Here is a 100,224-nt window from a genome sequence, read left to right on the forward strand (position 1 = left end):
CCAGCTCATCGCGACTTCCCTGCCCCCCGCCGCCGGACGATGACTTCGGCAAGTGCCTGCAGGTTGAACGGCTTGGCCAGGCAGGCATCGCAGCCTGCCTCCCGCGCCAGGGGTTCTTCCTGCGGCACGGGTCGGCCGGTGACCGCAACCATCGGAATGTCAGCACAACGGGGGAGCCGTCGCAATTGCCTGACAAGCGAATAGCCGTCCATGTCGGGCAGATCCACGTCCGTGACCACCAGATCGAAAACCGATTCGTTCGCGATTTTCTCCGCCTGGGTGGCGTTGGGCACACCCGTGACGCGCGCTTCGTACAGCGCAAACAGGTCCGACATCGCCTGCAACGAGTCCTCGTGATCCTCCACCAGCAAGACACGCAGGTTGGCGAACAGGGAAAGGTCGGCCGGCCTGTCGCCTGCCTGGCGATGCGCAAAGGACGCGTCCGTAGGCAGCCATACCGCGAAGCGCGTCCCCTGCCCTCTGCCATCCGAGAATACCTCGGCGCGTCCGCCATGCAGTTCCGCAAGCTGACGTACCAGCGACAGGCCAATGCCGAGACCATGGGTCCGCGCACGTGAGGTCACGTCGCGCGCCTGCTGGAACATGTCGAAGACGGTGCCGAGCGATTCACTGGCGATACCCACGCCGGTATCGATAACCTCCAGGCTGATCGCCACGGCCGTACGCTGCAGCCGGATGACCACCTTGCCGCCAGCCGGCGTGAACTTCAACGCATTGGTGACCAGGTTCCACGTGATCTGTTCGAGCCGGACGCGGTCGCCGTGGATGATGAATGGCTCGGGTGGTGCATCGACTTCCAGTACGATGCCCGCCCGGGTGAAATCCACCTGCACGGCTTCCACGATGGCCTGCACGACGCCTCGCATATCGATGGGTGCAAAGCGCAGCGTGAGCTTGCCGGTCTGGATGCGCGAGAAATCCAGCAGGTCGTCGATGATCTGCGCCTGGGTCAGCACGGATTTCTGGATCGAGTCCGACACCTCCTGCACACGCCGGATATGCTGCGCCTCCGGAATGCGGGCCAGCATTTCCGCCTTCATATGAATCAGGTTCAGCGGGTTCTTGAGTTCGTGCGACAGGATCGCGATGAACTCGTCCTTCAGGCGACTGAGCTTGCGAACTTCGGAGTGGTCGGCGCGCTCCTGCGCCAGCACCATGTCCTTCTGCCCTTCCATCAGCTTGCGCCGGGTGGCGTCGTGGACGATCTTCGTGAAACCGGAGAAGCCCGGTACGTCGATGCGGCTTAGGAAGCCGCTGCAGAACACCGGCTCGCCACTCTTGGTGGCGTGCCAGCGTTCGTCTTCGGCGCGCCCGTTGGTCCGCGCCTTGTTCCGTTCGTGCAACGGCATGTCCGCCGCGACATCCTCGGCCGTGAAGATGGCATCGAGCGGCTTGCCCAGCATCTCTTCGGAGCGGAACCCGAAGATGCGCGTGGCACCCACGTTCCAGCTCACGATCATGCCCTGATCGTCCAGCAGGATGATGGCGAAGTCGTGCGTCTCCTGCGCGGCCAGCTTCAATTTTTCCTCACTGACGCGCGCGGCATTCTGCGCGGCCTTCTGCTCGGAAATGTCGATCAGCGCCAGCACCGCGCCGTCGATGCGGTCGTCATCGGTGCGGTACGGAATGACGCGGGCGAGGAAGGTCCGGCCATCCTTGCTGCGCACTTCCTTCTCGGCTTTCTTGAGGGATTCGAACGCGGCCCGCAGGTCCTCGACCATGTCGGGGTAATCGAGCCGGTGCGTCAGATGCTGCAGCGGCCGGCCACGGTCTCCGGGCAGGATGTTGAACAGCGTCTCCGCCGGCGACGTATAGCGCTTGATGTTGAGCGTACGGTCGACGAACACCGTTGCCACGCCCACTAGTGCAATCAGGTTCTGCAAGTCGTCGCTGACGCGGGCGGCTTCCTGCACCTTGGCGAGCAACTCGGAGTTGACGGTCACAAGCTCCTCGTTGAGCGATTGCAGTTCCTCGCGGCTCGCTTCCAGTTCCTCGGTGGCGGAGCGCAACTCCTCGTTCATCGCCTGCAGCTCTTCGTTCGACGCGCGGAGCTCTTCCGTGGAGTTCTGCACATCCTCCAGCGACGTGCGCAGGCGAGCCTCGCTGCCATCGAGTGCCTGCCGCAGGGTATCCATGGTCTCCTCGCCTGCTGGGTCCTCGGCCGCCGATTCGCCCTCGGGCAGCGGCGTCAGGATGTCGCAGGTAATCGAGATCAGGTCTTCGTCCCGCGCCCGATCGCGGTAGACGCGGAATGACAGGTCGACCATCGCCTCGCCGGACGCCGTGGCCATGGGCACAGCGCTCTCGTCGCGCCGCCCCCGCACGCCGGTGCAATGCCGGATGGCCGCGCGGATTCGGGCGTGCGCATCTTCCCGGATGATGTCGAAGAGGTTAACCGCCCGCGCATGCTGCGGATCGGCCGTCAGCCGGATGGCATTGGCCGACCGGTGAACGATGGTGCCGTCCGTGTGGATCACGATGATGGGTGGCCCGAACAGTTCCAGCGATCGCGCCTGGCCCGGCGGCGTGGCAGCCATCTGTTTCACATCGATTGGCATGGAGAAATACGTTTGGCCGCCCCCGGAATAGGTATGCGCCTGCAGGCTGGCATACGTGGCCAGCCCCGAGCTCACCGCGCCGGGTTGCGCCCGATAGATGCGCTTGTGCTTGAGCACTGGGGTGAAAAGCTCCTGGGCGAAATCCGCGGATTCCGCCGTGCCGAGGAACAGCAGGCCGTTGGGCCGCAGCGAAAAATGAAACGCCTCCAGGACCTGGGTCTGCGCGCGGCGGTCCAGGTAGATCAGCAGATTGCGGCACGACACGAGATCGACGCGCGAGAAAGGGGGATCGTGCAGCAGGTTGTGCGCCGCGAAAATCACCGTGTCGCGCAGCGACTTCACCAGGCGATAGCGGTCGCCTTCCTTGTTGAAATACTGTGCCAGCCGCGCCTCCGGAATGTCGTTGGCAATCGCGGCCGGATAGCTGGCGGCGCGTGCGATGGCGATGGCATGCTCGTCCACATCGCTGGCATAGACCGTGATGCGCGGCCGATGGGGCAGGCGTCGTGCGAATTCGTCCAGGATGATGGCGACGGAGAAGGCCTCCTCCCCGGTGGCGCAGGCGGGCACCCAGGCGCGTATCTCTTCCCGGTCGTGGAGCCTGCGCAGCAGCTCCTTGCGCAGGGTGTCCTCCAGCGCGTCGAAGGCTTCCGCATCTCGGAAGAAGTTCGTCACCCCAATCAGCAAGTCGGCCAGCAGCTTCGAGGTTTCCTCGGGCATCGCGACGAGGTACTGCCGATACTCCTGCACCGTCTGCTGCCCGTTGACCTGCATGCGGCGCTCAATCCGCCGCAGGATCGTCCCGCGCTTGTAGTTCGAGAAATCGTGACGGGTGCGCGACCGCAGCGTATCGAGGATGTCGTCCACCGCCTTGTCCGACGAGGGCGACAACTGGGACTCTTCGGTGTCGTCGTCCGCAGCGTCGGACGGCGAAGGCAAATCGATGGCGGCGGCATTTCTCGCCAGTTCCAGCAGGCGCGGCACGATCTCCATGACCGGCAACACCAGATCCACATCCCCCGTGGCGATGGCATTGCGCGGCATTTCAGCGTACTCGGCTTCGGCGGGGTCCTGGGCGATGGTGATGCCGCCCCGCTCGCGCACCCGCGCGATGCCAACGGACCCATCGGCGCCGGAGCCGGACAGCAGGACGGCTACCGCTCGGTCCCCATGGGCATCGGCCAGGCTCCGAAAGAACACGTCGATGCTGGTGGGCGGCAGACGTGGCGGTTCGGGATCGGTCAGGCGCAGATACCCGTCCACCATCGAGAGCAGCTTGCCAGGGGGAATGACGTAGACGTTTTCCTTTTCCAGCGGCACCGAATGGGCCACCTGACGCACGCGCAGATTGGTGACGTTCTGGATGACGTCGTGCGCGTGGCTCGTGTGATCCGGCGACAGATGCAACACCACCACGAACGCCGCGCCCGTGGACGAGGGCGTGGACTCGAACAGTTGCAGAAGCGCCGGCACGCCCCCAGCGGAGGCGCCAATCCCGACCACCGGAAAGTCAGGGCCGGAATGTTTGCGACCGATTGCGCTGCTGCTGGCTATTGCCATGATGTCTCCGAGCCCTCTGCGGCGCAGTACGGCGCCGCGCGATACGTTCTGCTGCCTGATTGGCGATGACGAGAGACATTCCCTCCGGAAGCACGGAGCGCCACCACGCCAAACGCCAGGATGCGCGGCGGATTCTAGCCTATTCCAGATCACATGCGGGCGTGGGTATGCCGCGAACCGGACGGGCAGCACCCGTCCGCCATGCCCTCATGCTCCGCCTTTTTCGCGCCATTGGCAAAGGTATGGAATTTGCGTCGCTCGCATGCCTTCGATCCCCATCCCATGGCGGACACGGCAAGCAGCGTACTTGATGCAAATTCCCCACGGAGAACCGACATGGACAAGTCAAAAGTACCAGTCGAACAACGCCAGGCCATCGGCCTGCTGATGGACGACCATCGCGCCGTCAAGAAACTGTTCAAGCAGTTCGAAGCGGCATCCGGCCTGGCCGAGAAGCGATCCATCGCCCAGGAAACCTGCCAGCAACTGACAGTCCACGCGCAGATCGAGGAGGAGATTTTCTATCCCGCCCTGCGCGGCGCCTCAGACAAGCTCGACGACATGCTCGATGAAGCCAAGGTCGAACATGGCGTTGCCAAGGACCTGATCGCCGCCATCGAGCAGGATGACGCGGAGATGCTGGAGGCCAACTACAAGGTGTTGACGGAATACGTGGGACACCATGTGGAAGAAGAGGAAGGCGAACTCTTTCCTGCGGTGATCAAGGCAAAGATCGACTTGCGCGACGTTGCCACGCAGCTTGAATCCCGCAAGATGGAGTTGCTTGGGCAGCCGGCCTGATGGTTGGTGTGTGCGGTGGCCCTGGGAGTCTGATTTCAACTCCCAGGGCCGGCCCCAAGACGCCCCACCGTCTACACCCTTGCCATTCCGTCTTTCCGGAATCGATAGTGCATCCTTGAAAGGGCCTCTCAAAGAACTTCCCTACCATCGCTCTCGACCGTGATGACCCTGTCATGGCAATCACACACCAATCTGGAGCGATCATGAAACTGTCCACCCTTTCCGTAGCGCTGGCATTCCTCGCCGTACCCCTGATCTCCTCCGCAGCCACTAGCGATGCAAAGACCGACGCAAAAACCGTGAAGCCGTTCAAGATGTCCTGCGAGGACTTCCTGTCGGTGAGCGAAGCCTACAAGCCGGCAGTTGTCTACTGGGTAGCCAGTGTCGACAAGCACGGCGTTCGCGAGAACGACGAGATCGTGGTGGATGAACCGCAGATCGTGGACAAGCTCGTAGACGAGTGCAAGAAGACGCCGAAGCAGAACTTCGCCAGCAAGGTGAAGTCGTGGGTCAAGCAACGCGTCCTGTGGGTCGAGAGCAAGGTCTGACAGGCACCGGGGGCGATGTCCGCCGCCCCCGATCGTGGCAGCCGCGCGCTTCTGTGCTTAAATGCCGGCTGTTAGCGCCCGACTGCCACGCCCCTGTTTCTCCCAGCGTCGGGCCTCGATATCATCATGGCCGACACCGACACCACCTGGCAATACTCCGAGCACATGCACGCCGACGTCACGCAGACGATCGTCAGCCGTGCCCTGCCGTACTCGCCAGTCGGTATCACCCGCGTCAACACCAACCGGCGCCACTCCGGCTTGACGGACCCGTACGAACGGGAATCCGCTTACCTCGTCATTCTTCAACTGCAGCCGTTCGGAGAGCAGGAACTGTGGCTCGCGGGCAAACCCGCGCCGCACGTACCTTATGGCGCGGGCTGGCTGGCCATCTACGACCTTGAGCGCAACTGGTCGGCCAACCTGATCGGCGAGTATGACTGCATGCAGTTCTATATCCCACAGGCCGCACTGACCGAAACCGCCAAGGATCTGGGTATCCGCGCCGTGCAACACCTGCATTGCCCGCCGCATCTTGCCGTGGCCGACCCCGTGGTCCACCACCTGAGCCTGGCGCTGCTTCCCGCGCTGGCGCATCCCGAACACGCCTCGGCGTTGTTCGTCGACCACATGGCGCTGGCGCTGCGCGCTCATCTTGTGCAGCACTACAGCGGCGTGCAGGTGCCATCGCGCCGCGTGCAGGCCGGGCTGGCCCCGTGGCAGGAGGAACGCGCCAAGGCACTGATCATGGCGCACCTCGACGGTGAAGTCCTGCTGGAAACCCTGGCGGAAGCCTGCGGCGTCTCGCGTGCGCACTTCGCCAAAGCCTTTCGTACGAGCGTGGGCATGCCCCCGCATCGCTGGATGGTGTTGCAGCGGATCGAACGCGCGCAGCACTACCTGCACCACACCCAATTGCCGCTTGGCGAAATCGCCCAACTGTGCGGCTTTGCCGATCAGAGCCATTTCACACGGACCTTCGGCCGGGTGGTCGGTGCCAATCCGCGCGAATGGCGCCGACAGAAGCGACATTGACGCGAGATTGACCCGTCAATGGCACCTCGCGTGCGGCACATTGCGGGGACCAAGCACACGTTTGTACAAAAGCGGCACAGCGGTTCTATCCACTGGCGGCATCCGCTCGTAAAGTCCAGCATGCCACTGGATTCAAAGGACTTGCCGCATGATCGCCGCCGAACACTCTTACCCCGCCGCGCGCCGTGATGCCCCTTCGCCCACCTCGGAGGCGGTTCAACTGGTGCGCGACATGGCGCAGGCATTCGAGCAGCGCATCCTGGCGGCCGAAGCCGCATCCTGTGGCAATGCTGACGCCCTGCATACCATGCGGCATTGGGAATCCCACCTCGTCCACCTGTCGCGCGTGTCCACGCTCGGCACGCTGGCCGCATCCATCGCCCATGAAATCCGCCAGCCGCTGACCACGATCCAGGTGGAAACGTATGCGATCCAGCGCTGGATGCACCGCGAGATCCCGAATCTGGCGGAGATCGACGAAGGGGTGCGCCGTATCCAGGGAGAGTCCGAACGCGCCGAACGCGTGATCCGCAGCCTGCGCGCACTGATGCGTTGCGAACCCGCTTCCAGCCAGCCGTTTGCCATCGGCTCGGCCATTGCCGATGTCCTGCCCCTGATCGAAGCCGCGCTCCAGGAAGCCAATATCGCCGCCGAGATCGACATCGAGGCCGGCTTGCCCCTGATCCAGGGAGATCGTGTCCAGATCCAGCAAGTCGTGCTGAACCTGCTGCTCAATGCCATGGATGCCGTGCGCCATTGCCCGCAAGGCACGGCCGCACTGCGGCTGTCGGCGCGGCGGCATGGCGTCTGCCAGGTGGTCATCGCGATCACCGACAACGGCAAAGGCATCGTGCCGGCGGATCTGGAACGCGTCTTCACGCCCTTCTTCAGTACGCGGGCGGACGGCATGGGAGTGGGACTGGCCATCTGCCGGCTGATCGCGGAGGCCCACGGCGGCAACATCCATGCAACGAGCCAGCCCGGCCACACCACGATCACGATGCATCTGCCTGCCATCCGCGAAGCGGCAAATAGCTGACAGATGCTTCTCTTTGCCTATCGCAGCAACCGCTTCATCGCGTTCAGCAGCGATGCGGTGTCCGGTTCCCCGTCATATCGTGTGCCATTCAGGAACAGCGTAGGGGTGCCATTGACGCCGCTGTGCATGCCGCCACGGAAATCGGCTTCCACCTTGCTCTCGAAGTCGCCGGCGAATGCCCGCTGCGTCAGGGCGTCGGGCACGCCCAGGTCGCGCGCATAGCGCAGCAGATCCTCGTCTTCCAGTGCGGACTGGTTCTCGTAGAGCCGGTCGTGCATCGCCCAGAACTTGCCAGCCTGCCCCGCCGCCTCGCTCACCAGCGCCGCGGCACCGGCATGCGGATGCATGTCCACAAGCGGAAAATGCCGGAAGACTACCGCCAGGCGGGGCCCTAGCGCCTGCTGCAGATTCTTGATGACGAGATACATGCGCCCGCAGTACGGGCATTCGAAATCGCCATACTCGACCATGACGATGGGCGCATCCGCTGCACCCTGGATGTGGTCGGCGGGACCGACGGGAACCGTGAGGCGGGTCATGACAACTCCTTGTCCAGTGTCTGCGTATCCGATTGCAATTGACCGAGGGCGGCGAGCACCCCATCGACGCCGGGATTGATTGCCAGCGGCGACACATAGCTCCAGCGAATTGCACCGTCGCCATCGATCACGAACAGCGCGCGCTCCGATGTGCCATCCGCTTCGCGATAGACGCCATATGCACGCGCCACGCCGCCTTTCGGCTCGAAGTCGGCCAGCAGCGGGAAGTGCAGTTTCTTCTGGTCGGCAAAAGCGACGTGACTCCATACGCTGTCTACCGAGATACCGAGCAGCACGGCGCCATGGGACGCGATCTCGTGGCGAGCCGCATTGAAGAGGCTCATTTCATCGCCACAGACCGGACTCCAGTCCGCCGGATAGAAAGCGATCACGACGGGGCGGCCCCGCAGCTCATGCAGCGACACCGTCTGGTCGGGCGTGGCATGCAGGCGGAAATCGGGCGCCTGCTCCCCTTGCTTGAGACATGCGGCTGGTAGCGCCATGGGAAGCTCCTTCATGAGGCGGTGCGAGTGGAATGACGACGCGTGGCGTGTGTCGCGCAATGCCGCGTCCGTCGCCTCATTGTTATCGACCCGCCGAAGCCGGGTTGGCTCGTCCGCCCGACGGTTTTCGTATGCGAACGACTTCGCGCCGTGTGTGGCAGCGTGCCACTACGACAAAGGTCGTAGTCCCATAGGCCCAAGCTCGCAGGTATAGTTGCGGGTCCCGTTGTCGTTCCCTCGTGTAGCCCCCGTCGTGTAGTCCCCTTACACCCTGTCAGCCCGAAGATGGAAAATCTGGATCTGGAGGCGACCATCGCCTGGACCCATGCAATTGGGTCCAACCTGAACGTGGAAGGGGTCGTGCGATCCTTTCTGCTGGCCGCCATGCAACGGTTTCGGGCACGGCAAGTGGGCATGTTCTTCTGCGACCCCGTTGGCGGACATTTCCTGCCGGAAGCCCGCATCTTGTCGGCAAACGGACAGGAGCGGCTCCCCATTGGGGCCGACCGCCTCCCGCTGGCCTTGGCAAGCGACGTCCTCCAGACCACGCAAGGCTCGTCGCAGGTGGCTGTTCCCACCGATCCCTCGCTGGTTTGCCTGCCTGCCGAAACCGCCGGCAATGTCGTGGCGGTTGTGTTTGTCGATCGACCCAACGCACTGACACCGGCGGAGCAAGCCGAATTCCGTTTCCTCGCCTCGCTCGCTGCCACGTCGCTGCACAATGCCCGGGTCCACGAGGCGGCAGCGCGGCAATCGCATGTCCGCGAGGTGCTCAACACCAACATTCTCGGCATCGTCGTCTGGGAGCGCGGCGGCAGGATTCTGGAAGCCAACGAAGCCTTCATGAAGATCGTCGGCTATGCCGGCCATGAGAGTTCGTTGCCGGCTTCGCTGGATGCCTTGACGCCCGACGAATGGAAGCCGGTCATTCGCAATCGGGAAGCGCAGTTCAGCGGTGGTGGCGTGCTTCCCCCCCTGGAACGCGAGTTCTTCCGCCGCGATGGCAGCCGCGCGCCGGTGCTGGTGACCGCCACGCGTCTCGATGAGGAATCGCTGCAACGCGTGACCTTCGTGCTGGACCTTTCGGAAAGAAGGCGAGCGGAAGAGGATCTTGAAAACGCCCGGGCCGAACTTGCCCACGTCTCCAAGGTCACCGCACTGACCGCGCTCGCAGGGTCGATCGCGCACGAGATCAACCAGCCGCTCATGGCCATCGTGGCGTATGGCAGCGCGGCCATCCGCTGGCTGAACAAGGAAACGCCCAATGTCGATGAAGCGCGCGACTCCATCGAGCGCCTGGTGCTGGAAGGCCACCGCGCCGGCGCCATCATCCTGGGCATCCTCTCCCTCTTGAAGAAGCACGCGGAGAGAACGGAGCCGCTGGACCTGAATGCCCTCGTGAAAACCACGGTCCAGATCTTCCAGCCCGATGCCGTGCGGTCGAAAGTCCGCATCCAGCTCGACCTCGCCGCACAGCTTCCGCAGATCGTCGGCGACAAGCTGCAGCTCCAGCAGTTGATCGGCAACCTGGTGGTGAATGGGCTGGAGGCCATGGCGGGCCTGACGCCCGACGCAAGGTTGCTTTCCATTTGCTCCGCGCAGCGGGGAGACTGGGTGGAGGTTTCCGTTCGCGATTCCGGCAAGGGGCTGGGCGCGGAAGCCACGGAGCGCATCTTCGAGCCGCTCTTCACCACCAAGGAGGAAGGACTCGGCATGGGGCTGAGCGTCTGCAAGCTGATTGTCGAGGCGCACGCCGGGCGACTGTGGGTCAGTCGCGACGAAGCCGGCCACACTGCTTTCCGGTTTGCCTTGCCGGTCATGTCGCCGCTGCATTTGCCCCCGATGACCGATACGGCATCGACGAAATAAGCGGGCATTCCCAAAGCCGCACCTGGCGTCATCGGCTCACGATGGATGCGATTCGAAACGAAACAGCAAGCCCCCGCCGTTCGATCGATCCCCTTCATCGATACAGGAGCCGCATCATGGCCAATAACGCCAGCAACGCCGATAACGCCAATAACGCCAGTAACGCCGAATACGCAGGTAACACCGACAACGCGATCGTCCAGCCCGTCCGGGGCACCCGAGGCGCCACCGATCCCGGCCCGCGCAATGTCGCACTGGATCTGCAGAACCCCGACATCCTCATGCCGCCGGACACCGACAACGGGTCCATCCCCAACCTGAAGTTCCCGTTTGCGATGGCCCACAACCGCCTGGAAGATGGCGGATGGGCGCGCGAAGTTACCGTGCGCGAACTGCCCATCGCCAAGTCGATGGCGGGCGTGAACATGCGCCTCGATGCCGGCGTGGTGCGCGAACTGCATTGGCACAAGGAAGCCGAGTGGGCCTACATCCTGCAAGGCAACGTGCGGCTCACCGTGGTGGACTCGGACTACAGCGTGGTGGTTGACGATCTGAAACCGGGCGACGTATGGCTCATTCCCACCGGCATCCCGCACTCGATCCAGGGACTGGAAGGCGGTTGCGAATTCCTGCTGGTGTTCGACGACGGCAACTTCTCGGAAAACGAGACGCTGCTGATCACCGAGTTCATGGCGCACACGCCGCCGAGCGTGCTGGCGAAGAACTTCGGCATCGATGCCGAGCACTTTGCCAACATTCCCAAATCCGAGAAGTACATCTTCCGCCAGCCAGTACCCGAGCCGCTCGACGTGGTGCTGCAGCAACTGCCCGACCGTCCGCCCGCGCTGGCCTACACGTGGCATGCATCGGAGCATGCCCCGGCGCACTACGAGGGCGGCTCCGTCAAGACCATCGATTCGCGCGATTTCCCCGCCACCACGCTGTCGGCGCTCATCATCGAACTGGAGCCGGGCGGCCTGCGAGAACTGCACTGGCACCCCGATGCCGACGAGTGGCAGTACTACCTCGAAGGCGAGGCCCGCATGACGGTGTTCGACGCCACGTCGAAAGCACGCACGTTCAACTTCCAGGCCGGCGATGTGGGCTTCGTGCCACGCACGATGGGGCACTACATCGAGAACATCGGCACCACGACGATGCGGGTGATCAACGTGTTCAACAGCAAGCATTGCACCGACATCTCGCTGAACCAGTGGATGGCGTTGACACCGCCTGCGCTGGTGCAGGGTCACCTTGACCTGGATGACGTGGCGATGGCCTCACTGCGACGCGATCGCCGGCCCGTGGTGCCGGGCACGCCGCCAGACAAGGACTGATCGCACCTCCACATCGCGTATCGAGCATGACCTGTCGATGAAACGTCCGCCCTGGTGGCGGACGTTTTGCTTCTGGAGCGTGCGCAACGAAAACCCGTTCCCGATGCCGGAAGCACGCCACCGATGGAATCCGTATTCTGGGGTCTATCACCACCGCACCACCACACCACCACACCACCATCACACAAGGACACATCATGAGCTACATCACCACGCAGGATGGCACCCGTCTCTTCTACAAGGACTGGGGCACTGGCCGCCCGGTTGTCTTCTCCCACGGCTGGCCGCTCGACGCCGACGCCTGGGACGCCCAGATGCTGTTCCTGGTGCAGAAGGGCTTCCGCGTCATCGCCCACGACCGTCGCGGCCACGGCCGTTCGGACCAGCCTGCGCAAGGCAACGACATGGATACCTACGCCGATGACCTGGCTGCCGTGTTGAATGCGCTCGACATCAAGGAGGCCACGCTGGTGGGCCACTCCACCGGCGGCGGCGAAGTGGCGCATTACATCGGTCGCCACGGCACCGCACGCGTGGCCAAGGCAGTGCTGATCGGCGCGGTGCCGCCGATCATGATCAAGACGGAAAAGAACCCGGGCGGCCTGCCGCTGGAAGTGTTCGATGGTATCCGCGCGGGCGTGGCCGGCAACCGTTCGCAGTTCTACAAGGAACTGGCGCTGCCGTTCTTCGGCTTCAACCGTCCGGGCGCAAAGGTCAGCCAGGGTACGATCGATACGTTCTGGGCACAGGGCATGCTGGGCGGCGTTCTGGCTCACTACCTGTGCGTGAAGGAATTCTCGGAAGTGGACTACACCGAGGACCTGAAGAAAATGACCATCCCCACGCTGATCCTGCATGGCGACGATGACCAGATCGTGCCGATCGACGATGCGGGCCGACTGTCGGTCAAGATCGCGCCCAATGCGACGCTAAAGGTCATTCCCGGTGCGCCGCATGGCATGTGCTTCACGCGTGCCGATGAAATCAATGCGGAGCTGCTGGCGTTCCTGAACGCTTGAGTATCGCCACGGCGGGAGATGCGGGCATCGTTGAAATGCCCGCATCTCCCGCGCTTGCGTTCTTACTGTTTGGCGCGTTACTTCGGTTCCACCGCGCACAGTCCAAGCTGCTGCGCCTGGAGCACGAGTTCCGCAAAATTCCTGGCGTTCATCTTCCTCATCACGTTGCCGCGATGAATCTTCACGGTGACTTCGCTGATGCCCAGTTCAGCGGCAATCTGCTTGTTGAGCAGACCGGTTGCCGCATAACCCAGCACCTGGCTCTCGCGCGCAGTCAGCGTCTTGTAGCATGCCGCGATCTGCAACTGCTTTTCCCGTCCGGCGCGGATCGTGCGATGCTTGTCCAGCGAGCCATTGATCGCATCCAGCAAGTCCTGGTCGCGAATCGGTTTCGGCAGGAAATCGTGCGCCCCCGCCTTCATCGCCGTAACGCTCATGGCGATGTCGCCAAAGCCGGTCATGAAGACGATCGGCGCATCGACATCGAGCGCCGCCAGCTTGGATTGCAGGTCCAGTCCGCTCTGCCCGCGCAACCGCACATCGAGCAGGATGCACGTGGGTACGTCCGGAAAGCGGAACGACAGCAACTCGGTTGCCGACTCGAACAGCGCCACTTCGAAGCCCACCGACCTGAGCAGGTTGTCCAGGCTCTTGCGAAGCGGCTCATCATCATCCACGACCAGTATCAGACCTGGACCCTGTTCCACTTCATCAAGTTTCATGTCACCCACCGTTGGCTCCGATTGGCTGGAGCATTGTTTAACTGCCGTTACCGCGCCGTGCCGCAAGGCCAAGTTCCCGGCCCATGATCACCAGATCGGCAAACGTCTGCGCCTGCATCTTCCGCATCGCCTCCCGGCGATGGATCTTCACGGTGGCGTCGCTGATGTTGAGCTGGTCCGCGATCTGCTTGTTGAGAAGCCCCCCAACGGCCAGTTGCATGACTTCTTTCTGCCTCTCGCTCATCGCTTCGAAGCGATCCTTCAGGGAGTGGCTGAGCGATTGCCCCAGCCGCCGTGAGCCGTCCACTTCCAGCGCGGCATTGACCGCATCGAGCAACTGCTGGTCCCGGAATGGCTTGGTGATGAAATCGACGGCGCCCGCCTTCATGGCCGCCACGGTCATCGGGACATCACCAAATCCAGTGATGAAGATGATGCCCGCGCTCTTGCCCTGGGCCTTCAGTTGCGTCTGCAAATCCAGGCCGCTGGTGCCCTTCAGACGGACGTCCAGGATGATGCAGGTCGGCACATCGGGCAGAGGAAATGCCAGCAACTGATCCGCCGACATGAATGTTCGGACATTCATATCCACCGAACGAAACAGGCTTGTCAGCGAGTCCCTCACGACCTCGTCATCGTCCACGACGACGACGAGCGCCTGCGCCCTGGTGTCGCGCGTGTCTGCGGCATTGTCCATCGCACTTCCCCCTGTCATGCCCATCATTGCCATCAGGCAGCGGCATGCACCGGACGGGACGACGACAATGCCCCATTCAGATGCCTGCCACTGCGGCGGGCCTTGCCGCCGTAGCTTTGCAACAGACTCCCGGTCTGTCTGGCGGCGAGACTACAGCACTTCCGGGCGGGCCGAAAGTTAGCTAAAAGTGGTATTGCTCCGGCGCGTTCCCGGCGGATGCCGCCGGGAGACAGACGAAGAAAACGCAACCTGTGCGGTCTCCCGCGTGTTGTTCCAGCCAGATCCGGCCACCATGCGCGTCGACAATCGAGCGGCATATCGACAACCCCATGCCCAGGCCCTCCGCGCGCGTGGTGAAGAACGCATCGAAGAGCCGATCGACCGCACTGTCCGGGATGCCGGGACCGCTGTCCTCGATGCGAATCAGCACGTCATTCTCCCCGGACCGGCTGGTTGCCAGCCGCAGGTTCCTGGAGCGCGTATGCGGCAGCGTGGCCATGGCCTGGATGGCATTGACCGCGAGGTTGATGATGACCTGCTGGAGCTGGATACGGTCGCCACGCACGGGCGGCACCGCATCCTCGCCGTGCACGGATATGTCCACGTGCTGGGCGTTGGCCTGAAACTGCACGAGCGTCACGGACTCCCGCACCAGTGCGTTCACGTCAAGCTCCGTGAACCGGCCCGTATCCTTCGTGGCCAGGTCGCGGACGCGCTGGATGATTTCCCCCGCCCGGACCCCCTCGTTGATGATCTTCCGGATGTTGGCGGTGACTTCCTCGACATTGGGCGGCTGGCGATCCAGCCACCTCAGCGACGCATCACCGTATGTCAGGATGCCCGCCAGCGGCTGCCCTACTTCATGCGCGATGGAAGCCGCCATCTCGCCCAGACTGGTCACCCGCGATACGTGTGCGAGTTCCACCTGCATTTTCTGCCGGTCTGCATTCTCTGCCAGCAGCCGGCTATAGAGCCTTCCGTTCTCGATCGCCATCGCGGCCTGCGCGGCCAGCATGGTCAGCAAGGCCGAGCGGCCCGGTGTGAACGCACCGGAGATCTGGTTGTTCTCCAGATAGAGCAGGCCAATCGGATTCGACTGTTTCTGAAGCAGGAGGCACGCGACGGACCGCACATTGCGGCGACGAATGTCATCGTCGTAGGAGAACACGGGATGATGGCGCGCATCATTGATGAAGAGATCGCTTCCATCGGCCAATGCGTACGCCAGTATCGCCCTGTTGTACGCCACGTCGTCGCTGGCCCGGGAGACAACGATCTCCTGCTCCCTGAGCCGCGCGGCGCCCACAGCCACAGTACGGCCGTCTTCCTGCAGCAGCAACACACCGCTCTCTGCGGCACCATGGCGCAACGTGTTCGTCAGCAACTGAGCGAACAGCCTTTCGAGATCGACCTCCCCGACCAGCGCCTGGCTGGCGTGGATGACCGCCTCGATATCCAGCATGGCCAGCGTTCCGTGAAGGTGCGTGCCTGTCGTCACGGCTTCCGGCCGCTGGCGCATCGCGCCCTGGCCCGCCCCCTCCTTCAGCCATGACTTGCGAAGGTAACGCACGACACCATCGGCACCCCACGTGCGATACACCTCGCACGCCTTCTCGACATACATGCCACCCACGCTGTCGAGACCACTATCGAAGCAGCATCTGGCGGCCAGGTTGTAGGCCAGGGCCTCGTCCTGCAGATGACCATCCAGCGCCGAGACACTTGCCGCCGCTTCATACAGCCGCAGCGCCCCCATTTGGCGACCCTGCCTGCGTTCGTGTTCCGCTTCGATCAGTCGCTGCTTGCCGCCGAAATTCCTCGGGGCGTGGGCGGCGTACTCGTCTACACGCGCACGATGCGCGTCGAATGCCGCGCATGCCAGCGTGCGCAACGACGCCTTGCCCGCCGCGCCGACGGAATCGGCGAGCGCTCCGGCGACGAGCGCGCCATAGACATGGAAGTCCACCACCTCGGGAAAATATGCGGCGGTCCATTCCAGCGGCGCCGCATGATTCCTGGCCTCCCAGGCGGCGTCGTAGTCGCCGGCCAGAAACTTGGCCTGGAGCTTTCTGACCCAGTAGCAGAACGCTGCCACGGACAGCGAGCGATCACCGGCGATGCGCTGCTCGAACTCGCGCCGGCGGGACTCGATCGGGATAATCTCTCCGAAATCCCGTCCGCGCCCGTTGAGCGTGTCGATGAAACCGCTTTGCGTCAGCAGGATGTCGACCACCCGACGCAGCCCGATCTCCCGCGCGAACGTAAGGCCCAAGTCGATCTCGCGGCGAATCTCGTGCAGCGGCACGCTGCTCGCCAGCATGTTCGACACGATCTGGTTGCGACTATAGGCCGCGAAGTTGACATCTCCCTCCCGCCTGCCTTCCTCATAGGCCGTGCTGACGTATTCCAGTCCCTCCGCGTAAGGACGCGTCCACGGCAACAGCAAGGCACCGAAGCACATGTTCACCTTGGGCCTGAACGGGCTGGACAACTCTCCGCGCGAGAGTTCCACTCCCGCCAGGCCAAGCTGGTAACCGGTCTCATACCGTCCCGTGCGCGGCCCCATGACCATGCCGAGGTGCACATAGGCGATGCACGACGATGGCGCGTTGCCACGCTCGATGCTGAGCATCGTCATCCAGGCGGGCACAAGATCGCGCAGATGCCGGCTCATGAAGGATGCTGGCGACATCAGTTCGGCCAGCACGCTCATGGCCGCACGGCAACCCTCGTCCTGCATCGCCGGCAAGGCCAGCAGCTTTCGTGTGCCATCGTGATCGAATCCCGAGATCAGCCGCGCGTAGAGGCTGTCGATCTGCGCGTCGATATCCGCGTCTGGCACCAGACCGAAGCGGGCAAGATAGGCCAGTCCAAGCGCAACCGCTTCGTTCGAGGCATCCAGCGCCGTATGCACCGCGATCTGCAACCGGACCACCTCGGCCAGGCGCACCAGATCGCTGCAGTGCGCGGCGAGGTCCTGGAGCCGTTGCCGCGCCGTATCGGCCTCACCCGTCCTGAAATCGCACTCCGCCAACCCCAGGTGAATCGCGAAGGCGGTCTCCGGGTCGCTGCTCAGGGAGAGCCCTGCGGAGAAGACGGTGCGCGCGGCCGAGTAAGCCGAGCGGTGCAGTGCATTCCGACCCAGCGCCAGGCAATCCTTTGCAGTCTGCGGACCGGTCTCGACCGCACGGGATGCGTGCAGGCGTTTGCTGGAGATACGTGCATGCGTGATCCATTCATCCAGGCAGCACTGGAGTTCGTCATGCAACGTCCGGGCATCCTGAAAGCGGTCGTCCGGTGTCTTGTTGAGCAGTTTCAACACGATGCCGGAGAGCCTTGGCGGGATTTCGGTGACATACCCCGCCGGATCTGGCGGACGCATCGCCAGATGCGCATGCAACCATTCGGCCGGCGTCGAGGCGTCGAACGGCAGCACGCCGGTGAGCAACTGGAAGAAGATGACACCCAGCGAATACAGATCCGCGCGCCCATCCACTTCGTGCGTGGTGCGCCCGGTCTGCTCCGGCGCCAGATAGGCCAGAGTGCCAACCATGTGCGCCATCTCGGTTGCGCTGTAGGGCTCGGACATGCGCTGCGCAATGCCGAAGCCGGTGATGTACGCCTGCCCGCCCTGCCTTACCAGCAGGTGGGAGGGCGTGATGTCCCGATGCAGGATGCCGGCGGCGTGCATCCGGTGAATGGCGGACGACAGCGATACCGCCAGGGGCAGGAACTCTTCGAGCGAAAGCTTCTGGCCCAGCTTCCGTTTCAGCGGATAGCCGCCGGGATCGCGCAGCAGCAATGCTGGCTGACCCGAGAAGCGGGTCAACGCGACGGGCACTGCCGCCCAGTCAGGCGACAGTTGGGAACGGAGCTGCAGTTCGCGTGCGAGCCGCCTCTCCTGTGCAAGCACAGGAAGCGCGGGATTCGCCACGGCGATCAGCAGCGCTTCGGCATCGTTGCCAAAGCCTCGCAACAACCAGCTCTCACCTTCGAGCAGATAACTGATCGTGTTGTCGTCCAGCGGGGTCATGAAATTGGCTTGGAAATCCGGACCTCATGGAGATTCGCAGGGTTGGCCAGGCGCCGGTTCGGCGCCGCAGTCCGTCGGGCGAGGTCAGGTCGGGGAACACCGGGTACCACGGATACATACCGCAGTATTATGGTCAGCGCTCCGCGGCTCGCCTACTATCTCATCGTGTTAGATCGCCCCGGAAACCATCCGTGAACCCCCGACCCGTGATTGCTGTGGTGGAAGACGACGATGCCGTACGGGACTCCCTCGCCAGCCTGATTCGCTCGCTGGACATGACACCTCGATCCTATGCGTCGGCACGAGACTTCCTGAATGAAGAAGGATGGGGTGGCACGGACTGCCTGCTGGCGGACATCAGGATGCCGGTGATGGACGGAATTGCCATGTACCAGGCGTTGCTGGCACGCGGCATCCGCCTGCCGGTCATTTTCATGTCGGCCTCGGCAAGCGAACGCACCCTTGCCGATGTCTTGGATCTTGGCGCGAGCGGTTTCATCAAGAAGTCGCGGCTCGGCGCCAGCTTGCTCCCGTGTGTCCGCAAGGCGCTTGGCCTCGGCACGTAACTGCCCTCCGCATTCCTTGCCACATTGTTGATCCCCATGCCTCCTCAGATTCGCGAGCGACTGGCGCTGTGTGCATGCGGCTTCTTCTCGGCTGCATCGGTGCGCGCCACCGACACCCTCATCCCCGTCTTCGCCCGGGAATTCGCCGTCAGCATCGGCACCGCCAGCACCCTGCTGACCGGATTCCTCCTGGCATATGGACTGATGCAATGGGTATTTGGCCCGCTCGCGCAGCACCACGGCACCGTTCGCGTCATGCTCTACGCGCTGGCGGGCAGCACCCTCATGAACCTCGGTGTCGCGCTGGCGGATTCCTACCACACCCTCCTCGTCTTCCGCACCCTGGCCGGGGCCAGTGCCGCCGGGATCGTACCACTGTGCCTGGCCCGCATTGCGGAAACCGTGCCGCTGGTGAACCGGCAAAGTGCCATCGCCCGCTTTTCGCTGGCAACCATTACCGGCTTGATGGCGGGCCAATGGATGGCGGGCCGCATGGCAGACACCGTCGGCTGGCGCGTCACGTTCGTCATCCTCTCCTGCGGCTTTCTGATTTCGCTGCTTGCCCTGCGCCGCCATTCGCCCACGCCACCGGCGATGCCGAAACAGCCGGGGACGATTACGCTGCGGTACGTGGTGACGGCCCTGCAGTCGCCCGGTGCGCTCTCCACGCTCGGTCTCACCACATTGCTGGCTTCGTTCGGATCGGGTGTGCTCTCGTTCGTCGTCGCAAGCTTGCGCCACACCACGCAAATGACGCTGTCCGATGCAGGACTGCTCACGGTGTGCATTGGCGCAGGCGGATTGCTGTACGCCGCATTCGCGCCGAAGATCCTCGAACGTACGCCATTGCCCAGGCTGGCGCTCTGCGCAGGCGTCCTGCTCTGCATGGCACTGACGTCGCTGGCGGTGGTGCGTGAGCCGTGGCAGGTTGCACTCGCCTGCCTGGCCGCAGGCCCGGGCTACTACGCCGCCCTGAACATCATGCAGACCGCAGCTACCGAGTTTGCGCCAGACTTGAAGCCCACCGCCGTGACGCTTTTTGCATCCTGCCTGTTCTGCACCCAGGCGCTGGCTGTCCTGGTGTGGGGACAGGTCGTCGACCGCCTTGGCTTTCCGGTGCTGTTCGTGATTGGCGGATGCGGCGCACTGCTGTTCGGCCTGCTCCTGCGAGGCTTTCTCACGACGGGATCGCCCTTGTCCGCCCGCGTTGCCCCGCGCTGAACTACCACTTTGGTCGTAGTGGACCCCGCCAATCTGGTGAGCCCACTACACCGCGATGCGAAAAGCCGTTCGAGAGAGTCCTCCAGGAGGCAATAGCTCAACTCACGCCATTTCCGACACAATATCGGGATCCATCCGAGTCTGTGCCAAGGCATGAGCGACAAGCACTACACATCCGCCAGCAACATTTCCCTCAGTGACTACTGTCTTGTGCCCATCCACCAGGATGGCATCATGGCGCTCTCGCGCGGCGTGCCGCCCGGAAGCGAGGAAACCGTTCTTCTTGCCCATGCTGCATCGGACCAATCGGAGGCCGTGGCCGCCCGGCTGCTGGAGAACGAGTACGCGTTGCGCTCGTTGCTGCGGACCAGTTGGGCCATCGTCCCCAGGACATTGTCCCGGGCGCACAGCGGCGTGTTCGCGGTCTACGACGATGACGCCGGCCACCCTCTCGGTGCGCTCGACGACGCGCAGCATTCCGTGGAACGCGTGCTGTCGATTGCCGTCAAGGCCAGCGTCGCACTGAAAGCGGCGCACGAAAGCGGATTGATCCACCGGTCCATCACGCCGTTCACGCTGTTCGTGGACGACGAGGACACCTGCCGCATCTCGAACTTCGGCTTCGCCCAACGCCAGACCGAAGGCGACAAGCAGGCGCCGCAGCAGATCGTCCTGCGTTCGGACGTACTGCCCTATATTTCGCCGGAGCACACCGGACGCACGCGGCATCCCATCGACACGCGCAGCGATCTCTACTCGCTCGGCGTGGTGATCTACCAGCTTCTGACGGGGCAGTTGCCGTTCAAGACCGGCCACGCCGCAGAGCCGTCGGAATGGCTGCACAGCCACGTTGCACGCACGCCCACCTCGCCCAATACGCTGGACGCCAACATCCCCGAGGCGCTCTCGGCCATCGTGCTCAAGCTGCTCGACAAAAGTCCCGCGCTGCGATACCAGTCCGCTGCGGGACTGGAGGCCGACCTGAAACGATGCGAGGCGGAATGGACAGGCAAGGGATTGATCGGCTTCTTCCAATTGGGCGATGCCGATCATCCTGCGGAACTGGTGCTGGCCACAGGGCTGTTTGGCCGCGACACCGAGATGGAGGCACTGTCTTCCGCACTGGACGATGCGCGCAGGTTGCAACGCCCCGTGGTGGTTACCCTCATCGGCCAGTCGGGCGTGGGCAAATCCACGCTGCTGCATGCCTTTCTGGCCCACGCGCAGGAGTCAGGCGCGCCCGTTGCCCTGGGCAAGGCCGATCAGGTCCGCTCGGACATTCCCTACGCGCCCATCGCGGAAGCCGTCCGCGCGCATGTGCATCACATCCTCGGACTGGACGAGGCACAACTGGCGTCCTGGCGCGCGCGCGTCAAGCTCGCATTGGGCACCTACGGCAAGGCAGCTTCCCGCATCGCCCCGTCGATCAGCCTGCTGGTCGACGAGTTTCCCGCGCCCGCCAGCGACGTAGCGGACGATGCGCACGTGGAAACAGCCATGCTTCGGATGATCGGCGTGTTCAGCCAGCCGGGGCAACCCTTCGTGCTGGTGATCGACGATTACCAATGGATCGACGAGGCATCGCATCGACTGCTCGCCGGACTGCTCGATGATCGCGACAACCTTCCCCTCCTGCTCGTCTGCACCGCCCGCGAAGAAGTCCTGAGCGGCGTCGTTGGCCATCAACTCGCGACACTGCGCCACGCGGCGAGTGCTTCCGCGAATCTTCACCTCGTACCGCTCGACCTCACGGTGCTGACGCGCGTGCTAGCCGAAACACTGCGCGACACCCCGCAGGAAGTGCAACCGCTCGCCCAGGTCATCCAGATGAAGACGGCGGGGAACCCGTTCTTCGTCAGCCAGTTCCTGCGCATGCTGGCGGACTGCCGTCTCATGCAAATCAGCGAAGACGGCAAGTGGAAGTACGATCTGGAGGCAATCGATGCCCATGAGATCACGGAGAACGTTGCGGAACTGGTCTTGCAGCGGCTGGAGCGCCTGCCCGACAGCACCTCCGAGATTCTGGCGAACATGGCGTGTCTGGGTCGAAGTACCGAGTTGTGGCTGCTCGGCGAACTCTTCCATCTTAGCGAGCGTGCCCTGCACGCGGCACTGTCTCCCGCGCGCAGCCTGGGGATCGTGAGCCTTTCCGACCAGAGCTACAGCTTTACCCATGACCGCGTGCAGGAAGCGGCAAGCCGGCTCATCGACCCTGCGCTTCGCGCAAAGACCTGCCTGCGGGCAGGCAAGCTGATGGCCGACTCGATGCTCGCCGACCAAGGCGCCCAAGCGGACGATCTGCTGTTTCGTACCGCAGGATGGATGGCACAGGGCATCGACAGCGTGACCGCGCCCATCGACATGATGGAGGTGTCCCGCATCTTCCTGTCGGCATCGCGCCGCGCGCGCAGCAGCGCCGCACTGGCCAGCGCGCATGCCTATGTGGAACATGGCCTGGCCTTGCTGGACCGTCTTCCCGTTTCGCATGCTGGTCGCGCAGATCTGCTCTATGCACTGCGGCAGGAATATGCGGCCACCCTCCTACTGCAAGGTCAGCTCGATTCGGCACTCGCCATTGTCAATGCGCTGATCGAGCTTCCCGTCCCGGCCCTTCAGGTGGCCAACGCCTACCTGCTCAAGATCGAGATCCATTCCCGGCGCTCCGAAAACAGCCTGGCATTGAAGACCGCGATTGACGGGCTGAAGCGGTTGGGCATCCAGTTGCCCAGCCATCCGACCGCACGCCAATGCGATCAGCAATACGCGCAGATCCTCCCCCACCTCTGCGCCTCGCAACTGGAAGCACTGCACGCGCTGCATGAAGTCACCGATGCGGAAGCCGCCGCTGCCATGGACCTGCTCACGGCGGCGTTCGTACCGGCCAGCTTCACCAACGCGGACGTGGCATTCCTGAGCCTGTGCGAGATGGTCAGGCTGACCGTAGCGCATGGCATGAGCGCTGCCTCGGCGGCGGCGCTTGCCTGGCTCGGCGTCCTGGTGTGTCATCGCTATGGGGCGAACCATGACGGATTCCGATATGGCGAGACAGCACGCCATATCGTTGCCCGCCGTGGCTACGTGGCATGGGAAGCCCGCGTACTGCTGCCGCTCGATCAACTCAGCGTCTGGACCCAGCCCCTGTCCTATGCGGTGGAATGCGCCCGGGCCGCGTTCGGCGCGGGTGTGGCGCATGGCGATATCACCATGGCGTGCTACGCGGCCTGCCATATCACCGCGAACCTGCTGGTCCGGGGAGACAACCTCGCGGAGGTCCGTCGCGAAGCCGGGCGGGGGCTCGATTTCGTGAGAAAGGCCGGCTACCGCGACGTCGAGGCCATCCTGGAACTGCAGCGCGCATTCATCGACGACCTGATGGCTCCCGATGGCGTCGTCCGAGGGCTGCTGGAAGCGGAGTACCGCGCGCCCGACGGCGAGCAACTTGCCACCTACGAGTATTGGCAATGGATCTACCGCGCGACGGTCCATTTCCATTCCGGACGAATCGGTGATGCAGCCCTGTGCCTGGACCAGGCCACTGCATTCGCATGGTCGGCGCCCGCGCACATCCATACGTTCGACTTCCATTTCCTGCGCGCACTGGTGATCGCCAGCCAGTACGCCTCGGCCAACGTCATCGCGATGTCCACGCTGCGCGAGGATGCGGCCAGGATTCGCGCGTGGGCCGATGACAACATGGAGACGTTTGCCGACAAAGCCGCACTGATCGACGCCGAGATCGCGCGCCTGGGCGGTGAGACCACGCAGGCGATGTCCCTGTACGAGGAAGCCGCCACACTCGCACGCGAACGCGGCTTCTGGCACGTGGCGGCAATCGCCCATGAGCGTGCGTCCACCCACTGCGATTCATTGAACCTGGGCCTGGCCGCCACCGCGCATCGGCAGTTTGCGCTGGAAGCGTACCGGACCTGGGGCGCGACCGCCAAGGTCCGGCAGCTCGAAGCGCTTCATCCCGGCCTGTCCACCAAGGCGAGCGGGACGTGGCAGATTTCCCCCGGCGTCCACTCCTTCGACAACGAAAGCGTCATCCGCGCCTACCACGCACTGACGCAGGAAGTCCGTCTCGATCAGGTCATCCGCAAACTGATGACCATCGTCCTGGAGTATGCCGGCGCAGAGCACGGGCATCTGGTCAGGACCACGCCCGAGGGCCTGGTCATCGAAGCCAGCGCGCACACGGTGGATTGCGGCATTGCTGTCGATCTGGTGCATATCGCCGCCGATGCCACCCACCTGCCCCTTTCCCTGCTGAACACGGCAGTGCGCACCCAGCAAGCCATCCGCGTCAGCGAGCCGTTTGGCGCCAACCCGTTCGTCTCCGACCCCTACTTCGCGGACCGCCCGGATGGCTCCGCCATGTGCCTGCCGCTCGTTCGTCAGAACGAAGTGGTAGGCGCCCTGTATCTGGAGAATCGCCTGGTTCGCGACGGATTCACACAGACCCATACCAGGCTGCTGGAACTCATCGCCGTGCAGGCCGCCATCTCGCTCCACACCGCACGGCTCTACGATGACCTGCACACGGAGAACGAACGCCGCCGCCGCGTGGAACTCGAATTGAGAACCAGCGAAGCGACCCTTGCCATGGGCGAGATGGTGAGCCTGACCGGAAGCTGGCGGTGGGACCTGCGGCGCGACGAGTTCATCTGTTCGAGCGAACTCCTGCGGCTGTTCGAACTGGAGGATGCACCGGCGCCCATTCGCTTCGACCGCTTCCTGGAGCGGATGCATCCCGAGGACAGGGACGATGTGAACCTGAAAGTCGAAACCGCCATCCAGGACATGGCACCCATCCAGGTAGAACACCGGCTCGTCCGCAAGGATGGCTCGGTCCGCTACGTCGTTGCTGTCGGCAAACCGCTTCAGGTGGATGGCGAGAACTTCGACTACGTGGGAACCGTGTCCGACGTGACGGAGCGGCGCAAGGCGGAAGATTCCGTGCAAAGCGCGCAATCGGAACTCGCCCGCGTCACGCGCGCCACCACGGTAGGCCAGCTCACCGCATCGATTGCGCACGAGATCAACCAGCCCCTGATGTCCATCGTGTCGAATGCCGGCGCCAGCCTGCGCTGGCTCGCAAAGAATCCGCCGAACCTGGAAAACGCCAGGGAAGGCATCGAGGAAATCGCCACCGCCGGACAGCGCGCCGGCGCCATGATCAGGAGTCTTCAGGATCTGACGCGCAAGAACAAACCCGTGCTGGCCCCCGTGGACCTGAACCGTACCATCAGCCAGATCCTTGCCATCGCACGCATGGAGATTGACCGCCGCAATGTGTCGCTCCGGCTCCATACCGCGGCCAACCTGCCTCCGACCTTCGGCGATGCCATCCAGTTGCAGCAGGTCATCCTGAATCTTGTTCTCAACGCGGTGGAAGCCATGGGGGATATGACGGATCGCCCACGCATCCTGGAGATATCCACCGAAACCAGCGGAGACGACATGATCGAGCTGGCCGTCTCGGACAACGGTGCCGGCATCAGTGCCGTCATGGAGGATGAGGTGTTCGAGCCGTTCTATACCACCAAGGAAAGCGGCATGGGCATGGGGCTATCCATTTCACGCTCCATCATCGAGGCGCATGGCGGCAAGCTGCGCGCGCGCCGGAGAACCCCGCACGGCAGCGTTTTCTCGTTCACGATCCCGCTTCGCAGAGAATCGGGGGAATCTTGATCAGCCCGGGCGTCCCGTCGTCATCGATGACAGGACGCCGTCGCGCCGGATCAACCCGTGGAATAGTGCGGCCGCAATATGCAGCACGACGACGGCGAAGAACAGGAAGGCCCCTACGGTGTGCGCCTCGCGCAGCCATGCGAACAGATAGGGGTCATGCGGAAGAATCGGGGGCAGTTGCAGGCTTCCGAACAGCACAATCGGATATCCCGCCGCGGACAACATCCCCCACCCGATCAACGGCATGGCGAACATCAACCCATACAGCAGCCACTGTGAAGCCATGGCAGCAAGACGTTGCGCCGGCGGCACCGACGCGGGTAACGCTGGCGCCGGATTCAGGAAGCGATTCCACAATCGAATGACGGCCAGCACCAGAATCGCAATGCCAATGGGACGATGCCACGACACGAGCGTCAGGTAACGCGACGATACGGTAGCGACCATGCCGATGCCGATCGCCAGCATGGCCAGAATCAGCACCGCCATGAGCCAGTGAAGCAGTCGGGAAGGCAAGGAAAATCCTTGCGATGGCGTCTTCATGATTTCCCCCCAGCCAGCACGTCAGTTTCCGTCACAGCGCTTGGCGGCTTGGCCGCCCGCTCCTTCTCCCGCAGCATGAACGATCGCGAGTAGGCTGCCGACCGCGCGCTGGGAATCGCATCTGCAGATGTGGAAATACCCGCTGGCAATACGGTCGGGTCGAAGTTGATATCGGTGCATGGACCGACATCTTCCGAGGTCAGCTTGTCCAGCGTCACCGTTCCAAGGTCGATGTGCTGGCGGTCCTCCGGCCACGGCAAGTCAGGACTCACCGGATCGCCGGGTTGACCGATGGTCGCAACCATCTTCCACGTCAAAGGGTGATGTGCCGCGTCCGCGATCAGCGCATCGAAGAGATAGTTGGGGTCCTGCTTGTCTTGCGGTGCGGCCGGGGAGAATGGCTGCGCGGGAACGGCAGACCATCGTACGGGAACGCTTCGCCCGTCCTTGTCCACGAATTCAAAAGTATCGAGGGCGTTGTACGTGTCATTCGAAAACCCCGAGGAAACCGCGCGCTTCCCTATCACAGCCATGGCGGCCACCGTTTCCGGGTGTGCTGCCTTGAAGGCCTGCATCTTTTCAGGATCGGGCTTTCCCGTGTTGCGGTCGGGAATCGACGCGATCATCTGCGCATAGAACGCCTGCACGTTCGCGACCGGAAACAGCGGCAGGTCAATCATGGCAGTCCGCCACTCCTGGCCATGGGGCGGCTTGAACTGTAGCGCGAGGCTACGCACCAAACCTGGTGAATCGGGAATGAAGGGCATGCCACCGGCAAACGCAAAGCGCCCGATCACCGGGACACGTCCAGAGGCCAGGACGTCGGCCTTGCTGAATGTGGCGCCCTCTCCGGTGCTATCGAACCAGCCTGCGGCACACAAGCCCTTGGCGTGATTCCTGCGGAACCCGATGTGCGTGCCGTTCTGCGCTTCGAAGCCGTCGATGACGGTTGTCTGGGTCAGACGGCCCGGGGTTAGCCACCCGCCGGCATAGGCAAATCCAGCCGTGACGCCAAGCACGACGGCCCCAATGGCCCCCAACCGGACTACCCTGGCGCCACCACTCAGCTTGGCCGATTCATCTTCCATCGCGATTCCCCCCGCACAGTTTGCAAGCGCTGTATGCGGCAACGGAAAACAATGCCTTGTGCCGCTGACTGCAAGTTATGCGAAGTCGGTAGGCCGCACCAGCCTACGATAGATTCCCCTATCCTATGTTTTGGCGTGCCCGGGCTATACCATCGCATAGGAAGGGAATAACGTCCCCCGGCTCATCGAGTCACACTGATCCGGCCACTGCTGCACCGAAGGAAGCTCGAGGCGCCAAGAGGTTCCGCATGCTCTCGTGGATACTGATTTCCTGCGCTTCGGGGAACAACGCAGCAACCGTATGCCGATCAGGCATGCAACGGGTTCGGCTTCTCCGGATCGATGCCGTACTTGCGAATGGCTTCCGATACGCGTTCGACAGGGAGGGTTCCCTCATCCGCAAGCGCCTTCAATGCGGCAACTGCGATCCACTGACGATCTACTTCGAAGAAATGCCGCAATGCCGCGCGTGTATCGGAGCGCCCAAAACCGTCGGTGCCCAGCACGATGAATTTCTGCGGCACATAGGCGCGGATCTGATCGGCCAGTGCACGGATATAGTCGGTCGCCACAACGACCGGTCCGCGCGCATCGTGGAGCAGTTGCGTCACGTGCGGCACGCGGGGCGGCGCCTCGGGATGCAGCAGGTTGTGTCGTTCTGCCGCGCGGCCGTCGCGCGCAAGCTCCGTGAGTCCTGGCACCCCCCACACGTCCGCAGCCACGCCCCAGTCCTGCTGGAGCAATGCGGCTGCCGCGATCACCTCATTGAAGATCGTGCCAGCACCCATCAACTGCACGCGCGGTACGGATGGCGCGGCCTGCGACTTGCTGAACGCATACATGCCCTTGACGATATGCTGCGCCACGTCCGGTCCCTCCGGCATGACCGGCTGCGCATAGGATTCGTTCATGACGGTGATGTAGTAGTAGACGTCTTCCTGCTCCTGCACCATCCGGCGCAAACCATCCTGCACGATCACGGCCAGTTCGTATGCGAACGACGGGTCGTAGCTGATGCAGTTCGGCACTGAGGACGCCCACAGCAACGAATGTCCATCCTCGTGCTGCAGGCCTTCGCCATTGATGGTGGTCCGTCCCGATATGCCTCCGAGCAGGAACCCTCGCGCGCGCATGTCGGCTGCTGCCCAGGCGAGATCGCCCACGCGCTGAAAGCCGAACATCGAATAGAAGATGTAGAACGGCACCATGGGTTCGCCATGCGTGGAATAGGACGTTGCCGCCGCGATCCAGTCCGCCATGCCGCCTGCCTCGTTGATGCCTTCCTGGAGGAACTGGCCAGTGGCCGACTCCCTGTAGGACGTCAGCGCGTCGGCATCCTGCGGGGTATAGCGCTGGCCGTCCTGATTCCAGATGCCGATCTGCCGGAAGAGCCCTTCCATGCCAAAGGTGCGCGACTCGTCCGGCACGATGGGCACGATGCGTTTGCCCAGTGCCTTGTCGCGCAGGAGCGTGCCAAGGATGCGTACGAAAGCCATGGTGGTCGACATGCCCCGCCCTTCGGGGGTGGCCTTGAGCAGCGCGTCGAAGGCCGACAGGTCGGGCACCGGCAACGATGCGGCTTTCTGCCGACGCGCAGGCAGGTAACCACCCAGCGACTGGCGACGTTCGCGCATGTACGTGAGCGCCTTCGATCCTTCAGGCAAGCTGACATACGGCACGTCCTCGATATCGGCATCGGCAACGGGCAGCGCGTATTTGTCGCGCAAGGCCAGCAGGGCCTCACGCTGCACCTTCTTCTGCTGATGATTGACGTTCGAGGCCTGCCCCTGGTCTCCCATGCCGTAGCCCTTGATCGTCTTGGCGAGAATCACGGTCGGCACGTCGCGGCTGCGCGCCGCCTCCGCGAATGCCGCGAACACCTTCTCGGGATCGTGGCCCCCGCGGTCCAGGCTCCACAGATCGTCGTCGGTGTAGTCGGCCACCAGCGCCTTCAGCGCCGGTGTATTGAAGAAATGCTCGCGCAGGTAGGCGCCGGACTTCGAACGGTAAGTCTGATATTCGCCATCGACCACTTCCATCATCCGTTGTGCCAGCGCCCCACTTGTGTCGCGTGCAAACAAGTCGTCCCAGCGACTGCCCCACAGCACCTTGATCACCCGCCATCCGGCCCCCAGGAAGATGCGTTCGAGCTCCTGCACGATCTTGCCGTTGCCACGCACGGGCCCGTCCAGGCGCTGAAGATTCGCATTGACCACGAACACGAGATTGCCCAGGCGTTCGCGGGCCGCCATGCCAATCGCGCCGAGAGATTCGGGCTCGTCCATTTCGCCGTCACCGAGGAAGACCCACACCTTCCTGTCGTCGGTCTTCGCAATGCCACGCGCCTGCAGGTACTTCATGAAGCGGGTCTGATAGATGGCCATCAACGGACCCAGTCCCATCGATACCGTGGGGAACTGCCAGAAGTCCGGCATCAGCCACGGGTGAGGATAGGAAGACAGCCCTTGCCCGCCCACCTCGCGCCGGTAGTTGTCGAGCTGCGCCACATCGAGCCGGCCCAGCAGGAACGCCCGCGCGTAGATGCCCGGCGACACATGGCCCTGTACGAAGATCAGATCGCCGCCGTGCTCCGGCGTGGGAGCGCGCCAGAAGTGATTGAAGCCCACGTCATAGAGCGTGGCTGCCGAAGCGAACGAAGCGATATGCCCGCCAACATTGGAAGTCTTCCCGGCGCGCACCACCATCGCCATGGCATTCCACCGGGTATAGGCGCGAATGTGGCGCTCGAGCTCGCGGTCGCCCGGCATGCGGGGCTGCTGGTCGACGGGAATGGTGTTGACGTACGGCGTGCCGGCGGAATGCGGCTGCATCTGGCCGCGCAGGCGTGCATGCGCCATCTGCCGCTCAATCAGGTAGTGCGCACGGACGGGACCGACATTGCCAAGAACGCCGTCGAGCGCCTCCAGCCATTCCGCTGTTTCCTGCGGGTCGTCATCCCGAGGATCATTGGTGGTTGCGATGTGAACAAGTTGCGCGGCAGTCATGGCAGGTCTCCTTCGGTGCAATCCGATGAGAACAGTGTAGGCCATAACTACGACTTGTACAGTCGGCGTTATTAGACGAATGCTTCGGGTGATCCGGGCATGGCTCATGAGAAGGGCCAGGCAAGGACCTTACGTCCGCGATGTCGCCTGCTGCGCTCAGGCGCGTGGGCAGAGCATGCCGAATGCATCCATCGGGCAATTTGCGCATGCGTCCTGATTGCACAGGCGGCATACGCTCATCGCCGACGTGGCATCGCTCGGCATGCTGACAAGCATCGTCTCCACCAGCCGCTCCAGCACCGCACGATCCGTGGACGACACGTGGCCCAGTACCGACTCGATCGCGGCGCGGCGCCCTTCCAGGATGGTGGCCCGCTCCGTCTCGCCCGCCGCCGTCAGGTGCAGGGCGATGGCCCTGCGATCGCTTGCGGCGGGTGTGCGTTGAGCAAAGCCGGCTGCGACGAGCCTGTCCACCATACGCACCGCGCCAGGATGGCTCAACCCGGACACCTTGCCCAACTGATCGATGGACAATCCCGGCGCGTGGCCGATCACGATCAATGCGGCCGCCGCCTCGCCGCGCAACGATGTGCGGTGATCAACTTCTGCGTGAATCCGATCGGAAAGCCCTGTCGCCAGGGCACCGAGCATGTTTGCGAGTCGCAAAGGGTCCTTCTTCATTTGTCCTTGCTCCGAGTAAAAGCGTATCCTATTATATGCATGACTCATGCATATATGTAAGAGTTTTTGTGATGAAGGTGCAACACCTTCGAAGTTGGTTGCTGGACAGCCTAGGCACTCAGCGATTGACGTACATCCCTAATCTGTTCAGGAGCAACACCATGCACTCGATGTCTTCCTTTGCCGCGACGCATCCCCAGGCAGCCGTTCACGACCGTACGGTCTTCCTGTTGCGCTGGTCTCTCGTGGTTGTCTTTCTCTGGTTCGGTGGAATGAAGTTCACCCTTTACGAAGCGCAAGGCATCGCGCCATTCATCGAGCACAGCCCGTTCATGAGCTGGTTGCACACTGCCTTTGGAATACGCGGTGCCAGCGCCGTCATCGGCACGCTGGAACTCGCAACAGCCGCCGCGCTGGCCGTTGGCGCCTTCCACCGGGGCGTTTCCGTATTGGGTGCCGCGATGTCCTGCGCCACCTACGCGATTACGTTGACGTTCTTTTTCACGACGCCTGGTGTCGCCGAGCCCACTGCCGGCGGATTCCCCGCCATTTCGGCGCCGATCGGTCAGTTCCTGTTGAAGGACCTCGTGCTGCTGGCTGCGTCTGTCGTGCTGCTGCAATCCTCCCTCGCGCACTGGAAAGCCCGCGCGTAACGCCCGCACTTTCTCGATGACGATGGCGCCTCACGGCGCCATTTTTGTTTGGCAATCTGCGTGAAATATTTCCCATATCAGCATGGGCGTGGAGTGTGCTCTGCACTGTCTGCTCTTCGCCGCGCGTACCGTGGAGGCGCTGCCCGCCGCGTATGGCTGCCCTGGTGGTGCAGGGGTTGGTTGAGCAATCGCGCGGCAGACCGGCGCAGTATCCGATGACGAAGCAGATAAAGAAGCAGATAAAGAAGCGGATGAAGGAGCGGATGAAGGAGCGGATGAAGGAGCCAAACAAGAAGGGCGATCCCGGAGGATCGCCCTTCTTCTCTTCTTGCAGCCGATCAGGCCACGACGATGCGCCGTGGGTCGGCCGAGGCCAGGGCCTCGGCGCGGTTCGCGCTAGGCGGGTAGATCCATTCCGTGTTGATCTTCGTTTTCAGCGCCTTGGCTTCGGCACCGGACAGCTTCACCTGACGGTCCCAACCTTCGGTGTACACCGCGCCCCATGGGCCCAGGTCGAGGCACGTCACGTACTTCGGCTGGCTGTACGGGATCGGCGAGTGGCCCAGCAGGTCGGCTGCCACGTTGTGTCCCGCCGAGCGACCGAGGTTCATGGCGTGCTGGCAGGACATCATGGTCACGTTGCCTTCGTCGTCCGTGGCAGCACGGGCTACGTCCCCTGTCGCGTAGACGTGCTCCACGCCATCCACCTTCAGATTGCGGTCAACATGAAGGCGGCCGAAATTGTCGCGCTGCGCGGGAATCTGGTCTGTCAGCGCACTGGCACGTGCACCGGCAGTCCAGATCACGGTGTTGGCATCGATGCGTTCCCCGCTCTCCAGCGTGACGCCGTTCGCGTCAACCGATGACACACCGGAACCCAGCTTCCACGTCACGCCCAGTTCGGTCAGGGCCTCGGTAATCACCGGGCGCGGGCCTTGTCCCAGATCCGGGCCGATCTCGCCATTGCGCTCCACCAGAATGACACGCACTGTGGTGTCGGCACCCAGCACTTCACGCAACCGCGCCGGCATCTCGGCCGCCGTCTCGATACCGGTGAAACCAGCGCCGGCAATGACCACGGTATTACGCGCGATGCTGTCGGGGCGGTCTGCCAGAGCGTGCAGATGCGCTTCCAGCCGCGAAGCATCTGCCACCTGATCGACATTGAAAGCATGCGCATCCAGGCCGTCGATGGCCGGGCGGAACAGCCGGCTGCCCGCGGCCAGCACGAGCCGGTCATAGTCCAGGGTCTGGTGCGACGTATCGGCGCCTACACCCTTCACTTCCACCTTGCGCGCTGCCACGTCGATGCGCTCGACAATGCCCTGCACGAAACGCACGCCAGTGGCGGCAAAGATCTCGAGCAGCGGCGCCTTCATCTTCAGCGGGTTCTGTTCATAGAGCCGAGGACGCACATGGAGCGCGGGTTCCGGCGCAACCAGCACGATTTCCACATCGGTGCGCGCGGCCTCGTCGAGCAGACGGGCCGAAGCAAGGGCGCTCCACATGCCGGCAAAGCCGGCGCCAATAACAAGAATGCGTTGGGACATCTCTACTGCTCCTGATTGGATCTTTACTGCACTGACCAGCGGCGGCGCCGCCTGCGTCTCCGGGTCGCGTCATTCGCCGCGCCTTAACTACGATTGTATGAGTCGTAGTTAAGATGAGCAAGAAATTTTTGGAACGGGTTTAGCGACGCCATCCTCTACTTGCAGCATTCCGGCGGATCGACTATCTTTATCTCCGACTACATTAGTCGTAGTAAAGAACTGGAGTTGATCATGAGACGGTTTGGTTGGGTAGGCGTGCTGGGCACGTTGGCTGTACTGGCTACCGGCATCGCCACATGGGCGGCAGCCGACGGTGCGCTTGCGCCGCAGGGCGCGCATGGGGTGCTTCTGGGTGCGCAACATGCCGATGGCACGAATGCCGCCAGCCAGGCATCCGGGCCTCCCTATCCGGTGACCTGACCGCCTCTGACAACCCGAACATGGAGATCGAGATGAAAATTGTTTCCTCACGCATGCTGGCGCCGTTATTCATGGCGGCCGGCCTCATGCTTGCCGGCGGTGCGATGGCACATGGCACCGGCGAGACCGTCACACCAAATTTCTCACGCGCCATTCCCAATATCCCGGGCAAAACGCTGATCGCGGTAGAGGTGAACTATGCGCCGGGTGGCGCATCACACCCGCACCGGCACGCCGGGTCTGCATTCATCTATGCCTACGTCGTTTCGGGCAGCATCGTCAGCAAGGTCAACGATGGCCCCGAACGCGTGTACAAGGCGGGTGAGAGTTTCCACGAAGACCCGGGCTCGACCCATCCGGTCAGCCGGAATGCCAGCAAGACCCAACCCGCGAAGCTGCTGGCCGTTTTCGTGGCCGATACCACGGACACCGAACTCACCACCAACCTTGGCACCAAGAACTGATCATGCGTATCGACTACACCCAAACCTCTCCAGCCGGCGTCAAGGCGCTCGGCACGGTCTACGGCTACATCACCCAGTCCGGGCTCGACGCCGTGCTGGTGGAACTGACCTACCTGCGCATCAGCCAGATCAACGGTTGCGCGTACTGCCTGGACATGCACACGCGCGAACTCACACGCAAGGGTGTTGACGTGCAGAAGCTCGCACTGGTGCAGGTCTGGCATGAAGCCGGGAATCTGTTCACCGAGCGCGAGAAGGCCGCGCTGGCCTGGGCGGAAACCGTGACACGCGTCGCCGATACCCACGTGCCCGACGAAGCGTTTGCAGCGGCCGCCGCGATCTTCGAAGAGAAGGAACTGGCAGACCTGACCATCGCGATCGGCCTGATGAACGCGTTCAATCGTCTCGCCATCAGCTTCCGGCGTGCGCCAGCGCAAGCCGTGTAACGACGAAATGCCGACGCCCGCCGCATTGCGACGGGCGTCGGGGCAAAGCGCGAAGCCTTACTTTGACGGCGTTGCCAGCGGCGCGCCCTTCTTCACGATGTACGTCGCCAGCTCCGACGATTTGCCGCTCCCCACGTTGCGGGCGGAATGTGCCATGCCCGCGGGAATGAACAGCGCCTGACCGGCCTTGAGCGTCACGGGCGGACTATCACCAAGCTGGTACTCCAGCGTGCCCTCCAGCACGTAAGCGATTTCCTCGCCCGGATGGGCGTGTTTGGGTGCAAACGCGCCAGGTTCAAAGTCCACGCGGACCTGCACCCCTTCGAGATGCGGCGTGCTCAAATCGTGCTTGACCAGATCCGTGCGATGGATGCCAGGCGCCTGCGCCTGGGCGGTCGAGAACGCCATCGCGCCAGTGACCGCAAGCGCTGCAAGTGAGAGAGTCTTGTTCATGATGGTCTCCAATGGATGGGATATGCGATGCGGTGCCACAGGTCAGACGACCTGTATTTCCACGTCGATGTTGCCGCGCAAGGCTTTCGAGTACGGGCAGATCTGATGCGCGCGCGCCGCCAGGGAACGCGCAAGGTCGGTATCGATACCCGGCAGGGACACATTGAGGCGAGCCGCAAGCAGGAAAGCGTCGCCAGCGCGGCACAAATCGATTTCCGCTTCGACCGCCGCATCCGCAGGCAGGGTGATATCGGCAGCCTGCGCCGCCTTGCCGATCGCGCCGAGGAAACAGGCAGACCAGCCGGCACCCAGCAGTTGCTCTGGATTTGTGCCGGGACCGTTGCTGCCCGGTCCGGAAAGCTCGACCGCGAGACGGTCATCGGAACTGCGGGAATGGCCGTTCCGACCTCCCGTCGTGCGGGTCTTGCCGGTGTAGATCACGGTATCGATAGCTTGCGTCATGAATTTCAGGGATGTCAGGAGTGTTCGCCACTTGTGGAATGCGACGGACCATGGTGGCGACACGGACCGCGCGAAGCGCTCAAGGACGGAAGGCGTCGCGGACTTCGTCGATGGTGTCGCCTGGACGCTGGAGGTGCGGGTAGTGGCCCGTGGCAGGCAACAACCGCAATGGCGCAGCGGTCCTGCGCGAGAACTCGACACCCATCTCCTTGTTGATATAGATGTCCTGTTCACCCCAGACAACACGCACCGGCGTTTTCAGCTTCGGCAGTTGCGCTTCCAGTACATGCTGGTCTCGCGTGAAGTGCGCGTAGTAGTGTGCAAACGCATCGGCGGACGAAAGGTGTCCGTTCTGCCAGCCGCGTGCCATGTCAGCCTGATACTCGGCATCGAGCGCATAGCGTTGCGCTTCTGGCAATCCGCGCGTGAATGCGTTCTTCAGAATCTCGTCGCGCGAGGCATTGAAGGCCCTTCGCACGGCTTCGGCAGACGCTGGCTCCTTCAGCGCCTGCAGGCGCTCCTGCATATACTGCGGCCGGTCGAACGGTGCAAAATCCCCGACAACGATCATGCGGGCGATATCCGGCCGATCGACGGCAGCAAGCAGCGCTGGCAAGGCGCCGATATCGGTCGCGTAGATCACCAGGCGGCTACCGCCGATGCCTGTCGTGTCGATGTAGCGCGTGAGGACCGTGGCGTAGTCGCGAGGCGCGTAGGCGAAACGCTCCACAGGCGGACGCGAAGATTCGCCGAATCCGGGCCAGTCGAAAGCATGAACTTCGAAATCCCGGCCGAGCGTCCTGGCAATCGCTTTCCAGGCAAACATGGTCTCGGGAAAGCCGTGCAGGAAAAGCACGGTGCCCTTGGGCGCTGACGGCCGGACCACCATGTGTCGCAAACGCAGATCGGCACCCACGTCCACATTGCCGACTTCGAATGCGACTTCGGCAACGTCATGTGACGCAGCGATGGCGGTGGAGGCGCTGCTCATCAGCGCTGCCGACACAGCGGCAACAGTTGCCACCATGCTGGCTGACCGACGCATTGCTGATCTCTTACCCATCTCCACTCCTCTTGGCACCAGGGAAGGTGCACGATATGTTGCATATGCAGCATTAGAGCCAGCCGATGTATCTCTCCTGTAAGGGTGAGCCGGTCAAAACGTATCGTTATGTGTGCAGGAGTCAGACGGATACATGCCTGTACAAAAAGCCAGCGCGTCTACTATGGCTTCAAGGCATCATCGGCGCCCGTTGGAGTTGTTGTCCGTTTTCAGGAGTCAGACATGAGATCCCTCGCCCCCCTATTTGCTGTCGTTGTTCTCGCGGCCGTGCCGATCCATACCATCGCGCAGACTGCTGCCGACGCGATTCGTCCGCCGGCTGTCTTGCCACTGGATGCCGAGCCAGCGCCACGGATCGTGGCGTACTCAGCGTTGCCGGAACCACTCGCAAGAGGTGTCGTGATCGTGCAGTTCCGGACCGAGAATTTTCGTGTGATCCCGGTGTTCGGCAAGGGGGCTACGCAGGTCTCGCCGCGCGTCGGCCATCTGCATGTGACCGTTGACGATGGTCCGGCCACATGGGCACACACCAGCGAGGACCCCATCATCGTGGTGGGATTGCCGCCGGGACCGCATCGGGTGCGCCTGGAACTGGCCGACCCGACACACAAGATTCTGGCCACGGAAACAGTTGCCGTGACCGTGCCCGATACACGGTCGCCGAACACTCACGCGGCACCGCCAGCACATCGGCACTGAGTACGGTACGCTGGCGGTACATCCCTGCGTCACACATGACATGACTTCCGGAAAACGTTCCCCGTCTGGCACCACAGGCGCCGATATCTTTCAGCACTGCGTGATGACGCGCGCCCGGCAAATCTCGCGCGTGCTGACCGCCACCTACGATCAGGCGTTGCGCCCATTCGGCATCAACGCCACGCAGTTCACGCTGCTGGTGCTTGTTCATGAACTGGGGCCCATCAGCCGCGCTGATCTTGGACGACGGAATCATCACGATCGATCCACACTGACACGCAACCTGCAGCCCCTGCTGACGGAAGGATGGATTGCCGAGGACGTGGCAGAGGCCGCCGATGGCCGGTCGCGTCCGCTCTCAGTGACCCGCGCCGGAAAACTGGTGCTGAAGGACGCTGGGCCGGCGTGGGCAGAAGCACAGGCGATAGCTACAACGCTGATCGGAGCGGACGGCGTCAGGGCCATCATGGGGATTGCGGGAAAACTCCCGAGGCGACATGGATAACCCAATGCAGGATTGAAGCGCGTGCTGACGGCTCGCCCGCACCTTCGCGTCGTCAGCCGTCAAGCATTGTTCGCTGCGTGGATCGGCTCGGCTGGCCGGGCGAGCGTCGTAGAGAGAAACCCGGTTAGCACGACGCAGCCCGCCAGCGTTCCCATCAATACGAAGGCCCACCGAACCCCCAGATACTCCGCCAGCGGTCCCGCAATCAGAAGTCCCACAGGTGCAGCCATTCCCATCACCATGTTGAGCAGGGACAGCACCCGGCCTTGAAGAGCATTTGGCACTCTGGTCTGCAGGAGCACGACAAAAGGACCATCGCCCGCCGCGAACGCCAGTCCGCTCACTGTCCACCAGAATACAGCCGGCCAGAACAACGTAGCGGGGGTAAGGGCCGTCAGCGCCAGCGTGAAACACGACACGGCAAACCCGAGGATTACCCATCGCACAGGATTGCGGGGAGCCAGCGCGGCAACGGCGATGCCTCCCAGCACCATGCCAGCGCCGGTCATTCCTTCCATGATGGCCACTTCGGCAATGCCGCCTGCAAAGTGCTCCTTCACGAGAAGCGGCACCATCGTGTAAGTCGGCATGACGATGAGCGTGACGCCCGCCAGCAGGAAGTACAACCATCGAAGGGTGGCATCGCGCCATACGATACGGACGCCACCCAGAAAGTCGGCAAACAACGTGGCCCGTTGAGGCGCTCTCCCCTGCGGTATCTTGAACACGAGCAGAGGCAGCACACCGAGCACCGCTGTCACGGCATCAATGGCGAGCGCCCACCCGAAAGGCATGATGCTCATCGCCAAAGCGCCTAACGGGGCGGCCGCCACAAGGATCACGCCTTGCAGTGCCTGATTGAACCCTGCGGCGCGCGGCAAGAAGCTGGCTGGCACCAGGAGCGGCGTGCTTGCAGCAAGCGCGGGCGACTGGAACGCCTGCATCGCGCTGCGAATCGCCATCATCGTGTACACGTGCCACAACTGTTCGTCGCCACTCAGGAACAGGGCGATCAGCACGAGCATGCAGGCCGCGCTGATGAGGTCGGATGCGACCATGAGCGCGCGCCGGCTGAAGCGGTCTGCAAGAATGCCACCCACTGGAGAGAGCAGCGCCTGGGGAAGCAAAGCCGCCAGGCCCGCAGTGGACAGTGCCGCCGCACTGCCCGTCGTATCGGCAATCCACCAGAGCAGGACAAACTGGCTAAGCGCAGACCCGATCAGAGAGAACGCCTGACCGGCGAAGACACTCCAGTAACGCAGCTTCCACGCTGCCTGCCCATGCGTTTGTGTAGTTGACAAGGCCAATACGTCCAATGCTTGCTTGAACGCGAGATTCTCTCTGATGGCCTTCCGGCTTCAGTGGAGACGGGATGGAGATTTCGTGGAGGCGCAAAGCGCCCCAAGGCACACGGCAACGCCACGTCATGCGCGGGACGGCAACGCTTGTGGCCAGCGCATTTCAAAAGCGCAGCCTCCGCCTGCGGGCAATTCGCAGATAACGGTTCCTGAATGCGCATGGGCGATAGCCGCCACCACCGCCAGGCCGAGGCCACTGCCGCTGCGGTGCGCTGTGCGCGCCACCCCGGCACGGCGGAAGGCAGAGAAAACATGTGCCGCCTGCTCCTGTGGAATACCTGGACCATGATCGCGAACACGAAGATGGCAAGTGCCATCCTGAACAAACGCCTCAATCTGCACGATACCCGGGCCGGCATACCGGCGCGCGTTATCCAGCAATGCCAGGAGTGCCTGACGAATCCGAAGGGGATCGCCAAGAACGGACGGCGCCGTCACTTTCACCACGGGCACCTGATCCGCAGATGCCAACTCGTTGCCGAAGAACTCCAGGACCTCGCCAATCTCCGCCTGCAAGTCCATATCCTGCACATGAAGATCGAGATGGCCACTCTCCGCCAGGCTGATCACACACAGATCCTCGATCATGCGCGAGAGTCCCTCCACATGCGTGAGCAGACCACGGAACAAGGCTTCAGTCGGTGGGAACACACCCTCGGCAAGTCCTTGCAGTCGGCCCCGCAGAACGGTGACCGGTGTCCGAAGCTCATGCGCCATTGCGGCGCTCCAGAATGTCTGCTCTTCGGTAACCCGCTGCAGCCTGGCCGCCAACGCATTGAAATCGTCGGCCAGCGAAGCCGCCTCTCCGAGAGACCGATCACCCGCAACGGCTCTCGCGGCAAGATCGCCACGGGAGACCCTTCGCATGCTGTCGGCCACGGAGTTCAATGGGACCAGGATCTTGCGCGCCAGCTTCCTTGCCACCGCCATGGCAACCACCGCGCCGAACAGGAACGTTGCACCCAGCCAGACCCATTCCGGACCACTGGGCAGGACAGCCGTCTCATCCACCCGCTCGGGCCAATACGTCATCATGACGTAGTAGAAGATGTAAGACGTGGACACGACGACGAATGTCATCCCCAGCGAGACCGCTGTCATCCACAGAGATATCTTCCGACCCAATCCGACGAGCTTCACTCAGAGCTCCAGCAACCGGTAACCGACGCCGCGCACGCCCGTGGGAACGCCACTCACGCCACACTCTTCCAATTTTTTCCGCAGCTTGCTGACATGGCTGTCAACCGTTCGCTCCAGCGCATCGCCTTCGGGCAAGCATGTGGAAAGCAGTTCTGCCCGACTGAACACCCGTTTCGGATACCTGGCAAGCTGCGCAAGGATCCTGTACTCGGTGAGCGTGAGACTCAGTACATGCCGCGCGTTGCCCGATTGGACAACGGCTTCATGCTGATCGAGATCGATCTCGAACGGCGGAACGCGCAGCACCCGGCTCGTCTCCGTCTCGGACGCCGTCCTGGCTCGACGCAACACAGCCTGCACCCGGGCGACCACCTCGGCCGGATTGAATGGCTTGACCACGTAGTCATCCGCACCGATGCGCAGACCCATGAGCTTGTCGATATCCTGGTCGAGCGCAGTGAGCATGATCACCGGCGTACTGCCCCGATGGCGTAGCTCGGAGAGGACCTGCCATCCGTCTGCCAACGGCATCTGTACATCGAGGAGCACCAGATCCGGCTTCAGGGACAGGTGGAGATCCAGTGCGCGTCGGCCGTGGAAGAATTCAGTCTCTAAGCAAAGTTGCTTGACTGTCCATCCAGTCAAGCCGGGGTGGATGAAACAGGTCGTACTCCAGCGTATCCTCCAACACTTCCGCGCGATGCGGAACATCAGGGGGAATAATGATGATCTCGCCTGCGGCCACGCGCGTGCCGGCAATATCGCCCTCTCCACACCAGAAGTGCATGGCACCCGCAACGACAAACGTAAACTGCTCGTTTGGGTGGGAATGCATGGGAACGAGGTCCCCTTTTCTCAAACGAACCTGCCCGACCATCATGGTCTCGGATGCAATGTATCGGCGCTCTATCCCGCCTAGAATGATTTCGGCAGGTCGGTCGCTCCAGCGGTAATGCTTCGCAGTCTGGGTCAAAAGTCGACTCCCTGTATCGGTAACTTGATGGTCTGCCGGCAGCGGATCTCACCGCCTAGTGTAGATGACCACTCGCGGTGACGATCGAGGCCTGAGAGGAACACTATATGTGGACGACATGCATCGACGGATAAGCCAATCCTTCCTGCCGCCGTCGCAGCCGGCCGCTGGGGACTGCCGCCAGGCTGCGCGCCGCATCGATTGTCACGCCGAATCGATCATAGAAGACCGCTTCCACGTCACTCGCAGGGGGCCAGCCCACGCGGCGCAGCAGCTTCCATAGTGGTTCGCCTCCTTGAAGGAGGCCGAACAGCAGGCACATTAATCGTTGATTGCGACAGATTTCCGTGAGGGCGGCCCCTTCGGAGAACAGTGTTCTCCGAATCCTCAACTCTGGAAGGCCAGTCAACGCCGAGAAAGTCGCCGCCGACCAGGTCTTCGCCGGTTCAAAGAACACATGGCGGGCGAGCCGCTCTCCAAGTGGTCCGCGCTCAACGAGGTGAACAGGCGTTGACATGTCGAGCGTACTTTGGGCCGCGCGACACGCCCTGCCCTCCAGATGGAGATCGACCGACTGGAATGCCGGCACGATGAACCCCGCGCCCGCGTGCAGGCGGCGTTCGAAGCCGCGGTATGTCACCAGAAGCCCGCCCTCCAAGCAAGTGATTGCCATGGGGGCAACCGGAAGCAGCCGCCGCAGCACCATGTGAGATTGAGCACTCAGATGAATCAGCATGACTGACCTCTCCCTCCCCGGGCAACACAAGCCAAACTGACCCGGAACTAGTTGTTCTGCGCGTCGCGGACCATGTTCCTTGCGATGATGACCTGTTGAATTTGCGTCGTCCCTTCATAGAGGCGAAAGAGTCTGACGTCACGATAGAAGCGCTCGATGCCAAACTCCGTCATGTATCCCGAGCCCCCAAGGATCTGAACCGCGCGATCGGTCACACGGCCTACCATTTCGGTTGCGAACATCTTGCAGCAGGATGCCTCGGTGGATACGTTCAGCCCGTCATCGCGCCGGCGAGCCGCATCCAGAACCATGCATTCGGCCGCATAGAGTTCCGCCTGACTGTCCGCGAGCATGGCCTGAATCAACTGAAACTCGCAGATGGCTTGGCCAAACTGCTTGCGTTCCATGGCGTACTGCAGTGCATCGCGCAGGACACGTTTTGCGACCCCAACGCTCACTGCGGCGATATGCAAGCGCCCCTTGTCCAGGACCTTCATCGCCGTCTTGAATCCCTGCCCCTCTTTCAGCCCAATCAGGTTGCCCACCGGCACGCGGACGTTCTCGAAGATGACATCGCAGGTGTGAGCCCCTTTCTGGCCCATCTTCACATCGCGCTTACCGAAACTGATGCCTGGACTCTTGGCGTCGACAATAAACGCCGAAACGCCGGCCGACCCCTTGATAGAAGTGTCGGTGCGTGCCATCAAGGTGAACATGCCTGCCTGCGGAGCGTTTGTGATAAACCGCTTGGTGCCGTTGACCACATACTCGTCGCCATCCCGGAGGGCGGTTGTTCGTAACGACCCGGCATCGGAGCCGGCCTCAGGCTCAGTGAGCGCGAAGGATGCCAGGATCTCTCCCGTGGCCAGACGCGGCAGCCATGCCGCCTGCTGCTCGGGCGTCCCGTCCATGAGAATGCCCTGAGAACCGATTCCGACCGTCGTGCCAAGTAGCGACCGAAAAGCGGGTGACGTTTGACAGAGTTCCATTACCACGCGGACTTCCTCCTCCATCGTCAGTTCCAATCCTCCGAATCGCTGCGGAATCGTCATGCCGAAGAGACCCATGTCACGCATGTCTTGCGCGATGTCCGGAGGAATTTCGTCGGTCTCGGCCACAACCGCTTCGGCCGGCACCAACCGGTCCCTGACAAACCGCCGTACGCTATCGAGGAATGCCTCAAGAATTTCGTTATCGCGAATCATTTTTCTGTCCTGAATTCGAATTGCCTAGCTGTCGATTGCCTATGCGCGCTCGAAGACGGCAGCAAGTCCTTGCCCACCGCCGATGCACATGGTTTCGAGTCCGAACCGTCCTTTGCGGCGGGAGAGCTCGTGCAGCATGGTGGCGAGCATCCGCACACCGGTGGCGCCGATGGGATGTCCTAACGAGATCCCAGAACCATTGACATTGAGCTTCTGCTCGATGGCATCGCTATCCGACCACTCCCACCCCTTCAGAACGGCAAGCACCTGGCAGGCGAAGGCCTCGTTCAACTCAACCAGATCCATATCGTCCAACGTGAGCCCAAGCCGCGACAGAAGCTTCTTCACCGCGGGAACCGGCCCAATACCCATATGGGAGGGCTCGCATCCTGCCGCTGCCCATCCGACCAAGGTTCCCATGGGCGTCAATCCAAGCTCCGCCAGTTTGTCCTCGGCAACCACCAGGCATGCGGCCGACGCGTCGTTCTGCTGGCTGGCATTGCCAGCGGTCACAGTGCCATTCGGCAGTAGTGTCCGCAGCCTTCCCAGACTTTCGACGGTCGCGTCGTTCCGGATACCTTCGTCTCGCGCAAAGAGCACCGGGTCACTCTTGCGCTGTGCGATCGCGACGGGAATCACTTCGTCGGCGAATCTACCTGCTTCCCAGGCCGCGGCGGCTTTCTGATGGCTGCGCGCCGCAAACGCGTCCGCCTGCTCGCGCGTGACGCCAAAATCTCGCGCCAGATTCTCCGCCGTTTCGATCATCCCCGAGATCCTGCCAAAGCGCGCTTCGGGCTGCGAGCGCTCACGCCCACGGTCAAGTCGATCGTGCAAGCGTACGCTGCCCGAGCGCGCGCCCCAACGCATGTCGGTCGAGTAGTACTCAATGTTGCTCATACTCTCAACGCCACCCGCGAGTACAACGTCGGCCGCACCGCTCTGTACCATCATCGCGGCCGTCACGACGGCCTGCAGACCGCCACCACAGCGTCGGTCGAGCTGCATACCGGGGATCTCCACCGGGAGGCCAGCCTGTAGTGCCGCCCAGCGACCCACACAAGGGACCTCGCTATTTGCATAGGATTGCGCAAAGACGACGTCGTCGATGCGCATGGGATCTACCCCGCTGCGCTCAATCACAGCCTTAACGGTCGTTGCCGCCAAGTCTTCAACCGCTACAGATCGCAGCGTTCCACCAAAGGTCCCAACCGGCGTCCTCACCGGAGAAACTATCGCAGCTCGTCGCATGGTGCCTCCTTACTCTTTTGATGTAATCTGAGATTCACTGTGGGTGGCGCGCGTGGATGGCGCGACGAACACGGCGCCGCCTTGGCGCAGTACCGCATGGGCTTCACGTTCAAGGGCGTCGCGGTGCTCGGGCGCGGCGATATCGATCATGCGCGAGACGCGCCGCGAAAGAGGCTGTCCACGCAGGTCCGCCACACCAAACTCCGTCACCACCAATCCCGCATCGGCACGTGAAGTGCTGACCGGACCTGACAGGTTGGCCACAATGCGACTCTCCGTCTTCGCTCGCGCAGGCAACGCGATGATCGGTACGCCCCCCTGGCTGCGCGCCGCCCCGCGCAGGAAATCGGCAGCGCCGCCGACGGCTCCTACGTATAGCCCTCCAGCTACCTCGGCATTGATCTGCCCTGTGAGGTCCACTTCAATGGCGGAGTTGATGGCAGTGAATCTTCGGAGGCAACTCAGAACTTCCGGGTGGTGGGTATAGTCGGTCTCGCGCAACTGCAACGCAGGATTTCGGTGGGCCCACCGCCGCAGGCGCTCGCTGCCCATCAAGATGCCGCCGATGCCAATGCCTTCGTCCATGCCCTTACGCGCATTGGTCAGTATCCCTGCCTCGGCCAGTGTCACCACGCCGTCGACCACCGCTCCACTGTGCAGTCCAAGATCGCGATGTTCCGTCAAGGCGGCGAGCACCGCATCAGGCAAATTGCCGATGCCTACCTGGAGCGTCGCGCCATCTTCAACGCGTGCCGCAATCAAGCGTGCAATCGTGCGCTCAATCTCGCCTGGTGCACCTTTTCCGACGTCTGGTATGCCATTCTCTGCTTCCACCAGAAGATCGATCTGATGCGCCTCGAGATACGGGCCGCCATAGGTCCACGGCACGTCGGCGTTCACTTCGGCAACAATTACGCGGGCGCGCTCCAAGACTGCCGGCATGTACTCGCGCACTTGGCCCAGGCTGTAGCGGCCGGCGTTGTCGGGAAACGAGACTTGAATCAGTGCGACGTCGGCCGCGAGCGTGCCGGTCCGGATGAGATCCGGAAGATGGGAATAGTGGCACGGCAAGATGTCCAGCACACCGGCTTCGGCCAGCGCCCGGTGCGACCCGCTGGCGGCGTAGCCAAAGAAATCGAATACGTCAGCCATCTGAGGCTGCAAGGTGGGGGCATTCCCAATGCCAACGAACACGCGCAAACGTCCGTCCCTGGCAAGTAAGTGACGATGTTGCGCAAATGTGCGAGTAAGCGTCAGGGGCTCCGCTGTCGCTTGACCCCACCACACTGCATCGCCAGGGCGGATCAAAGCCTCCAGCCGGTCTACCAACGTAATGGCTTCCATAGCGACTCAGACGAGCTCCGCCCAGCCATGGCTCAGCACTATCTTGTCCCGCTCCAGCACGCGCGCGCGCAGGCGGAACTCGAGTGGCTCGCTTTCATCCTTCCAGATTTCGGTAACCAGCGTCTCGCCGGGAAACACGGGCGCTGCGAACCGAACGTCCAGTCCCCGCAAGCGAGATCCGTCGAAATCAGCGCAATGGCGCAGCAGCGCGGCGGCGACCATCCCGTAAGTCGCTAGTCCATGAAGGATCGGACGTCCGAACCCCGCGGCGGTGGCGACCACCGGGTCCGCATGCAACGGATTGGGATCGCCCATGAGACGGTAGAGCAGCGCCGCTTCTGGCCGAATGGCCTGGACGTCGACGATGTCCGGCTCCCTGTCCTCCGGAACGGAAGAAAGCGCTGGCAGTGGCGGGTCACTCGGCTGACCCGCGCCAACCGTGCTAAATCCGCCGTCGCCCCGCAGGAACGAAACCTGCTGCAATGTCGCCAGCAGTTCGCCATCGATCGACTCCAACCGGCGCTCGGTGACCATAATCGCGCCCTTTCCTTCTCCCTTGTCCGTCAAATGCGTGACGCGGTTGTGCCCCACCACAGTGGCCTCCGACGGCAGCGGTCGGTGCACGCGCATGCGCTGCTCGCCATGCACCAGACGCAGCCAGTCGATGCCAACATCCGGATCTCGCGCCCAAAATCCCGGATAGCCGAGTACCACCGCCTGCGTCGGGAGGGTGCAAAGACCACGTGAAGTCCCTTCAAAAACGTAGGGCAGGAGCGATACATCCAGCGGATCGTTGCCCAGACCAAGACTCAGCGCGTACAACATGGTGTCGCGACCGGTGTAATACGAGCGGATGGTCTGCAACTGCCGCTCTTTGATTTTGGAATAGCTAATGGTCATATGCGTCTCCGGACAGCCTTAAACGGGGTCCCAGCTAAACACATCGGCAGAGCGATCCAGCGGGACGAAGGACGCTTTCAACGCCGGCATTCCATGCTCAATGATGTCCTCCACAGTCCAACCTTCACCGCGATGAACGGAGCGGAGTGGACGCGGCTGACTCATCAAGAAAAGTTCGTTGTTGCGTACCGTAAAGACCTGCCCGTTCACGTCGCGGGCGGCATCGGAAAGCAAATACACCGCCAAGGGCGCGATCTTGTTGGGGGTCATTTTCTGGATCTTGGCGACGCGAGCCTGCTGCTCCGCCGTGTCGGTCGGGATCGAGCCGACCATGCGACTCCAGGCGAACGGCGCGAGACAGTTGGAACGCACATTGAACTTCAGCATATCCAGAGCGATGCTCTTGGACAACGCAACCAATGCCATCTTCGATGCGCTGTAGTTGGCCTGCCCCAGATTGCCGACGAGTCCGGAGGTCGATGTCATATGCACGATTGCGCCGCGCTCCTGCTCTTTGAAATGAGTCGCGGCAGCGCGGCTCACGAAATAGCTTCCATACAAGTGTACCTTGATCACGGCGTCCCACTCGTCCACGCTCATCTTGTGGAAGAAGCGATCTCGCAAAATCCCGGCGTTGTTGACGACGCCATCAATCTGCCCATAAGTGTCCATGGCACGTTCGACAATCCGCCCGGCGCTGGCGGCGTCCGAAACGCTATCGGTGCTGGCGACAGCCTCGCCACCAGCATCGCGGATCTCCTGCACCACTTTCGCGGCTGGCCCTGCGTCTATTCCTTCGCCGGTTGTCGACGTACCAATGTCATTGACAACCACACGCGCACCCTGAGCTGCTGCGGCAATGGCAATGTCTCGACCGATGCCACCACCCGCGCCCGTTACGACAACGACTTTGTCTTGCATCCACTGCGCCATATCGAGTCCCCATATCTGTTGCCTTAGCCGGGCATCAGAATGGCGCGATTCGCTGCGCTTCGCCATCTGCGAATGCTGATGGTGACCTATGGAGTTTTCGAACGCGGTTGCACCTCTTGCCGCGATGAAGCATCGCTCTCGCAATGAATGATTCCGTCGTGGCCTAACCCCAGCCACCATGGGTGACAGATCACGCACCACGATGTCAGACGCAACCCATTCAGGCGACCAACATGAAACCGGCCTCCCCGTTTCTACGACTTGATGACATCCCACGGCATTGGGCCTGCGTAGCGCCCGATCATCCCGCGATCTACCAGGACGGTCGCGTGGTCACCTATGCGGAACTGTGGGATTGCGTGGTGGCTGCGCGCGACTTCCTTCACACAAAAGGGGTCTCGACAGAGGATCGCGTCCTGATAGTCGCCGAAAACTCACTGGCATTGATTGCTTTGCTGTTTGGCTCGCAATTGCTAACGGCATGGCCGGTCATCGCAAACGCCCGCCTTGCCCAATCCGAGATCGCCGAAATCAGGGAACACTGCCAGCCGAGCCTGACGCTGTTCACGCACGCCGCATCTCCCGACGCGCTGCGTCATGGTGTGAGTCACCGCGCTGTCGAAGTGACCCCGCCGGGCCTACCAACCTTCATGGTCAGTACTGCAACCGTAGCCCGCGATCGTTATGCGAGTGAACGGAACCCGGACGTGGCCATGTTGGCTTACACCTCGGGAACAACCGGCAAACCGAAGGGTGTCATGCTGACCCATCACGGCCTGCTTCACTTTGCACGGATGACTCAGCAAGCCAGACGAATGACGGCCAAAGACATTGTCTATGGTCTGACACCCATGTCCCACATCTTTGGCATCGGGACGGTCCTCCTCGCCACATTCCATGCCGGGGCCACGTTGTATCTGACGGCTCGATACCAGGCGGAAGACTTGACGGCAGCCCTGGCGGCTGGCGGCATATCCATCCTCCAAGGTATGCCTACCCTGTTCAGTCGCATTCTTTCCCAGCAGCAACGGGTCGGCAAGGCAAAGCTGTGCGCACCTCGCCTGCGCTATCTCTATACGGGAGGTGGTCCATTGGAACCCTGCCTGAAACGGGCGGTGGAAGCGATGTTCGGCCAAACTTTGCATCATGGCTACGGGACGACCGAATACGCCGGCTCGGCGATCACCACGCGAATAGACCACCCCCGTGCCGACACGTCGGCAGGTCACATCATAGCCGGGGCGGAAGTGCGCCTTGTCGCTCGGGACGGATCGGCACCGCCGCCCGACAAACCCGGGGAATTGTGGGTGCGGGGCCCAGGTGTCATGCGCGGTTACTTCCGCGATCCCGAGCTCACCACCGCAACCGTGACGGCCGATGGATGGTTGAAAACCGGTGACCTCGCTCGCATGGGAGCCGACAACGCCTTGCATATCATGGGGCGCGTCGAGGACGTCGTAGTCCGCGCCGGCGTCCATATCCAGCCTGCAGAGATCGAAGCGGTTCTAAACGCTCATCCAGCAGTTAGGCTATCCGCCGTCGTGGAGGCCATCCCGCAAGAACTGGTAGCGTTCATCGAGATGCATGACGGTGTGCCCTTCGATCCGGTTTCTCTGCATCACTACGTCCAGGAATCTCTCCCATCGTACAAGCGCCCTTCGCTGTTCATTCGCTCGATGCTCCTTCCGGTTACCGCAAGCGGCAAGCTCTTGAAGCGTCATTTGCGCGACGCGCTGAGACAGTCATAGCGATGTACGGGTTGTCAACACAGCAGGACGTACGCACCGGGCTCGGTGCGTGACTCAACGATTTTCGTGATCGCTCAGTCTTGGCGCCCTTCGCCATCGGCACTCAGGACGTCTACCAGACGGCGTGCAAAAACTGGCAGTGCGACGCGGTTGGCCACGCATATCTGCAGGCGGCGCTCCGCCCACGCATCATGGAGTGGCACGATACGGATGCCCATTGCCTTCTCATGACGCATTGCTGTGCTTTTTGGCAGAATCCCAACGCCAACGTTGGCCTCGATCATCCGGCACGCTGCCTCAAAGTTGCTCACCTGCACACGCCAGCGCAGATCATGATGCATGTCCGTGGCCGCGCGCTTCAAAAACCCATGGATCGCGGCGGCTTCCGACAGTCCCACATGGTCGAAGCCAAGTGTGTCAGCAAACATCACGCCATCTCGCGCGGCAAGGGGGTGACTGAGCGCGACGACCAGGACAAGTCGATCCCGTCGATAGGGGATGACCTCAATATCTGCGGCATGGACGTCCCCGGCGACGATGCCAATGTCCGCCACGCCCTCCTTCACCGAACGTACGATGTCTCCGCTCAATCGCTCCTGCATGTCGATGGTGATCTCCGGATGACTGACCAGGTAACTGCGCAGCACTGCCGGCAGGTACTCGCTCATTGCCGTCGTATTGGCGAACAGCCGTATATGGCCTCTTAGCCCGGAAGAGAATTCCTGTAGTTCACCACTCAACTGCTCCAGTTCTCGAATGACACGGCGAGCGTAGGCCACCAACGTTTCGCCCGCGCTTGTCATCGTCACACCCTGATTACTCCGACTCAGGAGCGTAACGCCAATGTAGTCCTCCAGGTTTCTGATACGGGCACTTGCTGCGGCCAAGGAAATATGTGAGTGCTCGGCGCCTCGGGTAAGGCTGCGAGCTTCCACAACGTTCGAGAAGAGCTTGAGATCGACCAAGTCGAAGCGCATGATTCACCTCCCACTACTTGGCCGCGCGGAAGCGGCCATCATCGTTGGAGCCGCCTGCGCCCCAAGTTATGAGGCAGTACAGGCGGCCTCCGCTCACATGAACGTCCTCAGGCAAGCGAGGTGTGTCTGACCGCGTCCACGCGAGGAACGCCCGCCAGCGTGATCTGGGGGGCTGCGATTGGATCAAAGTCGAACGTGCCCAGATGGGCCCAGGCGGAGTTGTACTGAACCGGCATGCGCGCCGATTCGGCCCGCCCGAGTTGCAGTGCCGCCCGCATCGGCCAGTAAGGATCCCTCAAGAGCTCCCTTGCCAGCATGACCAAATCTGCCTTGTCCCCCGCCACGATCGCGTCTGCCTGCTCGGCATTGTCGATCCACCCCACTGCCGCCACGGCAACTTTTGCGCCGGCACGAATGGCTTCCGCACCAGGGACCTGATAACTCGGTCCAACAGGGATCTTCGGGCGCGGCACCCCTCCCCCGGAACTCACGTCAATCAGATCCACGCCGTCCTCCTTGAGCCATGCTGCCAGCGTCACGGATTCATCCAGGGTCCAGCCACCTTCGCTCCAGTCGGTATATGACAGCCGGAACGCCAGCACATGCTCCGCCGGAATCACCGCACGGATCGCTCGTGCAATGTCGCGGGTCAGCCGGCAGCGCGCCTCCAGCGAACCACCAAATTCGTCATCACGATGATTGGACGCCGCCGACTGGAACGAATGCAACAGGTAGCCATGCGCCGCGTGAACCTCGATCCAGGTGTAGCCAGCCTCAACCGCTCGCTGCGCCGCAGTGACAAACGCATCGCGGGTCGCTGCGATCGCACTCGCATCCAGAGCTTGAGGCACAGTGAATCCCGCGTCGAACGGAACCGGACTCGCTCCCTCAGGGATCCATCCGCCTTCGGCTTCTGCAAGGGGACGACCTTGCGTCTGTCCCGGATCGGATTCCCACGGTGGCACGCGTGACGCCTTCCGCCCGGCATGGGCAAGCTGAATGCCGGGCACTGCGCCCTGGGACACAATGAACGACACCAGTTCGCGATGCCCTTCGACGTGGGCATCGCTCCAAATGCCAAGGTCGGATGGCGTGATGCGGCCCTCCGGAACCACCGCGGTGGCCTCAGTCATCACCAGCCCTGCGCCCCCGACCGCGCGCGAGCCGAGATGGACCAGATGCCACGGATTCACGAATCCGTCGACAGCGCTGTACTGGCACATTGGCGACACGCCAATTCGGTTGCGCAGTGTGACGCCGCGAACCACAAAGGCATCAAATATGCTTGCCATATCAATTTCCTTGTTCATGGCTTGACCGCGACTCGGCCAAGAAATATTGCACCTCGAACAGAACACATCCGCCACGGGAGACGAAAGGTCCATGCGGCGTACCGGGAGGCCTCAACGAGTAACGCAAAGGTGTGTGGCGATCATGCGATGCGCCGATTTCCTGCCGGGCATCCTTGTTCGACAGGTCTCCGGATATCACTAGAACCTCCTCCCAATATGGATGAACCAAGCTGGCACTCGTTTCCACGCCGGCAGCGAAGCGCACGAGGCGCGTGCGGGCTCCGCGACGATTTACCTCGTCAAGATCGTCCCGAAGCAGAACTGTCTCCAGGCCCGGAAAGCCCGCCAACGGTCGCCATTGAGTGGCATCGCCCAACTCGATCATCTCGATCGCGGTACAGTAGTTTTTGTCTTTCATGCGAACGTATGTATTCATGGTCAGATCACGCCACTCGAACGCAGGCGCGCAATGTCGCTTCGCGCATAGCCGGCTTCCTCAAGGACTTCCTGGGTATGTTCCCCGCTGCGTGGCGGTCGGGTGTGAATAGTGGCCGGCGTGCGGGAAAGGAGCAGCGGCGCACCGACCAGCGGCGCGGCGCGTTGCAGACCGGGGTAATCAGTCCAATGCAGCGCGCGCGAGGCCTTCACAGTCTCGTCAGCCAATGTTTCATTGGGCGAGTACACGGGTCCCGCTGGAATCTTTGCCTGCTCCAACAAAGACAACACTTCATTGCGGCCGCGTGAGGCACACCACTGTGCCATGATCGCGCTCAGCTCCGCGCCGTTCTCCCCCCGCCGGATATCGTCAGAGAAGCGCTCCTCGTCCAAGAGATCAGGCCTACCTACCAGCCCCGCCCAGCGCTTGAACAACGCGGGACCAATCACCTGGACGATGACCCAGCCGTCCTGCGTGCGGAAGAGGTCGGAGGGCCCGGCGACCGGACTGCGGTTGCCAGTAGGCTGACGATCCAGACCAAGCGTGGCCGCCTCAATCAGCGCCCCGCTCGACAGATTCAGGGCGGTATGCAGGAGTGAACCCTCGACGAGTTGTCCACGACCGCTGGCTCTACGTTCGTAAAGCGCCATGACGGTACCCAGCGCGCACGAAAGCGCCGTCGAAAAGTCCACGACCGGCACCATGGCCTTGGCCGGTTGATCTGGCAGCCCTCCGAGATGGACGGCCCCGCTCATCGCCTGGGCGACCCCGTCAAAGCCCACGCGGTGGGCAACCTCTTCATGCGAGCCAAACGCGCTCGAAGCGGTCAGGATAATGTCCGGTTTGATCGCGCTGAGCGAAGGATAGTCCAGCCCGAGCGATGCCAGCGTACGCGGCGGCATATTGGCGACGACGACATCGGCGGTCTTGACGAGGGCGCGTACAACCTCACGTCCCTCCGCGCGATCGATATCCAGGGTAATCGACCGTTTGTTCCGATTGACCTGCAGAAAGAAGGCCCCCTCCCCTTCTTCCGATACCGGCATGACAAAGCGGTCCTCACTACCGCCCACGCGGTCGATACGGATGACATCGGCGCCGAAATCGGCCAACAATGCCGCGCAATACGGACCGGCAATGTAGCGCCCGAAGTCGAGCACGCGAATTCCACTTAACACGCTCGAGTGTGCCATCACTCACCTCACGAGATTTTGCGACCGAAATCCGGCGTACGGCGTTCCCGGAATGACGCCAGCCCTTCCCGTACATCGGCACCGCCAAACCCCAGCATCTCAAGCGCGAGCGAGGTGTCGAAGATAGGGCCGGCCTGACGGAGCCAGTTGTTGAGCGCGTACTTCGTCCATTGCATGGCGGATGGCGCGCCTGCGGCAAGCCGCATCGCCAAGGACATCGCCTTGTCCTGCAGCGCATCGTCCTCCACGGCCAGCGCAACCAGTCCGTGACGCTCGGCTTCTTCCCCGGACATCGGCTCGCACAACATCAGGTGGTACTTCGCCTTTGCCATACCGCACAATAGCGGCCAAAGAATCGCCGCATGGTCGCCGGCCGCCACACCCAATCGGGTATGCCCGTCAACGATCCGCGCACTTCTGGCCGCCACAGGAATATCCGCCAGGAGCGCGGCAACCAGTCCGGCGCCCACTGCCGCGCCCTGAATCGCAGACACAATGGGCTTCGAACAATTGATGATGTTGTAGACGAGATCCCGTGCCTCTCGCCAGACCCGGACCCGCGCTTCGTGGGAATCGATCATCTCTTCGACTAGGCCGAAATCTCCGCCCGCCGAGAAGCTTTTTCCGGCTGCGCAAAGGAGGACGGCCCGCACCGAATCATCTCCATCGATATCGCGCCAAATACGCGCGATCTCGTCGTGCCCCTTAGCGTCTAGTGTGTTGAGTTGCTCGGGCCGATTGAGCATGATTCTCAGGACGCCATCCGCTGGGCGATCGATGTCCACTGTGGTGTACTGCTCGTAACGTTGGTCGGCTTCGATTTGGTTCATTTCGGTGTCTGGTGACTGCATGGTCAAGCGATGGAGCGACGGGAACTGATTCCACCGTCGACGGTAACGATGGTGCCCGAGGTGTAGGCAGACCTATCTGATGCCAAATACACGAACAGATCGGCCACCTCGGCCACGGTTGCTGCACGGCCAAGTGGATAGCCCGCCATCAGCTCTGCATAGCGCTCGGCATCACCTAGCGTGCTCGCTGCGCGCTTCCTGAGAACATTGGTGATGCGTGTCGTCTCGACCGGCCCCGGATTGACACCCAGGACACGGACCCCATCGCAGGCCAGGCTGGGGCCGCCGAGCGCGCGGGTAAAGGCCATCAATGCCGCATTACCCACTGAACCGGCGATGTAGTTGAAATCGAAATTCTCGCCACCGTTGCCGATGTTGTTGAGAATGACACCGCTGCCACGCGCCTTCATCCTGGGATAAACCTGGCGGGTCAGATTGATGTACCCGAACACTTTCAGTTCCCAGCCTGCTCGCCAGGCCGCCTCGTCAACGTCCCAAAGGCTCCCGCCCGGTATGCTTCCGGCGTTGTTCACCAACACATCAACGTCGCCCGCGAACTCCGCGACACGTTCGATCGCACCGACTTGCGTCAGATCAACCGGGAGCACTTCCACGGCGACTCCCTGCACAGCACGCAATTCCTCGGACAATGCGGCGAGCTTCTCCGTCGAACGCGCGACGAGCCTCAGATCGCAACCTTCGCTGCCAAACGCCCTCGCGAGTCCAGCTCCAATGCCTTGCGACGCGCCAGTGATCAGAACGGTGCGCCCCTTCAGACCAAGTTCCATGATCGTCTCCACAATGGCGGCGTTAGCGCCGCTCGTGTATTCAACGCGCTGCCGCGACGGCTTCAATCTCGGTCAACGCACTCGGGTTGTCGAGAGCCGAAAGGTCACCCGTCGGCTGGCCTGTATATACGCTGCGGATCACGCGCCGCATGATCTTCGAACTACGGGTCTTGGGTAGCTGCCGGACAACATGCACCTGTGCGGGCCGGAATGGACGACCAAGACGGGCGTCGACATGGACGCCGATCTCCTTCGTCAGCGCCACTTCGTCCACCGTTGTCCCAGGCAAGAGCACCACAAACGCGACCAGCTTCTGCCCCTTGGCCGGGTCGTCGACGCCGATGGCCGCTGCTTCGGAAATGGTAGGAAGCTCCAACAGGATCTCCTCAATTTCCGCTGGACCCAGACGCTTGCCTGCGAGCTTGATGGTGTCGTCGGATCGCCCTAGCAGGAAGAAGGTTCCGTCCTCGCGCCGCATGGCGAGATCCCCATGCACCCATATCCCAGGAATGGAACTCCAGTACGACTCGATATAGCGCGAATCATCCTCCCAGAATCCGTGCGTCATTCCGACAAACGGTGCGCGAATGGCGAGTTCTCCGATGACACCCGTGACGCCGTTACCGACAAGATCGACGACATCGGCCCAAACACCAGGAGAAATGGTGTTGAATCCGGATGGCGCGATGGGCTTCACGATCACGCTTGACAGCAACGCGCCGGATACTTCCGTGCCACCGGTGTAATTGATGACGGGTGCGCGAGCTTGTCCGAAGGTTTGTCCGAACCAACCGAAATGCTCCGGATCGATGCCCTCACCCGCCGTGATCAGCAATCGTATGGATGAGGTGTCGCCTCGGGTGGCCGCTTCCGCATTGGAGGCCATGCCGCGGATCAGCGTGGGTGCCGAACCAAAATGCGTGACGCGATGCCGTTCGACGAGCCGCGACATTCTCGACCAGTCGGGGTAGTCCGGAGCGCCGTCATAGCAAACCAGCGTCGCTCCGCGCAACAAGGCGCTGGCCATCACCAGGGAACCCGCAATCCATCCCATGTCCGCGGGCCAGCAGAAGACGTCGCCTTCGCTGACGTCGAAATGCACTGCTGCATCGTGCGCAATCTTGAGCGGGAAGCCGCCATGCGTGTGAACTGCGCCCTTTGGCTTGCCCGTCGTGCCCGAGGTGTAGATCACCATGAAGGGATCATCCGGCGCCATCAACTCGGCATCGGTCCGCGGATCCGCATGGGATACCTCGGCCCAGTCGAGATTGACGCTGGCACAACTGGGCATGTCGCTTTGATGCTTCCAGATGACGGTTTTTACCGACGGCAGACGTTCTAGGGCTTGCTCGACTAGTTTGGCCGTCCCGATTCGCTTACCGCGACGCTGGAATCCCGTCGAAGCGATGAGGGCCGTTGCTCCACACGCCGACAGACGCGACACGATGGCATCAACACCAAAACCGCTAAACAGCGGCACCACGATTGCACCAATCCAGGCCAGCGCAAGCAGTGTGGTCGTGGCTTCGATGCCGTTTTCCATGAGCAAGCCCACACGGTCGCCACGCTTGACGCCGCAGCTATTCAAGCCGCCGGAAAAGCTCCGGACACGGTCAGCCAGTTCGGCGTATGTTGTGCGCTCCGTCGCTCCATCTTCACGCTCGGCAATCACGGCGACACGCGTCGCACCTTGCGCAGAGTCAGCCCAGCGCGTAACCGAATTCACCCAGTTCAGTTCGCCGCCGACGAACCATTTCGGGAACGGCTTCCCGGCCTGCGTATCGATAAAGGCCTCGTAATCTTTACCCCACACGATGCCGCAATAGCGCAGGACGGTTCGCCAGTAGCGGTCCGGCTGCTCGATGGACAATTCGAGCAACGCGTCATAACTGTCGACGCCCAACTGTCGCATGAGGGTCGTCACGTTGGCCGACTCAATAACTTGTGGAGTCGGAATCCAAGTGCCTCGTTGAGTATCACTCATGGTGATTCCAGATAGATCTTGCCTCAAGAACCAGCAGACTCGTGGCGTCGAAAACACCCCGTTTGGCCCGCTGTGCATGAGCTTTGCCGCTGCGCAAACGCGCGGTGCGAAAGCTTCTGCAACTGATCGTGATCGCCAGCCCATTCTTCGTCAACGCACGCGCAGTGATTGTTCCGTACTCTGGAATTTCACCTCAGCTCGAACGCTACGGGTTGCGCACCACGTCAACCAGCGTTTCCAGAGTACGGAATCTTCAGCCCATCCGCATTGACGATCGCCCTGCGCGCGTCGCATCGTGAGTAAGCGGGCGAAGCAACGTTATGTCAGCCGCAAGTACACCGCCACAGAAGCGGACCACCTTCCCTGATCTGGAGACAAATCATGAACAATCCCGTTGGGATAGAGACGCCACTGGACGGCGCGAACGACGCTGCGGTGCCAATGGCACGCGCCATTTGGGCGGCGTCAATCGGCACGGCATTCGAGTGGTACGAATTCGCGTTATACGGATCGCTTGCCACGGTGCTTGCCGCGCGCTTTTTTTCGGGTGTGGACAGCACGACAGCCTTCGTGTTTGCGCTCCTGACATTTGCGATCGGGTTCATGACCCGCCCGCTCGGTGCCCTGATCTTCGGGCGCATTGGAGACATGATCGGCCGCAAGCGCACGTTTTTGGTCACGATCTGCCTGATGGGCATCTCGACGATCGCCGTCGGATGTCTCCCGACTTACCAGTCGATCGGTATCGCCGCACCGATCATCCTGATCATCCTCCGTATCGCTCAGGGCCTGGCAGCCGGTGGTGAATACACAGGAGCACTTACCTACGTAGCGGAGTACTCTCCACCCGGCCGGCGCGGCCTCAACATGTCGTGGACGACCGCGGCCACCACAGCGGGTCTCCTGTTGTCGTTCTTGGTGATCTATCTGTCCCGGGAGATTTCCGGCGACGGCTTTGATAGCTGGGGCTGGCGACTGCCGTTTCTAGTCTCCGCGCTGCTGCTCGCGATCTCGCTTGGCCTGCGACTCAAGATGGACGAGTCACCCGCATTCCAGAAGCTGCGGCGTAAGAAGGCGCTTTCGAAGGCACCCGTTCGCGATGCATTCATGGACAGCAAAAACGTTGGTCGCATCTTTACGGCATTCGCCCTGTGCGCGGGTATGACGGCGATGTACTACATGGCCGCCCTCTACCCTACCTACTTCATGACGCAGACGCTTAAGGTGGACCCGAAGACCGTCAATACGATCGTGCTGGCCGCCACTGCGGCATCACTGCCGTTTTTCCCGATCGCCGGGTGGTTGTGCGATCGCATTGGCCGCAAGCCGGCATTGCTGATCGGATACGCAGCTACCGCCGCCCTGGTTTTCCCGGTGTTCCACGGCATTGAACAGTACGCCAATCCTGAACTGGCGGCAGCACGGGAGAAATCGCCGGTCGTGCTACAGACCGATATCTCGCAATGTTCGCTGATGTTCAACCCCGTCGGGAACCGTCGCTTCACGTCCCCATGTGATACGGCAAAGCAGGCGCTTGCAGCATTGGGCATCAGCTACCAAGTGATGGACCGGGGCGGTAGCCCAATGATTCGGGTAGGCAACGCAACGCTTGCAGCTTACGACGGGGCAGCATTGAGCGATGCCGGACTGAAGCAGCAAGCCACACGCTTCTCGGGCGAACTCAGAGAAATGCTCACGGCCCAAGGCTATCCGGCGCCGGGGACTTCGCGTCAATTAAACACGACCGTCATATTTCTTCTGCTTGTCGTGTTCCTCGCCTTCTCCGTGCTTACCGTCATGACTATCGGACCGGCGCTGGTCGAGATGTTCCCGACACGCATCCGCTATACCTCCATGTCCGTTCCATACAACCTGGCGACGGGCTGGGTAGGCGGTCTGCTCCCTACCGTGGTATTTGCCATCTCGTCGCAAACCGGCAATATCTTCTCCGGGCTGTGGTATCCAGTGGGTTGGTGTGGCTTGTCGCTCGTGGTATTGCTGATCTGGTTCCGTGAGACGCGCGACGTCGACATTATGGCGGACGGCTAACCGCCGTCTGCACGGGGTGCGGGGACAACTCCCGCATCCTGGTCCGCCAGCGCGGTTTGAACCAGATCCCTCAGTGCCAGTAGCTCGGGCACAATCCGCGCTTTCGCCGCATCAAGCCGCGGCGCGAGTCCCACAGCACCGCAGCTTAATGCCATGGGGACGGCGCCGCGACCGATTGACAGGGGCGTTGCGATGCCCACAGCATCCCGCTGGAACTCACCGACACATGTGCAGGTCAGGGAGGTGTCGAGATCCTCAAACGCATGGCGCGTGCCATATTCGATTGCGTCGGCTTGCCGGGGATTCATAATCTTGAGGCGCTCCAGCTTGCTCTGCCTGTCTACCGGCGCCAAGGAGTACAGGTAGGCCCGCCCTACCGCCGTGAGGCCCATAGGCAAGAACGATCCAATGCCAAGGCGAAGCGTGGCAATACGCCTGGCGGGCGCGTAAGCCAAGTACACCATGTGCAAGTCGTCCGCCATCGCCAACGCAACGGAAACGTTGAGCCGGTCTGCGATACGCTGCATGAGGGGCATGGCGATTCCCAAGATCGGGCTGCTTTGTACGAAAGCATGGCCGACGCCCAGGCCGCGCGATCCGAGCTCGAACCCGCCACCGCCTGCGGCCCGCCGCAGAAACCCCAACTGGACCAGAGTGGTCGTCAGACGCGAGACTGTCGCTTTTGAGAGCCCCGTTCGTTTCACGATCTCCGTATTGGACAGCGCCCTTCGATCTGCCCGGAATGCCCCCAGGACGTCGAGGCCTCGCTGCAACGTTTGCGTGACCGCAAGATCGCTAGAGTCTTTCATCCGACTATCCCCGAAGGCATGCTAGTGGCATGTACATTCTGCAAATGCATCGCGATACTGACCATTCGCGGGCCAATCTCACGATCGATGCGGGCTTTTGACATGCGACGCGCACGGCAGATGCACGCTAGCGCCAGTGGCGCGCTGCCCTCCAGTAGTACGGGTGCCGCCACGATGTGGAGTTCCGACTCCCATTCGCATGGCGCGCTGCAAAAGCCGTTATCGGCAATTTGCGCAATCGCCTCACCCATGCGCCTGCGCAAGCGCGACCATTCGCGGGGATGTTTGCGCTGGATGTTCTCGAGGAGATAAAAGCGCTCGAGTTCGGGCAATGCACCCAGCATGGCCCATCCAGACACGGACGACGAGAACGGAAAGCGCTCGCCGGCACGAAAGTCGATTGCCATGTCGAAGCGACGCCCACGACATGCTTCGAGTACAAACAGATCCAGCCGATCTCGGATGCCCAATGTCAGATAGGCATCGGCGTCGTCGGCCAATGTCTGCATCAGCGCCCGCGCGGCAAGGCGCACTTCGGACTGTGCGATCGCCGCGTAGCCCAAGGACAGGACCCTCGGCGCCAACGCGTATTTTCTCGAGCACGGGTCGTGCTGCAGGTAGCCCAGACTCGTCAGCGATTGGAGAATGCGCGAAACGCTGGCGCGCGGGATGCCTGTCGACAGGGCGATATCGCCATTGCCGAGCCATTGATGCTCCGCTGTAAACGACTCCAGCACATATAGGCCTCGCGCGACGGGAGCGATGAGCCTACCGCCGTTGTTGCCCGTCTTTTTTACCGGGTGGCTTGGCTCCGCAGCCTTTAGCTGAGTCACTCCACCCGCGGCGATCACTGTGTTCATGTCTCCTCCTGACCGCATGGGGTGGTCATGCTCGCCACCCTCTACTGGAACCTTACCGTGTGCGTCGTCTCAACCGGTGAGCACTGTTCCATCTGTTCCGTACTTTGGCACAGAATGCGGCCGACGGCGTGGATACACAGTTTAAGTTCATCACGCGACACATTCTCGCGGAATGCCAATTCAGTGCCTATCGCTGACAGATCAAACCGTAGAATGCAGAAACGGAATTTCGGTTCAAAGTTGCAGAACGTTGAAGCCTGCTCGTGCTGAAATCATTCCCGCTGATGGGATGAGACGCCTTTAAGCTTTCGGCCGCGCACCTCGGCTCCAGCACCATATCTTCGGGAAGCGCGCAATGCCCGTGCAGCGCACAGTCTTTTCCGTCGCGGCACTTTATTTGTGCGGCCGGCGGAGGTAGAACCAGTGCCTCGTACTCGCAAAAGTCAACCGCGTTCTTGCTTTGGCCTTCGATTCCAAAACTCGCTCCCATTGGCTGCCAATACTTTGCCGCGCCTTGGCAGTGTTACCCCTGCCCGTGTTGCACGCCATCGGACGTGCGCTAGGCCGCCTCGTCTACGCCCTGCCCGGCCGATATCGGCAGCGTCTCCAGGAAAATGCGGCGCAAGCCGGCTACCCGGAAGGGAGCTTCGCGCGGCGCTCGGCCGGAGAAGCCGGCGCCATGATTATGGAGACCTGTCGCATCTGGTTTCGTAATGACGACAGTATTACCCGCGTCATCTGCGACGACTGGGACGTGATTGATGCCGTCCGCGCCGAAGGTAAGGGCATCTTGTTCCTCACCCCACACTTGGGCAGCTTCGAAATCACGGCACGATACGTTGCCAAGCGGATGCCGCTTACAGTGATGTTCCGCACGCCTAAAAAAGAGTATCTGCGCGCGCTAATGGACAACGCTCGCTCCACCTCCGATTTGACCGCCGTACCCGCCTCATCGCAAGGCGTGCGCGCCTTCATGCGGACGCTGCGTGACGGCGGTGCCATAGGTTTGCTGCCCGACCAGGCACCAAGCCTAGGGGAAGGCGTGTGGGCTCCATTCTTTGGCCGGCAGGCATTCACCATGACGCTGCCAGGAAAGCTGGCGGCACAGTTTAAGGTGGCTGTAATCCTCGCGTCGGGCGAGCGCCTGCCGCGCGGACGTGGATGGCGCCTGCACCTGATGCGGTTGCCCGTCGACATGCCGGACAATTCCGCAGCCCAAGCTGCTCTGCTCAACGACGCGATGGAAACGTTGATCCGCCGGTTTCCCGAACAATACCTTTGGAGCTATAACCGCTACAAGGTGCCTCCAGGCGCGCCACCGCGGCCAGTAGAATAAGTGAATGCCCCAGCGCACTGAGAGAATCGGCACTCCACCGACTCGCAGAGTCTTTATGGATTCAACCAGTCCCCTGAACTCTTTCCCGTAGCGCCTTAGGTAGCGCCCTGCGCGCGCAGATGCTCGACCAGAGCTTTTCGCACAGCGTCTAGCGGACCACGAGATTTTTCCAGCTTTGCTCCCAGTACAGCGCCTTCCCACGCGTACCAGAAAAGCCGTCCCAATCCCTCGCAATCAGCAGTCTGTCCCAACTGCCCCACCCGCTTTGCTTCATCAAGGCAGTTCTGGACCCGAACTTGCCATCCCCGCAGCGTGGCCAAGAGCGCTTCTCTGAACGAATCGTCGAGGGCGGCAAGCTCCTGCCCTAGATTGCCAACCAGGCATCCTCTTCGAAAGTCAAAGCGCTCCATTCCGATAGCCGCCTCTTCCATGAAGGCTTCCAGACGGTCAATGGGTGTCATCGACTCATCGCAGAGGATCCGATCCAGCTTCTTATTGAAGTACTCCGCATAGCGGTGGATCACCTCAACCGTGTAGGCATCCTTGCTGCCGAAGTAGTAAGCAAAAGACCCTTTGGGGACGCCGACAGCTTTGACAATCTCGTCCAGCGAAGTGTTATAGAACCCCTTCTCCGTGAATACGGATACGCCGAAGCGGATCAGCTCCTCGCGTTTGTCCCCTTCCCGTGCACGGGTCGCTTTCATGAGCGTCTTCGTCTTGGCCGTCAACGCAACTCCTCAGTGTCTGATCCCTTCGCCCGGCTCGTCTCGGCTATGCGGCGCGGAGGTCTACCAGCACGCGTCCAGTCAGCTTGCCTTCCAGCATCCTCTCGGCCGCATCCTGTACCCCGTCCAGCGGCACTACGGTCGAAGCAATGCCTTCCAGGAATTGCAGCGGCAAATCCCGTGCAATTCGCTTCCAGGTCTCCATGCGCTCGACCGCGGGCACCATCACAGAATCAACGCCGACGAGGGTCACATTCCGCAGAATGAACGGCATGACCGTCGTGGTCAAATCCGCACCGCCTGCCAGGCCGCACGCAGCGACCACGCCGCCATATCGCATTTCCGCGAGCACGCGCGCCAGGACATTCGAGCCGACAGTGTCGATGGCTGCCACCCACCGCTGCCCCTCCAGAGGACGTGGAGTTTCGGACCATTGTGGACCGCCTGCCGATTCAGAGGCACCCAATGTAGCCACGTAGTCGTACTTTGCCGGATCCCGTGTCAGCGCCGATACCTGATAGCCAAGGGTGTTCAGGATGGCAACTGCGATGCTACCTACACCACCGGATGCGCCGGTGACCAGTACAGGACCTACGCCAGCTTTCATGCCCGCACGCTCGAGAGCGCCGACACACAGCATCGCCGTAAAGCCTGCCGTTCCGACCATCATGGCTTGCCGGGTGGTCAGACCATCAGGTAGTGGCACAAGCCATTCGCTCTTTACCCGTTGATACTGGGAAAGGCCTCCCCAGTATTTCTCCCCGACACCCCAGCCGGTGAGGATGACCTTTGTCCCCGGTTGATACTGCGAGTTGGCAGACTCCACAACGGTTCCGGCAAAGTCGATGCCCGGAACGAACGGCCAAGACCGTACGATCTTGCCGCGGCCGGTAATCGCCAGCGCATCCTTGAAGTTCAGCGTGGAATACTCAATCTTCACCAGCGTGTCTTCCGCAGGCAGCGCCGCCAAGTCGAGTTCTTCTGCAGACGCAACCGTCCTGCCTCCATCATTTCGAAGTACCAATGCGCGGAAACTGTCATTGACCATCTTTAATATCCTTTGGATGCCAACTAGACGACCGGTCAACTATATCGAAGATGCCGCCCACGCGTCAAGCAGACCGCGAGCCATGCGACGTCACGACGGAACCAACGAGGTCGGTTGAGGCGCGCTTGCTGCTGTCGCGCTTGCAATGGCGCTCCCGTGCTCGGCTTGCGCCTTCCCGTCCCTTACAACAACTTGCGCGTCGGCGACAATGCCGTTCTTGGTCGCAACAATTTCCGTGAGAATCGAGAGCGCTATCTCGCCAGGCGTGCGACTGCCAATGAAGATCCCGGCGGGCCCGCGCAGTCGTGACAATTCTTCCGCGGTCAGGTCAAAGTATTCCCGCAATCGCGCGACACGCTTCTCGTGATTGGCCCGAGAGCCCAGCGCACCGACATAGAAGGCAGGTGATCGTAGAGCCTCCATGATCGCCAAGTCGTCGAGCTTCGGATCGTGCGTCAGCGCAATGACGCCGGTTCGGGCGTCGAGCCCGGCAGCCAGGACTACGTCATCTGGCATGTCGTGGGTGAGCCGCGTACCGGGCACATCCCAATCGCCTCGGTATTCCTCTCGGGGGTCGCAAACGGTAACGTCGAATCCGAGTCCAACTGCCGTCTGGCAAAAATACCGGGACAACTGCCCGGCCCCAATGACAATTAGCCGGTATGCGGGCCCGAGAATATTCACGACCTTCGATCCGTCACAGGTGACGCGGTCGCCCGGCATCGCATCTGCAAAGGAGGCCTGCCCACTTTCCAGATCCAGCATCCGCCGAGTCGGCAGGCGCTGTCTCAGACGTTCGACAACTTGCGCAATAGACTCCGGCTTACCGAGCCGTTCAATCGCTAGTTGCAATGTCCCGCCACAAGGCAACCCGAATCGATGCGCCTGTTCGGCATCAACACCATAAGAGACCAATTGCGGTTGCCCGCCGGGCACGACAGATTCCAATCCGGATTGGTGAACCTGATGAATTAAATCGTCTTCGATGCAGCCTCCGGAAACTGATCCGGAAACACGCCCATCCGAGCGAATAGCCATCAGTGCGCCAGGGGGCCGTGGCGATGACCCCCAAGTTCTCACAACCGTTACCAGGGCGACGTCGAACCCTTGCTCTCGCCATTGCTGACAGGCCAGTAACACCTCAAGGTCAGCAGATTCCATACTCGATCCTTCTTATCAAGCCCGGCCCGCGGGCTTGAAAGCCCGATGGTCAGATACTTTCAATCGGACTCGCCTAACGCGACAGCACCCACTTGGCAAGTTGCGCGGCCTGCTCCTCATTCACCCCCGCATTCGGCGGCATGGGCATACCACCCCAATTTCCGGAGCTGCCTTGCCGGATACTCTTGGCGACAGTTACCTCGGCGTTGGGCTTCGCCTTGTAGCGTGCGGCGACGTCCTTGAACGCCGGCCCGACGAGCTTCTTGTCTACGGCGTGGCACGCCATGCAGTTGTTCTTCTGCGCCAATGCGGCAGCATCCTGAGCATGGGTAGACGCGGGTACTAGCGAAAGAAGCATGGATGCGGCCATCGACATGAAGGCGCCGGAAAGCAATTTTTGGAGATTCATCACGACGTTATAAATTCTGAAGAATGGGAAGGGTTCGGGACGGTTTTCTTGTGAGGGCAAACCAGGCGTTTGCCACTGCAGGACCACCCCCGGGTACGCCAGGCTCGCCTGATCCGGTAGGGGGAGCATCGGATTTGATGATGTGCACTTCGATCCGTGGCATTTCATGCAGACGCAGAACATCGTAGTCGCCGTAGTTCCCCTGCACGACTGCGCCTTTCTCCAGCGTGATCTGAGATTTCAACGCCGCGCCCATGCCAAACCCAATACCCCCCTCCATCTGCGCGCGCACCTGATCAGGGCTTACGACAATGCCGCAATCGATGGCACAGACCACACGGTGGACCTTGACGCTTCCATTTTCGTTGGAGACTTCCGCGACCTGCGCCACCACAGTTCCGAATGTTTCGGTGATCGAGAGTCCCTGCGCATGTCCCGCCGGCAGCGGTCGGCCCCATCCCGCCTTCTCGGCAGCCAGTCGCAATGCCGCAGCCTGACGAGGATGCTCACTGAGTAGATCCAGCCGGAACTGCAGCGGGTCCTTGCCCGCCATCGAAGCCACCTCGTCCATGAAACATTCCACGGCATAGCCCGAATGGTTCATTCCTACCGAGCGCCAGAAAGTCACCGGCACGCCTACTTCAGTCGACGTGACGTCTACCCGCCTGGCAGGCACGGCATACGGCATCGTCGCAGAGCCTTCAACTGTCGTCGGATCGACTCCGTCCTTGATCCACGCCTCAAAAGGCGTACCTTTGCACAAGGCCTGCCCGACGATCGTATCGCGCCACCCCATGAGCTTCCCGTTACGGTCGACGCCGGCCTTGAACTTGTGCAGGTACATCGGGCGATATTGACCCGCACGCATATCGTTTTCGCGAGTCCATTGCACCTTGACGGGCGCCCGGAAGTTCATCGCCTTGGCAATGCTGACGGCTTCGAAAATGACATCCGCGTCGAACACTGCCCGTCGACCAAAGCTGCCACCTGTGCGCATGACTCGAAGAATGACCTTTTCCGGAGCCACGCCGACCAGTTCAGCAATCAGAGCAAGATATGCATCCTGGTATTGGTGACCGCCCCACACCTCGATTGTGCCGTCCGGATTTCTCCTGACTGCCGCGTTCAGTGGCTCCAGTGGGGCATGGGCCAGAAACGGAAACTCGTACGTCGCCTCGATGACCTTCGCCGCAGATGCGAAAGCAGCGTCGACATCGCCATGGCTAACAGCAACCGTGTCGCCGCCTTTGTCGGCTAGCGCGCGATATTCGGTCATCAATTCTGCGGAGCTTCGAGTCTCTGCACCTGCCTCATCCCACGTAACCTTGACCAGATCCCTGGCTTTGAGAGCAGTCCACATGTGATCGGCGACCACCGCCACGCCACGCGAAATCGTGACCGTTTGGACGAACCCCTTGATTCGGCGCGCGGCGCTTTCATCCACCGACTTGACTTTGGCGCCGAATTTTGGCGGGTGAACCATCACCGCCGTAAGCATTCCGGGCGCCTTGACGTCAATCACAAACTGGTGCTTGCCAACAACCTTGGGCGGCGTGTCATACCGGCGCAAGCTTTCGTTGCCGATATAGATCCAATCCTTGGGAGATTTCAATGTGACACTTGACGGTGGCGGAAGCGTCGCTGCCAGTGCCGCAACGCTGCCAAAGGTCCCCGACTTGCCTGAGGCGTGTGACAGTACGCCCTTTTTTACGCGGATGTCAGACGCAGGAACATTCCACTGGCTCGCAGCAGCAGCAATAAGCATGTAGCGCGCTGCCGCCCCTGCCTGGCGGTAACGATCGAACGAAATTGTCGTGCCCGTAGAACCGCCGGTCGCCTGCATACCGAGTACTTTGTTGGAGTACAGGCTAGGGTTGCCATAGCCGCCGACCACTTCGATGTCGTTCCAATCAGCCTCGAGCTCTTCCTGCACCAGCGTCGCGATACCGTGCCATATCCCTTGCCCGCTTTCAAACTGCGATGCGATCACGGTTACTTTGTTGTCCGCGCCAATACGGACATAGCCCGCGAAGGGATTGATCACTGGCGAATCGCCCGTCGGAGCTTGGGCTGCATGAGCACTGGTCACGGCGACCTGATGGAAGCCAACCACCAAGCCTCCACCAACAGCCATAGCGCCAAGCAGGAAGCGGCGACGTCCCACGTTCTGCAGACCTCGATGCGCAAATATCTTTGGAGGATGCATGTCAAACCTCCAGAGTATTCGCGGCTTCGTGCACCGCCGAGCGAATGCGGTGATACGTAGCGCAGCGACAAAGATTCCCCGCCAACGCGGCATCTATATCGTCGTCGGATGGGCGATGATTTTCAGTTAGCAGAGCCGTAGCGGCCAAGACCTGGCCCGACTGACAGTATCCACACTGTGGAACATCAAGACGAATCCACGCTTGCTGTACTGCCTGAGCCACCTTTCCTCCCAGTCCCTCAATTGTTGTCACCTTCCGCTTCGCGACGTCTTTCACCTTGGTCTGGCAAGACCGAATCGGCGAGCCATCCAGCAAGACAGTGCATGCGCCGCATAGCGACATCCCGCAGCCGAACTTCGTGCCGGTCAATCCCAGCGAGTCGCGTAGTGCCCAGAGCAACGGCATCTCGGGATCGACATCCAGCGACGTTCGCGTTCCGTTCAATGTGAAGCTGATCATTGCTGCCTCGAGAATCATGAAAGCAATATAGTGACGAGAACAAGCATGGCGGCAAAGGCATGGCCTCTGCTTTCAGAATTCAGCTTAGACGAAGAATCGGTGGTGAAAGCGGACCTGAGCCCCGCAGATTGTTCACACCAGCAAAAGAGTGAATTCAGTAAATCTGCATTGAACCCCCCAGACTCCGAGTAGGAAAATCCGACGCTTTACAGAACGTGGCTAGCATCCATTGCGGCCTGTCAAGCATGACTTCAAAGGTGGCAACAGATGACATTCCAAATGACCCCGGTATTGTCCCGATAGTCAGCGCTCTGTTGGCAGTCATGATCTGGGCAGGCAATACGGTTGTGGCCCGTATGTCCAACGGCGCCATGAGCGCAGCGACAATATCCTGTCTGCGATGGATCATCGCGGGTGTCGCGATAACTCCTTGGCTCGCCTTGCCAACATGGCGTAATCGCGTTCGCGTATTGGAATGGACCCGCCAACTTCTGACACTGAGCTTGTTGGGAATGGTGCTCTGTCAGGCGCTGGTCTACTTAGCTGCCGCGCAGACATCGGCGACACACATCGGGATCATTTTCGCCACGACTCCGATTCTCACAATCCTGACTTCAGCGGCTCTCACCCGAAGACTTCCCTCGGCGGGCGCGCTTGGAGGAACGGTGATCTCGTTAATCGGTCTTTCCTATCTGCTCAGCCATGGCGCACCTTCTCGACTGCTGACGTCTGGTCTCGGATGGGCCGACGGCCTCGTATTGTTAAGTGCGCTCTGCTACGCGATGTATGGCCTTCTGCTACGACGTTGGTCCATTCCGCTACCGACTTGGCAACTGCTCTACCTGCAGATTATTGTTGCGGCTTGCCTGACCCTGCCGTGGTACCTGTGGGACAGTTCAAAGCCCGATGCGATTCCGTTCTCGTGGCGAGCATCTGGTCTGATTCTTTATGCTGGTATCGGCGGATCATTGGCAGCGCCATACTTCTACCTGCGCAGCATCCAGTCCATTGGGCCCGCCAAATCCAGCCTGATGCTCAATCTCATGCCTGTTTTCGTGGCGCTTGTCGCCGGCACTCAACTCGGCGAAACAATTGGCGGCCCTGAACTCATCGGTGGTGCCGTCGCGATTGGGGGGGTAGTTCTCGGGCAGCTTCTTGGAAATCGGGTAGCAAGGTAGCACTCCATAAGCCCCGAAGTCAGACTACCAGCCAAGGGATCGCCAATGCCGCCGTCGTTGCGCAGAACAGCACAACAAGAATGTAGCCGACCGCAAAGAGAAGCTCTTTCATGCTGGACATGGGAAGGCGTCAAACATTGGATTCATTGCCAACATCGCCGCATTCAGGACGTTCCAGCCTGTCCGACACCGTCTCGCGCGCGGACCCGAACGATCGTGCTTGCTCGAGCTCAAGACAATAGACCGGCACTGCAAGCGCGCCAGACAAGGCACTGGATAGCAGATAGCGGCGACTTGTTTGCAGAAAGGTCGAAAGTGCGGGACTGAGTTCCATGCCAATAACAAGGATGAGTGACGGCCGACGTACGCAATGCATACACCCGTTGCGCTTCGTCAAGGCAGTTGATCGTATCTGCTGCAGCGCAAAAAAACTCCTGTCCATAGGGTCACATTGGCTACACCGGAGCTCATCCGAAAGGCGCCCTGGGCATAAGTCACCTTCCCAATCATCCCCCGCGACAAGCAGTAACTTGATAAAAGGACATTGAATGGTTACACTTCTGGGCACAAGGAGAGTTCCCATGCCGTCCGCCGACAGCCAACCCGATCACATTCACACTCCGCCGCGCCTGTTGGCCGACCATACTGCGTTGGATTTGATAAACACAGTGGAATTGGCCGACGGCATCGCAGTCGACTATTGGCAGACTGACGCTGACGTCGTCGATTGGCTTGCGAAAGTAGACTTGCTGCCGACAGATGCGCGTGGGCGGGCGCCGAAAGGACTGCTAGTGGCTGCCCGCAATTTGCGAGAGCTTGTTCGCTCACTGGTGAGTCGCAAGAAGGCCGGCAAAAAAATCGACGTCGCGATGCTGAACCAGGCATTGGAGGCCGGAGGCAGCCACCTTTGCATCCAGACTGGCCCTCACGGTGCGCTCAGCGTGCTCCGGGTATATCCACGGGAAACTGCCGCGCAATATCTGGTACCGCTTGCAGAGGCTGCGGTCGATCTGCTGGTCGACGGTGATTTTGAGCTTGTTCGCAAGTGCGAGAGCGACGAATGCACTCTGTGGTTCTATGACCGAACCCGATCGCACCGCAGGCGCTGGTGCAGCATGGCGCTCTGCGGTAATCGCCACAAGGTTGCTGCCTTTCGCAAGCGCGAAGCTGGCGTCGAATAGCTTCTCATACCTTCAAGCGCCTTGCGCGAGCCGCGCGAACGATGCCTGCCGTGCAAAGCGCTCGAACAGAGACGACATATACGAAGCAGCCGGGGTGAGCGGAACTGCGGTTCGGGCAATCTTCACGATGTCCGGAGCGCTAATCTTTTCCTTCAGCTTGAAGGGGTGTGCCACCTGAACAAACAGTGGCGACTTCACCCACGTCCAAGGCAAAACTGCCAGTGCGTCGGTTTCACAGATCAAAGCCGCGATCCCTACCATAGTCTCGGCCTGCGTGATCGTCTTGGGCAATGGCAGTCCGTGTTCGCTGAAAATCTCTTCCAGTTCGCGCTCGGCCCGCTCGCGCAATCCCGTGAGCAACCACTCTTCATCCATGAGATCGGCAAGACTCTCCGCGTAGCGCTTGGGATGACCCTGACGTCCCGTCACGACTTTTCCGTGATGATAGAGAAGGTCTACGGTATATCCATCTCCGATGGTCGTTTCCGGCCGAGGACCCACGTAAAAATCTAGCGTTCCATTCTGAAGCTTCGACTCCATCGTGGGGAAGAAACCCTCGTACATACGCAGTCGCATATCCGGAAACCGTCGACGAAAGGCCTTGTGCACGTCTGCGCCCAGCGACAGCCAGACGGAACTGGACATTCCGACCGTGACCGTGCCCACGTACGAGCCCAGCATTTGGGTAATTTCGTCCTGTGCTCGGTTTAGCTCGGCAAGCGCCGCTGTGGCACGTACAAGAAAGGCCTGACCGATCTCGGTCGGCACGACGCCTTTCGCATGACGCTCCAGCAGCGCAGCCCCGACGATACCCTCAAGGTCACGAAGGCTTCGAGAGAGCGCCGGCTGCGCCATCCCCAGCTTCTTGGCCGCTCCGCGAATGCTGCGTGACTCGGCAATCGCAATGAAGTCCCTCAGATGGTGAAATTTCATACTCGTAAGTGTTGCAAAGAGCGCCGCCAGAGAATGTATTAAGACAAATCGGCTATACGTGAAACAGCGAGTCTATCGCAGACTATACCTGTCAGGCATCGCTCGGATAAAGCTCCCATCTTGTCGCGTTCTGTCGGTCCTCCTACGATTCGGCAAGACGTTCCGGTGATCGCCACAATCGGAATCTAGACCAATGATATGGACGCTGTCGTGGCCCGATTGCAGACAGGCTTGTACATGCCATCCATTCCCAAACGCCCCCCGACGGAATCGCACGCGATAGACAGTAACGCGTGCGTCATCGTTGTTGAAGACGATGAGATGCTCTGTTCAGGAATGGAGAGCTTGTTCCGGTCCATGGCACTGGATGTACGGTGCTACCCGTCCGCTGTAGCGTTTCTCGGCGCTCGGATTCCCGACGTCCAACGTTGCCTGGTTCTCGATATCCAGCTACGTGGACCAAGCGGTCTCGAACTGCAGGCGATGCTGCGCGAAAACGGCGACGTGCTCCCCGTCATCTTCATCTCCGCGCACGGTGACGTGGCCACCACCGTCGCTGCAATGAAGGCTGGTGCCACTAACTTCCTTGCCAAACCGTTTCGTGAAAACGATCTCATTGACGCCGTGATGGAGGCCCTGCGCGCCGACGGCGCAAGACGTGCAAGAGATCGCGAGGATGCAGGCCTGCGTGCCGCCTATGAGAGCTTGACTCCGCGGGAGCGCGAAGTCATGGCCCTCGCTACCCAAGGCTTTACCAACAAGGAAGTGGCACGGCACGTCGGCATCAGTGAGGTCACCGTCAAGTTGCATAGATCCAATGCCGCGCAGAAAATGCGCGCGCGAACGTTCGCCGATCTGGTGATCATGGCTCACCATCTTGGTCTTCGGGACCACCGCAGAATGGAAGCCGACATACACGCGCCCCAAGACATGCAGTTCAGAATGGTCTAGCGCGCAAAGCAACTGAACGCCGCTCGGCCGATACCAAGGTATAGCAACCGGGTTGCGCCAAAGATGCTTCCCGCGCGATATGATTGCTCGCCCTTCGTTGACTCACCTTGATGAGAAGACCTGCAACCATGGGTGATACACGCCCCTCCCCTTTCTCGCTCCCCCTGCGTCGTGCCGTTCAACCGTGGCTAGCTGCCGTCCGTACTGTCGACGCGAACGCGGATACTCCGGCGAAGGCCTGGAGGCACTGGTTGGTCACTGCCATTGCCGCGACGATCTTTGCCATTGATTCCATGCCGGGACTCGACTATGCCATCGCCGCACTTCATGTGATCGTGGTCCTGATGTGCCAGTGGGTGTTGCGACCGCGCCAGATTCTCTACGTCACCGGCCTCTGTATGCTGCTTGCTCTCTGTGCCTTCGGCATTTCCAGCCAAGGAGTGTTTCATGCCGATTCGGCGGTCAGGTGCGGCGTCAGCCTGGCCGCGATTTCCATTGCCGGCTATCTGGGATATCGCAGCCGCATGGCGATTGATGCGATGCGCCGCCAGGGTATCGAACTGGGCCGCACGACCGCACTTCTTGCCGGCGCGCAGGCACTCAGCCGTACCGGCAGCCTCAGTCTGGACGTAGCCACCCGGTCTCTGACATGGTCTGAGCAAACAGCACGCATCTTCGGTCTTCCACCGGAGACCCAGCCGACGATTGAACTGCTGTTAACGCATGTACATCGCGCGGATCGCGAGATGGTTCGGGAAATGATTGATGAAGCCATTCTTGGCGCGCCTAGCCTGGAGATGGAGCATCGGTTGGAATGGCCAGACGGGTCGGTGCGCCACGTACGGTTTCGTGCGAATCAAGCGATCGGGGTGTCTGGTGGATTGGAATACCATGGCGTCCTGATCGACGTGACAGACTCCCATCGTCAGCATGAAGCGATGCAGTCCTTGCAGTCCGAACTCGCACATGTGGGGCGCGTTGCGACACTAGGCGAACTGTCGGCTTCGCTCGCGCACGAGATTCGCCAACCGCTTGGAGCCATTGCGCTTCATTCTGGATCAGCATTACGCTGGCTGTGCCGCACCGACCCAAACCTAGCGGAGGCGACCGCAAACCTCGGCCACATCAGAGCCGCGGCCGAACGTGCCGAGGCGGTCGTGGAGAGTCTGCGCAAGCTGTCACGTCCCGACTCAGGCGAGTACCGTTGCTTCTGCCTCGGCGAAGCCATCGCCGAAACGCTCCCGCTTCTGCGGCATGACCTGAATCGCACTGGCACCAGCCTCGAGATTGATCTCTCCGATGACCTGCCTCAGGTAGCTGGAGATCGCGTGCAGATCCAGCAGGTGGTGCTTAATCTGATCCTGAATGGTCTTCAGGCTATTGCGGCATGTGACATGGACCAGGGAAGGATGCGCATCTGCGGTTGGGTCGATGCAACGCAGATGGTTTGGATACGGATCACTGACAACGGTGCCGGCATCGCTTCAGATGACATGAAGCGCATCTTCACGCCATTCTTCACAACCAAGTCCGAGGGCATGGGCATGGGCCTCTCGATATGTCGCACCATCATTGCACATCACGGTGGAACACTTTCAGCGTCCTCCCGACCCGGGAAGACCGAATTCGTGTTCTCGCTAAAACGCGTGCTCCACTAGGTTCGGAAAAACATACCTAGGCACAGTTGGACGGCGCTGCACCGTCATTTACTATTGACCTCGCCTCACTGTGAGGCATCCTCTCTTCCGCCCGCACTCCCCCGCGGGCGTTTTTTTTAGGACGGAGTTCTTGCCTCTGATGGCAGAGCTCTAGAAGGATCGTCAATCACGTCCAGCTTGAACGCCATGATCACGAGGGCTGCAAAGCTCTGTGCAGCCATCTTCTTCATGAGCCTGCCCCGTTGTTGTTTCACGGTGATTTCACTCAATCCCAGCTCGACCGCGATCTGCTTGTTCAGCATTCCGGAAGTAGCAAGCTGCATCACGCGCTGTTCGCGGCCAGACAGGGTTTCGTAGCGATCTCGTAGCGTTGCTCGCTCCTTTCGCCACTGCAATTGCCGGGAGCTGATACTCAGCGCCTCCCCGACCGCCTTGAGCAGGTCGTGATCGTGCACAGGACGCAACAGAAAATGAATGTCGCCTGGATGAGCAACCGTGGTACTGATTCCCCCGTCGCCGGCGAGGAAGATGACGGGGATGAAGATCTTCTCCCGATCAAGCCGTCGGTACAGCTCAATTCCCACAGTGTCGTTGTTGCGTACATCCACAACCAGACAGCATGGGCCATCCGGCATCGCAAATCTGACAAACTCCGCGGTAGACGCGAATGTCTCAACGCGAAAACCCAGCGCATGCAACAGGCCGCGCAACATGCGTCGGACGACAGGGTCGGCATTTACCACCAGGACCCATGATTGATCCGCTGCTGGCACGCTTGCCGCAGCGACGTTACTCGTATGCATTGCCTCACCATATTTCACACGCATCGGACAGACGCGATGCCTGCATGGGCGCGGCGGCGCATCGAAACGCCGACGCGCTGACTACGTTTAATTCGACAGGAGGCAATGTAGCAGGCGAAGCATCACATTAGATGAACCGCTCCATCATTGCCCGAGAACAGTGTTTTTAAACCTAGGTCTGGTAGGCAAAGAACCGATGCAGGCGGATACTTGCATCGTTGTGTCGTCCTAGTGGTTCGCAGGGTGTTTCCCTGTAGGCACCCTGCATCTTTTCCAGATCACGACCGCGTATCGCGCGGCCGGCATGGCGAATTCTGGTCCTCTGTCAATGCTCTGCGGCCACCGCTGCATGGTGGACCTCTGACGTGTGTACAGCCGGACGCCTTCCTCTCCATAAGCATGCATATCGCCAATCAGGCTTCGCTTTCAATCACCAATGCGCGATGCCGTCGACTTCGGAATCGGTACATTGATGCCTACCTTTCCAGCCTCGATCTACACGCCGCATCGACCGCGCATCGACCCCGTGCGCGATATCAGCATTGGGAATCACGAGAGACCTGGAGCCACTTGCCATGGCGAGTCGCCTCGACTGCAATCCGGGGAAAGTTGAAGGCATGATCCGAATGGGAATCGAATCCATTGGGGAGCGGACCTTCGAACTCTGGGCGCACATCCATTCCCTGGTATTGTTGTCGGAACACGGAAGCTTCACTGCGACTGCCTTGCGACTCGGCATCTCGAAAAGCGCGATGAGTCAACGAATCGCCGACCTGGAGCGCGCGGCTGGTGTTCCGCTAGTCCATCGCACAACGCGGAGTGTGAGTCTCACCGACGCCGGCCGCCAGCTTGCCGAGGGAGCGCGAGCAAACTATGAGGACATCCAGAGAGGCTTTGTCCATGTGAAGGACTTGGCGGGAGTGCCCAGAGGCGTTGTGAGGATGACCGCTCCGGTCGCCCTTGGCAGACAACAGCTTGTGCCGAAGTTGCCGGGCTTCTTCAAACGCTACCCAGGAATTCGGGTAGAGCTGGATCTCTCCGATCGCTTCATTTCCCTCGCCCGGGAAGGTTTCGATCTCGCCATCCGTCATGCCGATGCGGCGCCAGACACGCACGTCGCGTGGTCGTTGTGCCGCACACAGGCGGTTCTCGTGGCGTCCCGCGCCTATCTGCGTCGAAAGGGAACTCCCGAGACTCCTGCCGACCTCGCCAATCACGACTGCCTGCAGTACGTGAGGCCGGGCGATGCCGCGAGCTGGACCTTTTCTTCGGGACTCAGCGAGGCGCGGCATAGCGTGCCGGTACGAGGATCGTTCTCCGCCAATAATAGTGAAGCACTACAAGAAGCCGCACTCGGTGGCATGGGCATCGCGCTTGTCCCCGATTTCACAGCGCAGGCAGATCTAGCGTCAGGGAAACTTGTCCGAGTACTGCCCACATGGCTGCCAGCGGGAGCGTTTGGCGAGCAGCTACTAGCCATCCGTCCTTACTCCAGCACAATCCCACGCGCGGTTCGGGTACTGGTGGACTACTGGCGCGAAGCGCTGAAGAAGGGGTTCCTGCTCGGCTGAAAGGCTTTCCGCGGAAGACAGGCCCGCAGCAGTGCGGGCCCGGAACACTTACTGAGCGCGGCCGCGCAGCAGCGCCGTGGTCACTTCCGCAATGTGCCTGCCTTGGAAGCGAGCGCCTTCCAGTTCATTCTCGCTTGGCGCACGCGAGCCATCCGCACCAGCCAACGTCGTGGCGCCATACGGAGCACCACCCGTAACTTCGTCCATGCGCACCAGGCCCGAGAACGCGTAGGGCAATCCTACGGTGATCATGCCGTGATGCATCATGCTCGTCAGCACAGAGAACAGCGTGGTTTCAACACCACCGTGCTGGCTAGCGGTGGATACGAAAGCGCCGCCGACCTTGCCGATCAGCTTGCCTTCGGCCCACAGGCCGCCCGTCTGGTCGAGGAAGTTGGCCATCTGCGATGCTACGCGGCCGAAGCGCGTCGGAGTGCCGATGATGATGGCATCGTAGTCAGCCAGTTCTGCCGGCGTCGCAACCGCAGCGCTTTGATCGACCTTGGCACCCGCCTTGGCAGCTACATCTGGCGGCATCAGTTCCGGCACACGCTTGATGGTGGCTTCCGCACCCGCGCTGCGGGCGCCATCAGCCACGGCTTTCGCCATCGATTCCACATGGCCGTAGGTTGAGTAGTAGAGCACCAATACCTTGGTCGTCATTTGATTTCCTTGTCCTGTTCGTCAGTTTCATCCGCTTGCTGCGGACCTCAGGCCCCGCTGATTTCTATCTGCAGGGCCACCTCGCGAAGTTAGCAAGGAGCCCGGTGCGGTGTCTGCCGTGCCCGGGTTCGGGCATTTCATACCTGAGTACGGTTGACGGCAGCCAAGGCGATCCTGGTGCTGCAAACGACGTCTCCCACAACCTTTCCATAGACCTATACCTGGGTCTGCATGTTCTGCACCAAAGGCTCGCCGGCCGATGCCAATCGCCAGTTCCGTTGAAAGGACGGCAACTATAGGCTTGAAACACTGCCTGGAACCGAGGGGGCCAGTTAGGCACGCGTGATCCTCGATGGCCTCTGATTTGCGTAACTGTTAAAATAGTCCTTGACAGGTTACGATAAGCAGATAGAATTCGTTTCACAGCAACACCACACCTTTCGAAACCATCCATCAGGAGAGAGAAATGAGCGTGACCGCCACCCCCGATTCGACCGTGCAATACCGTTTTGCCGACGCCGATGGCGTACGGGTTTTCTATCGCGAGGCTGGCGATGCCCAGGCGCCCGTGATGCTGCTGCTCCATGGCTTTCCGAGTTCCTCGCATCAGTTCCGCAATCTGATTCCTCAACTCGCGAAGCACTTCCGCGTGATCGCACCGGACCTGCCCGGTTTCGGTTTCACCGAAGTACCCGCCGGTCGCAATTACCAGTACACCTTCGACAACATCGCCAAGACCATCGGTGCCTTTGTGGACGAAATCGGTCTCAAGCGCTACGCGATGTACTTCTTCGACTATGGTGCACCCACCGGTCTGCGCCTGGCGCTCGCCCACCCCGAACGTGTCACCGGTCTGGTGTCACAGAACGGCAATGCATATCTCGAGGGCTTGGGCGACGCTTGGGCACCTATCCGGGCCTACTGGGCGGACGCAAGCCAGGCCAATCGCCAGACCATCCATGACGCCATCCTTCACCTGGAAGGCACCAAGTGGCAGTACGTTCATGGCGTCGCCAATCCGGACAGTGTGGCGCCGGAGTCGTACGTGCTGGACGCGGCCCTGCTGGAACGACCCGGCAACAAGGACATCCAACTGGACCTGTTCCTGGACTATGCAAACAACCTGAAGCTGTATCCGGAATTCCAGGCGTTCTTCCGTAAGGCTCAAGTCCCGACGCTGGTGATTTGGGGCAAGAACGATCCGTTCTTCATCCCTCCGGGTGCCGAAGCCTACAAGCGTGATAACGCCAACGCCGTGGTGGAACTGCTCGATACCGGACACTTCGCCCTGGAAACTCACGGCGAGTACATCGGGCAGCGCATCATCGACGTACTGACTCGATAAGACGGCTCGACATACGACTGCCTTTCCAATCAAAGCCATCACTGGATTGCATGTCAGACATCAGGCACCAGGATCGATAGGAGATCGGAGAGAATTGGGTCACACTCCGTAGCGTGCGGTACCGTTGCTGGGCGGTCCGCACGTTTTTTTTCTGATCATGACTCTTATCGCTATGCTCGCCGGCATCGGCGCAACGCTTGCCGTAGGTGCCGCGAGCCCGGGCCCTACCTTCCTCATGGTGGCGCGCACAGCGGTTTCGCGCTCCCGTCGTGAGAGCTTGACGCTTGTCACCGGGATTGGCCTGGGAAGCGTACTTCTCGCGACACTCGCGGTCTGCGGACTGCACACACTGCTCGTTGCCGCCCCGAAGGCCTATTTCGTACTGCGTGTCATTGGTGGCATTTATCTACTGGCTGTAGGCTTCTCCATGTGGCGCGGGTCCATGTCGGACAACGCGATGCAGGCGGCATCCTTGACGCCCGAGCAAACCACGACCAGTGCACGCAGAATCCTTATTGGCGGGCTTGCCATGCAGATTTCAAACCCCAAGACCTTGGTGGTCTATGCGAGCGTATTCGCGACATTCCTTCCGCAACATGTGTCGATACTTGGGGCCGTCGCAATTCCGGTAGTGGTATTTGGAGTCGAGGCGGGTTGGTATGCAACAGTGGCGATGTTGTTGGCTACTGAGCGCCCCCGCAGGGCCTATCTGCGGTTGCGGAAGTGGATTGATCGCACGGCAGGCACGCTAATGGCGGCGCTGGGAATCAAGCTTCTCGCGAGCGCATGAGTTGCGGCCTGAATTCCTGGTCACCCATGCACTAGTCGGAATTGTTCTGCGGACGAAAAAGTATTGTACTGACTGGCACCTGTCGGCATAGCCTCACGCCGTATAGGCTGTTCTCAAACGGCAGCGTACGCGTGCTTCATGCACCAGGCGATGCTGCCGAATGATCGACATCCCATCCGACAGGAAACTATCATGCAGCCTTCCCGCCCTGCCATTCGCCCTCGCATGGTCAAAGCCGTTACCGTAGCGACCACTTCCGTGATCCTCGGCATCGGCCTTTTGGCACCCCACGCTCAAGCCGCAGGCGACTCCACCAACGCCGTCCCTCAAGCCAGCCTGCAACGGACTCAGGCGGCGGCCCATGTTCGGCTGACCAAGGTCACACCAGCCTATTGGAAAGTTACGCTGGCCAATCCGCCTCTCAACATCATCGGCCCGAACGAAGTCCGAGAACTGGCCAGCATCGTCGCCCAGATCGAGGCTGACGGGAATGTGAAGGTGGTCGTTTTCGATAGCGCTGTCCCTGGATATTTTTCGGCTCACTACGACCTGCTCGCTCCGCTCGAGGACTCCACCGGCATGAAGCCGGGTCCCACTGGCATGCACCCGGTCCCGGACATGATGGTGCGTATTGCCCGACTGCCGGTGGTGACGATCTCCTCGATCCGAGGCCGCGCCACTGGCATCGGAAGCGAACTGATACTCGCGACCGATATGCGGTTCGCAAGCCGGGAGAAGGCTGTGCTGTCGCAATGGGAAGTAGGTGCCGGCCTTGTCGCGGGAGGCGGTCCGCAGGCCCGGCTCCCGCGCCTGGTCGGCCGTGGCCGCGCCATCGAGATCCTCATCGGATCGGATGACATCAATGGCGACATCGCGGAACGCTATGGGTACGTCAACAGGTCCCTGCCGGACGCGAAGCTGGACAAGTTCGTCGATTCGCTGGCGCGACGGATTGCATCGTTCGACCGTCAAGCGATCGTCGACACCAAGCGGCTGGTTGATGTGGCAAGCCTGCCCCCTGACGCCGAGATGCAGCCCATCTGGGATGCGTTCATTGCGTCGGTTGGTCGCCCTGAGACACAAGCTCGCCTGAAGACACTGATCGACAAGGGTCTTCAGAAACCGGGGGACATCGAGAAGAACCTTGGCCAAGCCACAGGTGACCTCAAGTAATTCGCGAGAGACGGCTCTGCGTTGCAATACCGCCGCAGAGCCGCAATGGAGTATCGAACTGTGGATAGTACGAGCGTTGGCGGTACGGACAGTGTCTGGCCGAAATCAGAGCGGGGCGAAGGTCTTGTCGCCGCATTGGCACTTGCCATTTCGATGGGCTTTGGCCGTTTTGCCTTCACCGGGATGTATCCCTTGATGGTCCGGGACGGCGTCGTGAGTGTGTCCACGGGTTCCGTGGCCGCCTCCGCGAACTACGCGGGATACCTGGTCGGCGCGTTGTTGGCGAGCCGGATACCGCATCGGAACGCCGGCCGATGCGCCCAACTCGCTCTCATAGCTACCACGGTTTGTATCGCGATCCTTGCCCTGGCAATGCCGCCAGAGATATTGGCGTTTGTCCGCTTCATCGCAGGAATCGCAAGCGCATTGGGACTGATTTGCTCCGCGGTATGGCTACTTCAGGTGCGCGCACGTCATCACGGCTCACCCTTGATGTTCTCCGGAGTCGGACTTGGCATTCTGATATCTGCGGAATTGATTGCACTGGGAAACGTCGAGCGCTGGCATAGTTCGTACATCTGGTGGGTACTGGCCGCGGGCGCCGTCGTTTTGCTGGTTCCCGCATGGCGCCCCCTTCGCCTTGCCGCCATCACCCAGCACGATGTCAAATCCGATACGGCTCCCGTGGAGCGCCATCTGCTTACCCCCGGCGTCCTGATAGCAAGTTACGGGCTTGCCGGCTTCGGATACATCATTACAGCAACCTATCTGCCATTGTTCGTTCGCGATGCGTTGGGAAGCATTGACCCCGTGCATGTGTGGGCCGCCTTTGGCTTGGGTGCGGCCCCATCTTGCTTTCTTTGGCACGCATTACACGAGCGCCTCGGTACACGGCGGTCCCTGCAGTTGAATCTCCTGATCCAGGCCGTAGGGGTGGCTCTTCCCGTCGTCAGCCATTCTGCGGCGGGGTATCTCGCCAGCGCTCTGCTCGTCGGGGGCACATTCATGGGCACCGTAACGATTGTCATGCCAGCGGCGAAACGTGTCGCTCACACAGTGAAGTTCAATTTATTCGCCGTCATGACAGCGGCATACGGGGTTGGGCAGATACTCGGCCCCATCGCGTCCTCCTGGTTGGTACACGCCGGTCATGGGTTCAATCCGTCGCTAGAAATGGCCGCCTTTTCGCTTGTGGTTGCAGCAATCGTATGCCTCCTATAGCAGGCAATCAGCAATTCTTCACAAGCTTGGGAACGGAAAAATTGGCCCGGTACTCCTGAGGCGATACACCGAATCTCCGTTGAAATGTCTTTCTCATATTGTGTGGATCACCGAATCCACACTCGTATGAGATACGCTTCAGCGGGAGAGCACCGTTCTCCAGCATGCTACGGGCCGCATCCACGCGGGCGCTCTCGACAAACGCCGCCGGCGTCATCTTGGCGTCCCGAGCAAAAATTCGCGAGAAATTACGCGGACTCATCTTCGCCACCGCGGCAAGGACTGGGACACTGAGATCCGATGCCAGATTGGACAACACATAGTCCTGAACTTGTGCCACCGGCGAGTTCGGCTCGGCATAAGGTGTCAGGTACGGGCTGAACTGGGACTGCCCACCGGCGCGTTGTGTGAATACGACGAGCCGCTTGGCTACGTTCAAAGCCAGTTCGCTACCGTGATCCTGTGCCAGCAGAAACAAGGAAAGGTCGATACCTGCTGTCACACCTGCGGACGTGTAGAGCTGTCCATCCTGAACGAAGATCCGATCAGCATCCACCGAAGCGGTCGGGCAAAGGTCAGCCAGCGCGTGAGCGTCATTCCAATGCGTTGTTACATGCCGGCCACCGAGCAGCCCTGCCCGGGCGAGAGCGAAGGCGCCATTGCAGATTGACCCGAATCGACGCGATGCAGCGCTAACTGCGCGCAGCCATTCGTAGATTGCGTCGTCCCAAATCATCTCAGGAAGAGATGGGCCACCGGCTGTCAATAGCAAGTCGTAGCCAGGCGATTCCCCACGAGACTCGCCATATGCTCGATGAGCCTTCACTAACAGACCGTTAGAGCAAGCGATCAGTCCGGGTTCTGTACCCACCACCTCAATAAGGTATCCAGCCTCCTTTGGAAGGAAGCGATTGGCTTCAGCAAACACGTCCAGAGGCCCGCTGACGTCAAGCGCCTGCACACCAGGAAAGATCAATAGCGCAACAGTCTTTGTCATAAACGGGCGATCACCGAGCGCGCTCTTCGCAGTTCATAAAGGCTTCAACGATAGCCGGAAAGCACCCTCTCGTGTCAGCCGAGCTTCGCGCGCTTCTCGCCCTATTTCCCGGATGGCCGGATCATCCTTCAATTTGGCACAGAAATCCCACCGCCCCCACACGGTGTGCCCCGGTGGCCGAAAAACACCCGCGTTCGTCTTTTTGATACGGGGGAATAGACGTGCCGATCGCACGTCGGCATACAACAATCTTGCCAGGCTGCGGAACAGTTCCCTAGCCCTTCACAAAAGGAAATCAAAATGAGTGCAGTTCCCGCATCGGTTGCCGAGCGAGTAGGCCCGGCTTTCTCGGTTGACGGCATGTTGATGGCCCGAAACAAGACACGTGAAGCGATCGCCGAGATTGCCGCCCGTGTGGCGCCGGGCATGGTCGAGGAGGACGCAGTCGAAATGGCCAAGCGAGTCATGCTGGATGCGGGTCTGGCACTGAGCTGGCATCCGACGCGGGTCAGATTCGGCCGCAACACCATCAAACCGATGAAGCAGGCCTCCGAGCCCGGCGTCATCCTTCAGGAAAATGACATCTTCTTTATCGACATTGCTCCCCGGGTGAACGCGTGGGAAGGCGATGGCGGCGCATCGTTCGTCGTGGGTCAAAACGATCAATATGAGCGTTGTGCCAAGGACGCGGAATTGTTGTTCCATGAGGTGCGTGGCATCTGGAAGCAACGCCGCCTGACCGGCCAAGCGCTCTACGCGGAGGCCGAACGCATCGCCAAATCCATGGGGTGGGAGCTGAACTTTGATCTGCCAGGTCATCGTGTGTCGGATTTCCCGCATGCCACCATCCATACCGGATCGCTGGCCGACTTCGAAGCCACACCCTCGGCCATGCGCTGGATCCTGGAGATTCATGTCCGCGACCCGGAAAAGCGCTTCGGCGCGTTCTTCGAAGATATGCTCCTTGAAGACGAAGACTATCTATAAGCTCCTTCTCGCGCAGAGAAACTGAGGCAGAGGCACGTCGCGGTGGAATAGCTGCGACGAGCCTCCATCATGCGCATCACAAGAAGAGATACTTGCTTTCTTTTGGCGTAATGGATCGCGATTCTCTGACAATTGCTTCCTTGCATCCGCTACTCTCCGTCCGGGGACCGCGATCTGCAAGTAGCCCACAGCTCCAGCGCCACGCAGCAAACTTCAGATGACAACACCGCCACCCGTCCAAGAGGCTCTCAAGTCGATTCCACGTGTCAGCCTGTTGGACCGACCGACACCGCTACGACGACTTCACCGTATCGAAGCCGTGCTGGGGACCGGTCACGGGGTGGGCATCTACGTCAAGCGAGACGACAACGGAGAGCTGGCGGGAGGGGGCAACAAGCTTCGAAAGCTCGAGTTTCTCTTGGGCGACGCGCTCTCCCAGCACGCGAAATCAATCTTGACGGTAGGCGGTCTGCAGTCAAATCACGCCCGCTTAACCGCCGCCGCATGCGTGCGGCTCGGCTTGCATTGCGAACTCTTCCTCGGTAGAGCGGTGGCCCGGTTCGACCACGACTACGAACAAAGCGGCAACATACTATTGGACAAGCTCTTGGGAGCCCGGCTCCACATGCTCCCAGCGGGAACGGACCCCTTTGCAGCAGCGCTGGAACGTGCGCGTCAGCTTGAAGCCGACGGTTCCAGAGCGTATGTCATCCCGTCCGGCGGCTCCACGCCGCTCGGAAGTCTTGGGTATGTCGAATGCGCCATCGAGATCGCGAGCCAGGAACGCGATCTCGCACTGCAATTCGACGCCATCTATGTCCCCAACGGAAGTTCGGGCACCCATGCTGGCCTGGCCGCCGGCTTCCATGCCCTAGGTCGCTCGAATACGCTAGTCCGCTCGTTCTCGGTCCTTGCAGAACGCGACACCACGATGCGCCGCACACATGAACTGGCCGAAGGCGCACTGCATCTCCTTGGTCTTCCCGCATCGATGCCCTTTGAAAGTGTCGATGTCGACGGGTCGCAAAGAGGGGCGGCTTACGGTGCGGCAACAGACAGCATGAAGGCGGCCGTTCACCTCGTGGCAGCCGAGGAGGCCCTCTTCCTCGACCCGGTTTATTCAGGAAAGGCCTTCGCCGGCATGCTGGCAGATATCGCCAACGGTCGCTACAGACGCGGCCAGAACGTACTCTTCGTCATGACGGGGGGCACGCCCGGCCTCTACGCCTATCGCAGCGAGTTCATTTCCTGATTCTCTCGGCTCGATGACAAGATGCCTGCTCCCGATCCGTGGACCCCTTGGTTCATCCCAGCAGCTTGGTCGCGGCGCCAAACAAAAAAGCCGGCCGCCAGAGACCACTGGCTAAGCCGGCTAAACGGAGAGACGGAGAGACGGTTGTCCTTCTCACGACACCTCGGCTTATTCCTCGATGTGCGTGTAGAGCTTGTTGACGATGAGCCAGATGCCATCGACTTTGAGTAGCGAAAGGAAGTCGTAGTAGTTGTTTTCCGCGACCTTCACTCTCACCTTAGCCGACGCCATCTTTCCCACGACCTCTACCGACAGGATGGACATGCCGTAGGGATCATTGCGTGTCGCAGGACTTTCGCGGCTGGCAACGCCGTCGAGGTAGGCGCTCAGGGTCTTCTGAACAATCTCGCCGCGGACTTCGGCGAACAGAAGTGCTGCGGGATGAAAGGTGGAGCGTAGCGCGCCAACATCACCATCATAGATCGCATCCAGGTATGTCTGAAGTTGCTGCAGAATCTGTTGATGCGCGCCGTCCACCGGCGATTGAGGTGCAGTCATGATGTTCTCCTTGTTAAGCCAGCAAATCGGTGAAGGACGTGCATTCGATCATTGGCTTCTTCCGCGCAGCAGCGCGTTCGTGACTTCCGCAATGTGGCGGCCCTGGAAGCGAGCACCGTCAAGTTCGTTCTGGCTGGGCTGGCGCGAACCATCCGCGCCAGCCAGCGTGCTCGCACCGTACGGAGCACCGCCCGTCACCTCGTCCATGCGAGTAAGCCCGCCGAAAGCGTACGGCAGTCCCACAGTAATCATGCCGTGATGCATCATGCTGGTGAGGATGGAAAACAGTGTCGTTTCGACGCCCCCGTGTTGGCTGGCGGTAGAGACGAAGGCCCCACCTACCTTTCCGATCAGCTTGCCCTGAGCCCACAAGCCACCCGTCTGATCCATGAAGTTGGCTACCTGAGCCGACACGCGACCAAAGCGCGTCGGGCTACCGATCAGGATTGCGTCGTAGTCAGCGAGCTCATCGGGCGTAGCAATCGATGCCGCTTGATCAAGCTTTGCGCCGGCCTTTTCGGCCACGTCCCTCGGCATAAGGTCCGGCACACGCTTTACAGTGGCCTCGGCCCCCGCGCTGCGGGCCCCTTCGGCAATCGCGTTCGCGAGGTGCTCCGTATGGCCGTAGGTGGAGTAGTACAGCACCAGAACTTTGGCTTTCATTTCCTGTTCCTTTATGACGTCGTTTGCTGCGCTTGCCTGGTTCAACCCTGCGGCAAGCAATCGCTTGATGGCGTTAAACATGTTGGTTTCAATCGGTGACGCACCATTGCGTCGTCGGAGTGCAATGTAGGCGCGGGGCAATCGCAGATAAACCTCGCAGCCGGAACATGACTGCATACACGATGTAACAAGCTGGCCGACGCACCAGATCAAGGCACTGTCAATCCATCGGAACAAATGATTTGCGGCGGACCCGGATGATCCGCGGACGTGGATTGCAGACAATTGCGAGCATCCACCCGTCACGTTGTCCGCACAGGAGCACGGGTGCCTTTCATCCGCAGACCGATCCAACATGACATCCAACGCATCAGAATTTCCGTGCAGCACGCGAGATCACTGGGCCGATGAGTTGCCCCGTGGACTTTGGCTTGACGCCGCTGAACTCGACGAACTCCCCTACACCTTCATCTGGAGGGCAAACCCCCATTCATTCGTTCACACGCCGCAAGCGGAAGGAGGCAGCGATGCTGACGCCCGCCACTGATAGACTGCCGCAGACGAACCCGGGGTATTCACGCATGTTTGCACCAGGGCGTCTGACGCTCGGCATACTGTTCGCGATAGAGTCATATCTCGGGGACGCGCCGACGATGACAGACCAGATTCGGCTAGCCAGGCAGGCGGAACAGGCAGGTTTTGCCGCTCTCGGTGTCCGCGACGTACCGCTGCGCGACCCCTCGTTTGGTGATCTCGGCCAGATCTACGACCCATGGACCTGGCTCGGATACGTAGCGGGACAAACATCCTCGATCGCACTCTTCACCGCAGCGATCGTGCTGCCGCTGCGCCATCCGCTGCATACTGCCAAGTCGGCAGCGAGCATTGATCGGCTGACCGGGGGCCGCCTGGTTCTGGGCATTGCCTCGGGCGATCGCGCCGTTGAGTTCCCCGCTTTTGGCGTCGAACACGCTCAGCGGGGCGTACTGTTTCGGGAACAGGTCGCCTATCTTGAAACGGTTTGGGGCAACAACTATCCGAAGATCGAGAGTCCGTACGGCGCGCTCCATGACGCAGACGTGGTTCCCAAGCCAGTGGCTCGTCGGCCTCCGTTGATCGTCACTGGACATAGCCAGCAATCCATCGATTGGATTGCACGCAAAGCGGACGGGTGGATTACCTACCCCCGCCGAGTGGACCTGCAAGTAGAACTGATCAGACAGTGGCACGACACAGTTGAGTCAGTGTTACCAGGCTCATTCAAACCGTTCGCGCAGCCGTATCACATCGACCTGACCGCCGATCCCGACGTTTCGCCCACGCCAATCCACGGCGGGCATCGACTCGGGCGTAGCTGGCTGATGCGTCATCTGGAGGCGCTTGAACGTGCGGGCGCCAACCACATCCTTTTCAATCTCAAATATGGCAGCCGTCCTGCGGAAGCCGTTCTGGATGAGATCGCCACTCACGTCGTTCCTCGCTTCCCCGCACTCGGAATCGCTTGATGGGATAGGACTGATCCAGGGCGAACAGTTATCTGTCCAAGTGATGGCGAGCATCGCCTGGCTCGAAAGCCTCGAAGTGACTTAGCATCATAGACGCTCTTCTGAAGTGGCCCGCCGCAATGTGAGGGTTAGTTTTCGCGGCGGGCGCCTTTTTTTGATCAGGCGACCGATCGAATGGCGTCGAGCACGTGATCAAGTTGCATTGCAACGGCCTCCACTGAAGCATAGCCCGCTACTACCTGATAGAGCTTATCCCCGTCCTGAAGCGCCAGGGTTGGGAAACTCGTCACTCCCCAGCGACGAGCAGTGCGAAAGTCAGCAGCCGTTTCCTCGATAGCATTCGCACTGTTCCATGCTGTCAGAAATGCGCTCGCTTCAACCTCGATACTTTGCTTTGCCACCGCCTTGGCTACCACCTCAGCGAGAACGTGACCATTTGTCGTATCAAGACCATCGACATAGAACGCGTGCTGGAGGGCGCGAAACACAGCCAGTAAATCTGTGCCCGGAAAGAGCCGACGGGCAGTCACCACAGCCCTGCATACTGGCTCGGTGTCATAGACGAAACCCTCGCGAGCCATGAGAGCTTCGCGATTGAACGTCAACCCACTGGCCTTTTCGACGCGCGTCCAGTGTTGCAGGCGAAAACGCTTGCCAGCGTCATCAAGAACGTCAGTCGCTCCTGCACGAATGCCGCCCACCACGATGCGCAAAGGCAGTTGAGGGTTTCGACGTTGCAGAAGAGTCAGTTCCTTTCCGAACCCATAGCACCAGGAGCACATCGGATCGCCAATATAGATCAGTTCCATTTGTTGCCTTGTTTAAATGATGTCCCGGGCGAGCGTGCGCCCCGAGATGCGTTTCACTACAATGTCCAACCACCGACGCACAGATTCTGTCGGCATTAAAGCTGGCATTGAAGAACACACCACCAATAACAGTCATTACACGGTGTCAAAACCATGAAGCGTCAGTTCGACGATTTACAACTTGGGAGCATCGAGCTCTTTTGCCTTGCCGCCGAGCTGAGTAGCTTTACGGCCGCAGCAGTGGCTGCCGGAGTCACGCCGGCCGCGGTGAGCCGCAGCGTCTCACGCCTGGAGGAGCGATTGAACGTCCGCTTGTTTGTGCGTACAACACGTCAGATCCGTCTGACTGAAGAAGGTAAGGCGTACTTCGAACAGAGTCGCACAGCGCTCGCGCAACTCGTTGAAGCTGAACGTCAGATCAGCGGACAACATGCCACTCCGGCAGGACGCTTGCGGATCAGCCTTCCGACGCCATACGCACACTATCGAATTCTTCCCGTCCTGCCTGAATTCCGGAAACGGTATCCGGACGTGGAAATCGAAGTCCACATCAGCAATCGCAATGTCGATTTTGCCGACGACACGTATGACATGTCGGTGCGGGGACGGGCCCCCGACGATTCGGCACTGATTGCCCGAAAGCTTGAGGATGCAGAACTGGTAGTCGTAGGGACACCCGGCTACCTCAAGCTACGCGGGACACCGAAGTCACCCGACGACTTGCTTGCACACGATTGCATCCAATTCGAACGACCCAGTAGTGGCCGGCGGATCCCGTGGACGTTTCGCCAGAACAGGGAAGATGTGGACGTGATGACAACCGGCACATACGCTGCGTCGGAAGACGTGCTGGGCGGCGCGACGCTGGCTCGTGCCGGCGCCGGGCTATTCCAGACCTATCGATTCGTGGTCGAGGATGATCTGCGAAGCGGCGCGCTCGTGGAGGTTCTGAAGGACTTCGGGGGAAGCTCGAGACCTTTCATGCTCCTGTACCCGCACGCACGGCATATGTCGCGTCGCGTGCGGGCTATGGTTGACTTTCTTATCGAGAAATTTGCCCCGTAGCGTCGACCTTACTTCAGTCGTGGATCGTCCTCGGCATGGACATACTCGATGCCGAGTGGCCCCGTTCCACTAACTTGCGTCACGTACCCTCCGGACTTCGCCCAATGGAAGTGGGGCGTCCCGCCCGGCAGTATGACGACGCTGCCCGGGGGATAGGCAACCAGTCTCTGGGGATCGAATTCGTCGCCAAGCCCAATATAGAAGACGCCGGAGATCACGGTATAGATACGATCCTCGGGGTGCACATGAGGCATGAGCTTTACGCCTGCCGGGACACTCACCCGCACCACATAAGGACCGCTAGCCGCAGGATCGCCCACCAGTACCGCAAGTTGGGCGCGCTTGGGGAAGGCAGGAAACGCAGACCACTTGATGTCCTCCTGGAGGATCGAGCCGTTGGTTTTAGGGGAAAGCCCCGCTGCGCTGACCGAACCCGCGGTCATGACGCTCGCAAGAAAGCTCATCCACATCCCGATTCTCTTCGTCAAAGCATTCATGTGACATCTCTCCTTGGCACGGTCGTTCAGGGCTTGATCTGAGCGATGACGACGAGAATGACCGCGGCATTGCCCGGCTGTTGCGTTTGCGAGTACGCAGCCCTCGCGTGCCCCGCTTTTTCCTCCAGCACCGACGCGAAAAGATCCGACGCCCCGTCGAGCACCGCGGGTTGATCGAAGCAGCCCGGTGCGCTTGTGACGTGACCTTCGAGGCGAACGATGTGATCAAGGCGATCAAAGCCGCCAAGGTACGCGCGAATCTGCGCCAACACATTGAGTGCCGCCATCTGTGCAGCCTGCTTGCCCTCCTCGACAGTCAGGTCTTTGCCGACCTGCCCTTGCCACACGACCTTACCGTTCTGCAACGGCAACTGCCCCGAAATGAACAGCAGATCGCCAGCACGACTCACTGCGGTGTAGCTACCCAGCGGCGTCGGCGGTGTGGGTAGTTGAAGATTGAGTGCAGACAGCTTCGATTCGACAGACATGTGGAACGCTCCAGTATTCGATTAGGAAAGCCCTGACGCGCGCGTGCAGTCAGGGCGTTCAGCCAGGCAGGCGCTTACCACTTTCCAGCCGTGGCTCCACCATCCACGGGCAGTACGATGCCGGTGGTGAAGTCGGAGTCGGTCAGGTAATGCACGGCGTCGACAATGTCCTTCACGTTCCCGATGCGGCCGGTCGGTTGCAGCGACTTCAGGAACTCATGTGTATCGGGGCTATGCAACGGGGTTTCGATAATGCCCGGCGCCACCGCATTCACACGGATGTTGCGCGATGCCAGTTCGATCGCCAGGCCTCGTGTAGCGTGATTCAGGCCACCCTTGATCAACACGGGAAGCAGCGCCGGCACGCTCGTAGTCGGTTGCATGGCGACGCTCGCGGTGATATTCACAATGTGGCCAGACTGATTGCCAGACATGTGTCCCACAACTTGTTGGGTGATGTAGAAGAACCCCTTCAGATTGGTGTTGACGATACGGTCAACATCCTCCTCGGTGTATTCCGTCACGGGCTTGGGAATGAAGATGCCGGCGTTGTTGACCAGCACGTCGATCCTGCCGAAGCGTGCCAACGCCTGCGTCACGATCTGACGGGCCGTTTCGGGAGAAGCGATATCACCAGCGACGGCCAGGAAGTTCGCCGGATTACCGAGCTTGCTGGCCGCTTCCTGCAGGCGCTCAATGGTGCGAGCGTTCCCGACGACATTGTCGCCCCGGCGCAGATAGGCTTCTGCCAATGCGAATCCGATACCGCTGGAGGCACCCGTAATCACAATCGTCTTGTTCGACATCTTCATTCTCCTGAGAGAGTCTTGGTTGCGGTTCAATGTTGTCTGCGGCAAGAGGGGAAGCCGCCGTACGTGTGGAGCGAACTATAGAAGCGCATGACCTGGCGATAAACGGCGCCTTCCGAACATGAATTGATACACGACGGAACAAGTTGGCTAGCGCAAAGCTCTTCCATTCATCATGCCTCCTGGAAGCTACTGAGCCAACATACCAAGGTGTTAGCGGATTTTCCTCACTGACAGGCTGTCACGAAGCAGCGCGCCTCTTACCATCGCATTCATGCTGTTGTCGAAACCCGGCACCGGAATGAGTTGGCATGGCGCAACGGCGACGCCGTTCACACACAGGAGATTTCCAAATGAAAAAACTGCTTCAAGGGGCTATTGCGGCAGACCTCTTTGCACCGCTCCGTCTCGGACCCTATACGCTTCCGAATCGCATGGTGATGGCTCCGCTGACCCGCAGTCGCGCCGACGACAAGGACGTTCCGGGAGATTTGGCCGCGACATACTATGCACAGCGGTCTGGGGCAGGCCTGATCATCTCCGAGGCCACCCATGTCTCCGCTCAGGGAAAGGGTTACACCGGAACGCCTGGCATCTACAACGAAGAGCAAATCAGGCAATGGCGCCGCATTACCGACGCGGTACACGCGGCGGGTGGTCGGATCTTTGCCCAACTCTGGCATGTGGGCCGCATTTCACATCGCTTGCTGCAACCTGACAATGCAACGCCAGTCGCCCCTTCTGCGGTCCAGCCGGATGGCCGCGTCTACATTGACAATGGCTTTGTTGCATTGGAGCGCCCCCGAGCCCTGGAAACACACGAGATTCCGGGCATCATCGCGCAATTTCGCGACGCAGCGCGAAACGCACTGCGGGCGGGCTTCCAAGGTATCGAGATTCACGCAGCCAACGGCTATCTACTCGACCAGTTCCTGCGCGACAAGACGAATCAACGCACCGATGCATATGGCGGCTCAATCGAGAACCGCGCGCGGCTGTTGCTGGAGATCACCCAGGCCGTCATCGACATCTGGGGCCGTGACCGTGTGGGTGTGCGAATCTCGCCGCTGGCGACTTTCAACGACATTTCCGATAGCGATCCGGAACCGCTCTTTACGTACGTTGCACAGCAACTCGGTGCGCTCCGTGTGGCCTACCTCCATGTTGTAGAAGGCGCATGGGGAAGCACCCGCGAAGTCGCTGGTGGTTTCGACCCCCGCCGCTTGCGACTGGCCTTCAACGGCGTGTACATCGCAAACAATTGCTACGGATACCAGGACGGGATGTCGGCCATCGAGAGCGGACACGCTGATATGGTTTCCTACGGTCGCCACTTCCTCTCGAATCCCGATCTCGTCGAACGATTTCGCACCGGTGCACCACTCAATCCTCCCGACCCGAACACCTTCTATGGTGGCGACGCCAAGGGCTACACCGACTACCCGACGATGGCGCAGCGCGCGGCCTGAACGCCGGCCAGACCAGCGCACCCGCCATGATCGAACTCGTCGTTACACGATGCTGCGCCGACAGCGCAGAAATGGAAATTTCCTGTGCGGCTGATCGGCCAAACGACCAGTTGCTACGCTTTATTCGCGCCAAAGTCAGTGTGGAGAACCTGCTGCCGGCAGACGCAATCGTAAGTAGCTCGCGGCATCTGGATACCGGCATTGCCCATCTGGCGTGGAAAGTGGACTGGCCGCAGCTCGCGGACCATCTCATGCTGGTTCGGGCAGCGTTCGCTGTGGCCAATCTCAACTATGTCTACAGCGCACGCCGCCCTATTGACGGCGTGGGCAGGAGCAAGCTTCGATGAGTCACACGTCTGCCGTCCGTTGCCTCGTGTCAGCACCCAATGCCGAATGTCTCTCCGAGCTTGCCGCGCGGTGTCTTGCGGTATGGGCGAGTCTACTCAATCCCTATTCCCACGCGTACGACGATCTGGTCTGTCGCGCGGGCGGTGGAGAGACCGTTGGGAAGCTGGCGGACAGCTACCTGACAATTCTGCCAGTGGATGCCGGTGGCGGGCATAGCCAATCGCTCGAACTCGTTGCAACGCCTCATGCAGGATGTCACGTCGCGCCGGGCTTGCTCGAGACAATCCTGTCGGCGGTGCTGATGCCCCACGTTCAGGCACTCGTAGCATTCGACGTCGATTGGACAACCATTCAGGGATTCATCCCCGATTCATATGAAACCGGCGGCATGGCCGCCTTGGACCCACAATGAAACTCGATCAGATCTTCTACACGGCGTACGCCGCAGCAACCGGTGGACGCGACGGCGTTGCTGCTACCTCGGATGGACGCTTGAACGTCAAGCTCGCTGTCCCGAAAGAGATGGGTGGTACCGGCAATGGCGTGAATCCGGAACAACTGTTCGCAGCGGGATACTCCGCTTGCTTTATCGGCGCCATGCGTTTTGTTGCCGGGCAACAGAAAGTGGTCCTCCCCGTGGATACGCGCGTTGAAGGCGCCGTTGCCATTGGACCGACCGCTCACGGTTTCGGCATTGATGTCGAACTGAAGATAACGATCCCAGGCTTTGACCGGGAGGCGACCCAGACCTTGGTTGAGAAGGCCCATCAGGTCTGCCCTTACTCAAACGCTACACGCGGCAACATCAATGTCTCGTTGGTAGTGCTTTAAGCTCTGCGCCGACCGGCGCTCCACATCAGCGCAAGACGAGCAAAATCCCGGCGCACTCCCGCCCCGGCAACACGCTGCGTGTTGTGCGCGTTCCGACCATTATCAAACCGCACGCGCGGCATTGTCCGGCCTCTACCCAGGGATGCCATCGTCTCGATGGCTCTTACATTCTGAAGATGATGTGCGATCGCACATCGTGATGACCTTCAACCCTTATACCGATCGCGCAAAATTCGTATTCAATCCGGGCTGCGATCACCTAGTCAACGCAGCCTGAATCCCTTCAATACGGACGCACGAATACTAGACTTGGGCGACCGCACCAGATTCCATCTCAATACCACGATAGTCGCGAGTGCTATGCCGATGAAGCGTGGACATGAACGCTGTGAGCGACGAAGAAACATAGGCGTCGCGGCGGCGGATAAACACCGTTTCAACGAGACCCTCCTGTGGCGCAAGACGATGCACTGTAACCTTCTGTTCGTCGGCCAACGGCTTCACGATCCCCATGGGCAACATGGTGACAGCGATTCCTGCACGAACGCAAGCCAGAATGCCGTCGAGCGTGCCGAGCTCCATCTTCCGGATAGCGGTTACGCCTTGACGAACCAATACCCGTTCAAGACGCTCCCGGTAAGAGCAGCCGTTTCGGAACACCACGATCTTCACTTCGCCTTTTCCAGGCACCCACGATGGACGATCGCCAGCCGGAGACTGCATCCACGGCGCGGTCACAATGACAAGCTCTTCCTCAACCACAGGCTCGCTGACGAGATCGATGTGGTCGACAGGTCCCGCAACCAACGCTCCCTCCAGCGACCGATTCACGACATCCTCGATCAATTGATGCGTCGGTCCGGTCTTGAGCATCAGATCTACCTGTGGATACTCGGTCGCAAAATCAACGAGCACTCCCGACAAACGCAGCGCAGCAGTTGTTTCCATCGATCCCACGCTCAACGGACCCGTCGGTTGCTGCTGATCGAGGGCGACACGCCGAGCCTCGTCCATCATTTGCGCAATGCGACTGGCGTAGGGAAGCAATTGACTGCCGGTTGCCGTCAACGACACGCCACGGCCATGCCGGTAGAACAGGCTGACTCCCAATTCGTCTTCCAGACGACGAACGCGCTGTGTCACGTTCGACTGTACCGTTTCGAGGTATTGCGCCGCCTTCGTGATGCTGCCCATGCGAGCCACAGCCGCAAAAATCGCCAAATCCCCGGAATCCATATGCGTATCTCTGATCGTCTGGGCGGATGCGCCCGTCTTTTTCCGGCAACGCCCAGCCGTGCAGGCGCTCCAAACCTGTGCAACGATTCCCGATAGGAAACCTCGACAAGGATAGACGAAATGCGTAACTTGTCAATATAATTTATACCGGTTACATGCTTCATCACTGTCAGTTACATCTGAGCAAGCACCGCAAGCTCACCCATCGCGCCAGCAAGGAACACCAATGACCACTTCTACATCGCGAACAACAGTCGAAAAGCCTTGGGTCGTCGTGGGATTGGGGTTCCTGGCTCTGGCCTTGGCCTTCTCCGGTCGAGGCGCTCTCTCGTTGGTCATGCCGGCATGGCAGGCCGAGTTCGGATGGTCTCGCACCTTCATCGCTTCGTTAGCTGCCGCATGCCTGATCGTGATGGCCGTAGTTGCACCATTTGCGGGCAACATGGTCGATCGTCGTGGTCCACGGACCTTGCTGGCCACCGGCCTTCTGTTAGTGGCGACGGGGATGGGAATGGTGGCTCTGGCTCATCCTGGAGCAACGTCCTGGCTGCTGCCGGTCGGATTCTGTCTGGTGGCCGGTGTTGGTTTCGGCTTCATCGCACAGCACGTGGTCGCCGCCGCAATTGCCTTGCTGTTCGATAGGCGGCGAGGCCTTGCCACTGGAATTGGCACAGCAGGCTCGACCGCAGGACAGTTGCTGATGATGCCGCTACTTGCACTGCTCTTGCAGGACTATGGATGGCGAAGTGGATTCGTTGCCATGGCGGCCTTGGCACTGCTGCTCATTCCCATCGTGCTGGGAATGCTCGGGCCGCAACGCGGTCATGTCGACTCGTTCCGCGATGAGCCAGCAAAGCCTCAGTCCGCAGTCCAGAGGGTTTCTACGCTAGTACGGAACCCGGTATTCCATGCACTGTTCTGGAGTTATCTCCTCTGCGGATTCACGACCAGCGGCGTCATTGAAACCCACCTTATGCCATACGCGGCCTTTTGTGGATTTCCTCCACTGCCAAGCGCCACGGCTTATGGTGTTCTTTCTGCACTCAACCTGGTGGGAATGATCGGAGCGGGATGGCTCGCAGACAAGGTGCATCGCCCCCGCCTGCTAGCCGGGATCTACCTCGCCCGTGCCGGTTGCTTCATTCTTCTCTCCTACGTCGCAGGCAGCTATCCAACGTTGATTCTTTTCGCGATCCTTTTCGGCCTGTTCGACTATTCGTCGGTGCCAGTCACTGCCGGCCTCGTCGCCGACAGGCTGGGCCTGCGTGTCATGGGACTTGCCATGGGTCTGCTCTCCGCTGGCCATGCCATTGGCGGGGCGCTCGGCGCATTCGCCGGCGGCAAGCTTTTCGATTTGCTCGGAGGCTACGAGCCTGTATGGTACGGCTCCGTCGGCCTTGCACTCATTGCCGCGCTTCTAGTCATTCCCCTGGCTGAGAGCCGGCCGCGTGGCGACGGGAAGCATTCGCAGCCGGAACCGGCATGAGTCCGTGAGGAGTGTTGCCGGTCCCGCCTGTACCTAGGTATGGGATTTCAACCTTCGATGACAGGCGCTGATTGCCTCAGATGTCATTCCAATGCTTGGCACACGTGCCCTACAGTGGAGGTGCGGGCCTTCGCATTCATCTTCTCCGAGGTACACCATGTACGAACATCAAAATATCGAGGTCATTCGTCTGCGTGCAGCCGCCAGCGCCAACATGCAGGATGCGGCGATGTGGCGCTGGTACTCGGACATGATGGAAGACAATCGCATCTCCTGTCTTCGCAAAGATGGCCTCTGGTCGGCGTGGGTAGATGGGCGGCTGCTTTCCACCAACCGCTCCTACGATGTCGCATTGCGTACGGCCTGCGTGCTCCACCGCGCGCTCAACGCGGTCTAACAGCGGGCACGCCTGCAACCATAAGGTTCTCAGGCGCCGACCGGATCTCGCACCTTGGCGGGTGCGGGCGCATCGCACAGGCCCAGAATATGGGCCATCACAACCAGATCGGCAAAGGTCTTTGCACGCATCTTCCGCATTGCCTGGGCGCGGTGAATCTTGATCGTGACCAGACTCAAGCCAATGTCATCGGCTATCTGCTTGTTCATGCGCCCCGTCGCCGCCATGCGCATGATCTCCTTCTCTCTCGTGGTCAGAGATTCGTATAGCACGCCCAATTCTTCACGCCGACGCCTTTCGCTCCGGTGATGAAGATCGCCGCGCAGCGCTTCTGAGACTGCGTCCAGCAAATCCTGATCTCGGAAGGGCTTGGTCAGAAAATTGATCGCGCCGGCACGCATAGCGGCCACACTCATAGGAATGTCCGCAAATCCCGAGATGAAGACGACAGGTAACCTGACCCCTGTCTCACTCATACTTGCCTGAAGTTCGAGTCCGTTAGTCCCTCGCAGGCGCACGTCGAGGATCAAGCAGCAAGGACGGTTTTCCGGCACTTCGAATGCCAGAAAAGCGTCCGCACTGGGAAACGTCAAGACATCCATACCCACGGATCTGAAAAGACCCTCGACGCCAATGCGAAGGTTGTCGTCGTCATCTACGACAAGGATAAGTGGCTCGTCCTGAATTCTTGTCCTACTCGTACTCCCTGTCCTATCCATACTTCCAGTCAATCCCATGGCTTTCTCCCTGACTATCCATACCAGGCCCTCGGTGCTTGTCGTTCATGGCTGGAACGCATCGAACTCTTATGGACCCTCGTTCAAGTAACACCCCCCCTCGCTCTAAAGGGCGGGCCCGCTTCACATCGACTTGGATGCCGACAGCGGCTGCTCAGGCTTTGAAGATTCTGACTGTAATTCTTGCTTACTGCGCGCTTTCTATACTTTGGTACCAAAGTCTTGAGTGTTTATTTCATGGATGTGCTGAACTTGCATAAATGTGATGCTGAATAAGCAACGGCCTCAGGAATGATCTGGATATACCTAAGGCTGGTTTACGAGCAATCATCGACTCGCTACGCTGACGACAATGCAGATGGGCCACCCCCGCCCGCAACGGCAACGCAAGGAGACAATTTGTGCACGGCGCCGCAGATTTCGGTCATCGACGACGACGAGAGCATTCGCCGCGGACTTAGCAGTCTGCTTGGATCGATTGGGTTGACGACGCGTACGTACGACTGCGCAGAGGATTTTCTGCGCGAAGACGCGAGGCAATGTTCATTGCTGATTACGGACGTCCAGCTACCTGGCCTATCAGGAATTGATGTGCTTCACGAGCTCGCGAGAAGGTCGACACCAATACCCGTTGTCGTTGTGAGTGGGCAAGAAGACGATGCCTGGATGGATACCGCGCTTGCTGCCGGGGCACGCGTTGTTCTAATGAAGCCAATCAACGCACTCAAATTCATTGAGATTGTCCTGAACCTTATCAAGGGAAATCTTGATCGAGTCTAGACTTGTCTAGTGAACATCATCCATGGATGTGGAGCGTCCGTTGCGCCTCCGCCATACACCGGGGGGCATACCCCGCAAACGGGAAAAGACCTGGACAAGATGGCTCGCGCTCGCGAATCCGCAGCGAAGCGACACTTCCGTCAGAGGAAGATCCGTCGATCTCAGCAACTCCTCGGCGCGCTGTACGCGCAGAGACGTCAGCCACTGCTGGGGGCTTTGGCCCGTTGAGGCACGGAAGGCTCTGCTGAAGTGGCTGCGCGACAGTCGGCAGGCCTTTGCCAATTCCTCGATCGATACGTCGCCATCAAGTCGTGACTCGATCAGCTCCTTGGCCGTTCGAAGTTGCCACGGTGCCAAACCTCCCTGCCTGCGGGCTGGCCTGATGGTCTCGTTGCCATAGGTAAGCACCAGATGCGTTTGAATGGCGGTCGATACCTGATCGATGAATAGCCGCGATGCGCGCGTCGGATCACTGAGTGCCGGAACCAGACTCAGCGCCAGATGATGCAGCACCGGATCGACACGATTCGCCACATGAAACGGAGCCAGAGCAATCGAACTCTTGCCGTGCACCTCGTGGGCGATCTCATCGACGGTTTGCTGGAAGACGTAGAACTGCACGACGTCAAATGGGTCATTCAACTCAGCCACCCAGTCGCGTCGAAGGTCGTAGATGTTGAGGTGTCCCGGCCGGAAGTGTCCAGTCTCGACTGGCTGCCCTTCGCGCCAAAGTCGATGGGGAGGGAGGTGTCGTAACTGCACCCCTACCATGTACATGCTCTGTGGGTCGTACGCGTCCGTCAGGCCATGACCTTCTCGCTCCATGCGCAATCTCACAATCGGCATCAACGACTTATCGAGCGTACTAGCCTGAAGTTCTTGCCGCTGATCCGCACGGATGTACGCTCCATATCTGTCTCGTACATCTTCGAGCCTTGCCATTTTTTCCCTCTAGCGAACTTTGACCACGTTACGCGCGCATGGTACGAAGGCCCGCATCCGCTGGGAACCGCACCTATCCTTTGGGATAGATTCTCGACGTACCGAGGTGCCCCCTACATCACCCACCCTTCTTAGGGGGCGACGCCCTATTCAGTTTGATGTCACCTCTCGGGTAATGGTCCCCACCCTCCGCCCAGGCTGCGCACCAGCGAGACCGTCGCCGCAGCGCGCAATCCTGCCACCGCATTCGCATCGCGCTGCGATTGCAGCACGGTGCGGTCGGCGTCGATGACCGTCAGGTAGTCCACGGCACCCGCGTCATAGCGGCTACGCGAAATGCGCTGTGCGCGCTTGGCACCTGCCAAGGCGCTGTCCAGTGCCGTCGATTGCTGGCTCAGCCAACGCACGTCGGACAAACTGTCTTCCACCTCGCGGAATGCCACCAGCACCGTCTGCCGATAGCGCGCCACGCTTTCCTCGTGCGCGGCACGGGCGCCGGCCAGGTTCGAGCTATTGCGTCCGCCATCGAACACGGTCTGTGCCACGGTGGTGCCCACCAGCGGACCCAGCATCCATGTGCGCGATGACCACTTGAACAGGTTCGACAAATCGCCCGACTCGAACCCGAACAGCGCCGTCAGCGAAATGCGCGGGAAGAACGCGGCCTTGGCCACGCCGATCCGTGCATTGGCCGCCGCCATCTGCCGCTCCGCCGCCGCGATATCGGGGCGACGTTCGAGCAGTTCGGATGGCAGCCCCGCAGGCACCGCCACCGGCACGGTGTCGAACGTCTTCGCCGTCAGCGCGAACTGCGAGGGCGCCACACCGGTCAGCACCGCCAGCGCATGCTCCTGCGCCGCGCGGCGACGCTCGATACCGGCCAGATCCGCACGCGCCGTGCCGAGTTCGGCTTCGGCGCGCGCCGGATCGAGATCGGTGGT

91 protein-coding genes and 2 pseudogenes are annotated in these 100,224 nt (G+C 60.9%); 39 read left to right on the forward strand and 54 right to left on the reverse strand.

The annotated features are described in order from the left end of the window. Positions 1–5 precede the first annotated feature (5 nt). Positions 6–4,139 carry a chemotaxis protein CheB gene (locus FFS21_RS10835; RefSeq protein WP_137924845.1) on the reverse strand — a complete coding sequence of 1,378 codons (4,134 nt, stop codon included), beginning with the start codon at positions 4,137–4,139 and terminating at the stop codon, positions 6–8. A 336-nt stretch (positions 4,140–4,475) separates the two neighbouring features. On the opposite strand from FFS21_RS10835, the gene FFS21_RS10840 reads away from it, so the two are divergent. The 4 genes from FFS21_RS10840 to FFS21_RS10855 all read left to right on the forward strand — a co-directional run bounded on the left by FFS21_RS10840 (position 4,476) and on the right by FFS21_RS10855 (position 7,562). After that, complete coding sequence (locus FFS21_RS10840) at positions 4,476–4,940, forward strand: hemerythrin domain-containing protein (protein ID WP_137924846.1); 465 nt, start codon at positions 4,476–4,478, stop codon at positions 4,938–4,940. A gap of 203 nt (positions 4,941–5,143) precedes the next feature. Continuing rightward, complete coding sequence (locus FFS21_RS10845; protein WP_160472644.1) at positions 5,144–5,488, forward strand: HdeA/HdeB family chaperone; 345 nt, start codon at positions 5,144–5,146, stop codon at positions 5,486–5,488. A 126-nt stretch (positions 5,489–5,614) separates the two neighbouring features. Next, entirely contained in the window at positions 5,615–6,523 is a 909-nt protein-coding gene (locus FFS21_RS10850) for an AraC family transcriptional regulator (protein ID WP_137924848.1), read from the forward strand. 148 nt (positions 6,524–6,671) lie between these two features. Beyond that, positions 6,672–7,562, forward strand: coding sequence for a sensor histidine kinase (locus FFS21_RS10855; RefSeq protein ID WP_137924849.1), 891 nt, complete (start codon positions 6,672–6,674; stop codon positions 7,560–7,562). 17 nt (positions 7,563–7,579) lie between these two features. Here FFS21_RS10855 and FFS21_RS10860 read toward each other — a convergent pair whose 3' ends face one another. Together FFS21_RS10860 and FFS21_RS10865 are read right to left on the reverse strand one after the other, a co-directional pair. Beyond that, positions 7,580–8,101, reverse strand: coding sequence for a DsbA family protein (locus FFS21_RS10860; RefSeq protein WP_137924850.1), 522 nt, complete (start codon positions 8,099–8,101; stop codon positions 7,580–7,582). Beyond that, positions 8,098–8,604 carry a redoxin domain-containing protein gene (locus tag FFS21_RS10865; RefSeq protein WP_212745232.1) on the reverse strand — a complete coding sequence of 169 codons (507 nt, stop codon included), beginning with the start codon at positions 8,602–8,604 and terminating at the stop codon, positions 8,098–8,100. The genes FFS21_RS10860 and FFS21_RS10865 overlap by 4 nt, the downstream gene beginning before the upstream one ends. Positions 8,605–8,889: 285 nt before the next feature. On the opposite strand from FFS21_RS10865, the gene FFS21_RS10870 reads away from it, so the two are divergent. From FFS21_RS10870 to FFS21_RS10880, 3 genes are all read left to right on the forward strand, one after another. After that, on the forward strand, positions 8,890–10,473 hold the full coding sequence (locus FFS21_RS10870; RefSeq protein WP_137924852.1) for a sensor histidine kinase: 1,584 nt from the start codon (positions 8,890–8,892) through the stop codon (positions 10,471–10,473). Positions 10,474–10,589: 116 nt separating this feature from the next. Next, positions 10,590–11,810: a cupin domain-containing protein gene (locus FFS21_RS10875; RefSeq protein WP_137924853.1), complete on the forward strand. Its 1,221-nt coding sequence runs from the start codon at positions 10,590–10,592 to the stop codon at positions 11,808–11,810. Positions 11,811–12,007: 197 nt separating this feature from the next. After that, on the forward strand, positions 12,008–12,829 hold the full coding sequence (locus FFS21_RS10880) for an alpha/beta fold hydrolase (protein WP_137924854.1): 822 nt from the start codon (positions 12,008–12,010) through the stop codon (positions 12,827–12,829). 77 nt (positions 12,830–12,906) lie between these two features. Here FFS21_RS10880 and FFS21_RS10885 read toward each other — a convergent pair whose 3' ends face one another. The 3 genes from FFS21_RS10885 to FFS21_RS10895 form a co-directional block, all read right to left on the reverse strand. Beyond that, a complete protein-coding gene (locus FFS21_RS10885) occupies positions 12,907–13,551 on the reverse strand; it encodes a response regulator transcription factor (RefSeq protein WP_137924855.1) in 645 nt (214 codons plus the stop codon). 37 nt (positions 13,552–13,588) lie between these two features. Next, on the reverse strand, positions 13,589–14,281 hold the full coding sequence (locus FFS21_RS10890) for a response regulator transcription factor (RefSeq protein ID WP_349304713.1): 693 nt from the start codon (positions 14,279–14,281) through the stop codon (positions 13,589–13,591). A 148-nt stretch (positions 14,282–14,429) separates the two neighbouring features. Next, a complete protein-coding gene (locus FFS21_RS10895) occupies positions 14,430–18,281 on the reverse strand; it encodes an ATP-binding protein (RefSeq protein ID WP_137924856.1) in 3,852 nt (1,283 codons plus the stop codon). Between the two features lie 191 nt (positions 18,282–18,472). Between FFS21_RS10895 and FFS21_RS10900 the strand changes: the two genes are divergently transcribed. The 3 genes from FFS21_RS10900 to FFS21_RS10910 all read left to right on the forward strand — a co-directional run bounded on the left by FFS21_RS10900 (position 18,473) and on the right by FFS21_RS10910 (position 25,759). Further along, on the forward strand, positions 18,473–18,847 hold the full coding sequence (locus FFS21_RS10900; protein ID WP_171020376.1) for a response regulator transcription factor: 375 nt from the start codon (positions 18,473–18,475) through the stop codon (positions 18,845–18,847). 36 nt (positions 18,848–18,883) lie between these two features. Then, complete coding sequence (locus FFS21_RS10905; protein ID WP_137924858.1) at positions 18,884–20,068, forward strand: MFS transporter; 1,185 nt, start codon at positions 18,884–18,886, stop codon at positions 20,066–20,068. 153 nt (positions 20,069–20,221) lie between these two features. Next, positions 20,222–25,759: an AAA family ATPase gene (locus FFS21_RS10910; protein ID WP_137924859.1), complete on the forward strand. Its 5,538-nt coding sequence runs from the start codon at positions 20,222–20,224 to the stop codon at positions 25,757–25,759. On the opposite strand, the gene FFS21_RS10915 is transcribed toward FFS21_RS10910, so the two are convergent. The 4 genes from FFS21_RS10915 to FFS21_RS10930 form a co-directional block, all read right to left on the reverse strand. Next, a complete protein-coding gene (locus FFS21_RS10915; RefSeq protein WP_137924860.1) occupies positions 25,760–26,302 on the reverse strand; it encodes a cytochrome b in 543 nt (180 codons plus the stop codon). Further along, a complete protein-coding gene (locus FFS21_RS10920; protein ID WP_137924861.1) occupies positions 26,299–27,390 on the reverse strand; it encodes a catalase family peroxidase in 1,092 nt (363 codons plus the stop codon). Before FFS21_RS10920 ends, FFS21_RS10915 begins: the two co-directional genes overlap by 4 nt. Before the next feature lie 308 nt (positions 27,391–27,698). Further along, complete coding sequence (gene aceE, locus FFS21_RS10925; RefSeq protein ID WP_137924862.1) at positions 27,699–30,395, reverse strand: pyruvate dehydrogenase (acetyl-transferring), homodimeric type; 2,697 nt, start codon at positions 30,393–30,395, stop codon at positions 27,699–27,701. 156 nt (positions 30,396–30,551) lie between these two features. Beyond that, entirely contained in the window at positions 30,552–31,076 is a 525-nt protein-coding gene (locus FFS21_RS10930; RefSeq protein ID WP_137924863.1) for a MarR family winged helix-turn-helix transcriptional regulator, read from the reverse strand. A gap of 170 nt (positions 31,077–31,246) precedes the next feature. Here FFS21_RS10930 and FFS21_RS10935 point away from each other — a divergent pair, with 170 nt between their 5' ends. Then, positions 31,247–31,729 carry a YkgB family protein gene (locus tag FFS21_RS10935; protein WP_237380299.1) on the forward strand — a complete coding sequence of 161 codons (483 nt, stop codon included), beginning with the start codon at positions 31,247–31,249 and terminating at the stop codon, positions 31,727–31,729. Between the two features lie 338 nt (positions 31,730–32,067). Here FFS21_RS10935 and FFS21_RS10940 read toward each other — a convergent pair whose 3' ends face one another. Next, complete coding sequence (locus tag FFS21_RS10940) at positions 32,068–33,279, reverse strand: NAD(P)/FAD-dependent oxidoreductase (protein ID WP_137924865.1); 1,212 nt, start codon at positions 33,277–33,279, stop codon at positions 32,068–32,070. Positions 33,280–33,510: 231 nt separating this feature from the next. Between FFS21_RS10940 and FFS21_RS10945 the strand changes: the two genes are divergently transcribed. Genes FFS21_RS10945 through FFS21_RS10955 form a run of 3 tightly spaced genes read left to right on the forward strand, consistent with a single transcriptional unit; the run spans position 33,511 to position 34,609 of the window. Then, positions 33,511–33,699 carry a hypothetical protein gene (locus tag FFS21_RS10945; protein ID WP_137924866.1) on the forward strand — a complete coding sequence of 63 codons (189 nt, stop codon included), beginning with the start codon at positions 33,511–33,513 and terminating at the stop codon, positions 33,697–33,699. Between the two features lie 32 nt (positions 33,700–33,731). Beyond that, entirely contained in the window at positions 33,732–34,163 is a 432-nt protein-coding gene (locus FFS21_RS10950; protein WP_137924867.1) for a cupin domain-containing protein, read from the forward strand. After that, positions 34,160–34,609, forward strand: a complete 450-nt coding sequence (locus FFS21_RS10955; protein ID WP_160473271.1) for a carboxymuconolactone decarboxylase family protein — start codon at positions 34,160–34,162, stop codon at positions 34,607–34,609. Before FFS21_RS10950 ends, FFS21_RS10955 begins: the two co-directional genes overlap by 4 nt. A 57-nt stretch (positions 34,610–34,666) precedes the next feature. Here the strand turns inward: FFS21_RS10955 and FFS21_RS10960 are convergent, their stop codons facing one another. From FFS21_RS10960 to FFS21_RS10970, 3 genes are all read right to left on the reverse strand, one after another. Next, entirely contained in the window at positions 34,667–35,062 is a 396-nt protein-coding gene (locus FFS21_RS10960) for a cupin domain-containing protein (protein WP_137924869.1), read from the reverse strand. 42 nt (positions 35,063–35,104) lie between these two features. Next, a complete protein-coding gene (locus tag FFS21_RS10965) occupies positions 35,105–35,524 on the reverse strand; it encodes an organic hydroperoxide resistance protein (RefSeq protein ID WP_137924870.1) in 420 nt (139 codons plus the stop codon). Between the two features lie 79 nt (positions 35,525–35,603). Then, on the reverse strand, positions 35,604–36,569 hold the full coding sequence (locus tag FFS21_RS10970) for an alpha/beta fold hydrolase (RefSeq protein WP_249359301.1): 966 nt from the start codon (positions 36,567–36,569) through the stop codon (positions 35,604–35,606). A gap of 240 nt (positions 36,570–36,809) precedes the next feature. On the opposite strand from FFS21_RS10970, the gene FFS21_RS10975 reads away from it, so the two are divergent. Together FFS21_RS10975 and FFS21_RS10980 are read left to right on the forward strand one after the other, a co-directional pair. Then, positions 36,810–37,286: a DUF6130 family protein gene (locus FFS21_RS10975; RefSeq protein ID WP_137924871.1), complete on the forward strand. Its 477-nt coding sequence runs from the start codon at positions 36,810–36,812 to the stop codon at positions 37,284–37,286. Positions 37,287–37,326: 40 nt separating this feature from the next. After that, the gene (locus FFS21_RS10980; protein WP_137924872.1) at positions 37,327–37,791 is read left to right on the forward strand and encodes a MarR family winged helix-turn-helix transcriptional regulator; all 465 of its coding nucleotides are present in this window, start codon (positions 37,327–37,329) and stop codon (positions 37,789–37,791) included. A 59-nt stretch (positions 37,792–37,850) separates the two neighbouring features. On the opposite strand, the gene FFS21_RS10985 is transcribed toward FFS21_RS10980, so the two are convergent. The 10 genes and pseudogenes from FFS21_RS10985 to FFS21_RS11030 form a co-directional block, all read right to left on the reverse strand. Beyond that, positions 37,851–39,092 (reverse strand): MFS transporter, encoded by a 1,242-nt coding sequence (locus tag FFS21_RS10985; RefSeq protein ID WP_137924873.1) that lies wholly within the window; start codon positions 39,090–39,092, stop codon positions 37,851–37,853. Positions 39,093–39,215: 123 nt separating this feature from the next. Continuing rightward, a complete protein-coding gene (locus tag FFS21_RS10990) occupies positions 39,216–40,289 on the reverse strand; it encodes an ATP-binding protein (RefSeq protein ID WP_137924874.1) in 1,074 nt (357 codons plus the stop codon). Next, positions 40,286–40,883, reverse strand: a pseudogene (locus tag FFS21_RS10995) (response regulator); the annotation flags it as partial. The gene FFS21_RS10990 and the pseudogene FFS21_RS10995, both read right to left, overlap by 4 nt. A gap of 10 nt (positions 40,884–40,893) precedes the next feature. Continuing rightward, the gene (locus tag FFS21_RS11000) at positions 40,894–41,262 is read right to left on the reverse strand and encodes a cupin domain-containing protein (protein ID WP_137924876.1); all 369 of its coding nucleotides are present in this window, start codon (positions 41,260–41,262) and stop codon (positions 40,894–40,896) included. Positions 41,263–41,365: 103 nt separating this feature from the next. Next, the gene (locus FFS21_RS11005; RefSeq protein ID WP_137924877.1) at positions 41,366–41,998 is read right to left on the reverse strand and encodes a hypothetical protein; all 633 of its coding nucleotides are present in this window, start codon (positions 41,996–41,998) and stop codon (positions 41,366–41,368) included. Between the two features lie 47 nt (positions 41,999–42,045). After that, on the reverse strand, positions 42,046–43,203 hold the full coding sequence (locus tag FFS21_RS11010; protein ID WP_137924878.1) for an acyl-CoA dehydrogenase family protein: 1,158 nt from the start codon (positions 43,201–43,203) through the stop codon (positions 42,046–42,048). Positions 43,204–43,242: 39 nt separating this feature from the next. Beyond that, positions 43,243–44,451 carry an acetyl-CoA C-acetyltransferase gene (locus tag FFS21_RS11015; RefSeq protein WP_137924879.1) on the reverse strand — a complete coding sequence of 403 codons (1,209 nt, stop codon included), beginning with the start codon at positions 44,449–44,451 and terminating at the stop codon, positions 43,243–43,245. A gap of 9 nt (positions 44,452–44,460) precedes the next feature. After that, positions 44,461–45,795 carry an acetyl-CoA hydrolase/transferase family protein gene (locus FFS21_RS11020; RefSeq protein ID WP_137924880.1) on the reverse strand — a complete coding sequence of 445 codons (1,335 nt, stop codon included), beginning with the start codon at positions 45,793–45,795 and terminating at the stop codon, positions 44,461–44,463. Between the two features lie 6 nt (positions 45,796–45,801). Next, entirely contained in the window at positions 45,802–46,695 is an 894-nt protein-coding gene (locus FFS21_RS11025; protein WP_137924881.1) for a MaoC/PaaZ C-terminal domain-containing protein, read from the reverse strand. 18 nt (positions 46,696–46,713) lie between these two features. Beyond that, complete coding sequence (locus tag FFS21_RS11030) at positions 46,714–47,628, reverse strand: SDR family NAD(P)-dependent oxidoreductase (RefSeq protein WP_137924926.1); 915 nt, start codon at positions 47,626–47,628, stop codon at positions 46,714–46,716. A 233-nt stretch (positions 47,629–47,861) separates the two neighbouring features. Between FFS21_RS11030 and FFS21_RS11035 the strand changes: the two genes are divergently transcribed. Continuing rightward, positions 47,862–49,376: a class I adenylate-forming enzyme family protein gene (locus tag FFS21_RS11035; RefSeq protein ID WP_137924882.1), complete on the forward strand. Its 1,515-nt coding sequence runs from the start codon at positions 47,862–47,864 to the stop codon at positions 49,374–49,376. Between the two features lie 74 nt (positions 49,377–49,450). On the opposite strand, the gene FFS21_RS11040 is transcribed toward FFS21_RS11035, so the two are convergent. The 7 genes from FFS21_RS11040 to FFS21_RS11070 all read right to left on the reverse strand — a co-directional run bounded on the left by FFS21_RS11040 (position 49,451) and on the right by FFS21_RS11070 (position 56,897). Then, on the reverse strand, positions 49,451–50,353 hold the full coding sequence (locus FFS21_RS11040; RefSeq protein WP_137924883.1) for a LysR family transcriptional regulator: 903 nt from the start codon (positions 50,351–50,353) through the stop codon (positions 49,451–49,453). 107 nt (positions 50,354–50,460) lie between these two features. Continuing rightward, positions 50,461–51,663: an NADH:flavin oxidoreductase/NADH oxidase gene (locus FFS21_RS11045; protein WP_249359303.1), complete on the reverse strand. Its 1,203-nt coding sequence runs from the start codon at positions 51,661–51,663 to the stop codon at positions 50,461–50,463. Then, positions 51,647–52,063, reverse strand: a complete 417-nt coding sequence (locus FFS21_RS11050; RefSeq protein WP_171020379.1) for a cupin domain-containing protein — start codon at positions 52,061–52,063, stop codon at positions 51,647–51,649. The genes FFS21_RS11045 and FFS21_RS11050 overlap by 17 nt, the downstream gene beginning before the upstream one ends. A 20-nt stretch (positions 52,064–52,083) precedes the next feature. After that, the gene (locus FFS21_RS11055; protein WP_137924885.1) at positions 52,084–53,274 is read right to left on the reverse strand and encodes a CaiB/BaiF CoA transferase family protein; all 1,191 of its coding nucleotides are present in this window, start codon (positions 53,272–53,274) and stop codon (positions 52,084–52,086) included. Between the two features lie 8 nt (positions 53,275–53,282). Beyond that, positions 53,283–54,104 carry an enoyl-CoA hydratase/isomerase family protein gene (locus tag FFS21_RS11060; RefSeq protein ID WP_171020380.1) on the reverse strand — a complete coding sequence of 274 codons (822 nt, stop codon included), beginning with the start codon at positions 54,102–54,104 and terminating at the stop codon, positions 53,283–53,285. Between the two features lie 23 nt (positions 54,105–54,127). Then, the gene (locus tag FFS21_RS11065) at positions 54,128–54,913 is read right to left on the reverse strand and encodes an SDR family oxidoreductase (protein ID WP_137924886.1); all 786 of its coding nucleotides are present in this window, start codon (positions 54,911–54,913) and stop codon (positions 54,128–54,130) included. Between the two features lie 40 nt (positions 54,914–54,953). After that, the gene (locus FFS21_RS11070; protein ID WP_137924887.1) at positions 54,954–56,897 is read right to left on the reverse strand and encodes an AMP-binding protein; all 1,944 of its coding nucleotides are present in this window, start codon (positions 56,895–56,897) and stop codon (positions 54,954–54,956) included. A gap of 381 nt (positions 56,898–57,278) precedes the next feature. On the opposite strand from FFS21_RS11070, the gene FFS21_RS11075 reads away from it, so the two are divergent. Next, the gene (locus FFS21_RS11075) at positions 57,279–58,946 is read left to right on the forward strand and encodes an MFS transporter (protein WP_249359306.1); all 1,668 of its coding nucleotides are present in this window, start codon (positions 57,279–57,281) and stop codon (positions 58,944–58,946) included. Here FFS21_RS11075 and FFS21_RS11080 read toward each other — a convergent pair. Next, positions 58,943–59,755 (reverse strand): IclR family transcriptional regulator, encoded by an 813-nt coding sequence (locus FFS21_RS11080; protein ID WP_137924888.1) that lies wholly within the window; start codon positions 59,753–59,755, stop codon positions 58,943–58,945. The two genes, FFS21_RS11075 and FFS21_RS11080, sit on opposite strands and share 4 nt — an antisense overlap. Continuing rightward, positions 59,752–60,615: an IclR family transcriptional regulator gene (locus tag FFS21_RS11085; RefSeq protein WP_171020381.1), complete on the reverse strand. Its 864-nt coding sequence runs from the start codon at positions 60,613–60,615 to the stop codon at positions 59,752–59,754. The genes FFS21_RS11080 and FFS21_RS11085 overlap by 4 nt, the downstream gene beginning before the upstream one ends. A 493-nt stretch (positions 60,616–61,108) precedes the next feature. On the opposite strand from FFS21_RS11085, the gene FFS21_RS11090 reads away from it, so the two are divergent. After that, entirely contained in the window at positions 61,109–61,951 is an 843-nt protein-coding gene (locus FFS21_RS11090) for a lysophospholipid acyltransferase family protein (RefSeq protein ID WP_137924930.1), read from the forward strand. A 95-nt stretch (positions 61,952–62,046) separates the two neighbouring features. On the opposite strand, the gene FFS21_RS11095 is transcribed toward FFS21_RS11090, so the two are convergent. The 6 genes from FFS21_RS11095 to FFS21_RS11120 form a co-directional block, all read right to left on the reverse strand. Continuing rightward, entirely contained in the window at positions 62,047–62,655 is a 609-nt protein-coding gene (locus tag FFS21_RS11095; protein ID WP_137924890.1) for a TetR/AcrR family transcriptional regulator, read from the reverse strand. Between the two features lie 67 nt (positions 62,656–62,722). Continuing rightward, entirely contained in the window at positions 62,723–63,724 is a 1,002-nt protein-coding gene (locus tag FFS21_RS11100; protein ID WP_137924891.1) for an MDR family oxidoreductase, read from the reverse strand. Between the two features lie 90 nt (positions 63,725–63,814). Then, a complete protein-coding gene (locus FFS21_RS11105; protein WP_137924892.1) occupies positions 63,815–64,885 on the reverse strand; it encodes an XdhC family protein in 1,071 nt (356 codons plus the stop codon). Between the two features lie 73 nt (positions 64,886–64,958). Beyond that, positions 64,959–65,294, reverse strand: a complete 336-nt coding sequence (locus tag FFS21_RS11110) for a c-type cytochrome (protein ID WP_137924931.1) — start codon at positions 65,292–65,294, stop codon at positions 64,959–64,961. Positions 65,295–65,301: 7 nt separating this feature from the next. Continuing rightward, complete coding sequence (locus FFS21_RS11115) at positions 65,302–67,500, reverse strand: xanthine dehydrogenase family protein molybdopterin-binding subunit (protein ID WP_137924893.1); 2,199 nt, start codon at positions 67,498–67,500, stop codon at positions 65,302–65,304. A gap of 1 nt (position 67,501) precedes the next feature. Beyond that, the gene (locus tag FFS21_RS11120) at positions 67,502–67,960 is read right to left on the reverse strand and encodes a (2Fe-2S)-binding protein (protein ID WP_137924894.1); all 459 of its coding nucleotides are present in this window, start codon (positions 67,958–67,960) and stop codon (positions 67,502–67,504) included. Positions 67,961–68,205: 245 nt separating this feature from the next. Between FFS21_RS11120 and FFS21_RS11125 the strand changes: the two genes are divergently transcribed. Both FFS21_RS11125 and FFS21_RS11130 read left to right on the forward strand, forming a co-directional pair. After that, positions 68,206–69,138, forward strand: coding sequence for a DMT family transporter (locus FFS21_RS11125; RefSeq protein WP_137924895.1), 933 nt, complete (start codon positions 68,206–68,208; stop codon positions 69,136–69,138). Between the two features lie 581 nt (positions 69,139–69,719). Then, positions 69,720–70,319: a CGNR zinc finger domain-containing protein gene (locus FFS21_RS11130; protein ID WP_137924896.1), complete on the forward strand. Its 600-nt coding sequence runs from the start codon at positions 69,720–69,722 to the stop codon at positions 70,317–70,319. A gap of 12 nt (positions 70,320–70,331) precedes the next feature. Here FFS21_RS11130 and FFS21_RS11135 read toward each other — a convergent pair whose 3' ends face one another. Next, a complete protein-coding gene (locus FFS21_RS11135) occupies positions 70,332–71,252 on the reverse strand; it encodes a LysR family transcriptional regulator (protein WP_137924897.1) in 921 nt (306 codons plus the stop codon). Between the two features lie 237 nt (positions 71,253–71,489). On the opposite strand from FFS21_RS11135, the gene FFS21_RS11140 reads away from it, so the two are divergent. Both FFS21_RS11140 and FFS21_RS11145 read left to right on the forward strand, forming a co-directional pair. Further along, on the forward strand, positions 71,490–72,203 hold the full coding sequence (locus FFS21_RS11140) for a response regulator transcription factor (protein ID WP_137924898.1): 714 nt from the start codon (positions 71,490–71,492) through the stop codon (positions 72,201–72,203). 251 nt (positions 72,204–72,454) lie between these two features. Beyond that, complete coding sequence (locus FFS21_RS11145; RefSeq protein WP_171020382.1) at positions 72,455–73,861, forward strand: sensor histidine kinase; 1,407 nt, start codon at positions 72,455–72,457, stop codon at positions 73,859–73,861. 116 nt (positions 73,862–73,977) lie between these two features. On the opposite strand, the gene FFS21_RS11150 is transcribed toward FFS21_RS11145, so the two are convergent. Together FFS21_RS11150 and FFS21_RS32455 are read right to left on the reverse strand one after the other, a co-directional pair. Continuing rightward, positions 73,978–74,664 (reverse strand): response regulator transcription factor, encoded by a 687-nt coding sequence (locus FFS21_RS11150; RefSeq protein ID WP_171020383.1) that lies wholly within the window; start codon positions 74,662–74,664, stop codon positions 73,978–73,980. A gap of 291 nt (positions 74,665–74,955) precedes the next feature. Beyond that, positions 74,956–75,159: pseudogene (locus FFS21_RS32455) on the reverse strand (methylmalonate-semialdehyde dehydrogenase (CoA acylating)); the annotation flags it as partial. 131 nt (positions 75,160–75,290) lie between these two features. On the opposite strand from FFS21_RS32455, the gene FFS21_RS11160 reads away from it, so the two are divergent. Then, positions 75,291–76,235 carry a LysR family transcriptional regulator gene (locus FFS21_RS11160; RefSeq protein ID WP_137924932.1) on the forward strand — a complete coding sequence of 315 codons (945 nt, stop codon included), beginning with the start codon at positions 75,291–75,293 and terminating at the stop codon, positions 76,233–76,235. Between the two features lie 48 nt (positions 76,236–76,283). Here the strand turns inward: FFS21_RS11160 and wrbA (FFS21_RS11165) are convergent, their stop codons facing one another. After that, positions 76,284–76,898, reverse strand: a complete 615-nt coding sequence (wrbA, locus tag FFS21_RS11165) for an NAD(P)H:quinone oxidoreductase (protein WP_137924901.1) — start codon at positions 76,896–76,898, stop codon at positions 76,284–76,286. 466 nt (positions 76,899–77,364) lie between these two features. On the opposite strand from wrbA (FFS21_RS11165), the gene FFS21_RS11170 reads away from it, so the two are divergent. The 4 genes from FFS21_RS11170 to FFS21_RS11185 all read left to right on the forward strand — a co-directional run bounded on the left by FFS21_RS11170 (position 77,365) and on the right by FFS21_RS11185 (position 81,427). Beyond that, complete coding sequence (locus FFS21_RS11170; RefSeq protein WP_137924902.1) at positions 77,365–78,243, forward strand: alpha/beta fold hydrolase; 879 nt, start codon at positions 77,365–77,367, stop codon at positions 78,241–78,243. A gap of 172 nt (positions 78,244–78,415) precedes the next feature. Beyond that, positions 78,416–79,033, forward strand: coding sequence for a LysE family translocator (locus FFS21_RS11175; protein WP_249359308.1), 618 nt, complete (start codon positions 78,416–78,418; stop codon positions 79,031–79,033). A 192-nt stretch (positions 79,034–79,225) separates the two neighbouring features. Continuing rightward, the gene (locus tag FFS21_RS11180; RefSeq protein ID WP_249359310.1) at positions 79,226–80,206 is read left to right on the forward strand and encodes an enoyl-CoA hydratase/isomerase family protein; all 981 of its coding nucleotides are present in this window, start codon (positions 79,226–79,228) and stop codon (positions 80,204–80,206) included. A 45-nt stretch (positions 80,207–80,251) separates the two neighbouring features. Then, positions 80,252–81,427 carry a YbfB/YjiJ family MFS transporter gene (locus FFS21_RS11185; RefSeq protein WP_137924904.1) on the forward strand — a complete coding sequence of 392 codons (1,176 nt, stop codon included), beginning with the start codon at positions 80,252–80,254 and terminating at the stop codon, positions 81,425–81,427. A 7-nt stretch (positions 81,428–81,434) separates the two neighbouring features. On the opposite strand, the gene FFS21_RS11190 is transcribed toward FFS21_RS11185, so the two are convergent. Further along, positions 81,435–82,424, reverse strand: coding sequence for a GlxA family transcriptional regulator (locus tag FFS21_RS11190; RefSeq protein WP_137924905.1), 990 nt, complete (start codon positions 82,422–82,424; stop codon positions 81,435–81,437). A gap of 300 nt (positions 82,425–82,724) precedes the next feature. Between FFS21_RS11190 and FFS21_RS11195 the strand changes: the two genes are divergently transcribed. Next, positions 82,725–83,411, forward strand: coding sequence for a M24 family metallopeptidase (locus FFS21_RS11195; protein WP_137924906.1), 687 nt, complete (start codon positions 82,725–82,727; stop codon positions 83,409–83,411). A gap of 217 nt (positions 83,412–83,628) precedes the next feature. Then, positions 83,629–84,663 carry a D-cysteine desulfhydrase family protein gene (locus FFS21_RS11200; protein ID WP_137924907.1) on the forward strand — a complete coding sequence of 345 codons (1,035 nt, stop codon included), beginning with the start codon at positions 83,629–83,631 and terminating at the stop codon, positions 84,661–84,663. Positions 84,664–84,831: 168 nt separating this feature from the next. On the opposite strand, the gene FFS21_RS11205 is transcribed toward FFS21_RS11200, so the two are convergent. Further along, a complete protein-coding gene (locus FFS21_RS11205) occupies positions 84,832–85,221 on the reverse strand; it encodes a nuclear transport factor 2 family protein (protein WP_137924908.1) in 390 nt (129 codons plus the stop codon). Between the two features lie 48 nt (positions 85,222–85,269). After that, positions 85,270–85,884, reverse strand: a complete 615-nt coding sequence (gene wrbA / locus FFS21_RS11210; protein ID WP_137924934.1) for an NAD(P)H:quinone oxidoreductase — start codon at positions 85,882–85,884, stop codon at positions 85,270–85,272. 527 nt (positions 85,885–86,411) lie between these two features. Between wrbA (FFS21_RS11210) and FFS21_RS11215 the strand changes: the two genes are divergently transcribed. Next, complete coding sequence (locus FFS21_RS11215; protein WP_137924909.1) at positions 86,412–87,389, forward strand: LLM class oxidoreductase; 978 nt, start codon at positions 86,412–86,414, stop codon at positions 87,387–87,389. A 158-nt stretch (positions 87,390–87,547) separates the two neighbouring features. Here FFS21_RS11215 and FFS21_RS11220 read toward each other — a convergent pair whose 3' ends face one another. Continuing rightward, positions 87,548–88,198: a DsbA family protein gene (locus FFS21_RS11220; protein ID WP_137924910.1), complete on the reverse strand. Its 651-nt coding sequence runs from the start codon at positions 88,196–88,198 to the stop codon at positions 87,548–87,550. Positions 88,199–88,351: 153 nt separating this feature from the next. Between FFS21_RS11220 and FFS21_RS11225 the strand changes: the two genes are divergently transcribed. Continuing rightward, a complete protein-coding gene (locus FFS21_RS11225; RefSeq protein ID WP_137924911.1) occupies positions 88,352–89,263 on the forward strand; it encodes a LysR family transcriptional regulator in 912 nt (303 codons plus the stop codon). 8 nt (positions 89,264–89,271) lie between these two features. On the opposite strand, the gene FFS21_RS11230 is transcribed toward FFS21_RS11225, so the two are convergent. The 3 genes from FFS21_RS11230 to FFS21_RS11240 form a co-directional block, all read right to left on the reverse strand. Then, entirely contained in the window at positions 89,272–89,760 is a 489-nt protein-coding gene (locus FFS21_RS11230) for a cupin domain-containing protein (RefSeq protein ID WP_212745233.1), read from the reverse strand. Between the two features lie 26 nt (positions 89,761–89,786). After that, positions 89,787–90,248, reverse strand: a complete 462-nt coding sequence (locus tag FFS21_RS11235; protein WP_137924912.1) for a RidA family protein — start codon at positions 90,246–90,248, stop codon at positions 89,787–89,789. Positions 90,249–90,322: 74 nt separating this feature from the next. After that, entirely contained in the window at positions 90,323–91,060 is a 738-nt protein-coding gene (locus tag FFS21_RS11240) for an SDR family NAD(P)-dependent oxidoreductase (RefSeq protein WP_137924913.1), read from the reverse strand. Positions 91,061–91,410: 350 nt separating this feature from the next. On the opposite strand from FFS21_RS11240, the gene FFS21_RS11245 reads away from it, so the two are divergent. The 4 genes from FFS21_RS11245 to FFS21_RS11260 are packed head-to-tail and all read left to right on the forward strand — an operon-like array spanning position 91,411 to position 93,705. Continuing rightward, positions 91,411–92,526, forward strand: coding sequence for an alkene reductase (locus tag FFS21_RS11245; RefSeq protein ID WP_137924914.1), 1,116 nt, complete (start codon positions 91,411–91,413; stop codon positions 92,524–92,526). Positions 92,527–92,552: 26 nt separating this feature from the next. Beyond that, on the forward strand, positions 92,553–92,873 hold the full coding sequence (locus FFS21_RS11250) for a hypothetical protein (RefSeq protein WP_137924915.1): 321 nt from the start codon (positions 92,553–92,555) through the stop codon (positions 92,871–92,873). After that, positions 92,870–93,286 carry a hypothetical protein gene (locus FFS21_RS11255; protein WP_137924916.1) on the forward strand — a complete coding sequence of 139 codons (417 nt, stop codon included), beginning with the start codon at positions 92,870–92,872 and terminating at the stop codon, positions 93,284–93,286. The genes FFS21_RS11250 and FFS21_RS11255 overlap by 4 nt, the downstream gene beginning before the upstream one ends. After that, positions 93,283–93,705, forward strand: coding sequence for an organic hydroperoxide resistance protein (locus tag FFS21_RS11260; protein ID WP_137924917.1), 423 nt, complete (start codon positions 93,283–93,285; stop codon positions 93,703–93,705). Before FFS21_RS11255 ends, FFS21_RS11260 begins: the two co-directional genes overlap by 4 nt. A 303-nt stretch (positions 93,706–94,008) precedes the next feature. Here the strand turns inward: FFS21_RS11260 and FFS21_RS11265 are convergent, their stop codons facing one another. Continuing rightward, entirely contained in the window at positions 94,009–94,941 is a 933-nt protein-coding gene (locus tag FFS21_RS11265; protein ID WP_137924918.1) for a LysR substrate-binding domain-containing protein, read from the reverse strand. Between the two features lie 226 nt (positions 94,942–95,167). Here FFS21_RS11265 and FFS21_RS11270 point away from each other — a divergent pair, with 226 nt between their 5' ends. Then, on the forward strand, positions 95,168–96,427 hold the full coding sequence (locus tag FFS21_RS11270; RefSeq protein WP_137924919.1) for an MFS transporter: 1,260 nt from the start codon (positions 95,168–95,170) through the stop codon (positions 96,425–96,427). Between the two features lie 157 nt (positions 96,428–96,584). Continuing rightward, positions 96,585–96,824 (forward strand): hypothetical protein, encoded by a 240-nt coding sequence (locus FFS21_RS11275; RefSeq protein ID WP_137924920.1) that lies wholly within the window; start codon positions 96,585–96,587, stop codon positions 96,822–96,824. A gap of 29 nt (positions 96,825–96,853) precedes the next feature. Here the strand turns inward: FFS21_RS11275 and FFS21_RS11280 are convergent, their stop codons facing one another. Then, positions 96,854–97,561 carry a response regulator transcription factor gene (locus FFS21_RS11280; protein WP_349304714.1) on the reverse strand — a complete coding sequence of 236 codons (708 nt, stop codon included), beginning with the start codon at positions 97,559–97,561 and terminating at the stop codon, positions 96,854–96,856. Between the two features lie 291 nt (positions 97,562–97,852). On the opposite strand from FFS21_RS11280, the gene FFS21_RS32905 reads away from it, so the two are divergent. Next, positions 97,853–98,341: a response regulator gene (locus tag FFS21_RS32905; RefSeq protein ID WP_137924921.1), complete on the forward strand. Its 489-nt coding sequence runs from the start codon at positions 97,853–97,855 to the stop codon at positions 98,339–98,341. Between the two features lie 6 nt (positions 98,342–98,347). Here the strand turns inward: FFS21_RS32905 and FFS21_RS11290 are convergent, their stop codons facing one another. Continuing rightward, positions 98,348–98,992 (reverse strand): helix-turn-helix domain-containing protein, encoded by a 645-nt coding sequence (locus FFS21_RS11290; protein WP_171020385.1) that lies wholly within the window; start codon positions 98,990–98,992, stop codon positions 98,348–98,350. Between the two features lie 452 nt (positions 98,993–99,444). Then, the coding region (locus FFS21_RS11295) for an efflux transporter outer membrane subunit (protein ID WP_137924923.1) at positions 99,445–100,224 on the reverse strand (780 nt) is incomplete at its 5' end.

Source organism: Cupriavidus sp. 2SB, assembly GCF_005503625.1.
In the GTDB taxonomy this organism is placed as follows: domain Bacteria; phylum Pseudomonadota; class Gammaproteobacteria; order Burkholderiales; family Burkholderiaceae; genus Cupriavidus.

Bases quoted from the DNA above. Each gene is read 5' to 3' on its own strand.
- FFS21_RS11105 (WP_137924892.1), bottom strand. From the start codon at position 64,885: ATGGAATCTGCTGACCTTGAGGTGTTACTGGCCTGTCAGCAATGGCGA.
- FFS21_RS11280 (WP_349304714.1), bottom strand. From the start codon at position 97,561: ATGGGATTGACTGGAAGTATGGATAGGACAGGGAGTACGAGTAGGACA.
- wrbA (WP_137924901.1), bottom strand. From the start codon at position 76,898: ATGACGACCAAGGTATTGGTGCTCTACTACTCAACCTACGGCCATGTG.
- FFS21_RS11240 (WP_137924913.1), bottom strand. From the start codon at position 91,060: ATGAAGATGTCGAACAAGACGATTGTGATTACGGGTGCCTCCAGCGGT.
- FFS21_RS11185 (WP_137924904.1), top strand. From the start codon at position 80,252: ATGGAGTATCGAACTGTGGATAGTACGAGCGTTGGCGGTACGGACAGT.
- FFS21_RS10910 (WP_137924859.1), top strand. From the start codon at position 20,222: ATGAGCGACAAGCACTACACATCCGCCAGCAACATTTCCCTCAGTGAC.
- FFS21_RS10840 (WP_137924846.1), top strand. From the start codon at position 4,476: ATGGACAAGTCAAAAGTACCAGTCGAACAACGCCAGGCCATCGGCCTG.
- FFS21_RS10905 (WP_137924858.1), top strand. From the start codon at position 18,884: ATGCCTCCTCAGATTCGCGAGCGACTGGCGCTGTGTGCATGCGGCTTC.
- FFS21_RS10930 (WP_137924863.1), bottom strand. From the start codon at position 31,076: ATGAAGAAGGACCCTTTGCGACTCGCAAACATGCTCGGTGCCCTGGCG.
- FFS21_RS11190 (WP_137924905.1), bottom strand. From the start codon at position 82,424: ATGACAAAGACTGTTGCGCTATTGATCTTTCCTGGTGTGCAGGCGCTT.
- FFS21_RS10965 (WP_137924870.1), bottom strand. From the start codon at position 35,524: ATGACGCAAGCTATCGATACCGTGATCTACACCGGCAAGACCCGCACG.
- FFS21_RS11200 (WP_137924907.1), top strand. From the start codon at position 83,629: ATGACAACACCGCCACCCGTCCAAGAGGCTCTCAAGTCGATTCCACGT.
- FFS21_RS10895 (WP_137924856.1), bottom strand. From the start codon at position 18,281: ATGACCCCGCTGGACGACAACACGATCAGTTATCTGCTCGAAGGTGAG.
- FFS21_RS10865 (WP_212745232.1), bottom strand. From the start codon at position 8,604: ATGGCGCTACCAGCCGCATGTCTCAAGCAAGGGGAGCAGGCGCCCGAT.
- FFS21_RS11175 (WP_249359308.1), top strand. From the start codon at position 78,416: ATGCTCGCCGGCATCGGCGCAACGCTTGCCGTAGGTGCCGCGAGCCCG.
- FFS21_RS11025 (WP_137924881.1), bottom strand. From the start codon at position 46,695: ATGACCATTAGCTATTCCAAAATCAAAGAGCGGCAGTTGCAGACCATC.
- FFS21_RS11125 (WP_137924895.1), top strand. From the start codon at position 68,206: ATGACTTCAAAGGTGGCAACAGATGACATTCCAAATGACCCCGGTATT.
- FFS21_RS11270 (WP_137924919.1), top strand. From the start codon at position 95,168: ATGACCACTTCTACATCGCGAACAACAGTCGAAAAGCCTTGGGTCGTC.
- FFS21_RS11010 (WP_137924878.1), bottom strand. From the start codon at position 43,203: ATGATTCGCGATAACGAAATTCTTGAGGCATTCCTCGATAGCGTACGG.
- FFS21_RS11265 (WP_137924918.1), bottom strand. From the start codon at position 94,941: ATGGATTCCGGGGATTTGGCGATTTTTGCGGCTGTGGCTCGCATGGGC.
- FFS21_RS10915 (WP_137924860.1), bottom strand. From the start codon at position 26,302: ATGAAGACGCCATCGCAAGGATTTTCCTTGCCTTCCCGACTGCTTCAC.
- FFS21_RS11045 (WP_249359303.1), bottom strand. From the start codon at position 51,663: ATGAACAAGGAAATTGATATGGCAAGCATATTTGATGCCTTTGTGGTT.
- FFS21_RS10875 (WP_137924853.1), top strand. From the start codon at position 10,590: ATGGCCAATAACGCCAGCAACGCCGATAACGCCAATAACGCCAGTAAC.
- FFS21_RS11060 (WP_171020380.1), bottom strand. From the start codon at position 54,104: ATGAACCAAATCGAAGCCGACCAACGTTACGAGCAGTACACCACAGTG.
- FFS21_RS11135 (WP_137924897.1), bottom strand. From the start codon at position 71,252: ATGAAATTTCACCATCTGAGGGACTTCATTGCGATTGCCGAGTCACGC.
- FFS21_RS11085 (WP_171020381.1), bottom strand. From the start codon at position 60,615: ATGAACACAGTGATCGCCGCGGGTGGAGTGACTCAGCTAAAGGCTGCG.
- FFS21_RS10980 (WP_137924872.1), top strand. From the start codon at position 37,327: ATGACTTCCGGAAAACGTTCCCCGTCTGGCACCACAGGCGCCGATATC.
- FFS21_RS11220 (WP_137924910.1), bottom strand. From the start codon at position 88,198: ATGGAACTGATCTATATTGGCGATCCGATGTGCTCCTGGTGCTATGGG.
- FFS21_RS10960 (WP_137924869.1), bottom strand. From the start codon at position 35,062: ATGAACAAGACTCTCTCACTTGCAGCGCTTGCGGTCACTGGCGCGATG.
- FFS21_RS11250 (WP_137924915.1), top strand. From the start codon at position 92,553: ATGATCGAACTCGTCGTTACACGATGCTGCGCCGACAGCGCAGAAATG.
- FFS21_RS11055 (WP_137924885.1), bottom strand. From the start codon at position 53,274: ATGGCACACTCGAGCGTGTTAAGTGGAATTCGCGTGCTCGACTTCGGG.
- FFS21_RS10860 (WP_137924850.1), bottom strand. From the start codon at position 8,101: ATGACCCGCCTCACGGTTCCCGTCGGTCCCGCCGACCACATCCAGGGT.
- FFS21_RS10890 (WP_349304713.1), bottom strand. From the start codon at position 14,281: ATGGCAATGATGGGCATGACAGGGGGAAGTGCGATGGACAATGCCGCA.
- FFS21_RS32905 (WP_137924921.1), top strand. From the start codon at position 97,853: ATGATCTGGATATACCTAAGGCTGGTTTACGAGCAATCATCGACTCGC.
- FFS21_RS11205 (WP_137924908.1), bottom strand. From the start codon at position 85,221: ATGACTGCACCTCAATCGCCGGTGGACGGCGCGCATCAACAGATTCTG.
- FFS21_RS11225 (WP_137924911.1), top strand. From the start codon at position 88,352: ATGAAGCGTCAGTTCGACGATTTACAACTTGGGAGCATCGAGCTCTTT.
- FFS21_RS11180 (WP_249359310.1), top strand. From the start codon at position 79,226: ATGCAGCCTTCCCGCCCTGCCATTCGCCCTCGCATGGTCAAAGCCGTT.
- FFS21_RS10935 (WP_237380299.1), top strand. From the start codon at position 31,247: ATGTCTTCCTTTGCCGCGACGCATCCCCAGGCAGCCGTTCACGACCGT.
- FFS21_RS11100 (WP_137924891.1), bottom strand. From the start codon at position 63,724: ATGGTCAATGACAGTTTCCGCGCATTGGTACTTCGAAATGATGGAGGC.
- FFS21_RS11255 (WP_137924916.1), top strand. From the start codon at position 92,870: ATGAGTCACACGTCTGCCGTCCGTTGCCTCGTGTCAGCACCCAATGCC.
- FFS21_RS10855 (WP_137924849.1), top strand. From the start codon at position 6,672: ATGATCGCCGCCGAACACTCTTACCCCGCCGCGCGCCGTGATGCCCCT.
- FFS21_RS10920 (WP_137924861.1), bottom strand. From the start codon at position 27,390: ATGGAAGATGAATCGGCCAAGCTGAGTGGTGGCGCCAGGGTAGTCCGG.
- FFS21_RS10880 (WP_137924854.1), top strand. From the start codon at position 12,008: ATGAGCTACATCACCACGCAGGATGGCACCCGTCTCTTCTACAAGGAC.
- FFS21_RS11005 (WP_137924877.1), bottom strand. From the start codon at position 41,998: ATGCTGATTCATCTGAGTGCTCAATCTCACATGGTGCTGCGGCGGCTG.
- FFS21_RS11080 (WP_137924888.1), bottom strand. From the start codon at position 59,755: ATGAAAGACTCTAGCGATCTTGCGGTCACGCAAACGTTGCAGCGAGGC.
- FFS21_RS11050 (WP_171020379.1), bottom strand. From the start codon at position 52,063: ATGAAAGACAAAAACTACTGTACCGCGATCGAGATGATCGAGTTGGGC.
- FFS21_RS11075 (WP_249359306.1), top strand. From the start codon at position 57,279: ATGAACAATCCCGTTGGGATAGAGACGCCACTGGACGGCGCGAACGAC.
- FFS21_RS10945 (WP_137924866.1), top strand. From the start codon at position 33,511: ATGAGACGGTTTGGTTGGGTAGGCGTGCTGGGCACGTTGGCTGTACTG.
- FFS21_RS11130 (WP_137924896.1), top strand. From the start codon at position 69,720: ATGCCGTCCGCCGACAGCCAACCCGATCACATTCACACTCCGCCGCGC.
- FFS21_RS11160 (WP_137924932.1), top strand. From the start codon at position 75,291: ATGGGAATCGAATCCATTGGGGAGCGGACCTTCGAACTCTGGGCGCAC.
- FFS21_RS11110 (WP_137924931.1), bottom strand. From the start codon at position 65,294: ATGAATCTCCAAAAATTGCTTTCCGGCGCCTTCATGTCGATGGCCGCA.
- FFS21_RS11230 (WP_212745233.1), bottom strand. From the start codon at position 89,760: ATGAATGCTTTGACGAAGAGAATCGGGATGTGGATGAGCTTTCTTGCG.
- FFS21_RS10940 (WP_137924865.1), bottom strand. From the start codon at position 33,279: ATGTCCCAACGCATTCTTGTTATTGGCGCCGGCTTTGCCGGCATGTGG.
- FFS21_RS11245 (WP_137924914.1), top strand. From the start codon at position 91,411: ATGAAAAAACTGCTTCAAGGGGCTATTGCGGCAGACCTCTTTGCACCG.
- FFS21_RS11235 (WP_137924912.1), bottom strand. From the start codon at position 90,248: ATGTCTGTCGAATCGAAGCTGTCTGCACTCAATCTTCAACTACCCACA.
- FFS21_RS11195 (WP_137924906.1), top strand. From the start codon at position 82,725: ATGAGTGCAGTTCCCGCATCGGTTGCCGAGCGAGTAGGCCCGGCTTTC.
- wrbA (WP_137924934.1), bottom strand. From the start codon at position 85,884: ATGAAAGCCAAAGTTCTGGTGCTGTACTACTCCACCTACGGCCATACG.
- FFS21_RS11095 (WP_137924890.1), bottom strand. From the start codon at position 62,655: ATGAAAGCGACCCGTGCACGGGAAGGGGACAAACGCGAGGAGCTGATC.
- FFS21_RS11275 (WP_137924920.1), top strand. From the start codon at position 96,585: ATGTACGAACATCAAAATATCGAGGTCATTCGTCTGCGTGCAGCCGCC.
- FFS21_RS11020 (WP_137924880.1), bottom strand. From the start codon at position 45,795: ATGGAAGCCATTACGTTGGTAGACCGGCTGGAGGCTTTGATCCGCCCT.
- FFS21_RS10870 (WP_137924852.1), top strand. From the start codon at position 8,890: ATGGAAAATCTGGATCTGGAGGCGACCATCGCCTGGACCCATGCAATT.
- FFS21_RS11115 (WP_137924893.1), bottom strand. From the start codon at position 67,500: ATGCATCCTCCAAAGATATTTGCGCATCGAGGTCTGCAGAACGTGGGA.
- FFS21_RS10975 (WP_137924871.1), top strand. From the start codon at position 36,810: ATGAGATCCCTCGCCCCCCTATTTGCTGTCGTTGTTCTCGCGGCCGTG.
- FFS21_RS10850 (WP_137924848.1), top strand. From the start codon at position 5,615: ATGGCCGACACCGACACCACCTGGCAATACTCCGAGCACATGCACGCC.
- FFS21_RS11015 (WP_137924879.1), bottom strand. From the start codon at position 44,451: ATGCGACGAGCTGCGATAGTTTCTCCGGTGAGGACGCCGGTTGGGACC.
- FFS21_RS11215 (WP_137924909.1), top strand. From the start codon at position 86,412: ATGCTGACGCCCGCCACTGATAGACTGCCGCAGACGAACCCGGGGTAT.
- FFS21_RS11120 (WP_137924894.1), bottom strand. From the start codon at position 67,960: ATGATCAGCTTCACATTGAACGGAACGCGAACGTCGCTGGATGTCGAT.
- FFS21_RS11170 (WP_137924902.1), top strand. From the start codon at position 77,365: ATGAGCGTGACCGCCACCCCCGATTCGACCGTGCAATACCGTTTTGCC.
- FFS21_RS11140 (WP_137924898.1), top strand. From the start codon at position 71,490: ATGCCATCCATTCCCAAACGCCCCCCGACGGAATCGCACGCGATAGAC.
- FFS21_RS11030 (WP_137924926.1), bottom strand. From the start codon at position 47,628: ATGGCGCAGTGGATGCAAGACAAAGTCGTTGTCGTAACGGGCGCGGGT.
- FFS21_RS11040 (WP_137924883.1), bottom strand. From the start codon at position 50,353: ATGCGCTTCGACTTGGTCGATCTCAAGCTCTTCTCGAACGTTGTGGAA.
- FFS21_RS11035 (WP_137924882.1), top strand. From the start codon at position 47,862: ATGAAACCGGCCTCCCCGTTTCTACGACTTGATGACATCCCACGGCAT.
- FFS21_RS11150 (WP_171020383.1), bottom strand. From the start codon at position 74,664: ATGCATACGAGTAACGTCGCTGCGGCAAGCGTGCCAGCAGCGGATCAA.
- FFS21_RS11260 (WP_137924917.1), top strand. From the start codon at position 93,283: ATGAAACTCGATCAGATCTTCTACACGGCGTACGCCGCAGCAACCGGT.
- FFS21_RS10950 (WP_137924867.1), top strand. From the start codon at position 33,732: ATGAAAATTGTTTCCTCACGCATGCTGGCGCCGTTATTCATGGCGGCC.
- FFS21_RS11065 (WP_137924886.1), bottom strand. From the start codon at position 54,913: ATGGAACTTGGTCTGAAGGGGCGCACCGTTCTGATCACTGGCGCGTCG.
- FFS21_RS10845 (WP_160472644.1), top strand. From the start codon at position 5,144: ATGAAACTGTCCACCCTTTCCGTAGCGCTGGCATTCCTCGCCGTACCC.
- FFS21_RS11070 (WP_137924887.1), bottom strand. From the start codon at position 56,897: ATGAGTGATACTCAACGAGGCACTTGGATTCCGACTCCACAAGTTATT.
- aceE (WP_137924862.1), bottom strand. From the start codon at position 30,395: ATGACTGCCGCGCAACTTGTTCACATCGCAACCACCAATGATCCTCGG.
- FFS21_RS10970 (WP_249359301.1), bottom strand. From the start codon at position 36,569: ATGCGTCGGTCAGCCAGCATGGTGGCAACTGTTGCCGCTGTGTCGGCA.
- FFS21_RS10835 (WP_137924845.1), bottom strand. From the start codon at position 4,139: ATGGCAATAGCCAGCAGCAGCGCAATCGGTCGCAAACATTCCGGCCCT.
- FFS21_RS10885 (WP_137924855.1), bottom strand. From the start codon at position 13,551: ATGAAACTTGATGAAGTGGAACAGGGTCCAGGTCTGATACTGGTCGTG.